This window comes from Corallococcus sp. AS-1-6, assembly GCF_020037015.1.
GTDB lineage: Bacteria > Myxococcota > Myxococcia > Myxococcales > Myxococcaceae > Corallococcus.
On sequence record NZ_JAIQDE010000024.1, the window covers coordinates 57,160 to 154,879 of the forward strand.

Below are 97,720 nucleotides of genomic sequence, written 5' to 3' on the forward strand. Positions count from 1 at the left end.
GAGGCGAGCACCGCCGCGAACACCTCCCGCGGGTCCACCGGGCACGCGCTCAGCGTCCCCTCCGCCACCCGGGCGTCATGCACCAGCACGTTGCGCGGGTTGAAGCACAGCACGTGGAACACCTCGCGCCGGAGCGCGCCCAGCGTGGGCGCCAGGTACGCGTGCACCTCCTTCGGGTTTCGCAGCCGGGGCCGCTTCTCCGGGGAGCGCTGCGCGCGCCGCCCCAGCTCCAGCGCCGCCAGCAGCCGGGACGTGCGGGCCGGCCCCACGCCCCGCCGCGCGCACAGGACGCGCGGATCCTCCTGCACCAGCGCCTTGAGCCCGCCCTTCGCCACGCCGTCCGCCGCGTCCCCCAGCCCCTCCGTCCACAGGAGCCCCAACAACTCCAGGTCGGTGAGGGCCTCCGCGCCCAGCCGGAAGAGGCGCTCGCGCGCATCCCCCAGTCCCGCGCCTTTCGCCCTCACCGACCTGCCACCCGTGGCTTCCCCTTCGCCCGGCTCCGCCCACGCCTCTCCACCTTGTTCCATCCCGCCTCCGTCCACGCGACGCACGGGCTTGAGCAAGGCACGTGCCCTTCAGCGGCCACTCGGGGGGATGAGGGCGGGGCCCGTCCAGCGGCGCGTGAAGAGGCCCGGTGGCGGGACGGACAGCGGTGCTCCACTCGCACTCCTGGCGTGCGAGGAGCCAAGAAGCGGCAGGGCCGCCAGCTAGCAGCGGGGCCGGGGCCCGGCGCTCCGGGCGGCCCTGGCGAGCTGGCCCTGGGTCAATCCCTCGAAGAGCGCAACCTTCTTGAGGCCAGCGGCATCCATGGGGTCCAGGTTCGTATCATGGCCAGGACGGCGGCGTCTGTTACCGTCCGGGCCCGTCAACGTATGAGCGCAGGAGGCGCCGTGTCGCAGGACAAGATCCAGAAGGTCACCATCATCGGCTCGGGACCGGCGGGCTACACCGCCGCCATCTACGCGGCGCGCGCCAACCTGGAGCCCGTGGTGTTCGCGGGCGGCCCCACCCTGGAGCACCCGCAGCGCGTCCCGGGCGGCCAGCTCATGGTCACCACCGACGTGGAGAACTACCCCGGCTTCCCGGAGGCCATCACCGGCCCGGAGCTGATGGATCGCTTCCAGAAGCAGGCGGAGCGCTTCGGCACCGTCATCCACATGGAGAACGTCACCAAGGTGGACTTCTCCCAGCGGCCCTTCCTGCTGGAGAGCGAGAGCGGCATGCAGGTGCGCTCGGAGACGGTCATCATCTCCACGGGCGCCACGGCCAAGTGGCTGGGCGTCAAGGGCGAGGACACCTACAAGAACCGCGGCGTGTCCGCGTGCGCCACCTGTGACGGCGCCTTCTTCAAGAAGCAGGACGTGCTGGTGGTGGGCGGCGGCGACACGGCCATGGAAGAGGCCACGTACCTGGCGAAGATCGTCAACCACGTCACGCTCATCCACCGCCGCGACTCGCTGCGCGCGTCCAAGGTGATGCAGGAGCGCGCGCTCAACAACCCGAAGATCTCCTTCATGTGGGACTCCGCGGTGGAAGAGGTGGTGGGCGACGGGAAGGGGATGACGGGCGCCGTGGTGCGCAACGTCAAGACGGGCGACAGCAAGCTGGTGAACGCGCACGGCCTGTTCGTGGCCATTGGCCACACGCCGAACACGGAGCTGTTCCAGGGCGTCCTGGAGACGCACCAGAGCGGCTACCTGAAGACGATTCCGGGCAGCACGCGCACCAACATCGAGGGCGTCTTCGCCTGCGGCGACGTGCAGGACAGCTACTACCGCCAGGCCATCACCGCGGCGGGCACCGGCTGCATGGCCGCCATCGACGCGGAGCGCTGGCTCATCGAGCACGGCGAGTAGCCGCCTCCTCCCTTTCCGTCCCGAGCGAGACGACACGCGCATGAAGACGAAGCAGAAGACGGTGGCGGTGCACGCGGGCTCCCGGCTCACCGGGAGCAAGGCCGTGCCCGTCATGCCGCCCATCTTCCCGGCGGCGGTGAACTGGTTCGACAGCAGCGACGACCTGTCCGACGCGCTGGACGGAAAGGACTACGCCTACGCCCGCATCAGCGCGCCCAACGCCGCGCTGCTGGAGGAGGCGGTGGCGGCGCTGGAGGGCGCGGAGGCCTGCGTCGCCTACGCCAGCGGCATGGCCGCGCTGCGCTCGCTGTTCGACGCGCAGCCGTGGAAGGCCGGGGACGTGCTGGTGATGCCCACGGACGGCTACGGCGTCACGCGGGCGCTCTACAAGAACCTGTGCGCCCGCTGGGGCGTGGAGCTCAAGCCCCTGGACGTGACGTCCCCGGACGCGCCCGCGCGCATCCGCGAGTGGCGCCCGCGCCTGGTGCTGGCGGAGAGCATCTCCAACCCGCTCTTGCGCGTGCCGGACATCCGCGCGCTCGCGCAGGCCTGCAAGGACGCGGGGGCGGTGTTCGCGGTGGACGCGACGTTCCCGTCGCCCTTCGGCCAGCGCGCGCTGGAGCTGGGCGCGGACTACGCGGTGCAGTCCACCAGCAAGTGGCTCAACGGCCACAGCGACGCGCTGGGCGGCACGGTGAGTGGTTCCAGGGAGCGCATCGACCCGCTGCGCTCGGCGCGCATCCTGTCCGGGGACGTGCTGGGCCCCTTCGAGGCGTGGCTCACGCTGCGCGGCCTGCGCACGCTGCCCGTCCGGATGAAGGCCCACAACGAGCACGCCGCCCACGTGGCGAAGCGGCTTGCGGACTCGCCGCTCCTGGAGCGGGTCATCTACCCCGGCCTCTCCTCCCACCCGGACCACGCGGTGGCGGCGCGGGTGCTGGAGGGCGGCTTCGGGCCCATGGTGGCGTTCGAAATCAAGGGCGCGGGGCAGAAGGAGGGGGACCGGTTCCTGGAGGCGCTTCGCGTGGCGAAGCCCGGCCCGTCCCTGGGGGACGTGGGCACGCTGGTGATGCACGCGGCCAGCGCCAGCGCCCGCCGGATGACGCCCGAGGAGCGCGCCCACGCGGGCATCCGCGACAGCCTCATCCGCGTGTCCGTGGGGCTGGAGGATCCGGACGACGTGGCGGACGACCTGCTCGCCGCGGTGGCGAAGGGGGCCGGCCGGTGAAGATGGTGGACGTCGGCGACAAGCCGAAGACGGACCGCGTGGCGGTGGCCACCGCGCGCCTGCGCATGCTGCCCGCGACGCGGGAGCGCATCCTCGCGGGGCAGGTGGAGAAGGGGGACGTGCTCGCGGCGGCGCGGCTCGCGGGCATCATGGCCGCCAAGCGCACCCCGGACTTCGTGCCCCTGTGCCACCCCATCGCGCTCGCGGGCGTGGACGTGACGCTCACGCCCGTGGACGAGGGGCTGGAGGTCCGCGTGCGGGTGAAGACGGTGGACCGCACGGGCGTGGAGATGGAGGCGCTCACGGCCGCGTGCGCGGCGGCGCTCACCGTCTATGACATGTGCAAGAGCGTGGACCGCGGGATGGTCATCGAAGCGGTGCGGTTGGACCACAAGTCCGGCGGGCGCTCCGGCACCTGGGAGCGCGAGCCCGCCTAGCGCTTCGCTTCCGCGCGCAGCCGCTCCAGGAAGAAGGCCACCACCACCAGCGAGTGCGTGATGTGGCCCTCCAGGATGAGCCGGGGCAGGTCCGCGCGCGGGTGCAGCTCCACGGCGATGTCCTCGCCGTCATCCGGGTCCCCGTCGCTCACGCGCTCGCAGTCCAGCGCCAGGTACGTGTGGCAGCGGTTGGTCTGGAAGGCCGGGTTGGGGTGCACGACGCCCAGCGCCTCCAGCCGGCCGGCGCGGTAGCCCGTCTCCTCCTCCAGCTCGCGCGCGGCGGCCACGGCCGGGTCCTCGCCCGGGTCGATGACGCCGCCGGGGGCCTCCAGCGTCGCCGCCTCGATGCCGCAGCGGAACTGGCGCACCATCACCAGCTCGTCCTGCTTCGTCACCGCGATGACGTTCACCCAGTCCGCGCAGTCGATGTGCACGCGGGGGTGCTCCAGGTTCGTGCGCGGATCCATCACCACGTCCTCGCGCACCTTCACCACCGTGAAGTCGTGCTCCAGCCCCCGGCGCAGGCGCGGCCAGGGCTTCACTTGGGACTTGGGCGACTCGGGCGCGGAAGGCATGCGGGCGGGTTTCCTTTGCTTTCAGTTGAGCAGCTCGGCGCGCTCGCGCAGCTCGCGGGCGGACATCTCCAGGCGCTCGCGGTCCGGCGCGTCCGGGGACAGCTCCAGGCAGCGCTCCACGTCCTTGAGCGCCGCGCGGAAGGCGCCCAGCGTGGTGAGCAGCGACGCGCGGGTGCGCAGCTCTCCGGGGTGGTCCGGGGCCAGGAGCAGCAGCAGGTCCACCACCGCCAGCCCCTGCTGGCTGTCGTCGCGGCCCAGGTACACGCGGCGCAGGTTGGACAGCATGCGGTACGCGATGAGCTCCACCGGCGCGGGCGCGAGCATGGCCCGGTCGAACTTGAGCTGCGGCGCCACGCGCTTGAGCAGCTCCTCGCAGCCGTGCTCCGTGAGGATGTCGCCGTGGTGGAAGGGGTCCATCACCAGCTTGTGGTCGCCCGCGTCGCACGCCACCAGGAAGTGGCCGGGGAAGGGGACGCCGTACAGCGGGATGCCCGCGCGGCGCGCCACCTCCAGGTAGAGCACCGACAGCGTGATGGGCAGCCCCACCTTCCGCTCCAGCACCCGGTCCAGGAAGCTGTTGTCCGGGGAGTGGTAGTCGTCCTCGTTGCCCCGGAAGCCCTCGATGTCCGCGAGCACGTGGCGCAGGGCGCGCAAGGGGGCCAGGGCCTCGCCCTTGTCGCGCAGGCGCTCCGCCTCCACCTGCACCCGCGCGGCGAGCGCGTCCAGCGTCCTGAGACAGGCCGGCGCATCCAGGTCCTCATGGCCCAGCGTCGCGATGGCCAGGGCCGCCAGGTCCAGCCGCGGTGGATCCGCGGCCAGGGAAGACACCAGCCGCTCACGCGCCAGCGGAGGGCCGAAACCAGAGGGAAAGCTCACGGTGCGCACCAGTAACCCACGGAGGCTCCTCACGGCAAAAGCAGGCAGCCGAGCATCAGGTGCCCGGAGGTGCCGGAGGCAGCCGGCCCTTGATTTCCGCGCGCAGGGCCATCTGGGCTGAAATCAGCCCCGCCAGGATGCCGTCCTCGAACTCGAAGGTCGGGTGCTCCTTCAGCTCCGGGAAGTCGTGCGGGTTGCGCAGCTCCTCCGGCCCGATGTTGGGCACCGCCTCTCGCGCCAGCTTGAGCACCTTCGCCTGCTGCTGGGCAATCATCCGCTCGTAGAGGGGGGAGGCCAGGGCCAGCAGCTCGTTCGCCGTCTCTTCCGTCATGGTGTGTGCCTCTTGCATCACTCTTGGGCGATGTCCCACTTCATCCGCCGGTACGTGTAACGAAAGGACTCGGCGTTCGCTTCGACGGCGTCCCCCGGGCCCTCCCGCCCGTCCAGGAAGGCGACGAAGTCGAACTGCCGGCCGGGCTGGCCGTACTCGGCGTCGAACACGCGCACGATTTCGTTCGCCGGCAGCGTCCTGCGCCCCGCCACGCTCACCAGGGGGATGTCCAGGCCCTTCATGTCCTTCGACGGGGCGTAGGACTTCCACACCAGCTCCGTGCACACCAGCGACTGGTCGGAGAAGAAGTCGAAGTTGAAGTCGTACGGCCGGCCCTGGAAGGTGAAGGCGCGCAGGATGGCGCGGGCCTTGTCCACCGGTGACAGCCGGGGCCGCAGCACGCCCAGGTAGTCCACGTGCATGCCGTGCTCCACGCCGGTGAAGCTCACGCCCTCGCTGATGGACTCGATGATGCGCAGCGGGTCCCCGTGCGCGTCCTTGCCGGTGTACTCGGCCCACTTGGCGGGGAAGGCCTTCGCCAGGTGGGCGGTGAACGTCTCCGGCCGGCCGGGCAGGGTGGCCACCCAGGCCTTCACCCCCGGGTCCGCGTCGAACGCCAGGGACAGCTCCCGGGCGGTGCCCACGTACAGCTCCGCGTGCGGCCAGAAGCCCGGCAGCCCGATGTTGGACAGGAACCAGTTCTGCCGCGCGACCATCACGTCGCCCGGGGCCATGCGCGGCAACAGCGCCAGCACCTGCTCCCGGGAGATGAGCGGCCTGCCGGAGCGGTGCACGCGCGTGTCGCCCATCCACTCCGCCACCGTCTTCTGCACCGGGAACACCGCGCGGGCGGTGGTGTCCTGGGTGAGGTCCGCCGCGGCCTTGGCGAAGAGCACCGGGCCGCGCTTCAACAGGCGCGCGCGGGCCGCCTGGCTGTCCCGCCGCATGGCCTGGAAGAGCGCGGGGACGCCGGGCTCGGTCAGCACGCCGGACTTCGCCAGCACCGGGTGCAGCGTGGCGCGGTAGCCGTCGCCCGTGAAGAGCTGCGTGCTGGTGCCCACGTGGACGACCTTCTCCTTGAAGCGGCTGAAGGCGCGCGCGGGCAGGCCGTACTCGGGGCCGGGCTCGTCCAGCAGCACCTTCACCTGGTCCTGTCCCCCGGTGAGGTCCGCGAAGGCCATCCCCTGCGCCAGCTCCGACGCGAGCGCGGCGTGGGTGAGCAGGAAGCCCCAGGCGTGCTTCCTCGGCTGGGTGAGGGCGGGCACCTTGAGGAAGTCCCAGTAGCGCTGGCGCACCACCTCCGTGGAGACGAAGCAGTCGAAGAAGGCGGCCCAGGTGGACACCAGGAGCTGCTTCTCGTCCGGGGTGTACGGCACGTCCTTGCCGCGCTGGTACAGCGCCCTGGAGCGGAAGGCCTCCTCCTTGAGCCGGCGCAGCCCCTCCGTCCCCTGGCGCAGCGCCTCCAGGTCCCGGCGGGCCTGGGCGACGAAGGCGGCGTCGTCCAGCGCGTAGACGTCGCGCGGCGCCTGCTCGGCGGCGGGAGCGGGGGGCGGCGCTTCGGCGGGGGGGCTGGCGAACGTGAGCCAGGCGGCGAGCAGGGAGGCTGCGGACATCAGGGAGGACACTCCGGCGGGCGTTGGCGCGGGAGGACTCTACCCCGAAGCGGACGCGGGCAAGACGGCCGGTCCCCTGCCTGCCCGGCGTCTTGGGAGGTGGCGGGCGACAGGGTGGCCCGGAGCGGGCGCCATCCCCAGGTTGAGGCATGGATGGCCGCCCGGGCACTGGAAGCTCCGGGCGCAAGAAAGGTGGAAGACACGATGGCTTACGGAAAGGCGGAGGATCCCTCGCGCTCCATCACCCCGCACCTGGATGGGGTGGAGTACCCGGCGACGCGCGAGGAACTCGTCGAGGCCGCCGCGGACAACGAGGCCCCGGTCGACATCATCAACATCCTCAAGTCCCTGCCACAGACGGAGTACATGCTGCGCGAGCACGTGCTGCGCGACCTGGCGGAGGCCGAGCGCCGCTTCGCGATGAACGGCCTGAAGGACGACGATGGCGTGGACCGCGACCGGCGCAACATCGGGCGCGACCGCATCGAGGGTGCCTCCGAGGGCGAGACGCGCCACCCCTAGTGTCGCCTGCGCGCGGACACTCCACGCAAGGACGTTGCAAGACGCTCGCGGGCGCCCTGGCTTTCTGCCAGCGTTCGCGAGCGCATGCGTACGGGCCTTTCGTGGAGCTGTCTGCTGCTGTCGCTGGCCGCCGCCGGGTGCACCTCCCGGTATCCGCCGCTCAACCCCGCGCCGGGGCTGCCGCCGCCGGTGCGTCTGGACTTCAAGCCCCCCGTGGACCGCCTCCTCACCGAATCCGTGCGCGCCACCCGCACCCTCCAGCGCGAGGGCCGGCCGGAGGTGCGCGACGAGGCGGCCTTCACCACCGAGACCCGCTTCACCCCGTCCGACGGCGGCTGGCGCGTGGCCCAGGCCGTGCGCACCCCGCGCCAGGCGCATGACGGGCACGACGTGCCGTCCCTGTCCGGCGCCGTGCTGGAGCGCTTCACGCTGCGCATGCAGTTGGCGGCGGACGGCACCTTCGTGAAGCTGGTGGGCCCGGAGGCCGCGCGGGAGGCGCTGCGGCAGGTGGCGCCCGAGGGCACCGGCCTTCCGGAGGTGGAGCGCTTCTTCAGCCCGGAGGCGCTGGAGATCCGCACGCGCCGCGAGTGGGAGGCGAAGTACGCGGGGCTGCTCCAGCGCAACCTGGTGGAGGGGCAGCGCACCTGGGCGGTGGACTCCGTGGACGTGGACGGCGAGGAGCGCGCCTATCTGCTGGAGCGCACGGTGCAGGGCACGCGGCTCACGTCGTTCGGTGACGCGGTGGTGCTGACGCTGAGGTGCCTGGACGCGCTGCCCGCCCACGCCCCGGCGGAGCTGAAGGCCGCGTGGGCGGAGGCCGGCTCGCCCGAACTTTCCAAGGGCGTGACGTGTGAAGGCGAGCAGGTGGTGACGTGGGCCCGGTTCATCCCGGTGCGCCGCCTGCTGAAGGTGAAGGCGGTGGGGGCGGGCGGCACGCTGACGCTCACCACCGAGTCCCAGGCGGAAGCGCTCCAGGAGGAAGGGCCATGAGCCACGACGAGTACCTCATCGAGACCGAAGCGGGTGTGAAGCACGTGGTGCAGGAGGCCCGGCGCGTGGCGGTGCTGGGCATCAAGACGGAGGACCACTCCGCCCAGCCCGCGTACTACGTGCCGGAGTACCTGGCGAAGGCGGGCGTGGACGTGGTGCCGGTGCCCGTCTACTACCCGGACGCGAAGGTGATTCTTGGCAAGCCGGTGTACCGGAGGCTGGTGGACATCCCGGGTGACATCGACCTGGTGGACGTGTTCCGCAGGCCCGGCGACATCGACCAGCACGTGGACGACATCATCGCCAAGAAGCCCAAGGCGGTGTGGTTCCAGTCCGGCATCCGCAACGACGACGCGGCGAAGAGGCTGGCCGCCGCCGGCATCCGCGTGGTGCAGGACCGCTGCCTGATGGTGGACCACCGCCGCTACAGCGGGCGCTGACGGCCTGGAAGAACCACGGCCCTCCGCGCCCGGCAAGGGCACGGAGGGCCGCGAGGCCGCGCGTGGAGGGCGGCGGCCTGCTTCAAGCTCAGTAGTTGCCGGAGATGACCTTGGGCAGGGCCTTCGCCAGGTCCGGCAGGGGGCCAATCTGCCGCGTGTCCGAAGCCTGCGCCGTGCCGTTGTTGCGCAGCAGGCCGCGCATCTGCACGGACGTCAGCAGCCGGCCGTTGGCGCGCGCCACGCCCTGGGCGCTGACGGCGGCGCCCACGATGATGGGCGACGCGCTGGAGGTGCCGCTGAAGGTGGACGTGTAGTACTGGTCCTCGCCGTACCCGCTGCCGAAGCGGTCGCCGTAGCCGGTGGTGACGACGGACTCGCCCCAGCCGTGCACGTTCACGCGCTGGCCGAAGTTGGTCCAGCACATGGGCACGCGCGTGGTGGCGGTGCTGGCGCCCACCAGGATGGCGCCCGAGTCACGCGTGGCCGGGTTGAACCGGCCGCCGTACGCGGCCGCGTCCAGGTTCGCGCTGCCGTTGCCCGCCGCCTCCACGATGATGACGCCGTTGGCGGTGGCGTTGCGGATGGCGTCGTAGTTGTCCTGCCAGTACTCCATCGCGATGTAGTTGCACTGGGACGTGTTGCACGTGCAGGCCGTGCCGTCGCTGGGGCCGCCCGCGTGCAGCTCGATGAGGACGACGCCGCCCGTGCCCACCGCCGCCGCCGCGTTGGTGATGGCGCTCGCGGTGCTCTGCGCGCCAATGGCCTCCACGCCCGGCGTCGCTGCGTTGGCGATGCCCGTCACGCCGTAGCCGTTGGACGCGCCCACGATTTCACCCAGCACCGCGGTGCCGTGGTTGCGCCAGCCCAGGTCGTTGTACTGCGTGCCGCCCACCCGGAAGAACGTGGGGAAGTCCTCGTGCGTGGTGCGCCAGCCTCCCTCGATGTCCACGAACTTCACGTTGGTGCCCCGGCCGCCCGTCACCGTCCACGCGTACGTCGCGTTGATGCCGGAGGGCGCCGCGTTCAGGTAGCCCTGGTTCGCCTGGTACAGCGGCGTGGTGGGCGGCAGGTCCGCCGCGGACAGGAGCGCGCGCAGCCCCGCCTCCATGGCGAAGTTCACCATCGCCGGCTCCGGGGGCGGCGCCGCGTAGGCCGTCTCCACGCTGCCAACGCGGTTGAGCGCCGCCACCAGGTCCGCCACGGTGTCCGCGGTGGTGCCGGGCAGCAGCGGAACTTCGAAGTACAGGTTCAGGTCCGCCAACTGCTCGCCGCTCGCGCGCTCACCGGACGCCTTGCTCGCGTCCAGCGTGGCCTCCTCCGCCTGGAACACCCGCTCCAGCGCCCCGATGCGCGGCGCGCGGTCCAACAGCGCCACCACCTCCGCCAGGTCCGCGTCCACGCGCGCGGCGTCCAGGCGCAGGCCGGCCAACAGCTCGCGCTCGCCGGCGCTGCGCTCGGAGGACAGGGCGCGCAGCGCGTTGTCGCGCAGGCGCACGTGGCTGCCCTCGTGGAACTTCACCACCAGCCGCTCCACGAACGTCCCCGCGGGCAGCTCGCGCCCCGTGGGCTTCGCCAGGAGCGCGCGCGGCGCCAGCGAGGGCGCGGCGCCAGCAGCGGGGGCCAACGCCAGCAGGGACACAGCCATGACCGCGCCACGCAGGCGGAGCGGGGACAGCGTCGACTTCAGCATGGACTTCCTCCGGGATGGACAACATCCCCACCATGCCACGCCGGTCTGTCATTCAAATCTGGCTATTCTGCTATTTCTATCCTGATGGTTTATTCGCGCCTCATTGAACCGGGCGGGCGTGCGAAGGCGCTCAGGTGCTCTGCTCGAAGGGGACGGGGGGCCGGGCCAGGGCGCGCTCCGCGGACAGCCGGGCCTGGTCCAACGCGTCGAAGCCGCGCTCCAGCGTGGCGGGCGTCACCGGGGGCAGGTTGGAGACGACGACGTAGACGGGCACGTCGCGCGTCTGGAGCACGGTGAGCTGGAGCCGGAAGTGGTCGCGCCGGAGCGCGGCGGAGCCGGCGGCCAGACCCTGCGGATAGGCCATGGGGCCGCCCACCACCTTGCGCGTGCGGCTGGGCAGGTAGTGCACGAGGATGGCGTCCAGGTCCTTGCCGATGGCGCTCTCCTGGAGGGCCAGCGCGGGCGCCTTGTCCACCAGCCCGCCGTCCCAGAAGAGCTGTCCGTCCAGCGGCACCGCGCGGAAGAGGCCCGGGTACGCGCAGGTGGCGTGGACGCGCGGGGCCAGCTCCCCGGTGGTGAACGCCTGGTGCGTGCCCTGGGTGAGGTTGGCGACGGTGAGCAGCAGCGGGTGCGGCAGGTCCTCGAAGGTGGACACCGGCAGCGTGGACTCCAGCAGGCGCCGGAAGCGCTCGCCCTTGAGCAGGCCCGTGAAGCCGTGCCCCTGGGACGCCACGTTCAGCATCGCGCCAAGGGGGTCCGGGTCCCAGAAGTTGGCCCGCGTCTGGCGCAGCACCAGCTCCTCCAGCGCCGGCATGGGCATGCCCGCCGCCGCGTACGCCGCCACCATCCCGCCCGCGGACGTGCCCGCGTAGGCGTGGGGCTTCAGGCCGCTGGCGTGCAGCCCCTTCAGGAAACCCGCATGGCCGTAGAACCCGAAGTAGCCCGCGGAGAGGACCAGCCCGAACCGCTTGCCTTCGAGCAGGGAGTGCAACGTGGAGGAGGGAGCCATTTCGGATTTTTACGGGATGGGTGCGTTCCAAGGCAACGCAATGCGTTGCCGGGGCCATTGTGCCCGTGTCAGAGCATCGATATATGTTGATGGCTCGATATGGACGTTCTCTCCCAATCCTTCCGTGTCCTGGGGGACACGACGCGGCTGCGCATCCTGCGGCTGGTGGCCCAGGCGCCGCTGAACGTGACGGAGCTCGTGTCGCTGGTGGGGGTGGCCCAGTCGTCGGTGTCGCACCACCTGTCGAAGCTGAAGGGGCTGGGGCTCATCCGCGAGGAGCGGCAGGCGGGCTTCACGTACTATTCGCTGGCGCTGGAGTCGGATGACTCGCGCTGGCCGCTCGTCCGGCTGGCACGCGAGGCGGATGACGCGGCGGGGGACTCGGCGCGGCTCAACGACCTCTTGCGCGCGCGGGAGGACCGGCAGGCGCTCAACGAGCGGCTGCTGGAGCCCGGCCAGTCGTGGTTCCTCTGGGCGGGGGCGCTGGCGTCGCTGCTGCCGCCCCTGGACGTGGCGGACTTCGGCTGCGGCACGGGCGTGTTCAGCCGGGCCATGGCGCGGTGGGCGCGGCACGTGTGGGCCATTGACCAGAGCGAGGACGCGCTGTCCCAGGCGCGCGCCCTGGCCCAGCGTGACGCGCTCACCAACATCACGTTCCTGCGCGAGGACCTGCACCGGCTGTCCCTGGCCGGCGGGCGCATGGACCTGGTGGTGATTTCGCAGAGCCTCCACCACGTGGAGGCGCCCGCGGCGGTGGTGGCGGAGGCGGCGCGGCTGCTCAAGCCGGGCGGCCGGCTGGTGGTGCTGGAGCTGATGCCGCACGAAGAGAAGTGGGTGCTGGAGCGGTTGGGGCACCGTCACATGGGCTTTTCGCCCGAAGTCCTGGAAGCGGCCCTTCGCGAGGCCGGCTTCACGTCGTTCACCCGCGAGACGCACGCGCGCGACGGGGCCAGTCCCTTCCGCGTCTTCCTGCTGACCGGAGTCAAACCGTCATGACGAGCCACATCGCCCAACCCCTGCCGCTTCCCCCCGGGGAGCACGGCCAGCGCGTGCAGGCGCTCCAGGCCGCGATGCGCGAGCGCATCCTGGTGCTGGACGGCGCCATGGGCACGCTCCTGCAGGGCCACCAGTTGATGGCGGCGGACTTCGGCGGCGCGGAGTACGAGGGCTGCAACGAGCACCTGGTCCTCACCCGCCCGGACGTCATCGAGGGCATCCACGCGAAGTACTTCGCCGCGGGCGCGGACGTGACGGAGACGGACAGCTTCGGCGGCACCCCGGTGGTGCTGGCGGAGTTCGAGCTGGGCCACAAGGCGATGGAGATCAACATCGCCGCGTCCCGCCTGGCGCTGAAGGCCGCGAAGGCCGCGGAGGCGAAGGACGGGCGGATGCGCTGGGTGGCGGGCTCCATTGGCCCCACCACCAAGGCCATCAGCGTCACGGGCGGCATCACCTTCGAGGAGCTGGTGGACAACTTCGCCGTGCAGGCGGAGGGGCTCGCCCTGGGCGGTTCCGACTACCTGCTGGTGGAGACGGCGCAGGACACGCGCAACGTGAAGGCGGCGCTGCTGGGCATCGACCGGGCCTTCCGGAAGCTGGGCTGGAAGCTGCCGGTGGCGGTGTCCGGCACCATCGAGCCCATGGGCACGATGCTCGCGGGCCAGTCCGTGGAGAGCCTGGCCACGTCGCTGGAGCACACGGACCTGCTGTACCTGGGGCTCAACTGCGCCACGGGCCCGGACTTCATGACGGACCACATCCGGTCGCTGTCGTCCATGAGCCCGTTCCCGGTGTCGTGCGTGCCCAACGCGGGCCTGCCGGACGAGAACGGCCAGTACCTGGAGTCGCCGGAGATGATCGCCCGGTCGCTCCGGCGCTTCTGTGACAACGGTTGGATCAACGTGGTGGGCGGCTGTTGCGGCACGCACGCGGGCCACATCGAGGCGCTCGCCGCCGCGGTGAAGGGGCTCAAGCCTCGCACGGAAGTTCCGAAGCCGCGCTCGTCGCTGTCCGGCGTGGACTACCTGGAGGTGACGGACGAGCAGCGCCCCATCATCGTGGGTGAGCGCACCAACGTCATCGGCAGCAAGAAGTTCAAGGAACTCATCGTCGCGGGCGCGTTCGACGACGCGTCGGAGATTGCCCGCGCCCAGGTGCGGCGGGCGGCGCAGGTCATCGACATCTGCCTGGCGAACCCGGACCGGGACGAGCTGGAGGACATGCGCCACTTCCTGGAGGTGGTGGTCAAGAAGGTGCGCGTGCCGCTGATGATCGACTCGACGGACGAGAAGGTCATCGCCATGGCGCTCACGTACTGCCAGGGCAAGGCCATCATCAACTCCGTCAACCTGGAGGACGGCGAGGAGCGCTTCGAGAAGGTCGTCCCGCTGGCGAAGGCGTTCGGCGCGGCGCTGGTGGTGGGCTGCATCGACGAGGTGGGCATGGCCGTCACGCGCGACCGCAAGCTCGCCGTGGCCGAGCGCAGCTACGAGCTGCTCACCCAGAAGTACGGCATGCGCCCGGAGGACCTCTACTTCGACCCGCTGGTGTTCCCCTGCGCCTCCGGTGACGCGCAGTACACCGGCAGCGGCGTGGAGACGATCGAGGGCGTGCGGCTGATCAAACAGCGCTTCCCCCAGTGCCGCACGGTGCTGGGCATCAGCAACGTGTCCTTCGGCCTGCCCACCGCGGGCCGCGAGGTGCTCAACTCCGTGTTCCTGTACCACTGCGTGCAGGCGGGCCTGGACATGGCGCTCGTCAACTCGGAGAAGCTGGAGCGCTACCCGTCACTGCCGGAGGAGGAGCGCAAGCTCTCCGAGGACCTCATCTACAACCGGGGCACGGACCCCGTGACGCCCTTCGCGGCGCACTTCCGCGAGCGCAAGCCCGCACGCGCCCAGGTGAGCAGCCTGCCGCTGAACGAGCGGCTCCAGCGCTACATCATCGAGGGCACGCGCGACGGCCTGACGGCGGACCTGGACCTGGCGATGAAGGAGATGTCGCCGCTGGAGATCATCAACGGGCCGCTGATGAAGGGCATGGACGAGGTGGGCCGCCTCTTCGGCGCCAACGAGCTCATCGTCGCGGAGGTGCTCCAGAGCGCGGAGTCCATGAAGGCGGCGGTGAGCCACCTGGAGCCGCACATGAGCAAGACCCAGGCGGCGTCGCGCGGGAAGATCGTCCTCGCGACGGTGAAGGGGGACGTGCACGACATCGGCAAGAACCTGGTGGAGATCATCCTCGCCAACAACGGCTTCCAGGTGGTGAACCTGGGCATCAAGGTCCCGCCCGAGCAACTGGTGCTGGCGGTGAAGGAGCACCGCCCGGACATCCTGGGCCTGTCCGGCCTGCTGGTGAAGAGCGCGCACCAGATGGTGGCCACCGCGGAGGACCTGCGGCGCGCGGGCGTGGAGACGCCCATCCTGGTGGGCGGCGCCGCGCTCAGCCGCAACTTCGTGGACCGCAACATCGCCCCGGCCTACGGCGGCGGCACGGTGGCCTACGCGCAGGACGCGATGAACGGCCTGGAGCTGGCGAAGCAGATTGTCGAACCGGGCGCGCACGCGAAGCTGCGGGATGACCTGGCCGCGCGGCGGCTGAAGCTGGCGCAGGAGGCGAAGGACCGGCCCGCGCCCGCGGCCCCGGTGCGCCGCTCGCGCAGCACGGAGGTGCCGGTGCTGGCCACGGTGCCGCCCGCGCCGGACTTCGCGCGGCACGTGCTCACCAACACGCCGTTGGACCACATCTGGAAGTTCATCAACCCGGTGATGCTCTACGGCCGCCACCTGGGCCTGCGCACGTCGTCGCGCGCGCTGGGGACCCCGGCCGAGGCGGAGCTGGCGAAGACGGAGGAGGGCCGCAAGGCGCTGGCGCTGAAGGAGGCGGTGGAGGAGCTGAAGACGCTCCTGCGCGGCGGCGTGATGCACGCGCGCTCGGTGTTCCAGTTCTTCAAGGCGGCCAGCGACGGCGACCGGGTGCTGCTCTTCGACGGCACGACGGGCGAGCCGGTGACGTCCTTCGACTTCCCCCGGCAGGACAAGGACAACGGCCTGTGCCTGGCGGACTACGTGAAGCCGCTGGAGAACGGCAAGCCGGTGGACGCGCTCTCGCTGTTCGTCACCACCGCGGGCGCGGGCATCCGCGAGCTGTCCGAGGGCTTCAAGGCGAAGGGCGAGTTCCTCAAGATGCACGCGGTGCAGGCGCTGGCGCTGGAGACCGCGGAGGGCTACGCGGAGCTCCTGCACACGCAACTGCGCAGCATGTGGGGCTTCCCGGACCGCGCGGACATGACGATGCTGGAGCGCTTCCGCGCGGAGTACACCGGCAAGCGCTACTCGTTCGGCTACCCGGCGTGCCCGCGGCTGGAGGACCAGACGAAGCTGTTCGCCGCGCTCAAGCCGGAGGAGATCGGCGTGCAGCTCACCGACGGCTGCATGATGGAGCCCGAGGCGAGCGTGTCCGCCATCGTCTTCCACCACCCGGGCGCCACGTACTTCTCCGTGACGTGACCGGAGGAACACCGGGAAGAGGGCCGGAGGGCCACTCTTCCCGGAAGATGCACGAACGTCAGGCGCGCAGGTCGCGGAGGGCGTCGGAGAAGGCCCCGGCGGCGACGCCCAGGCTGGCGGCCTCCTTGCCGTGCTTCTTCCGGTCCTCGGCGTTCTTCGCCTTGTCGTCGTTCATCTTCTTGTGCGCCTCGTCGCGGGCCTTGCCCTCGTCGTGGATCGCCTTGTCCTCATCCTTCTTGGCCTTGTCCGTGAGGGCATCCGCGGCCTTCTTGCCCAGGTCGGCCGCCTTCTTGCCCGTGTCGAGGATGCCCATCAGCGACCACTGCTCCGCCAGCGCCGCCTGCACCGCCTGACGCAGCTCCTGCGCGCTGTGGCCCACCTCGGGCGCCGCCACCTGGCCCGCCTCCGCCAGCTTCGGCAGGTCCCGCGACGTGATGAGCCCCGCTTCGGTGTTGTGCTTCGACATGGTGTATCCCCCTGGTGATTCCGGCATTCCCGTAAGGCCGGAATTTTACAGCTTCATGATGCTAGCGGGGCTTGAAGGGAGCGCGCAAGGGCCTGGGCGATGGGAAGCCCCGTGTGCTGCTCGAACCACATGAAGCCGGGGCAGGTATTGACCTCCAGGCACACCCAATCGCGGGGGTCGGCGGAGCCGCCGGGGGGCTCGATGAGGTCGATGCCGGAGAGGTGGAGGCCGAGCGCGCAAGACAGGCGCCGGCACGCGTCGGCCACGGGCTCCGGCAGGGTGGTGGCGCGCAGGTGCACCGGGTGGCCGGTCATGTCCGGGTGCCGGTAGTCCAGGGCCTGCGACTCCGCGCGGCAGGCGAAAACTTCACGGCCTCCCACGACGTGGACGCGCACGTTGGTGCCGCTGATGCGCTGCTGGAACTGGTGGGGCGGCGGAGGCCGTCCCGGCAGGAACGCGGCCCGGGTGTCATCCCAGGAGACCTGTTTCACGAGGGAGCGCTCGTCGCTGACGGACTTGATGACGGGGTCCCCCGTCAGGCCCCGGGCGAAGGGCTCCCACAGCCGCCAGTCGCCGCCCGCCAGGGTGTCGGGCACGCTCAGGCCCGCGGCGAGGATGGCGGCGTACTGGCAGGGCTTGCTGTTGTTGGACACCATCGCCGTGGGGCGGTTGGCCACCGGGCCGTGGAAGAGGTCCATGAGGGCATTCGCATGGGCCCGCTCGGCGCGGACCTCCGGCGTCACGTGTTCGCGGACGCCCCCCGTGCCCAGGCGCGAAAAGATGCCGGAGATGTCCTCCAGGTCGACGCGCCAGGTGGGAAAGCACACCGCTCCTCGCAGCCTCCGCGAGGCGTGAGGCCCCGGCGCCAGGTCCAGCTCCAGGCGCACCTGCGTGCCCAGGTGCCGCTGGTCCACGAAGAGGTACTCGCTCTTCGTGTCGGTGAGGTGCGCGAGGAAGAAGGACGTCACCAGCTCATCGATGGGACCCATCAACAAGATCACGGCCCGACCTCCTGGCCCGCGAGCTGAGCGCGGACGAAGTGTTCCGCCTGCTCCACGAGCGCGGGGTGCTCACCGGAGAGCATCGACTCCAGGCCCTCCGGAACGAACGACAGTTGGAGCGCCGCCCAGGCCGTGGGGGACGCGGAGGGCACCAGCAGGACCTCCAGGAACTCCGCGCCACAGCCGGCCGCGAGCCGCGCGAGGTCCGCGGCGAGTTCGGGTGTCGGCGCCACCCGGGCCCCGCCGCCGTCTTCGACGCTCCACAGGCTGACCTGCTGGCCCATCACCCACGCCATGTGGAGCGGCCCCGGCGCGGACACCGTCCACCAGACCCGTGCATCGGTGCCCCCCGCCTCCTGGGGCCAGGGCTTCCACCGGCGGCCGTCCTCGGGGGGCGTGCCCACATGGAAGTGGGGCGGCGCGAGGACGCAGGCCCCCTCTCGTGCCGGGAGCTGTTGGGCGAGCAGCCGCCAGGAGGGCACCGTCCAGGGGACGGAGAGCAGGCCCCTGCGGTTGAGGGTGCGCGCGGGGCAGGTGGTGTGGAAGCCCTCGCGCAGGGCCTCCCGCTCCGCGCGCAGGTAGTCCTCCTCCGGGGGCAGCGGACCTTCGGAGAGGCACCAGAACACGTCCTCGCGCTCCAGCTCCTCGGGGCCTTCGGGACCGAGCAGCCCCGCGCGGAACCGGCCGCCCTTCACCTCCACCCAGGGCGTCGTGGTGGCGCCCCAGGCTCTCACGGGCACCTCCACGGCGCGGAACCCGGCGCGCAGGGCCTCGGCGCGCAGGAGGTCGCGCAGGTGTGGAAACAGCTCCGCGCCGACGAGGACGAGCTTGGGCATGGACCCGGAAGCCTCGCAGGCCGCCTCCCCGGGGAACAATCCCCCCATCCAAGTCCGGCCGCCTTTTCCCGGAAGGGATAGATTGCCGCCATGCCTTCGCCCACCATCCGTCGCGCCGTCCAGCTCCTGCCCGCGTGTGCCACGACGGGCATTGGCAGCCTGCCGCACACCCAGGTGGAGCTGGGGCTGCAAGCCGCGCTCGCCCTGGACATCCCGTTCCTGCCGCAGCTCCCGGTGGGTCATCCGTCGGAGCTGATGATCCCCGCCGCGCTGGAGGGCCTGCCGGGCCTGCGCTTCGACGAGGACGGCGTGTGCACGGTGGACGTGGAGGTGTGGAGCGCGGGGCGCGAGGCCTTCGAGAAGCGGCTGGAGGCGGCGCTGGCCTCCGGGGACCTGGAGGCCTTCGAGCCCACCGCGGACGCGTGCCGCGCCTGGAGGCCGTTCCTCTGGGAGGTGGAGCACCGCAAGCTCGCGTTCGCGAAGGCGCAGCTCGCCGGCCCCTTCACGGTGCGCTCCGTGGTGCGCACCGCGACGGGTGAGCCGGTGCTCTCGGTGCCGGGGCTGGACGCGGCGCTGTACCGGCTGGTGATGGTGCGCGCGCTGGCCATGGTGCGCGCCCTCAAGCGCACGGGCACCACGCCCCTGTTCTACCTGGACGAGCCCGGCCTCTACGCCTACGTGCGGATGAACCCGCAGCACCTGTTGGCCCAGCAGGAGCTGCGGCTGCTGGTGGTGGCGCTGCAGCGCGAGGGCGCGCTCGTGGGCATCCACTGCTGCGGCAACACGGACTGGGGCGTGCTGCTGGACGCGCAGGCGGACCTCGTGTCCCTGGACGTGCGGCTGTCGCTGGACGCGATGCTGGAGGAGACGGACGCGCTCAAGCGCTTCCTGGACTCCGGCGCCACGCTGAGCCTGGGCGTCATCCCCACGGACCTGGCGTCCACGTATTCGGTGGAGGAGCTGTCGGACTCGGTGGAGGCGTCGTTGAAGGCGGCGCTGCCGGACGGCATCGGCTTCTCACGCGCGCTGTCCACGGTGCTGCTGACGCCCGCGTGCGGGCTGGCGATGCGCTCGGTGATGGACGCCGAGCGCATCCTGGAGGAGCTGAAGCAGGCCCAGCGCCGGCTGAAGCGGGCGCTGGAGTTCGAGCGCCCGGCCCTCCAGGGACTTCCGCCCGCGCACTGAAGCCGCGCGCGGGCGGCCTCGAGCGGCGGACTACTGACGGCCGAGCCGCAGCTCGCGCTCCGCCTGGTGCCAGTCCTGCTCGGGGTTGCCGTGCGTGCCGCCCCGGGCCTGGAAGATTTCGTAGGCGCGGCGGGCGATCTGCTCCTGCGTGGGCGCGGCGGTCTTGCTCGTGGGCGCGCTCGCCGTGGCCGCCGGCTTCTTGTCCTCGGTCCGCTCCGGCGCGGCCTTGGGGGCCGGGTTCGGTTGGGACTTCTGCGCGTTCTGACGGGCCATGGGGTTTCCTCCTGGAAAAGGCGACCTGAAGCTTCGGCCGCGCCCCTCTCTCGCGGAAGAGACCCAAGGCGTACGGGGTTGCCGGAGCGACATCCCAGGTCGCGAAGTGTTGAGGGACCAACGGGCCATCCCGCTCGGAAAATCCGTCAGCGGAAGGGCCCTGGACGGGTGGTCCGCGAGCGCAAGCCCACCAGGCGCTTCATCGCCTGGTCGCCCTCTTCGCGGGCGGGGCCTCGGCGCCCATCACGCCGTGCCCCAGCGCCGCGTCGAGCGCGCGCTGCATCGCGGTGCTCATGCCCAGCGCCTCCGCCTCCTGGGGCGTGCACCAGCGCAGCTCCTGGAACGCGGCGGACTTCGTGGGGCGCGCGTCGCCCGTCACGCGCAGCAGCCGCAGCGTGAGGTCGCGGTGGGTGAGCTGCCGGCGCACGCTGTCCAGCGTGCCCACGTGCGTGAGCGGCGCGCCCAGCACCGTGGCCAGCCGCTGCGTCGCCTCCGCTTCGGACGTGTCCTCCTCCACCTCCACGGCGGGCAGCTCCCACAATCCGCCGAAGAGGCCCTTGTCCGCGCGCCGCGCGAAGAGGAGCGTGCCCGCGTGCGGCCACACGGCCAGCGCCAGGAACAGCTTGCGTGGAGCGGCGCGCACCTTGGCCGGCGGCAGCTCATCCACGCGCCCCTTCTTGAACGCGATGCACCCGTCGCGCACGGGGCACAGCAGGCACAGCGGAGACTCCGGCCGGCACACCGTGGCGCCGTGCTCCATCAGCGCCTGGTTGAAGTCCCCGGGCCGCTCGCTCTTCACCAGCGCGGAGGCCAGCGCCCAGAGCGTGGCCTCGCGGTCGCGGTCGCCGGGCAGCCCCTCCACCTCGAAGAGGCGCGACAGGACGCGCGCCACGTTGCCGTCCACGATGGGCGCCTCTTCACCGAAGGCGATGGAGGCCACGGCCCCGGCGGTGTAGCGCCCGAAGCCGGGCAGGGTGAGCAACGCCTCTGCCGTGGCCGGGAGCTTCCCGCCGAAGCGCTCCACCACCTCCTGCGCGGCCCGGTGCAGGTTGCGCGCGCGCGAGTAGTAGCCCAGCCCCTTCCACCCGGAGAGCACGTCGTCCAGGGGCGCGGAGGCCAGCGCCTTCACCGTGGGAAAGCGCGTGAGGAAACGCTCCCAGTACGGGATGACCGTGGACACCTGCGTCTGCTGGAGCATGACCTCGCTGAGCCAGATGGCGTACGGGTCGCGGGTGCGCCGCCAGGGCAGGTCGCGCTTGTTCCGGTCGTACCAGGAGAGCAGCGGACCGTGGATGGCGGTGTGACGTTCAGGGGAGACGGGGGCGGGGAGTGCCCCGGTGTCGGTGCGCTTGCGTGGGCTCATGTGATTCTTCGCGGGGGGCGCGGCACCATACCCGTACGGTCGGGCGCACCCGGCGTTTCTACCAACGGCGGGGGGCGGTTGTCCGGCCGCCCGTCCCTCTTCTGGCGGGGCGGGCGATCGTCTATAGGATGCCCCGCGTCCATGGCCCGCCCTCCCATCACCAACGACTTCTCCTGGTCCAAGAGCCGCCACGAGAAGTTCTCCGAGTGCCTCCGGGCCTACTACCTCTACTACTACCGCTCCTGGGGCGGCTGGGAGGCGGAGGCGGCCAAGGACGTGCGCGAGCTCTACGTCCTCAAGAAGCTGCACAACCGCTACACCTGGGCGGGCAGCATCGTGCACGAGGCCCTCAAGGACGTGCTGCTGGACTGGCGCGCCGGCCGTGACGTGGACCCCGCGAAGGTGGAGGCCCGCACGCACAAGCTGATGCAGGACGACTTCCGGCACTCGCGCTCCAAGGCCTACTGGACGACGAAGTACCGCAAGCCCTTCACCGGCCTCGCGGAGCACGAGTACGCCGAGGACGTCCCCAACGAGGCCTGGAAGCAGAACTTCGAGACGGTGCGCAACGCGCTCGCGTGGTTCTTCCAGTCGCGCTGGCCCACCGTCGCGAAGGGGCTCAAGCCCGCGCAGTGGCTGGAGGTGGACGCGGGCTTCGACTTCGCCCACTTCGTCATGGACGGGGTGAAGACCTTCGCCATCCCGGACTTTGCCTACGTGGACGCGGAAGGCTCCGTCGTGGTGGTGGACTGGAAGACGGGCCGCTCGCGCGAGGGCTACGACGAGCAGGTGCTGGGCTACGCGCTCTACATCGCGCAGCGCTACCGCTACCCGCTGGAGAAGGTGCGCGCGTCGCTCGTGTACCTCAACGAGGGGCTGGAGCACGACGTGACGGTGGACCCGTCCGCCATGGACTCCTTCCGCCAGCACTTCGCCCGGAGCGTGGAGGGGATGCGCTCGCTGCTGAATGACCCCGGCACCAACACGCCGAAGGAGCCGGAGGCCTTCCCGCAGACGGGGAACCTGGACGTCTGCGCCCGCTGCGTCTTCCGCCGTCCGTGCGGCCGGGAGCCCGCGGTGGCGCAGGCCCGGCCGCGCGTGGCCTGAGGGCGCGCGCTACCGCGCGGAGGCGAGCCGGCGCACCACCACGCCCGCGGCGTTCATGCCGAAGGCGGAGGTGACGAACGCCACGCTGCCGTCAATCTGCGTGCGGTGGTCGCAGGTGTGGAACTCGTTGTCCTGCGGGCAGACGCACAGGAAGCCGTCGGTCGCGTCGTCGTAGTTGAGCGGCACCGGCTGCCGGCGCGTCTCGATGGAGTACACGGCGGTGATGCCCGTGTGGCGCTCCGTCTCCACGCCGTACTTGCGCTTGAGCAGCTTGCGGATGTCCTTGGCGAAGGGGTCCATGTGCGTCTCGCTCAGGTCCTCCACGCGGATGGCCGTGGGGTCCAGGCGTCCCGCCGCGCCCATGGAGCTGACCACCGGCAGGCCCAGCGTCACGCACCGGTGCAGCAGGTGCAGCTTCGCCTTCACGTTGTCGATGGCGTCCACCACGAAGTCGTAGCGGCCCGCGGGCAGCAGCGTCTCCGCCAGCTCCTCGCGGTAGAACTCGCGCAGGGCCTCCACCCTCGCCTGCGGGTTGATCTCCTGGCAGCGCTGGGCCATCAGCTCCGCCTTCGATTTGCCCACCGACTTCACCGTCGCGTGGAGCTGGCGGTTGGTGTTGGTGACGCACACATCGTCATGGTCCACCAGCGTCAGCCGGCCCACGCCGCTGCGCACCAGGCCCTCCGCGGTGAAGCTGCCCACGCCGCCCAGGCCGAACACCACCACGTGCGCGTTGGCCAGCCGCTCCATGGCGCTGTCGCCCAGGAGGCGCGCCGTGCGGTCGAAGCGGCGCGACAGCTTGAAGGGCTTCGCCAGCGAGGCCGCGTTCTCGACGGTGTTCGAAGCGGCCGGGGAGGCGGGGAGCGCCTCGGTCTCGGCGGTGGGGGAGGGGGCGGGCTGCGGGTTCATGAAGGGCTCCTCTATCACGCGACGCTCGCCTACCGCGAAGGGGAGGGGAAAGCTTCCCGGAACAGGCGCCGGGCGTTCTCGGTCGTCCGCTGGGCGAGCGCCTCCACCGGCTCTCCCAGCGCCTGCGCCATGCCCGCGAGGATGTGGGGCAGGTAGCCGGGTTCGGAGCGCTGCCCCCGGAAGGGCGTGGGCGCCTGGTCCGGCGAGTCCGTCTCCGCCACCAGCCGGTCCGCCGGAATCACACGCAGGGCGTCCAGCGGCTTGCGCGCCTCCGCCCACGTCACCGGGCCCGCGAAGGAGAAGTGACAGCCCTTCTGGATGTAGAATCGCGCCAGCTCCGCGCCGCCGCTGTAGCTGTGCATCAGGATGCCGGCCTCCGGCCAGGCCTCCGCCTTCAGGAACTCCATCAGCGCGGGGTGCAGCCGGTGGCAGTGCATCAGCACCGGCAGCCCGTGCTTGCGCGCCAGGGCCAGGTGCCCGCGCAGCACCGCCAACTGCCGCTCCAGCGGAGCGCCGGGGAGGGAGGGGCCGTCCAGGCCGCACTCGCCCACCGCCACCGCGCCGCCCCGGGACAGGAGCGCGTCCAGCCGCTCCATGTGCGCGCCGTCGTCCTCCGGCGGCAGGTCCGGCAGGAACTGGGGATGGATGCCCAGCCCCACCTGGACGCGCGCGTCCCTTCGCGGCAGCGCGAGCAATGGCTCCCACGTGTCCGGGCCCACCGCGGGGATGAGGATGCCGTGCAGCCCCGCGGCCCAGGCGCGCGCGACGACGTCGTCACGGTCCGGGTCGAAGCGCGAGGCGTCCAGATGGCAGTGCGTGTCGATCATTGAGCACCCTTCTTCCCAGACCCGTTCAATCACTGACAGCCCTGAATGGCGTGCCCTTCAAGGCCTCCCGGCATCCTTGGACGCGAAGCTAAGACGCGCCGCCTGACTTTGGAGCCATCGCGTCTTTGGAGGCGTGTAAATGACCAAGCGAGTGGTGTTGGGGGCGTTGTTCGGGGCGCTGGCGGTGCTGGGCACGGGCTGTGGCGACGAGTGCGTCGACCAGTACGATTGCCGTGACAAGGGCTCCGCGCCGGAAGGGCAGCAGTGGACCTGCAACGCGGACAACAAGTGCGAGCTGCAGAACGTCACCCCCCCGCCGGAAGAGGACGCGGGCGTGGAGGCCGACGCGGGCACCGAGGACGCCGGGACGGAGGTCGACGCGGGCACCGAGGACGCCGGGACGGAGGTGGACGCCGGGACGGAGATGGACGCCGGCATGAACGTGGCCAAGGGCGGCGCGTGCACCGCGTCCACGGACTGCATGGCGGGCCTGCGCTGCGAGGCCGCCACCTGCCAGTCGCTGCTCATCGCCGTGACGGGCAACGACGGCGGCACGCGCGCGCTGGTGACGGCCTACGACGTGCCGGGGATGACGTCGCTCAGCGCCGACGGCGTCGCCAGCGCCTACCCGCGCTTCGGTCCGGACGGCACCCAGGTGGCCTTCGTGCAGGGGGACGTCACCGCCGCCGCGGGTGAGCTCGCGGTGCGCCCGGTGCCTGTCACGGCCGCCGCGCCCACCGTGCTGACCACGGGCACGGCCGCTGGCAATGCGCGCATCCGCTACATGGAGTGGGAGCCGGGCAACCTCATCGCCTGGGTGCGCGGCAGCACGGGCATCTCCACCATCGCGGCCACGGGCGGCACGCCCGCGCAGGCCACCGGCAACGGCACCTTCCCGGACTGGGCGCCCAACGGGACGGACTACGCGTACAGCGCCGCGGGCAACGGCATCTACGTCTCCACGGGCGGCGGCGCGCCGGCTCCGCTCGCGGGCTCGCCCACCTCCGGCGAGCAGCCGCACTACAACCGCACCACCTCGCAGTTGCTCTTCCTGGCCAACCCGGAAGGCGAGACGGTGACCTTCGGCACGGACACGACCCCGGTGCTCAAGCTGTACACGCTGCCGGTGACGGGCGGCGGCACCCCGGAGCTGCTCGCGGGCAAGACCTCCGACGCCGTCACGGGCGGCACCCTGGAGTCATACATCGCGAACCCCAACTGGGCGCCGGACGGCAGTTGGGTGGCGTACGTGCGCGCCTACTACCAGAACGTCGGGGGCGCGGCCACGCTGTGCGGCAACGCCGGCGCCACGCTGTGCGGCAACACGCCGGGCAACGTCATCTTCCTGCAGCGCGTGAACACCTCCACGGGCGCGGCGGAGGGCGCCGCCGTCAAGCTCGTGGACAACGCCACGCTGCCGTCGTTCTCCCCGGACGGCCGCCTCCTGGCCTACATCCTGGGCGGCGCGCTCAAGGTGCAGCCCATCGACCCGGCCACCGGTCAGCCCTCCGGCGCGCCCATCGAGCACCCGAAGGACACGTACACGGTGCTGACGAGCGAGGGTGACGACCACCGCCCGCGCTGGCAGCCCCGCTAGGCCCACGCCACCCAAGCCCCGGACTCCGGGGATTCCCGGCCCGTGTTCCCCGTTTCACGAGGGAGCACGGGCCGTCGTGTTTCCGGTGCGAAGCGCGCCACCCACCCCGCGCGAAGTGACGAACGCGGGCAGTGCCGGGTCCCCATCAACCCGCGTGCGGATCCACTTCCTGGTCCAGCGGATCCAGGTTCCAGGACAGAAAGAAGGAGGGGAGAGGGGCTCCACCCGCGCTCACGCGAAACCGCGGCACCTGGTGGAGAAGGACTGACAGCCGTGTCGCGACGGCTCACGCGCCCGCGCGCTCCAAAGGGAGCACGGCCTGGGCTTCACGGGGCCGGGACGCGGGCTGCTTCAGCCCACGACGACGATGCGGCGGCCCAGCGCGCGGGTCATCTGCGGGGACGTGACGAGCTCCAGCACGCCGCTCATCTCTCCGCCCGCCGTGTCGAACGCCGCCGCGATGACCTCACCCACGGTGAGCTGGGCCTTCTGGGCCGCCACCCGCGCGCGCTTCGCCGTGCGCCGCAGCGCGGGCATCACCCGCCGACCCTGCCGCCGCACCGTGCCACCCTTCGCCTTGCCTGCGGTCCGCTTCGCCATGGTTCCTCCCGCTACTGTCGACTCGCGGGTGAGTACCTCGTCGGTCTGACACCATGCAGGCGAGGTGCCAGGGCTCAGCCTCCCCGTCAGGTTCCTGAATCCAGGGGTTTTCCTTGCCGGTAGCGGGTTTCCGAGGGGCGGGCAGGCCTTCCTTTTTTCAGCCCTTCAGGGTCGTTCCTCGTTCTGTCGAGTTTTTCGTTCACGCAGTGCGGTGATTTCCACGCATCGTTCAATGGCGCGCACCTCCCCTGAGGTCGTGCGACGACAGGGCTGGGTCAGGTGTCACCCCCTGGCCACAGCCCCTGCGGGCAGGGAACCACGGTGCGGGTGGGACGCGGCGGGGCTTTGGGGTAGAGGGCGGGCGCCCATGCGAGTCCAGGTCCTCTTCCACGACAATTGTTTCGACGGCGCCGCCAGCGCCGCGGTCTTCACCCGCTTCTACCGGGAGCGTGTGCGCGCGGACGCGACGTTCAGCTACCGGGGGCTGGCCCACAAGCCGGGGGCGGAGGGCATCGACCCGGCCGTCTTCACGGGCGACGAGAACGTCATCGTCGACTTCCGCTACAGCCAGGACGCGCGGCTCACCTGGTGGTTCGACCACCACGCCTCCGCCTTCCAGCAGCCCGGCGACGAGCCCCACTTCCAGCGCGACACCAGCGGCCGCAAATTCCACGACCCGCAGCGCAAGAGTTGCACGCTGTACCTGGCGGACGTGGCGCGCGAGCGCTTCGGCTGGGACGCGTCCCCGCTGAAGGACCTGCTGCACTGGGCGGAGATCATCGACGGCGCCCAGTTCCCCAGCCCCCAGATGGCGGTGGCGCTGGAGGAGCCCGCGCTGCGCATCATGACCGTGCTGGAGGCGACGAAGGACGACACGCTCATCCCGGAGGTCATCCGGCGCATGCAGACGGAGTCGTTGGCGGACATCGCGGCGTCGCCCCTCATCGCCGCCCCGCTGGAGCCGCTGCTCTTCAAGCACCAGCGCAACATCGACCTCGTGCGCGAGAAGGCCCGGTACGAGAACGGCGTCGTCCACTTCGACCTGGTGGACGAGGGCGTGGACAGCCTCAACAAGTTCATCGCGTACGCGCTCTACCCGGACGCGCGCTACACGCTGTGGGTGGGGAGGGGCGCGTCGCGCGCCAAGGTCTCGCTGGGCTCCAACCCCTGGAAGCCCCAGACGCGCCAGCACGACCTGTCCGCCATCGCCGGCCGCTACGGCGGGGGCGGCCACCCGGTGGTGGCCGCGGCGAGCTTCAAGGCGGACCAGGCCGACAAGGCCCGGGCCGCGTACCAGGAGATCCTCGCGGAGCTGTCCGGCGCGCGCTGAGCGCCGAAGCCGGCGTCTCAGGGGAGGGCGAAGAGGTCGAAGCCCGCCTGCCGCAGGAGCCGCACCACCGACAGCATGGGCAGCCCCTGCACGTTGGTGCGGTCGCCCTCCAGGCCCTGGAGCAGCGCCTGCCCCCGGCCCTCCACGCGGTAGCTGCCCGCGCAGCCCTCCCACTCGCCGGTGTCCAGGTAGCGCTCCAGCTCCTCCGCCGGGATGGGGAAGAACGTGAGGCGCGTGTCCTCCACCGTCTCCGAGTGGTGGCCGCCCGGCCCCAGCAGGCACACGGCGGTGTGGATGACGTGGGTGCTCCCCAGCAGGCGCTGGAGCTGCGCGCGCGCGGCGTCCCGGTCCCGGGGCTTGCCCAGCACGTCGCGGCCCACCTCCACCAGTTGATCCGCGCCCAGCACCCAGGCCTCCGGGTGGCGCTCCTGCACCGCGCGGGCCTTGCGCACGGCGAGCATCCGCACGGCCTCGTCGGCGGGCAGGTCCTCGGGGACGTGCTCGTCCACGTGGGGGGCTTCGGCGCGGTAGGGCACGCCCAGCCCGTCCATCAGGACCCGTCGCGCGCTGGAGGTGGATGCCAGGATGAGTTCTCTCATGGGAGGCCGGAGGGTAATGCAGCCGGGGAGGGGAGGGGACCCCTCGAGCGGGCAGGCACGTCCCCGCTTCCTGTGCATGGGGCGGATGCCATAGCCTCCCCGCCCATGTCGCGGCGCGGTCTGCTCGCTGTCTGTCTCCTCCTGCTCGCCTCCTGTAAACGCCCCCCTCCGGCGGACGCCGACGCGGGCACGGATGCGGGCGTGGCCCCCACCGCCGTGGCGGCCGACGCGGGCACGGACGCGGGCGCGCTCGCGCAGGGCCCCGTGGACGCGGGCCCCCTCGCCTCCGTGAAGCCCCCGGACGACGCGGCGGAGGTGCACCCGCTGGCGGTGTGCGACGCGAAGGGCGGCGCGCCCCTGGACGCGGCCCGCGACTACTACGACGCCGGCCACTACGAGGAGGCGCTCTCCTGCGCCGCGCAGGCCGCCGCGCTGGAGCCGGACCTCGCCGCCGCCCACGCGGAACGGGGCGCCGCGCTGGCCGCGCTCAACCGCGAGCCGGAGGCGCAGCTCGCCTACGCGCGCGCGCTGGCCATCGACCCGGGGGACGCGGACGCGCTCCTGGGCGCCGCGCACCTGTACGCGGTGCAACTGCCCTCCACTCGCGAGCGGGACGAGCTGGGCGCCCTCTACGCCGAGCGCGGCCTGTCCCAGCCCTCCACGCCCCCGGAGCTCGTGCCGTCCCTGGCGCTGGTGGCCGCCATGGCCTTCAACGACCTGGGGCAGGCGGACCAGGCGTTGGACCGCGCCGCCATCGTGCTCGCCCGCGAGCCGGGCAACGCGGAGGCGAAGTACGAGAAGGCCCTGGCCCTCTTCGAGCTGTGCCGCTTCCGCGAGGCGAAGGCGGCCTTCGTGTCGCTCCTGAAGGACAAGGACCGCGCGGCGCACGCGCACCAGCACCTGGGCCTGCTGCTGGAGCGCGAGGGCCAGTGGGCCCGGGCGGAGGAGCACTTCCAGAAGGCCCGCGCGCTGGAGCCCGAGGACTTCCCCCCGCCGCCCCTGCCGTCCGCGGACGAGTTCAAGGCCCAGGTGACGCGCGCGCTGGCGGACCTGCCCGCGGACATGCGCAAGGACCTGGAGGGCGTGCCGGTGGCCGCGGAGGAGATTCCCTCCGAGGACGACCTGCTCGCCAACCAGCCGCCCCTGTCGCCCACCATCCTGGGCCTGTTCCGCGGGCCCTCGCTCCAGGAGCCGTGCGACGGCTCGGAGACGCCCTGCCGCTCGGTGGCCCTCTACCGGCGCAACCTGGCCCGCGCGGTGCGCACCCCGGAAGAGCTGCGCGAACAGATTCGCGTGACACTGCTGCATGAAATCGGGCATCTGCGAGGGGAAGACGACGAGGAACTGGCCGCGCGCGGCCTGGAGTGAGCCCCCACATGCCTTCCCTTCCCACCGCCCGCGTCAGCTTGAAGGGCGCCAAGACGCTGCGTCGCGGCACCCCCTGGGTGTACCGCACGGAGCTCACCGATGCCCCCGCCACCGACACGCCGGGCGCGGTGGTGGCCGTGGTGGATCCGCAGGGCAACCCCATCGGCCAGGCCCTCTACGCCCGCCGCTCCCCGCTCGCCCTGCGGCTGCTCACGCGCAAGGGGCCCAACGAGGAGAAGGTGGACGACGCCTTCTTCATCCGCCGCCTGGACGCCGCGCTCGCCCGCCGCGCCGTGCTGCCGGGGCGGGACGGCCTGCGCCTGGTGCACGGAGAAGCGGACCTGCTCCCCGGCTTCTTCGTGGACCGCTACGGCCAGGGCCTCACCGTGCAGACGCTGTCGGAGGGCATGGACGCGCGCAAGGAGATGCTGGCGCGCGCGCTGGTGGAGCGGACGGGCGCGAGCCACGTCGTCTGCCGCGACGACGCCTCCGGCCGCGACTTCGAGAGCCTGCCCCGCGAGGTGCGCCTGCTGCACGGCGAGGGCGCCGCGCGCTTCACCTACCACGAGGGTGACAACCGCTTCGACGTGGACCTGCTGGGCGACATGAAGACGGGCGCGTTCCTGGACCAGGTGGACAACCACCTGCGCGCGGGCGAGCTGGGCCGGGGCGAAGCGCTGGACTGCTTCAGCTACCACGGCGGCTTCGCGCTCGCGCTCGCGAGGCACTGCACGTCGGTGCTCGCGGTGGAGCAGGACGCGAAGGCCGCATCGCGCATCCAGACCAACGCGGAGGCCAACGGCCGCGCCCACGTGAAGGTGGAGAACGCCAACGCGTTCGACGTGCTGCGCCGCTTCGACCAGGAGGGCCGCCGCTTCGACACCATCGTCCTGGACCCGCCCGGCCTGGCCAAGCGCCGCGAGGGCCTGGCCACCGCCCTGCGCGCCTACCACGAGCTCAACCTGCGCGCCCTGCGCTGCCTCAAGCCGGACGGCCTGCTCGTCACGTGCTCGTGCTCCGGGAAGCTGGACCGGCAGGGCTTCGAGTCCATGGTCCTGGACGCCGCCGCGGACGCGAAGCGCCCGGTGCAGATTTTGGAGCGGAGGGGCGCCGGGCTGGATCACCCGGTGCTCGCGGGCCTCGCGGAGACGGAGTACCTCAAGGCCCTCTACGTGCGCGCCCTGTAGCTACGGGATGCCCAGCTCCTTGCGCAGCCGGCCCACGACCTTGAAGTACTCCGTGCGGGAGAAGCCCACGTTGAGGATGTGGAAGTCCTTCTTGGACAGCCCCACGCAGCCGAAGCAGTAGTTGCAGTCCTGCAGGTTCTTGCTCATCACCACGTACGCGCTGCTGGAGCAGTTCTCGCTCTGCACGCAGTAGGCGCACGCGTGGCAGTTCTTGCACTCCACGCAGTGCGAGCAGTTGGTGCACAGCTCGCACCGGGTGCAGTGCGTGCACTGGTGGCAACTGTCGCAGTCCTTGCAGAACATGCAGTTGGCGCAGCGCTGGCAGCCCTCGCACGCGTAGGAGCCGGGGTTGCCCGGATCCACCGCGTAGCTCTTGGACAGCTTCTGGAACTGGTCCATGAACTCGCGCTTGCCCAGGGACGACACGCCCAGACGCGCCGCCTTCTCCTGCTCCAGCAACTCCTGGGTCGTCTGGGGCCGCGACCCCTTCTCCTTCACCGCCACAAACGCTCCTTGGACTCTTGAGTCACTGCAGCCGGGCCAGCCCGGCCAGGTCGATGCCTCGCGCCACCCGCCGCACCTCCACGGTGCTGGGGAAGCCGCGGCTGGTGACGGCCACCACGAACCGCTCCCCCACCAGGAGGTTCGCCTCCGCGACGGCCTCGTCCGCGTCATAGCGCACGAAGCCCACGGCCTCCTTCCACTGGATGGGCGCCGTCGGGTCGCTCGCCGCGCGGCCCCGCGCCTTCTGCGCCGCCTCGCGGATGGCCTGCCCCAGCTTCAGCCCCATGGTGGTGTCCACGATGCGCACCTTCACCTCGCGGCCCTCGCCACGCGTGTAGGTGCGCTCCGCCTCCGACACGGACACCTCGCCGTACTTCCCGGTGGAGCCCGCGGTGGCACCCACCGTGAAGCCCTCCAGCGTCTCCGGCAGGAACGGCGCCAGGTCCTTGAAGTACACGCACGGTGCGGCGGTCGTCACCACGTCGCGCGGGGTGGGAGATGTCGTGCGTTCGTCGTCAAGGCATCCGCCGCCCACGCCGAGCGCGAACGATGCGATGGCCAGCCGGAGGAAATAGTCGCGCACGAACGAATCAAAGGGTATCCCTGGCCCGCGCGCAATGGACCTTTCGAAGCTCAATCCTCCTCAGCGCGAGGCCGTGGTGACGCTCCAGGGCCCCCTGCTCGTGCTGGCAGGCGCTGGCAGTGGAAAGACGCGGGTCATCACCCACCGCATCGTCCACCTGCTCAACGAGCGGCCCAACCACATCATGGCCCGCAACATCCTCGCGGTGACCTTCACCAACAAGGCCGCCACGGAGATGAAGGAACGCCTCATCCACATGGCCGGGCCTCGCGCCCAGGGCGTGCTGGTGTGCACCTTCCACGCGTTCGGCGCGGAGGTGCTGCGCGAGGACATCCACCGGCTGGGCTGGCCCCGGAAGTTCGCCATCGCGGACATGGGCGACCAGCTCTCCATCATCCGCCGCGCCATGCGCGAGAAGCGCATCGATGATCGCGCCTTCGACGCGCGCAAGGTCCTCACCCTCATCTCCAAGGCGAAGAACTCCGGCGAGGCGCCCCAGCCCAAACCGGAAGGGCTGGGGGACGACTACGACCTCATCACCTCCATGGTCTTCGCGGACTACCAGCTCGCGCTCAAGGCGCAGGGCTCGGTGGACTTCGACGACCTGCTGGTGCTGCCCGCGCGCCTGTTGCGCGAGCACCCGGACCTGCACCGCAAGTACACGGCCCGCTTCCAGTACCTCCTGGTGGACGAGTTCCAGGACACCAACCACGCGCAGTTGGACCTGCTCAAGCTGCTGGCGGGCGAGGCGAGGAACGTGTGCGCGGTGGGGGATGACGACCAGTGCATCTACTCCTGGCGCGGCGCGGAGGTGCGCAACATCCTGGACTTCGACCGGCACTTCCCGGGCGGCAAGGAGGTGCGGCTGGAGCAGAACTACCGCTCCTCCCAGCGCGTGCTGGACGCCGCCAACGCCGTCATCGCCAAGAACCCGGAGCGCAAGGACAAGCGCATGTGGACCGACCGCAAGGGCGGTCCGCTGGTGAAGGTGGTGGCGTGCCCCAACGACGAGGAGGAGGCCCGCTTCGTCGCGCACGAAATCCAGAAGCACATCTCGCTGGGCGTCCCCGCGGACGACATCGCGGTGCTCTACCGCACCAACGGTCAGGCCCACCCGGTGGAGGAGATGCTGCGCGAGAAGAACATCGCCTACGAGGTCGTGGGCGGCAGCGAGTTCTTCGACCGCAGTGAAGTGAAGGACGTCATCGCGTACTTCAAGGTCCTGGCGAACAAGCTGGACGAAATCTCCCTCATGCGCATCGTCAACGTGCCCTCGCGCGGCATCGGCGACGTCACCATGGAGCGGCTGCACGCGCACTCGCGCGCGGAGGGCGTGACACTCTGGACGGTGATGCGCCGCGCGGACACCTATGACGACCTGCCCGCGGGCGCGGGCGGCAAGGTGCTGGAGTTCGTGGAGATGGTGGAGCGCTACCGCGACGCCTTCGCCCAGACGCCCCGCCTGTCCGAGGCCACCCACAAGCTCCTGGAGGAGATCGGCTTCCGCGAGGCCACCCGCGCCAAGGCCGTCTCCGGCACCGCCGCGGACAAGAAGCTCAAGGGCGTGGATCAGGTGCTCGCGTCCCTGGAGAAGTTCGAGAAGCGCGAGGGCCCCAAGGCCAGCCTCCTCACGTACCTCAACCGCCTCAGCCTGGACACGCGCCAGGAGGAGGAGGAGGTGCCGGGGCAGAACAAGCGCGTGACGCTGATGTCCCTGCACGCCTCCAAGGGCCTGGAGTACCGGCTCGTCTTCTTCATCGGCATGGAGGAGGACCTGATGCCCCACGGCGGCATGCAGGGCGAGGCGCAGAACCTCGAGGAGGAGCGCCGCCTCTGCTACGTGGGCATCACCCGCGCCAAGGAGCTGCTCTACCTCACCCGCTCCACCGTGCGCGTGAAGCGCGGCAAGGAGGTCCCCCGCACGCCCTCCCGCTTCCTGGAGGACCTGCCCCCGGACGCCTTCGAGAACGTGGATATGGACGCGCCGCGTCAGGGCCCTCCGGACGAGAAGGAGAAGAACTTCTTCGCGAACCTGAAGGAGCGCTTCAAGAAGCCTGGCGCCGGCAGCCCGGGCCCTGGCACCCCTGGCCGGGCACCGTGAGGGGTCCCCCGTACGCCCAACCTTGACTTGATCCCGCCGTCCTACTAGGAGGGTCAGCCTTTCCGGGCTTCTGTCGGAGTTTCAGGCGGAGGACCCGCGGTTGGTATCGCACGAGCACGCGGCCCCTGGCATGCACCTGGGTGTCGCGCCGAAGTCTGGAGTGCACGAAATGTCGCAGAAGACCTACAGCGCCAAGGCTGGGGACATCAAGCGCCAGTGGCACGTCATCGACGTGTCCGACAAGGTGCTTGGCCGCGCCGCCAGTCAGATCGCCACCCTCCTGAAGGGCAAGCACAAGCCCACGTACACCCCGTCCATCGACACGGGTGACCACGTCATCGTCATCAACGCCGAGAAGGTGAAGGTGACGGGCACGAAGGAGACGGACAAGCAGTACTACCGTCACCCGTACGCCGGTTTTCCGGGCGCCCTGAAGATCACCAACCTCCAGAAGCTGCGCCAGCGTCACCCCGAGGACATCATCCTCAACGCCGTGCGCCGCATGCTGCCCCGCAACGCCCTGGGCCGTCAGATGATGACGAAGCTCAAGGTCTATGCTGGTGACACCCATCCGCACACCGCCCAGAAGCCGGTGGCGTACAAGGTCGAGGCGTAAGGAACAGCCATGGCGATCAATCCTGAACTCGGTTTCTACGCCACGGGCCGCCGCAAGGAGGCCACCGCTCGCGTCTGGGTGCGTCCCGGCAACGGCGCTGTCGTCATCAACGGCCGCGACATCAACGAGTACTTCGGCCGTGAGACGTCGAAGATGGTGCTCAACCAGCCGCTGGAGATCCTGGAGCAGAAGGGCAAGCTCGACGTCACGGTCAACGTGCGTGGCGGCGGCCTCTCCGGCCAGGCCGGTGCCATCCGTCACGGCATCGCGCGCGCGCTGTGCGCCTTCAACCCGGAGTTCCGTCCGGCGCTGAAGAAGGCCGGCTTCCTCACCCGCGACGCCCGCGCGGTCGAGCGCAAGAAGTACGGCCAGCCCGGCGCCCGTCGTCGGTTCCAGTTCTCCAAGCGCTAATCACGCTTGCCGGCCCGCTCTGCGGCCGTTCGTCGGCGGGGGTTTCCTTCGGGAAGCCTCCGCCGTCGTGCTTTGCGGGCAAGCGGGTGGGCCGTGCCCCGTCGCGATGCGCGGGGGCGTTCTGCTACCATCCGGACACCCTCATGGAACTCAACGAAATCCTGCAGATCGCCCTGCGCGGCGGAGCCTCCGACATCCACCTGAAGGCGGGCCTGCCGCCCATGTTCCGCGTGGATGGTTCGCTGGTGCCGCTCAAGGACGGCCGCCGCCTGCCCCCGGAAGAGGTGGCGCGCATGGCGTTCGGCATCATGAACGAGTTCCAGAAGGAGAAGTTCAAGGTCAGCAACGAGGTGGACCTGGCCTACGGCGTGCCGGGCCTGGGCCGCTTCCGCGTGAACGTCTTCCAGCAGCGCGGCACGGTGGGCGCCGTGCTCCGCGTCATCCCCTTCAAGGTGATGACGATGAAGGACCTGCTGTTGCCCACGGTGCTGGAGAAGGTGTGCGGCGAGGAGCGCGGCCTGGTGCTGGTGACGGGCACCACGGGCTCCGGCAAGTCCACCACGTTGGCGGCGATGATCGACTACATCAACTCCAACGAAACCAACCACATCATGACCATCGAGGACCCCATCGAGTTCCTCATCCGCGACAAGCGCTCCATCGTGAACCAGCGCGAAGTGGGTGTGGACACGATGAGCTTCTCGCAGGCCCTGAAGTCCGCGCTGCGCCAGGACCCGGACGTCATCCTGGTGGGCGAAATGCGCGACCACGAGACCATCGAAACGGCGCTCCACGCCGCGGAGACGGGCCACCTGGTGATGTCCACGCTGCACACGCTGGACGCCACGGAGACCATCAACCGCATCGTGTCCGCGTTCCCCCCGCACCAGCAGAAGCAGGTGCGCCTGCAGCTCTCCAGCGTGCTCCGCGGCGTCGTGAGCCAGCGCCTGGTGCCGCGCGCGGACGGCAAGGGCCGCGTGGCGGCGGTGGAGGTGCTGCGCGTCACCGCGCGCGTGCGCGAGCTGATTGAAGACAAGGACCGCACGAAGGAGATCCACGACGCCATCTCGCAGGGCACGGACTCCTACGGGATGCAGACGTTCGATCAGTCGCTGATGAGCCTGGTGCGCAACGGCCTGGTCACCTACGAGGAGGCCCACCGCCAGGCGAGCAACCCGGACGACTTCGCGCTGCGCTTCTCCGGCATCAGCGGCACGTCCGACTCGAAGTGGGACGCCTTCGACGCCAAGGCCGGCGAGGAGCGGCCCATCCCGGGCTCGCAGTCCTTCGCGCAGAAGGGCGCGCCCACCCAGGCGGCCCCGATGGCGCCCACGCCCGCGCCGGTTCCCCAGGCCCCGCGCCCCGGAGCGCCCATGGCCGCCCGGCCCATGACGCCTCCGCCCGGCGTCGCGGCGCCGCGTCCCGCCACCCCGCCGCCCGGCGTCGTCCAGGGCCGGCCGCTGCCTCCGCAGGTGGTGGCCCGTCCGCCCACGCCCGCCCCGGTGGCCGCGCCCGCTCCGGCGGCCGGCGGTGACGACGACTTCCAGATCGAACGCTTCTAGGAAGCCCGGCGCGAAGGGGGAGGGCGCCGCCTCAGGCGTCGTCGTCCCCCAACTGCGCGCGCAGCCGGGTGAGGCGCATGGGCCCGATGAGGCCCTGGTGCGCCAGCGTCTGGAGCAGCGACACGGTGGCGCGCACGCGCGCGTCCTGCACCTCGTCGGACTCCTGGACGACCTCGTTGTCGAGCAGCGTCTCCAGGTGCTCCGGGTTGATGGACGTGGGGCCTTCCGCCCACGCGATGTCGAACAGCGCCCGCGCCATGTGCTCGCGCGCCTTGCGGTCCGCGTCGTTGGGCGCGGCCTTGGCGAACGCAAGGAACAGCGCGTCCACGGACTCCTTGGACAGCGCGGCCAGGGCGGGCACCTCGCCCAGGGACTCCTTCACGTAGTCCGCGTCGAAGCTGTCCACCTCCTGCTCGTAGCCGAAGGCCTCCTCCAGCAGGATGGACGCGAGGAAGGCGTCCGACTCCTCGTCGCTCGCGCCCTCCTCCTTCAGCGCCTCGCGCGCCTTCTGCGTCGCGGCGGACAGGGACTCGTCCTGCGTGAGCGCGCGGGCTGCGGCGTGCGCGGCCAGCAGCACCAGCGCGGCCTGGGCGTCGGAGGACAGCGCGCGTCCGCTCACGCCCAGCAGCATGGCCTTCTGCTTGGGGTTGGCGTCCGCGGCGGCCACGAAGTGCTGCTCCTCCGGAGTCAGCGCTTCGCCGGCCTTCTCCTTGCGGAGCGTTTCCCTGGCGGCGTCTGCGGTGAGGAAGCGGGCGAGGATGGGGTGCATGGCGAAGGCCTGTTACCACATGGTAGGGACTCCGCGATGGTTGACGAGCCCGAAGGCCCCGAGGCTGTCCAGCGCGCCACCGACGCCTGCCTGCGCCTGCTCAAGGCGCGCGGCCGCAGCCGGCATGAGCTGACGCTCGCCCTGGAGCGCAAGGGCTACCCGGAGTCCGTCCGCGACGCGGTGCTCGCGCGCCTCGCGGAGTGGGGCTACCTGGACGACGCGAAGTTCGCGCGTGAACGCGCCCAGGCCCTGCTGGGCAGGGGCAAGCTGGGGCCCCGGGCGGTGCTCCAGCGGCTGCAGGCCCACGGGCTGGAGGGCACGCAGGCGCGGCGGGCGCTCTCCGAGGCGAAGGACGCGGTGGGCTTCGACGCGGTGGCCGCCGCCCGGCAGGTGCTGGAGCGCCGGCGCCTGGCCGGCCGCCCGCTGGACGCGAAGGAGCAGGCGAGGGCAGGGCGGCTCCTGCTCAGCCGGGGTTTCGCGCCGGACATCGTGACCCGGCTGGTGGGAGAACCTTCGCTGGACCCCTCCGGGCAGGACGAATAGTTTGGGGGCGTGATGCGCTCCGTCGTCCTCGTCCTGTCCGCCCTGATGTTGTCCGCCTGTGCCGCCCTCACCGCGGGGCCCGTGGGCGAGCCCGACTACGCCACCATGGCCGCGGAGAACCTGGCCCTGGGCGAGGCCGCGCTGGAGGACAAGGACTACCTCAAGGCGGAGAAGTACTTCGACCACGTCCGCACCAAGTTCCCCTACCTGGAGGCCGCCCGCGAGGCGGAGCTGAAGCTGGGGGACCTGGACATGGCCCGGGAGATGTACCCGGAGGCGCGCGAGAAGTTCGACTCCTTCATGCGGCTGCACCCCACGCACCCCAAGGTGGACTACGCCGCCTACCGCGCGGCGCTGTCCTACGTGGAGGAGTTCCCCTCGGAGTTCTTCGCCCTGCCGCCTTCCTACGAGAAGGAGCAGAAGCCCATGTACGACGCGCTCCGGGCCATGAACATCTTCCTGCGCGAGTACCCCAACTCGCAGTACGTGAAGGACGCCACGGCGCACCGGGATGATGCCAAGCAGCGCTTGGCGCGCCATGAGCTGTACGTCGCGTCCTTCTACGCGAAGCGCGAGCGCTGGAAGGCCGTGGCCCAGCGCCTGGAGGGGCTCCTCAAGGACTACCCGGGCACGCCGCTGGAAGAGGAGGCCCTCTTCGACCTCCACAACGCGTACGTGAAGCTCAACGACACGGAGCGCGCGCAGAACACGCTGAAGGAAGTCCTCAAGCGCCTGCCGGGCACGCCCGCCGCCCAGCGTGCCCAGAAGATGCTGGGCTCGTGAGGCGCTCGGAGGACTGGGGCCGGCTGGGGGGCATCGGCATCGCCGTGCTCGCCGCCGCCATCGTCCTCCTGTTCCTGGGCTCGCGCCTGCTGGGCGCCGCGGCCGGGCCGGAAGCCGAAATCATCACCACCCTGAAGCAGGCCGAGCACGACGGCGTGTCCCTGCCCGTGCCCGGCGCCCCGGCGCCGCTCGTCTCCCGGAAGCTCCAGTACGCGCGCATCTCCGTGTCGGTGGCGCCGGACGGCCAGCGCGCGGAGGCCTTCGCCACGCTGGACTTCGACGGCGCGCTGGGCGCCACCACGGTCAGCACGGCGGGCGTGGAGGTGGTCCCCTTCACCCGCGCGTCCGGCCGGTGGAGGCCCGAGTCCTCCGTGGCGCCCCGGCTGGTGGCGGTGGTGGCGGCGCTGGAGGCGCGGCGGCAGGCCCTGGCGCAAGGCCGGCCGGAGGCGCTGTCACGGCTGGCGGGCCCGGGAGGGGACGGCGGCGCGGGCCCGACGTGGGCGGAGGTCGCCCCCCTGGGCAGGAGGCGGCTGACGGCCCAGGCGTGGTACGCCCGGCTGGAGCGGGACGAGGTGACGGTGACGGAGCACTACCGGGTGGAGGGAGACCTTCCGGCCCGGCCGGTGGACACCCGGGGCGAGCGGCCGCTTTTGCTGGTGCGCGAGGGCGATCAATTCTTGTTTTCGCCCGGGCTGATGTAGGCTTCCCGAGGAGGCAGGGGCCCGCGCGGGCCGAGTCATGGACGAAGCCCTCAAGCAGCTACTGACCCTCGGGCGCGGCTCCTTCGAGAAGAAGCAGTACGCCCAGGCCGAGCAGTTCTTGACGAAGGTGGTCGAGCAGAATCCGACCTTCGCCGACGTCTACAACATGCTCGGCATCATCTACCACGACCAGGGCCAGTTCGCCCGGGCGCAGCGGGCCTTCGAGTCCGCGCTGCGGCTCAACCCCGCGTACACCGAGGCCGCGCTCAACCTGGCGGTCATCTACAACGACATGGGGAAGTACGCGGAGGCGAAGGAGGTCTACCAGGCCGCCTTGTCCCGCCAGAAGGGCGCCCCCGGCGAGCTCGACCCCTACGTCATGAAGAAGGTGGCCAACATGTACGCCGACATCGGCGACGTGTTCGCCTCCAGCGGCGTGTGGCCCAAGGCCATTGAAGAGTACCGCCGCGCGCTGGCCCACTTCCCGGAGTTCGTGGACATCCGCCTGAAGCTGGGCAACGCCCTCCGGGACGCCGGCGACAACGCGGCGGCCCTGGCGGAGTACGAGCAGGTCATCGCGCAGAATCCGTCGTACATTCCTGGACGGATCAACTATGGAATCGCCCTGTACACGGCGGGTCGCCGTGACGAGGCGGTGAAGGTCTGGGAAGACGTGCTCGTGCGCAGCCCCGGCAACAAGAGCGCGCAGATGTACCTCAACCTGGTGAAGGACCCGGGGAAGGCGGAAGTGACGGGTTGAGCACCATGGCAACTTCCATCATCGAGGTCGCGGCACCGTGAGCACTCCTGGCGGTACGGCGAAGTCCTTTGCCCTCAAGTTCATCTCCGGGAAGTACCAGGGCGGTGAGTTCCCGCTGAAGGCCAACAAGCAGATCGTCGTCGGACGGTCGAGCGAGTTGGACATGGTGCTGGTGGAGGACATGGTCTCGCGCAAGCACGCGAAGATCTTGTTCTCCGACGGAGCCATCACCATCGAGGACCTGGGGTCCACCAACGGCACCTTCGTCAACGGCGAGAAGGTCAAGCAGGCCAAGCTGAAGGAGGGAGACCGCATCCTCATCGGGACCTCCATCCTCAAGCTCGTGCACCAGGGCGCGGAGAGCGCGCCGGTGGACGAGAGCGTCGTGAAGCAGAAGCTGGAGGAGGCCGCCGCGGCCCAGGCCGCGCGCACCACCAAGGCCAGCTCCATGACGGGGAAGATTGAAGAGATCCCCCTCCCGGACCTGCTCCAGCTCTTCCACACGTCCAAGAAGAACGGCGTGCTCGTGGTGAACAATGCCCACGAAGGGAAGATCTACCTGCGCCAGGGCCGCGTGTACTACGCGGTCATCGACGACAACCACAACCTGGGCCCGCAGAAGAGCTTCAACCGCATCGTCACCTGGGAAGAGGGTGACTTCGAACTGCGCCCCGCGGACACGCAGGAGTTCATGGTGGAGCTGGACTCCTCCACCGAAGCGCTCCTGATGGACGCCCTGCGGCAGTTGGACGAGTTCAAGCGCCTGCAGCCGAACCTGCCGCCCATGGCCACGGCGCTGCGCCTCGCGCAGCCCATGACGGCGCCCTTGAAGGAACTGACGCCGGAGCTGCTGGACGTGCTGCAACTGGTGCACAACCACGGCTCGCTGGGCGGGGTGCTGGACCACTCGGACGGCGACGACGTGCTCACCGCCGAGACGGTGGTGCAGCTCATGAAGCGCGACTACGTGCGCGCGGAGTAGGGCGGGGAACATCATGGCGGGTGCGAAGCCGGTGGCGCCGAAGAAGCGCCTCACGGAGATGAGCCACTGCGCGGGCTGCGCGGCGAAGCTCAAGGCGGGGGACCTGGCCACGGTCCTGGGCGGGCTCAAGGGGGCGGCGTCCCACCCCCGGGCCCTGGTGGGCTTCAACACCAACGACGACGCCGCCGTGTACCAGGTGGCGCCGGGCATGGCCGTGGTGGAGACGGTGGACTTCTTCCCGCCGCTCGTGGACGACCCGTTCCAGTTCGGCGCCATCGCCGCGGCCAACGCGCTGTCGGACATCTGGGCCATGGGCGCGAAGCCGCTGTTCGCGCTCAACCTGGTGTGCTTCCCGGACGAGCTGCCGCTCAAGACGCTGCAGAAGATTCTGGCGGGCGGCCAGTCCAAGGCGGACGAGGCGGGCATCCCCATCCTGGGCGGCCACAGCATCCGCGACCCGGAGCCCAAGTTCGGCATGGCCGTCACCGGCGTGGTGCACCCGAAGAAGGTGCTCACCAACGCGGGCGCGAAGCCGGGGGACGTGCTGCTGCTCACCAAGCCGGTGGGCACGGGCATCGCCACCACCGCCATCAAGCGGGGGCTCGCGTCCAGGCAGCTCACGAAGCGCGTGACGGCGCAGATGGCCACGCTCAACAAGGCCGCCGGCGAGGTGTTCGCGTCGGGCGCCTTCAAGGTGAACGCGCTCACGGACGTGACGGGCTTCGGCCTCCTGGGCCACCTCCTGGAGATGATGAACGGCGCGAAGACGCGCGCGGCGGTGGACCTGGAGCGCATCCCGCTCATCGCGGAGGTGCCCGCGCTGGCGGAGGCCGGAGTCATCCCGGGCGGCACGAAGACGAACCTCGCGCACGTGAAGAAGCAGGTCACGTTCCCGGAGGGGCTGCCGGAGCACATCCAGTGGCTGCTCGCGGACGCGCAGACCAACGGCGGCCTGTTGGCCAGCGTGCCCGCGCGCCACGCGCTCAAGGCCCTCCAGGCGCTGGAGAAGGCGGGCGTGGACGCGGCCCTCATCGGCGAAGTGCAGGCGGGCCGCCCCGGCATCGACGTCATCGGATGAAGGCGCGCTGGCGCCCGGGAGCGGATTTCGCCTCCGGGCCGGGCCTCCGCTAACATCCCGGCGCGAATGTCGCCGCGCCGCTTCCCCCTCTTCCTCCCCGTGCTCGCGTGTCTCCTGCCGGCCCTCGCCGGAGCGGGGGAGCGCGGCGCGCGCATCGTCATCGACCCGGGACATGGCGGGGCGAAGGAGGGCGCGAAGGGGCCCGGCGCGCTCTGGGAGAAGGAGGTCGCGCTCCAGATTGCCCAGCGCCTGCGCGAGAAGCTGGAGGCCGCGGGCAGCGAGGTGTTCCTCACGCGCGAGCGCGACACGCTGATGGCGCTGTCGGAGCGGGTGGAGTTCTCCAACATCCAGCGGCCGGACCTCTTCCTCTCCATCCACGCCAACTCCATGCCCACGAAGCGGCTGCGCGAGCGCACCGAGGGCATCGAGACGTACTTCCTCTCCGCCAACGCCTCCGGTGAGGCGGCGCGCGCGGTGGCGGACCGGGAGAACGCGGAGGCCCCCACGGCCCGTGCGGCGCGGGGACACTCCACGCTGGCCTTCATCCTGGATGACCTGGCGCGCACGGAGGCGCACTCGGACGCGTCCCGGCTGGCCTACGCCATCCACCCGCGCCTCGTGTCCAGGAGCGGCGCGGCGGACCGGGGCGTGCAGCAGGCGCCCTTCTTCGTCCTCACGGGCGTGGAGGCGCCGGCGGTGCTGATTGAAGTGGGCTTCATCTCCCATCCGCAGGAGGGCGCGCGGCTGGGGAAGGCGGCGTACCAGGAGACGCTGGCGGAGGCCATCGCGGATGGGGTGCAGGCCTTCCTCCGGGAGACGCGGCGGCGGGACTCCTCGCCCTCGCAACCGGTGGCTGGATCCACCGCGCCCTGATAAAGCGTGGGGGCTTCGCCCGTCCCTCCCTGTCAGGAGCCTTCCCTCGTGCGTTCCTTCAACCGTGGTGCGCTGGACCTCCGGCCCGTCACCCTCACGCCCAACGTCAACCGCTACGCGGAGGGCTCCGTCCAGGTGGAGTTCGGCCACACCAAGGTGCTCGTCACCTGTTCGGTGGAGGACCGCGTCCCACCGCACCTGATGGGCAAGGGCTCGGGCTGGGTGACGGCCGAGTACGGCATGCTCCCGCGCGCCACGCACACGCGCGGCTCGCGCGAGGCCGCCAAGGGCAAGCAGTCCGGCCGCACCATGGAGATCCAGCGGCTCATCGGCCGCGCGCTGCGCGCGTCGGTGGACCTGCAGGCGCTGGGCGTGCGCACCTTCACGCTGGACTGTGACGTCATCCAGGCGGACGGCGGCACGCGCACCGCGTCCATCACCGGCGCGTACGTGGCGCTGGTGCTGGCCATGCGCTCGCTCAACAAGCCGGGCCTGTTGAAGGGCCTCACTCCGCTGGCCGCGGTGTCCGTGGGCGTGGTGAACGGCGAGGTGCGCGTGGACCTGGACTACGACGAGGACTCCACCGCGGAGGTGGACCTGAACCTCGTGGCCACGGGCGACGGCCGCATCGTGGAGGTGCAGGGCACCGCCGAGCACAAGCTCTTCGACCGCAAGTCGATGGACGCGATGCTGGACGGAGGCCTGGCCGCCATCCAGCAGCTCGCCGCCGCGCAGGCGAAGGTGCTGGGATGAAGCCGAAGCTGCTCTTCGCCACGGGCAACGCCGGCAAGCTGCGCGAATTGCGCGCGCTCGTGGGCGACGCGGTGGAGGTGGTGTCCCTCAAGGACCTGCCCCCCGTGCCGGAGCCCGTGGAGGACGGCGCCACCTTCGAGGAGAACGCGGTGAAGAAGGCCCGCGAGTACTCGGAGGCCACCGGGCTGCCCGCGCTGGCGGACGACTCCGGGCTGTGCGTGGACGCGCTGGACGGGCGGCCCGGCGTGCACTCCGCCCGCTACGCGCCGGGGAGCGACAAGGACCGGTACGAGAAGCTCCTCGCGGACCTGGCGGACGTGCCGGAGGAGAGGCGCACCGCCTCCTTCCGCTGCGCCCTGGCGCTGGTGACGGGGAGGGGGGACGAGGCCCGGGTGGAGGTGGGCCGCTGCGAGGGCCTCATCCTTCGGGCGCCGAAGGGCACGAACGGCTTCGGCTACGACCCCGTGTTCCAGGTGGAGGGGGAGGGCGGGCGCTCCATGGCGGAGCTGGCGCCGGAGGAGAAGTCGCGGGTGTCGCACCGGGCCCGGGCCTTCCTGTTGATGCGGCGCCATCTGTTGGCGCTCTGACCGGGCGGGCGGGCGTCAGGAACAGCAAGCTTGCGCGTCCGTCCGCGTTAGGCGAAGAATGCAGCACTTCTCGGGGCGTAGCGCAGCCTGGTAGCGCACCTGCCTTGGGCGCAGGGGGTCGGAGGTTCAAATCCTCTCGCCCCGACTTGAAGTGCCGTGGGTTTCAGCAGCGTTGTTGTCGACCAGCTCCAGTAGCTCAGCTGGATAGAGCACCGACCTTCTAAGTCGGGGGTCGCAGGTTCGAGCCCTGCCTGGGGCGCAAATCTGCTGGCAGATGGTTTTGGGCCTTGAACGGCTCCGGTTTCCACGGTAGGAGACCGCCGCTTTCCAAAGCCGTGACGTGTGAAGTGACGGCGAATGTAGCTCAACTGGTTAGAGCGCCGGACTGTGACTCCGGAGGTTGCCGGTTCGATCCCGGTCATTCGCCCTTCTTCTCTCGCTTCCTGTCGCGCCTATAGCTCAACTGGATAGAGCATCGGCCTTCGAAGCCGAGGGTTGGGGGTTCAAGTCCCTCTGGGCGCACACCCTTTCCCAGCCCCTTCCTGGTGTGAAAAGCGAAACGCCCGCGCCCCTGTTCCGGGACGCGGGCGTTGTTCATTTCGCGCTCACGCGGGACTTCAGGCGTCCGGGTTCGCGGCCCCGTTCTTCGCCGTGGGCACCTGGCAGCGCAGCTCCGTCTCCGCCTCCAGCGCGGTGAGGTTCTCGCGCATGGCCTTCGCCCACTTGGCCCGGGGCTGCTCCATCAGCTTCTCGTGCGCCAGGTCGATGGTCTCGCTCAGCTCGTCGTCGGACAGCTCGGACGTCGTCTTGCCCTTGTGCGGGCCGAACGCCACCACCACCGCGCTCGCCTTCGGGCGCTCCGGCGTCTGGGCCACGGGCACCGCCGCCACCGTCTTGGCCGGCGCCAGCGGCACGTCCACGTCCAGCCGCGCCTCCTCCTTCTCCGGAGTCCGCGCCGTCTCCACCGCCCTGGGCGCCTCCGTGGGCGCCGGAGCCAGGGTGGGGAAGGACGCCTTCACCGGGCCCGGCTTCGAGCCCAGCACCTCGTAGGCGCCGGAGGCGGGCGCGGGCTCGTCGTGCGCGTCGTACTCCTCGGCCGGCATCTCCTCGCGCACGTACAGTCCGCCGAAGGCCTCCGGGTACGCCTTGCGCAGCGCCGCCACGCGCGCGCACTTTTCAATCATCGTCGTGGGAATCTTGGCCCACAGCGGCGTCTGCTGGACGTAGCCGGAGAAGTCCAGCCACACGACCACGGGCAGCTTCCCCTCGCGCACCACGCGCGACCAGGCACCCACCAGGGCGCCCTTGCGCTTGGCCGGGTTGAAGCGGTGCACCACCTCGCCCTTGCCCTGGTCCACGACGATTTCGTCCTCGGCGAACACCGCGCTCGCCTGGATGCCCTTGAAGTCCGGGAAGCGCTCCGCCCGGGCGAGCATCCCCGCCTCGGAGGGCTGGAACTCGTACTTCGTCACCCAGTTGGGCCGCTCGCGGTTGCCGATGTTCTGCCGGCGCGCCACGCAGAACGCTTCCTTGAGCAGCGGATCCAACCCGCTGCGCTTGCACTGCTCGATGAAGAGGGCGAACTCGTCCTCGCTGATTCCCCGCGGGCAGATGGTCCGCTTCACCAGGTCCACCCGCTCCCGGTTCCAGGCCGCGCCCTGCGGCGACGCCGTTCCATCCGCCTTCACATTCGCATCCATCACTGTGTCTCCGGCCCTGCTCGAAAAGGCGGACGACCCTCGCCCGCCCACATGGTTGCCCGGGCTCACGACGCACGACCGGCGGGGCAGGGGCCCGGAAGGGTCCCTGCTACAGGCCTGCAGCGCGAACCGCAGCGTGGATCAACATGCGAGCCGGGCCGACCCTTCGCATCGCTTCCCGGTCGCGGGGACGGCCGGCCGCACGCCGGGCATCCGGTTCCAACGCGGAGAATGGAAGGGGTGTGCAAAAACGTTTTGACAGGACAGGCGGCGCCCGGTATTCACCGCGCCACCTCGGACGTCGCGCAGCCAACGCGGCCGAACGCAAAACCGGGAGCGTAGCTCAATTGGCAGAGCAATGGACTCTTAATCCATAGGTTGTGGGTTCGATTCCCTCCGCTCTCACTCGCAGGGCCCCTTCTGGAAACGGAAGGGGCCCTGTGTCTTTTCCGGCGCTCCCTGGCCCGAAAGCGCGCGCCGGAAAGCCCCTGTCCCCCACGGACGTTTCGCGGTAGGACGGTCGCACGACGCGTCGGGCGGGTGGCGAAACTGGTAGACGCGCCAGACTTAGGATCTGGTACCGCAAGGTGTGAGGGTTCGAGTCCCTCCTCGCCCATTTCGCGTTGACCCGTTCGTGCCTATCCCCTAAAGCCCACGTCCCACTTTCCGGTTGCCGCCCCGGGACGCACAGCCCGTGGAGGCGGCGAGCGAGGCCCGCATGAAGGTCCAGGTCGAAGAGCTCTCTCCCATCGAGAAGAAGCTCTCCATCGAGGTCGACTCCGCCCGCGTTTCTGAGGAGCTCAACCGCGCGTACACCGCGCTCAGCGGCCAGGTGCGCCTGCCCGGCTTCCGTCAGGGCAAGGTCCCCCGCCGCATCCTCGAGCAGAAGTACCGCGAGCAGGTGGAGGACGACGTCATCCAGCGCGTCGTGCAGCGCGCCTACCTGGACGCCGTGCGCGAGCACAAGGTGGAGGCCGTCGCCTCGCCCCAGGTCACCAACTCCGGCCTCAAGCCCGGCGCCCCCTTCAGCTTCGAGGCGCGCGTGGAGGTGAAGCCGAAGGTGGAGGCCAAGGACTTCGAGGGCCTGGCGCTCACGAAGGTGGACACCGCCGTCGCGGACGACGCGGTGAACCAGCAGATCGAGAACATGCGCCAGAACCTGGGCCGCATCGAGCCCGTCACCGACCGCGACACCGCGGCCCAGGGCGACCAGGTCACCATCGACTTCGAGGCGAAGGTGGACGGCAACGCGTTCCCCGGCAGCAAGGCGGACGGCATTGGCGTGCGCGTGCAGGACGGCGACCTCATCCAGGGCAACATCCCGCAGCTCGCGGGCGTGAAGGTCGGCGAGTCCAAGGACGTGGAGTACACCTTCGCCCAGGACTACCAAGCCGAAGAGGTCCGCGGGAAGACGGCCGTCTTCCACATCACCGTCAAGGAGCTGAAGAAGCCGGTGGTGCCGGAGCTCAACGACGACTTCGCCAAGCAGACCGGCGTCGCGCAGACGGTGGACGAGCTGCGCGCCAAGGTGCGCTCGGACCTGGAGAAGGCCAAGAAGAACCAGGCCACCGTGGACGAGCGTGACGCGCTCATCAAGGCGCTCCTGGAGAAGAACCCGTTCGACGTGCCCCGCGCCATGGTGGAGCGCGCCATCGACTCCATGATGGAGGGCGCCTTCCGCCAGATGCAGCGCCAGGGCATCGACCCGCGCCAGCTCGGCCTGGACTTCAACCGCCTGCGCGACGAGATGCGGGAGAAGGCCACCCTCGAGGTGAAGGGCACGCTGCTCTTCGAGGCCATCGCCCAGCAGCAGAACATCCAGGCGTCCGACGAGGACGTGGAGAAGCGCATCGAGGACCTGGCCATCGAGGCCAACCAGCCGGTCGCCCAGGTGAAGAAGTACTTCAAGGGCCCGGACGAGCGCCTTGGGTTGTCTCTGCGACTTCGCGAGGAAAAGACGATTGAATTCCTCAAGGGCCGGGCGAAGTATTCTTGAGGCTTTTCCTTCAAGGCACCTGAGTCCCTTCTAGAGGTCCATCCGACATGCCCTTCATGCCCGTCCCCTACGTCATCGAGCAGACCCACCGGGGTGAGCGCTCGTACGACATCTACAGCCGGCTCCTGAAGGACCGCATCGTCATGCTGGGAACGGAGATCGACGATGACGTGGCCAACGCCATCGTCGCCCAGCTCCTGTTCCTGGAGTCGGAAGACCCGGACAAGGACATCAACCTCTACATCAACTCGCCCGGTGGGTCGGTGACGGCGGGTTTGGCCATCTACGACACGATGCAGTACGTCAAGGCGCCCGTCTCCACCATCTGCGTGGGGCAGGCGGCTTCCATGGGCGCCGTGCTGCTGCTCGCCGGCGCGAAGGGCAAGCGCTACTCGCTGCCCTCCAGCCGCATCATGATCCACCAGCCGCTCGGTGGCGCGCGCGGTCAGGCGACGGACATCGAAATCCAGGCCCGTGAAATCCTTCGCATGAAGGCCAAGCTCAACGAGCTCATCGTCAAGCACACCGGACAGACGATCGAGCGCGTGGAGAAGGACACGGACCGCGACTACTTCATGGGCGCCGCGGAGGCGAAGGCGTACGGCATCATCGACGCCATCCAGGACCCCCGGAAGGTCGTGGGTGTGAAGCCGGAAGAGAAGAAGTAGACACACCGACATCCGAAAGGACCGGGGCGTCAACCACCCGGTCGGCGGCCGGGGGTGCTGGGAATCTTCTCCCGCGCCTCCGGCCTTCTCGTTTCTCCCGTCACCGGCATTTTCCCCTTGTTAAGTACCCGGAAGGTGCGTGGACGTTCCGGATGGGGGCTGACTAGATTGGCGGGAGCAGGGGACCGGACGCGAAGCGGGTTGGGGCCTTTCAGGCGCAGCGAGGGATTTCATGGCGGGTAAGAACGTGGAGAAGCGAGACAACCAGACCCTCTGCTGCTCCTTCTGCGGCAAGTCGCAGAAGGAGGTGAAGAAGCTCATCGCGGGCCCGACGGTCTACATCTGCGACGAGTGCATCGGGCTGTGCAACGACATCATCGCGGAGGAGATCGACCGCGAGGAGACCAAGGACACCAAGCTGCGCATCCCCCGGCCTTCTGAAATCAAGGCCGTGCTGGACGAGTACGTGGTGGGCCAGGAGCGCGCGAAGAAGACGCTCTCCGTGGCGGTGCACAACCACTACAAGCGCATCGAGTCCAAGGTCGCCATGGACGACGTGGAACTGCAGAAGAGCAACATCTTGCTGCTCGGCCCCACGGGCTCCGGCAAGACGCTGCTCGCGCAGACCCTGGCGCGCATCCTCAACGTCCCCTTCACCATCGCGGACGCCACGTGCCTCACGGAGGCCGGCTACGTCGGTGAGGACGTGGAGAACATCATCGTCAACCTGCTCCAGGCCGCGGACCACGACATCGAGCGCGCGCAGCGGGGCATCGTCTACATCGACGAAATCGACAAGATCGCCCGCAAGTCGGAGAACCCCTCCATCACGCGCGACGTGAGCGGCGAGGGCGTGCAGCAGGCGCTCTTGAAGATCATCGAAGGCACGGTGGCCAACGTCCCGCCCAAGGGGGGCCGCAAGCACCCGCAGCAGGAGTTCCTGCAGGTGGACACCACCAACATCCTCTTCATCTGTGGCGGCGCGTTCGGCGGCCTGGAGCAGGTGATTGAGCGGCGCCTGGGCGGGCGCAGCCTGGGCTTCGGCGCGGAGATCCAATCGCGCAAGCAGCGCAACCTCAGCGAGCTGCTCAAGCACGTGGAGCCGGAGGACCTGCTCAAGTTCGGCATGATTCCGGAGTTCATCGGCCGCCTGCCCATCATCACCGCGCTGGAGGAGCTGGACGAAGGCGCGCTCGTGAACATCCTGGGCGAGCCCAAGAACGCGCTCACCAAGCAGTACCGCAAGCTCTTCGAACTGGACGGCGTGTCGCTGAAGTTCACCGACGGGGCCTTGAAGGCCATCGCGTCGGAGGCCATCCGCCGCAAGGCGGGCGCTCGCGGCCTGCGCTCCATCCTGGAGACGGCCATGCTGGACGTGATGTACGAAATCCCGTCCCGCAAGACGGCCCGCGAGGTGCTCATCTCCGAGGAGGTCATCCTCAAGAAGAGCGAGCCCGTCGTCCTGCACTCGCAGGACAACAAGGAGACACCAGAGCCGAAGAAGGAATCGGCCTGAGCGGAATCATCCTCTAGGGGCTCGCAAGAGCCTGACGGGGATGACGGGGCGCGTCACGGTCATTGGACCGGGGCGCGCCCTTCGCCTTTCCAGGGGGGCTTGCGGGCGTGGGGGCGGGCCACGCTTTTTTGCGGGCCGGGGCGGGGGGCTTCTTGTATCTGCTGTCCCCCATGAGAAAGCTCCTCATGCCTGCCCTGTTGTCGCTCGTGGCGTGCACCTCCGCGAAGGAAGCCACGCGTGATGAAGCCCCCGCCGCGTCCCAGGCGACGCAGGCCGCTCCGGCCCAGGAGGGCCCCTCCCGCATGGCCTACCCGGCGACCCGTTCCGACGCGGTGGTGGACACGCTGCACGGCGAGCAGGTGGCGGATCCGTACCGCTGGCTGGAGGACGAGAAGGCCCCGGAGGTCCAGGCCTGGATGAAGGCGCAGGACGGCTTCACGCGCGACGCCCTGGCGAAGATGCCGGGCCGCGACGCGCTGGCGAAGCGCTTCACGGAGCTGTTCTACGTGGACTCCGTGTCGGCGCCCTTCCGCCGGGGCAACCGCTTCTTCTTCATGCGGACCCACAAGGACAAGGAGAAGGCCATCGTCTACTGGAAGGACGGCGAGTCCGGACAGGAGAAGGTGCTGCTGGACCCCAACGCCATGAGCAAGGACGGCCCGGTGTCCCTGGGCCGCTGGGTGCCGTCGTGGGACGGCAAGCGCGTGGCCTTCCCGGTGCGCCCCAACGCCGCGGACGAGGCCACCCTGCACGTCATCGACGTGGACACCGGTGAGTGGTCCAAGGTGGACGTGATTGAGGGCGCCAAGTACGCCAACACCAACTGGACGCCGGACGGCAAGGGCTTCTACTACGAGTGGCTGCCCACGGACCCCTCCATCCCGGTGGACGCGCGCCCGGGCTACACCACGCTCAAGTTCCACAAGCTGGGCGAGGATCCGAAGAAGGACGTCGTGGTGCACGAGCGCACCGGCGACCCGACGACGTTCCTCCAGGGCGACCTGTCGCGGGACGGCAAGTACCTCTTCGCGTCCATCCTGCGCGGCTGGAGCGAGAACGACGTCTACTGGAAGCACCCGGCGGACAAGGACTGGCGGCTGCTCGTGAAGGGCAAGGGCGCCAAGTACAGCGTCATCGCCTGGAAGGACCGCTTCTACGTCGTCACCGACGAGGGCGCCCCGCGCCAGCGCGTCTTCGCCGTGGACCCCAGGAAGTCCGAGCGCGCGAACTGGAAGGAACTGGTGCCGGAGGACCCCAAGGCCACGCTGGAGAGCGTGTCGCTGGTGGGCGGCCACCTGGCGCTGGAGTACCTCAAGGACGTGACGACGGAGCTGCGCATCGCCACGCTGGAGGGCAAGCCGGTGCGCACCGTGCAACTGCCGGGCGTGGGCGCCGCCAGCAACCTGCTGGGCCTGGAGGACCAGGACGACGCCTACTTCTCCTACAGCTCCTTCACCACGCCCCGGCAGGTGTACCGGACGTCCGTGAAGAGCGGGAAGGTGGACCTGTGGGCGAAGGTGGAAGTGCCCATGGACCCGGACGCGTACACCACGGAGCAGGTCTTCTTCACGTCGAAGGACGGCACCAAGGTGCCCATGTTCCTCGTCTACAAGAAGGGCCTGAAGAAGGACGGCACCGCCCCCACGCTCCTGTACGGCTACGGCGGCTTCCTGGTGAGCATGCAGCCGGGCTTCCGCGCGAGCATCCTGCCGTGGCTGGACGCGGGCGGCATCTACGCGGTGGCCAACCTGCGCGGTGGCGGTGAGTACGGCACCGCGTGGCACGAGGCGGGCCGGGGCGCGAACAAGCAGAACGTGTTCGACGACTTCGCCGGCGCGGCCGAGTACCTGGCGAAGGAGCAGTACACGCAGGCGAAGAAGCTGGCCATCTACGGCGGCAGCAACGGCGGCCTGCTGGTGGGCGCGGCCATGACGCAGCGCCCGGAGCTGTACGGCGCGGTGGTGTGCGGCGTGCCGCTCCTGGACATGGTGCGCTTCCACCTGTTCGGCAGCGGGCGGACCTGGGTGCCGGAGTACGGGTCCGCGGATGACGCCGGGCAGTTCAAGACCCTGTACGCCTATTCGCCCTACCACCGCGTGCGTCAGGACGTGCGCTACCCGCCCCTGCTGATGATGAGCTCGGACCACGATGACCGGGTGGACCCCATGCACGCGCGCAAGTTCGTGGCGGCGGTGCAGAACGCGAAGGGCAATCCGGCGCCCACGTTGCTACGCATCGAGGCGAACGCGGGCCATGGCGGGGCGGACCAGGTGGCCAAGGCCATCGAGTCCAGCGTGGACATGTATGCCTTCCTCTTCCAGGCGCTGGGCGTCGCATGGCCGGACGCCGGGGTAGCGGCCGAGAGCCGCTAGAATGGGGGCAGGACACACTCCTGCCTCCCGGTGTTCCCTTGAAGGCAGGGTGCGGACCCCCAATCTTGAGCGGGGAACGGGTCCTGCGACCGGCGTGTTATAGAGCGGTGTTTCACCCTGCATGCGCGCTTGGGCGGCATGTGGGCAACTCTTGAAGGGCCTGCCCGTACGGCGGGCCAGCGGGTGGCGGATACATGTTCTTCGGACGTGACGACAAGAAGGAAGCCCAGAAGCGGGGACTCACCATCCCGCTCTTGCCCCTTCGGGACATCATCGTGTTCCCGCACATGGTGGTTCCGCTGTTCGTCGGCCGGGAGAAGTCCATCGCGGCGCTGAAGGACGCGATGGCCCACAAGGGGCCGGATGACAAGGCGGTCATCCTGCTGGCCGCCCAGAAGAAGGCCAAGACGAACGACCCCTCGCCCGACGACATCTTCCACTTCGGCACCATCGGTCACCTCATCCAGCTCCTCCCGCTGCCCGACGGCACGATGAAGGTCCTGGTGGAGGGCGTGCGCCGCGCCAAGGTGAAGAAGTTCCACCCGAACGACGCCTTCTTCATGGTCGAGGTGGACGAGGTCGAGGAGCAGTTGGAGAAGAGCGTGGAGCTGGAGGCGCTGGTGCGCTCCGTCCACTCCGTCTTCGAAGCCTTCGTGAAGCTCAACAAGCGCATCCCGCCGGAGATGCTGATGCAGGTCGCCAGCATCGACGACCCGGCGCGCCTGGCGGACACCATCGTCGCGCACCTGTCGCTGAAGCTGAACGACAAGCAGGCGCTGCTCGAGACGGAGTCTCCGGCCAAGCGCCTGGAGAAGCTCTACGAGCTGATGCAGGGCGAGATCGAGATCCTCCAGGTGGAGAAGAAGATCCGCACGCGCGTCAAGAAGCAGATGGAGAAGACCCAGAAGGAGTACTACCTGAATGAGCAGATGCAGGCCATTCAGAAGGAGCTGGGTGAGCGCGACGAGTTCAAGAACGAGATCCAGGAGATTGAAGAGAAGCTGAAGAACAAGCGGATGAGCAAGGAGGCCACGCTCAAGGTCAAGAAGGAGCTGAAGAAGCTCCGGATGATGAGCCCGATGAGCGCCGAGGCCACGGTCGTCCGCAACTACATCGACTGGATCATCAGCCTGCCCTGGTACGACGAGACCCAGGACCGGCTGGACGTCACCGAAGCGGAGCGGGTGCTCAACGAGGACCACTACGGCCTGAAGAAGCCGAAGGAGCGCATCCTCGAGTACCTGGCCGTGCAGCAGTTGGTGAAGAAGCTCAAGGGCCCCGTGCTGTGCTTCGTCGGTCCCCCGGGCGTGGGCAAGACGTCGCTCGCGCGCAGCATCGCGCGGGCCACGGGCCGCAAGTTCGTGCGCCTGTCCCTGGGCGGCGTGCGTGACGAGGCCGAAATCCGTGGCCACCGCCGCACGTACATCGGCGCGATGCCGGGCAAGCTCATCCAGTCCCTGAAGAAGGCGGGCAGCAACAACCCCGTGTTCCTCCTGGACGAGATCGACAAGATGTCCACGGACTTCCGTGGCGACCCGAGCGCGGCGCTGCTGGAGGTGCTGGACCCGGAGCAGAACCACAACTTCAACGACCACTACCTGGACCTCGACTACGACCTGTCCAAGGTGATGTTCATCTGCACCGCGAACACGATGCACAACATCCCCGGTCCGCTGCAGGACCGCATGGAGGTCATCCGCATCGCGGGGTACACCGAGCCGGAGAAGCTCTCCATCGCGCGGCGCTACCTGATCCCGAAGGAGCAGGAGGCCAACGGCCTCTCGGACCTGAAGATCGAGATCACCAACGACGCGCTGAAGACCATCGTGCACCGGTACACGCGCGAGTCGGGCGTGCGTTCGCTGGAGCGTGAGATTGGCGGCGTGTTCCGGAAGATCGCCCGCGACGTGCTGAAGAACGGCAAGCGGGACCTCATCGAGGTGGACCGCAAGCAGGCGATGAAGTTCCTGGGCACGCCCCGCTTCCGCTACGGCGTGGCGGAGCGCGAGGACCAGGTGGGCATCGTCACGGGGCTCGCGTGGACGGAGCTGGGCGGTGAGATCCTCACCACGGAAGCCACGTCCATGCCGGGCAAGGGCAAGCTCATCATCACCGGCAAGCTGGGCGAGGTGATGCAGGAGTCCGCCCAGGCGGCCATGTCCTACGTGCGCAGCCGCGCGGAGCGCTTCGGCATCGACCGCAAGGTGTTCGAGAACTACGACATCCACGTCCACCTGCCGGAGGGCGCGATCCCCAAGGACGGTCCGTCCGCGGGCGTCACCATGGCCACGGCGCTGGTGAGCGCGCTGACGCGCGTGCCGGTCCGCAGGGACGTGGCGATGACGGGTGAAATCACGCTGCGTGGCCGCGTGCTGCCCATCGGCGGTCTGAAGGAGAAGACGCTGGCGGCGCACCGCGCGGGCATCAAGACGGTCCTGATTCCGAAGGCGAACAAGAAGGACCTGAAGGACATCCCGCTGAAGATCCGCAAGGCGCTGCGCATCGTCCCGGTGGAGTTCGTGGACGACGTGCTGCGTGAGGCGCTGCTCCTGGAGAAGCCGGAGGAGTTCGGCCGCAAGGGAGCGGGGGACAACCTGAAGACGGGGCTGTCCGTGACGGAGACGGCGTCCACGCCTTCGCAGGCCTGAGGTTGAGCGCCGGCCCCCTTGCTGGGGCCGGGCAGTGACGAAGCCAGGATGCCGGCCGACCAGGGGTCGCCGGTCTCCTGGCTTCTCTCTTTTTTACGGGCCGGTCGGGGTACAACGCGGGTGGTGGCTCCCCGCGCGCGAATCCTGTCCTACTCCCTGGTGCTGGTGATGGCCGCGGCCTGCGGGCCGTGCGGCTTCCAGCCCGAGCCGGGCGTGAAGGTGGTGGTGCCGGCGATGCCCACCACGCTCGACTGGAGCCATTCGGATCCGCAGAGCTGGGTGAACTACCCGGTGATGCTGGCCACGCAGAAGGGGCTCACCACGTTGGGGGCGGACCACTCGGTCCAGCCGGGCCTGGCGGCGCGGTGGGAGCGTGAGGCGGACGCGGCCGGGCATGAGGTCTACACGTTCCACCTGTGCGAGGACGTGACGTGGTCGGACGGTTCTCCCGTTACGGCGCGCGACTTCGTCTTCGGGTGGCACCGGGCGCTGCTTGGACGTGAGCGCGGCGAGATGGCGGACCTCCAGGGGGCGGAGGCCGTGCTCGCGCTGCAGGAGCGCGGGGCGCCGGAGGCGGAGGTGAAGGCCGCGCTTGCTCGCGTGGGGGTGGAGGCGCTGGACGCGCGGACGCTGCGGGTGACGCTGGCCCGGCCCCGGAGCTACTTCCTGGCGCGGCTCGCGAACGTGTACCTGTTCTTTCCCGCGCCTTCGGCGGACCTGGAGGGCAGGTCGGACGAGGCGGTGCGCGACTACTTCGACCGGCCTCGCGACGGGCGGCCGCTGGCGGTGGGGCCGTATCGCGTGGAGCGCTGGGACCGCGCGGGGGAGCGCGTGCGGCTGGTCTTCAACCCGCGCAGCGCGTTCGTTCCGCCGATGGGCCCCGGGGAGACGCCGGCGCCGGTGTTGACGCTGATGAAGTCGGAGATCGGCTCGGCGCTGTATGAGCGGGGCCGGGTGGACTTCGTCTTCGTGGACAGCGCGGCGGCGCTGCGCGGGATGAAGGCGGCGGACCTGAAGCGGGAGCCGCTGTTGTCCACGTACTTCCTGGGCTTCAACACGGAGCGTCCGCCGCTGGACCGGCCGGAGGTGCGCCGGGCGCTGGCGCGGGCGTTGGACCGGGAGGCGCTGCTCGCGGGGCTGCTGCCGGCCGCGCGCGCGACGAACGTGTTGCTGCCGCCGGAGCTGCCGGATGCGGCGACGCCGGAGCAGGCGGCCCGGCTGCCTCGCTACGAGCCGGAGCGGGCGAAGGCGGAGCTGGCCGGGGTGAAGGGGTTGGACCGGCCGCTGCGGCTGGTGGTGAAGGCGGGAGATTCGTTCGTGCCGGAGGAGGCGCTGGCGGAGCGCATCGCGGCGCAGCTCGCGAAGGTGGGCGTGCGGGTGGTGGTGGATTCGCGGTCGGACTTCTCCGCGGAGGTGGCGCGCAGGACGCCGCAGGGGCCGCGTGCGTATGACCTGTACCTGCGGCGGCTGGGCGCGGACTACGCGCACCCCAACACGTTCTTCACGCTGTTCGAACGGCAGGGCAACCACCAGACGGGCTGGGAGTCGCAGGGCGGCGGTGAGCCGATGCGCCGCTTCGAGCAGTTGCTGGAGGATGCGGACGGCGACCCGGATCCGGCTCACGCGCGGGAGCTGTACGCGAAGGCCCAGGAGGTGCTGGTGGGGGAGGAGGCGGTCATCGCGCCGCTGTACCACCCGGACCGCTACTTCCGGGCGCGGGCGCGGCTGCACGGCCTGGACGTGGACCCCTTCAACTTCCTCGCGCTGCGCGCGCTGCGGCTGGGGCCGGATGAGACGCCCTCGGCCCGCGCGGAAGGGCAGGGGCCCTAGCGCATGGACCCGGTGATGCGAGGTGGGAGGCCGAGCTTCGAGCCCCCGTTGCGTGCGTGCCACCTGGGAGCCGAGGGAGTGGGCCCCACGAGGCCTCGGTGCGTGCGCTCTCGGGCGATGGCCTCAGGCCCTTGGCGCAAAGGCACGAGAGGCCGGGCCTCTCTGGGGCCGTCGCTCATGCGTGGCGTGGAGGGGCCACGCGAACGGCGGGGATGCGCTGCCGCCGGATACCCACGGTGCCCACCTCCCGGCCGACAGGGTCCAAACCTGTCCGACAGTTGGACAGGTTTCCACGGCGCGCCGTTGCCGGGGTGTCCCTGCGGCGTTCCCATTCCGAGGGCCTAGCGCATGCGCCTCATCGCGACGCGCCTCGTGCGCCAGTTCGTGCTCGTGCCGGTGGTGGCGGTGGCCTCGTACTTCCTCATGGCCGCGCTGCCGCTCACCACGGAGAGCGACAACAAGCGGCAGGTGTCCCCGGAGCTGGCGGCTTCGTACCAGCGCGACCTGGGCATCGGTGAACCGCTCGGGTTCCTGCGGCCGTGGGAGAAGCTCTTCGCGGGGGAACGCCTGGGCACCAGCGCCCAGGGCATCACCGGCGATGAGCTGCTCCAGAAACTCTCCGGCAGCGTGGGCGTGGGCCTGGTCGCGCTTCCCCTCGCGCTTGCCTGGGCGGTGGGCTTCGCGCTGCTGCGCACCCGTTGGCGGCGGGGGCGCTTCGCCGTGCTCGGGGACGTGCTCCCCGCAATCGCGTTCGGGACGCCCGTGTTCATCCCCGCGCTGCTGCTGGCGCCCGCCGTGGTGGAGCGCGGTCACCTGCTGCCGGAGCTCTGCGCGGCGGTCGTCATCGCCATCTGGCCGGGGACCTTCCTGGGCACGCTCGTGGGCGATGCGCTGGAGACCGAGCTGTCCCGCGACTACGTGCGCACCGCGCTCAGCAAGGGCCTGGACCCCGGCACCGTGCTGCGCCGCCATGTCCTCCCCAACGTGTGGCCCGCGCTCCTGGACGCCGTGACTCCCGTCGCCACGGCCCTGCTCGCGGGCTCGTTCGCCGCGGAGCGCGTCTTCGGCCTGCCGTACTTCGGCCAGCTCTACGTGCTCGCCGTGCTCAACAAGCAGGTCGCCGTCGTCGTCGTGTCCACCACCACCTTCGCCACCGTGCTCGTCGTCGTGAGCCTCACCGTGGAGCTCTTGCGCATGCTCGTGGATCCCCGCGCCCGGGAGGCCCGCGCTTGAACCGCGTCCCCGTGCGTGCCTGGGTGGGGCTGGTCCTGCTCGTGGGCCTGGGGGCGCTGAGCCTCGTGGCCGGCCGCCTGTTCCCCGAAGCCCTCGCGAACACCTGTCCGCTCGGCTGGGACCTGAACCGCCCGGACCGCAGCGTGTGCGAGCTGGCCTTCGGCGGCCTGTGGGTGTCGCTGGCCATCGGGCTCGCGGCCGGCGCGCTGTCCACCGTGCTGGGGCTGGCGGTCGCGGCGCTCGCGCGGCTGTCCGGCGGCGTGACGGAGCAGGTGCTCCTGCGGGCGGTGGACGCCGTGTTCGCCCTCCCGGATGTCCTCGTGGTGATGGTGCTCCAGCTCGCGGGCCAGTCCCTCATGGACGCGGGCATGGGCGGGGGCCTGGGGCCCTTCGGCTTGATGGTGACGTCCCTGGCCCTGGTGGGCTGGGCCGGCCCCGCGCGCATGTTCCGCGACCGCCTGGCCACGCTGGAGGGCCAGGAGTACGTGGCCGCCGCTCGGGCCCTGGGCGGCGGCGGCGCGCACATCCTCCGCGTGCACCTGTGGCCCCTCTTGCGCCCCTTCGTGCTGGCCGTGTTCCTGAGCCGCCTTCCGAGCGCCATCCTCACCGAGTCCACGGTGAGCTTCTTCGGCATCGCCCGCATGGAGCCCATGTCCCTGGGCCGCTACCTGGGCACGTCCTACGCCGCGCTCATCTACGAGGGCGGCGGCCGCGTGGTGATTCCCGCGTGGGGGCTGCTCGTCCTGCTGGTGCTTGGCGCCTCGCTCGCTTCACAGGCGCTGGGGGGAGGTACCCGTCGCGAAGTGTGAGGAATGCCGCACATTGAGGCGGCGGTTTCACACGGACGGAAACCCTTTGCCCTCAGGTGAACATCATGTCCCTCCCGACGGAAGAAATCCCCCTCTCGCCTGCCCGTGATGAGCGTCCGCGTGACGACGGCCTGCGCAAGGAGACCGTCCGGGGTTCGGTGCTGGTGGTGGAGGACGACGCCGCGCACCGCGAACTCCTGGTGGAGCTGGTGAGCACCTGGGGCTACGACGCCATGCCCGTGGGCAGCGCGGAGGAGGCCGAGTTCGCCGTGCGCAACAAGCGCATGGACGCCGCCATCGTGGACGTGTTCCTGCCCGGCCGCAGCGGCACCACCCTCATGTCCAAGCTGCGCGAGAAGTTCCCGCAGGCCGTGCTCATCGGCGTGAGCGCCATGAGCGACGCGGCCACGGCTCGCAAGTGCAAGGGCCTGGGCGCGGACCTCTTCATCGGCAAGCCGTTGGATCCGGAGAAGCTGGCCAAGGCGCTGAAGTCCAAGCACCAGAGCTGGCACTGAGGTCAGCAGGGGAGCGGGTTCCGGTTGCACACCCCCGCCGGACGGCCGATGCTCCCTGGCGTGAAGAACCTCGCCTCCGGCTTCCTGCTGGCCATGCCCCAGCTTGGAGACCCGAACTTCTACCGCTCGGTCATCCTGATGATCGAACACGGGGAGACGGGCTCCATGGGGCTCGTCGTGAACCGGGGAGCGCCCCTGACGCTCGGTGAGCTGGCGCGCGGTCAGTCGATGGACATCTCGACGGACCGCGTGTCGCAGCCGGTGTTCGTGGGCGGCCCGGTGGAACCCCAACGGGGCTTCGTCCTGCACGACGATGAGTCCGTCGCGGAGAAGCACTCCGTCCTTCCGGGCCTCTACCTCAGCGTCACCCTGGACGCGCTGGGCCCCCTCCTGCAGCGGACGAGTCCGCGCGTGCGCTTCTGCCTGGGGTACGCGGGCTGGGGCCCCAAGCAGTTGGAGAATGAAATCGCCGCCGGCTCGTGGCTGTACGCCGACGCCACCGCGGACGCGGTGCTGGGGCAGGACCCGGCGAAGTTGTGGGATGCCACCCTGCGCGGTCTGGGCGTGGACCCGGCCATGCTGGTGATGGGAAAGGGGATGAACTGATGCTCGACGCCGAGACGCTTCGCCGTTACCTCCTGGACGCCCTGCCGGGCTCGGAGGTGGAGTTGAACGACACCACGGGGACGGGGGACCACTTCGAGGCGCGCGTCATCTCGCCCGCCTTCACCGGCAAGACGATGGTGGAGCAGCACCAACTGGTGTACGCGCCGCTGCAGCAGTGGCTCAAGTCGGGCGAGCTGCACGCGCTCGCGCTCAAGACCTATTCGCCCGAGCAGTGGAAGAAGCTCGGGCCCCGCTGAAGAAGGAGCAACGATTCATGGACGCAAACCTCAAGGCCCAGTTCGACGAGACGGTGAAGTCGCACCCCATCGTCCTCTTCATGAAGGGCAACGCCCTGTTCCCCCAGTGCGGCTTCTCCGCGCGCGCGCTCCAGTTGCTCCAGCCGCTGGGCCCGGTGCACACGGTGGACGTGCTGGCGGACCCGGCCGTGCGCCAGGGCATCAAGGACTACTCCAACTGGCCCACGATTCCGCAGGTCTACATCCACGGGAAGTTCGTGGGCGGGTCGGACATCCTGATGGAGCTGGCCGAGCGCGGCGAGCTGCAGGACCTGGTCGCCGCCGGCGGCAAGTAGGCGTTGGAGCGGGAGCGGGGCCGGGGGGAAGACCCGGGCCCCTTCCCCCGCGTAGACTGGGCGGCGGTCGCCAAGAGGGGTTGAAAGCCGCCGTGCTCACCGTCACACCGCCTGAGTCGAAGCCGCAGGACGCGTCCACCGAAGTGCCCGGCGTGCCGGTCGAGGGGGGCCCCCTTCCTCCCGGTGCGAACGTCGCGGTCGCCACGCCCGGCGGCGCGGTCGTGGATCCGGACGACCTGGTCAGCACGGAGAAGACGCCCACGTTGGTGGACCGCGTGCAGGCCTTCCGCGCGAAGTACGAGAAGCAGGAGATGGCCCTCTTCTTCTTCGCGGGCTTCCTCTACGACGTCCTCACGCTGAGCCCCATCGACGACGCGCTCACGGAGGTGCAGAACTTCGTCTACCTGGCCATCCTGGCGGGCCTGCTGGTGCTGGAGCAGCGCTACCCCGAAGGCGTGGAGCCGCCGAAGCTCCTGTCCAAGGTGTGGCGCTTCCGCGAGGACGCGCTGCACTTCTTCATGGGCAGCCTGCTGAGCGCGTTCACGCTGTTCCTCTTCAAGAGCTCGTCGGGCTTCACGCCGCTGCTGTTCATGGCGGGCATGTTCGGGTTGCTGGTGGCGAACGAGCTGCCGCGCTTCCGGCAGTTGGGCCCCGTCATCCGCGTGGCCGTCTTCAGCCTGTGCGTGACGCTGTACTTCGCGTCGCTCCTGCCGGTGCTCTTTGGGCGGGTGGGGTGGTGGATCTTCACGCTGTCCGTCGCGCTGGGGTGCGGGAGCGTGTACGGGCTGCTTCGCGTGCTCAAGCGCTGGCGCCCGGATGAGAAGGCGCTGCTGCGCACGGTGGCGATTCCCGGCTTCGGCGCGCAGGCGCTGCTGCTCGGGTGCTACTTCGTGGGCGTGATTCCGCCGGTGCCCCTGGCGGTGCAGTACAGCGGCATCTACCACCAGGTGAAGCGCGTCTCCCCGGGCGTGTATCACCTGACGTCGGAGGCGCAGCCCTGGTGGAAGGTCTGGACGGCGTTCCACCACGGCGACCAGGACTTCCTGGTGCGGCCGGGCGAGGAGCCCATGTACTTCTTCCGCATCTTCGCGCCCAAGGGCTTCGAGCCGTACCGCGTGCGCGTGCGCTGGTTCTTCGACCACCCGGAGAAGGGCTGGACGTCGCTGGGCAAGGGGTTCATGGCCAACGTGACCAGCAACGGCACGGAGGGCGGCTACCGCTACTACGCGCGGCCGGGCACCACGCCCAAGCCGGGGGACTGGCGCGTCGTGCTGGAGACAGAGGACGGGCATGAAATCAACCGCCTCAACTTCACCGTCACCGAGGACACGCGCACCGAGCCGCGCCCGGAGAAGGTGGACGTGTCCGTGCTCAAGGTCATCAAGCCCATCTCGCTGGAGGACTGGCAGAAGCTCCAGCCTCCCGCGCCGGTGACGGCCCCGGCCCCCGAGGCTACGGCGCCGGCGCCTTGAGCAGCGTCACCTGACCCAGCAGCACCGGCACCGCCGTCTCCACGCGCAGGATGCGGGGGCCCAGCGAGAAGGGCAGGAAGCCGTGGGCTTCCAGGAGCTGCGCCTCGAAGGGCACCCAGCCTCCGTCCGGTCCGATGGCGAGCACCACCCGCGTGGCACTCGTGATGTCCCGGGCCTGGAGGGAGAGGCTGGCGGGCGGGTGGGGGAGCAGGCGCAGCGGCTCCGGGCCGAAGACGGCGTCCAGTTCGTCCTCGACGAAGGGGCGGAAGCGCTCGCGGACAAGCACCTCCGGCATGCGGGTGTCGCGGGCCTGCTCCAGGCCCTGGAGGAGCAGCTCGCGGACGAAGGCCTCGTTGAGCACCTTGGAGTCGAAGTAGCTCTTCTCCACGCGGGCCGCGTTCACCAGCACGACGCGGTCCACGCCCAGGGACGCCACGGCGGGCAGGACCTTCTTGAGCGCCTTGGGGCGGGGGATGGCCAACAGCAGGTCCACGCCGGCCCGGGGCGGCGGCGGGTCCGTCAGCTCGACGCGCAGGTGGAGCAGGCCGGGGGCGTTCTCCAGCACCTCGCCCGTGCCGGTGAGGCCGTTCAGGCGGCCCACGCGCAGGGATTCGCCGGGTTCGGCCTTGAGGACCTCGCGGGCGTGCTGGGCGCGGCGGCCGGTGAGCCGGGCGGTGCCGTCCGGCTGGAAGTCCTCGTCGAAGAGCAGGAGCAGGTTCACGGTCTCCTCCATGTAGCCGTTCCCGGGCGGGCAGGGGAGGGGGCGGGCCTTCCGTCAGGGGCCGCCACCGGTCGCCAGGGGCGGGACCGTGATAAAGGGCCACGGCGTGCGTACCTTCTGCATCAAGTGTCTGCGTCCTGAAAGCGCGTGCTACTGCGCGCATGTCCCCCAGCTCCAGACGCGCACGCGCGTGGTGTTCCTCCAGCATCCACGGGAGCGGCGCGTGGCCATTGGCACGGCGCGCATGGCGCACCTGTCGCTGACCAACTCGGAGCTGCACCGGGGTGTGGACTTCACCGGTCACGCGCGGTTGGAGGAGCTGGCGAAGCACCCCGAGCGCGTCGCGGTGCTCTTCCCGGGCGAGGACGCCATCACCGTGGAGGAGGCGCGGGCGAACCCGCCGGAGACGCTCATCGTCGTGGACGGCACCTGGCCGCAGGCGAAGAAGGTGGTGATGCGCAACCCGGTGCTGGCGGCGCTGCCGCGCATCGGCTTCGTGCCGCGCCGCCCGAGCAACTACCGCATCCGCGCGGAGCCGGCGGACCACTGCGTCTCCACCATCGAGGCGGTGGCGGAGATATTGGGCCAGTTGGAGGGCAAGCCCGAGTACTTCGACCGCATGCTGGGCGCGTTCGAGTTCATGGTGGACACGCAGTTGGAGCGGCAGGAGACGCGCACGGGGCCCAACCGCCGCCGCATCTACAAGAGCGAGTGGCGCCCGCCGCTGGAGCTGCGCTCGCTGGCGGACGCAGCGGACCGGCTGGTCCTCTTCTACGCGGAGGCGAACGCGCACCCGCTGGAGTCGGGCATCCCGCCGGAGCTGGTGCACCTGGTCGCGGTCCGCTACGCCACGGGCGAGCGCTTCGAGGCGGTCCTCGCGCCGGAGCAGCCGCTCGCGCACAGCACGTCGCTGCACGTGGAGCTGCCGGAGGAGGAGCTGCGCGCCGGTGAGCCGCGCGCCCGGGCGCTGGCCCGCTTCGAGGCGTTCCTGCGCCCGGACGACGAGCTGACGGTGTGGACCACGTTCGCCCTGGACCTGCTGTGGAACGGGGGCCTTCAGCGCAGGGCCGCGCGCAACGTGCGGCTGGCCACGGCGCGGGCGCTCAAGGGCAAGGCGGGCGGCGTGGAGCAGGCGGTGGGGCTGCTCAAGGCGCCAGAGGTGGCCACGTGGGCCCGGGGTCGCGCGGGCCGCCGCATCAGCGCGCTGGAGTCCGTGACGCGCGAGCTGGTGGCGCGTGGCAACGCGACCGAGCCGCCCGCGAAGCTGCCGCGGACGGGCTCCGGGGGCTGAAGGCGGCTACTGGCCCAGACGGGCGGTGCCGACGCTGGCTTCCAGCGTGGTGGAGCCGGCGCGCCAGGGACGGGCCTGCTCGCGGACCCAGCGGCCCAGCCGGGCGATGAGGTAGCAGCCCACCAGCAGCGCCACGGACACGCCCATCGCCGCCGCCATGCCCAGCCGGGGACCGATGCGCTGCGCGAGGCCCGCGATGTCCGCCCAGCCGTACACCACCGGCAGGTGCAGCACGTAGATCCACAGCGACAGCCGTCCCAGCGGCGCCAGCAGACCGCTCACCCGCCGCGGCAGCAGGTTCACGACGCCCAGCACCAGCAGGCCCTGCGCCACGCGGTACATCACCATCGTGGGACTGGTGGGCGTCCACTCCACGGGCACCCAGCGGGTGAGCGCCAGCAGCGCACCTCCCAGCGCGAGCAACGCGAAGCCCTGCGCCAGGCCCGGCTTGAGCAGGTGCAGCAAGTGCGCGGCGAACGCGCCCGCGAAGAAGAAGCCCGCCCAGGGGAAGAACGGGAAGCGGCTGCCCTCCCCGTTGCCAATGAACTGCTGCAGCGGCACCGGCAGGTGCGCGCCCGCGGCCCACATCCCGGCGCTCGCCAGGGGAATGCCCACCGCCAGCCCGCCCAGCAGCAGCGCCCGCGCGCCCCGGTGCGGCGTCACCACCAGCGCCATCGCGCCCAGGAGCAGCGCCGCGCCGATGCACTGGAGCGCGTCGAACTGGAACACCTTGCGCAACATGGCGTCGGTCCAGCCCAGCTCGCGCACCGCGCCCCAGCCCGGCCAGTGCAGCAGGTATCCCAGGAAGAGCAGCAGCAGGGCCCGGCGGAACCGGCGGCCGAAGGAGTCCTTCGCCGCGCCCGGCTTCGTGCCCAGCGCCATCACCACCGCCCAGCCGCTCACCAGCAGGAACAGCGGCGCGGTGATGCCCCGGAGCTTCCAGTACTCCTGGACCCACGGGTGGTCCCGGAACGCGGGCGCCAGCAGCGCGTCCAGCGTGTGACCCATCACCATGGCGAGCACGGCCAGCCCGCGCGCGCCATCCAACGCGGGGTGCCGGGTCTGCCGGAAGCTGAGCGAGGGACCGAATCCTTTCAAAGCGGACCCGAGCATAAGCCCAGCCATGGGCCTCGTCTCCAAAACGCACCCACCGTGGGGGGCGGCAGGCGTGGAAACGACCCGGATTTTCACTCCCAGCCCAGGTCACGCCCTCGGCGGTGGATGCTACAGGACGGATGCATGTCCGCCCGTGCCGCGCTCGCCGCCCTCGTGCTCCTCGCCGCTCCAGCCTCGGGCCGCGCCGCGTCTGGCGATGACTGGTTTGGCCGCGACAAGCCCAGACACTTCGCGGCGTGCGCGGCGGCCACGGGCGTGGGCTACGGCGCGGGCGCCGTCCTCTTCGATTCGCCCGGCGCGCGGGCGCTCAGCGGCGTGGGGCTGGGATTGGGCGTGGGGTTGGGCAAGGAGGTCTACGACCGGGCTCGCGGCAGCGTCTTCTCCGTGAAGGACCTGGCGTGGGACGCCGCCGGCACCGCGACGGGGCTACTGGCCTCGTTCCTCGTGGACCGGTTCATCATCGAGGTGCTCCTGCCTCCCCGGAGCGTCGCCGTCGCTGGCGGCGGGAGCGTCCGGGCGCGCGCGGCGCTCCACGAACTTCAGGAGCAGGTCGCGCTGGAGCCGGGGCTCCACCAGCAGCAGGCGGCCTTCGGGATCATCGGTGTCGGAGACGAGCACGGTGACCTGGCGGCGCGGGCACTGGTTCATGCAGCCGGTGGGCGTGACGCGGACCTGACCGGCGAGGCCCCGCTCGGCCAACTCTCCCTGGAGCCAGCGCGGCAGGTCCTGCCCGCCGCTCCGGGCGCTCTTCCCCAGGCACTTGCGGCAGACGAGCACGTCCACCTCCCGCCCCTTGCCGCCCGTGTCTCCATCCTGCATCCGCCGTCCTCCGTGGCGCTCCGCTTCCAGGCGGATGCGCCGCTGCGTATCGCCGAAAAGTTCAAGAAGAGGTAGCGGCGCGGGGAGGGTTCCGCAGGAGCTGTGGGCCGCGTCCGCCGGGCCGCCGTCCAGGCGGGCGCTGCCGGACTGATGGAATGGGAAAGGCCCCGCCGTGGGTGCGACGTTCCGTCGCGAAGCCAGCCGCCCGGAGCGCTGGTACGGTGCGCTCCGCGACGCATCCGGGAGGCGCTCCACATGACGCGAAATCGACTGCTGTTCGGGTTCACGCTGTCCGCGTTGGGCCTCGGCGCGCTCGCCGGTTGCGAGCGCTCCCCTGACAAGGCTCCGGAGGCGAAGCCGCCCGCGCCCGCTCCGGTGGCGGAGCAGGCCCCGAAGCCCCCGGCGTCGGATGCGGAGGCCGTGGCGAAGCTGGCGGCGCACTTCTTCCAGGCGCCTCGCAACGCGGCGCCGCTGCCCGAGGACACCGCGGAGCAGGTGGCCCTGGGGCGCATGCTCTTCCACGAGCCCCGCCTGTCGAAGAACCACGACGTGTCCTGCAACACCTGCCACGGCCTGGACACCTTCGGCGTGGACAACAAGGCGCTGTCGGAGGGCCACAAGAAGCAGAAGGGCAGCCGCAACTCGCCCACCGTCTACAACGCGGCCCACCACATCGCGCAGTTCTGGGACGGCCGCGCCGCCACGCTGGAGGCCCAGGCGGAAGGGCCGATGATGAACCCGGTGGAGATGGCCATGCCGGACGCGAAGCGCGTCGAGGCCACGCTGTCCTCCATCCCCGAGTACACCACGCGCTTCCGCGCCGCCTTCCCCAAGACGGGCAAGCCCGTCACGCTGGCGAACGCCGCCCGGGCGCTGGCCGCCTTCGAGCGCACGCTCACCACGCCTTCCCGCTTCGACCGCTTCCTCGCGGGGGAGCACGCGGCCCTGAGCGCGCAGGAGCAGCGCGGCCTGGAGGCCTTCGTCACCACCGGCTGCACCACGTGCCACAACGGTCCGGCGGTGGGCGGCGCGTCGTTCCAGAAGCTGGGGCTGGTGGAGGCGTACCCGGCCCTCACCGACGCGGGCCGCTTCGACGCGACGAAGAACGAGGACGACCGGGGCTACTTCCGCGTGCCCACCCTGCGCAACGTGGAGATGACCGGGCCCTACCTGCACGACGGCAGCGTGAACGACCTGCCCACCATGGTGCGCCTGATGGGCCGCTACCAACTGGGCCGGACGCTGAAGGACGGCGAGGTGGACGACCTGGTGGCCTTCCTCAAGAGCCTCACCGGCGAGCTGCCTCCCGCCGAGCGCATCTCCGCGCCGCCCCTGCCCCCCAGCACGAAGCGCACGCCCAAGCCGGACCCGTCGTAGCTCGCAGGAAACGTCGCGTCCCGCCCGGCGGGTGCTAAACCCTCGCGCCCATGACCTTCTTCTTCCATCTCCACTCGGGTCTTCGCTACCTGGTGCTGTTGTCCGGTGTCCTCGCGCTCGCGTTCTTCGCGTTCGCGGTCGCCACGAAGCGCCCGTTCGACAAGGTGGGGCGCATCATCGGTGCGTCCTACTCCGGCTTCCTGCAGTTGCAGGTGCTGGTGGGCATCGCGGTGCTGGTGACGCGCGGGTACTACCCGGCGCTCATCGGGCACATCGTGATGATGATCCTCGCGGTGGGCGCCATCCAGGGCCCCCTGTCCGCGAACCGCCGCCGCACGCCGCCCGGCTACGTGCTGCCCCTGGTGGGCACGCTGGTGTCGCTGGCGCTGGTGGCGGGCGGCATCCTGGCCATCCGCCCGGGCCTGTTCGTCTCCACCGCGTTCTGAGGCACGCGTGGGGCGGCGAAGCGGCTGGGGCCTCCAGCCGCCTCGCGAGGCCTCCCGTCAGCGACGTGCGCGCCGGCGCAGGGCCAGGGGCGTGAGCAACGCGAGGAGCGCGGGCAGCAGGCCCGGGCTCGCGCTGCAACCGCCGTCATCCTCGTCGTCCCCGGACGGGTCCTGCTCCGGGCCCGCGTCCGGGACAACGCCCGCGTCCGTGGTGCCGGTGCCCGCGTCCACGCCGGTGCCGGTACCCGCGTCCACGCCGGTGCCCGCGTCCGTGGCGCCGCCGGTGCCCGCGTCCGGAGTCCCGCCGGTGTTCGCGGGGCAGTCACCCAGCGAGTGCTCCAGGGCCCCCAGCGTGGCGGAGGCGGGCCGGGCGCGCGCGCAGAAGTCCTCCGGCGCCAGCGTGTTGCGCGGGGCCGCGCCGATGAGCGACGACACGTCGCCCTTGAGGGTCAGGTCCCCCTTGAGCGGCGCCACGTACCAGGACGCGAAGGTGCTGGTGGCCACGCCCGACCGGTTGTTGCCCTGGGTGCCGGTGGCGCTGTCGCGGTTGCGGATGACGCCCGTCAGCACGTTGCCCACGGCTTCGCCGGTGGACGCGGCGTAGCGGTAGTCCACGCCCGTCGTTCCGACGAACGTGTTGAACAGCACGCGCGTGTTCGCGGCCTTGTTCAGGTACACCGCGACGTCCGAGCAGTTCGCCACGATGTTGTTGCGGATGACTCCGTCCGTGTGCTCCGGCGAGCACGGCACCTGGGGGTCGAAGGCCGGCGCGCAGAACTCGTTCCCCGTCCCGCCTCCGCCGAACGACAGGCCGATGCGCGTGTCCCCCGCGGGCTGGTCCTTCACGCACAGGACGCGGTTGCGCTCGAAGAGGCCGCGCTTGCCGCCGCTCTTCATGAAGGCGCCGTAGGAGATGCCGCCCTGCTTGGAGAAGTCGTGCAGCTCGTTGTCGCGGACCACCCAGTCGTCGCCGGTGTCGATGTTCAGCTTGGTCACGGGCGTGGACGTGGCGCGCGCGTGCGTGTCGTAGATTTCGTTGTGCTCGATGAGGCCCCGGTGCGGCATCTCCCACACGCCGCTGCCGTTCTTCGTCGCGTTCACCTTGAGCTGCGCGTTGAAGTCGCGCACGCGGCTGTTGCGCAGGACGAAGTTCTCCGCGTGGCCGGTGACGTGGAAGGCGTGCTCACAGGCCTGATCGGTGGAGCAGATGCCCTCCACCGTGAGCCCGTCGAAGGTCCAGTAGCGGCCGGACACCTTGAAGCCCTCCTGCGCGTTGAAGCGCACGACGGCCGCGTGGCGGTTCTTCGCGCGCACGATGATGGGCGCGGCCTGGGTGCCCTCCGCCGCGCAGTTGAGGTTCGCGTTGACGGTGTACGTGCCGTCCTCCAGGACCAGCTCATCCCCGGCCTTCGCGGACGAGAGCGCGGTCTGGAGTTCGGCCACGGTGGTGATGCTCTTCACGGCCGCGCCGCCCGTCAGGGGCAGCAGCAGCAGGGTGAGGGAGAGGGTTCTCATGGGGGGCTCCTGGGGGAGGAGAAGGGGGCACGGACGTTACCGGATCCCCCCGCCGGGCAGGCAGCCGGGCGTGCGCAGGCATTCCGGCCGCTAGGGAACCCGCCTTCGCGTGAACACCTGTCGTCCCATGGCCCTTCAACCCAAGGACTCAAGGTGGAGCCGTTCCGTGCTGGGGGTTTCAGCGCTGGCCGGGGTGCTGCTCATGGCCCCGGGCGCGTTCGCGCTGCCTTCCCCGGGGCAGTCGCTGCCGGCGTTCTCCGCGCGCGACCTGACGAACGGGAAGCACGCGAGCGATGAGCTGAAGGGGCGGCCCACGCTGATGGTCGTCATCACCGACAAGGACGCGGGGAGCCAGATGCGCGGGTGGTTCGACGCGGCGGACCAGCACGTGCCGGACACGGTGCACCGCCAGTCGCTCATCGCCCTCAAGCTGCCGTTCTTCGTCAGCGAGGGCGCCGCGCGGGGCAAGGCGAAGGGTCAGGTGCCCCGGGAGTTCTGGGAGGACACCTGGCTGGACAAGAACGGCGGCATGGCCAAGGCGCTGGGGCTCTCCTCCAGCGAGACACCCTATGTCCTGGCGCTGGACGCGCAGGGGCGGGTGCTGGCCAGCGTCCACGCCACCGTGGACTCGCCGGAGGCGCGGACCATCTGGTCCGCGCTCCGGCAGTGACCCGGGGAGGCTAGTAGCGCCCGCCGCTTTCGAGGATGGCCTGGAGCTGCGCCTTGTCGTTGGAGAAGGGGAACGCCTGGTACAACTGGTAGCCGTTCTGCGGATCCAGCAGCGTGGGCCGCATCAGGCGCACCACCTCCAGCTTGTCGTTGGAGAAGGAGAACTGCCCCAGCACCGACAGGATGTGCGACACGAGGAAGTTCTCGTTCGGGGCCACCTGCGACAGGATGCGCAGCTTCTCGCGCGGGAAGGACTCGCGCACCATCGCCTGGGTGATGCTGCGGAACTGCTGGTCGGAGATGGGCCGCACCACCGGCGGCGGGGGCGGCATCGGCGCCGGCTGGTTGATGACCACCGGGGGCAGGGGCGCGGCGTCGTCCACGTACTCGCTCAGCTTGTCCAGCTCCTCCATCGCGTTGCGGATGCTGTCGCGGCCCTTGGCGTCCCGGGTGCGGGACATCGCGTCGCGCAGCGCCTTCTCCAGCCGGTCGATGCGGCGCTCCATCTGCTCACGGTCGACGACGATCTGGTTGCGCTGGGGCACCGGCTGCGGCATCGGATGCGGCGTGGAGTGTCCCGGGGGCGGGGGGCGGCGGAACTCGGCGCCGCCAGCGATGTTGACTGAGTCCGCCGCTTTGGTGGGCGCCGTCTGGGCCAGGGCAGCGGCGGAGGACAGCAGGACGACGGCGAGGGTCAGGGCCTTCATGGTGTGCATCCTTGGGGGTGTTCGTGCTTCGTCCCATCTGACGGGACAGAGGCCCGCTCATTCAAGCCCCCTGGCGTCTTCCCCACGAAGGCCCTGCCTGTTCAGGGCGGCTCAGCCGCGCTTGGAGACGACCTGGCCGTCCGCGCCAATCTCGTAGACGAGCGGCACGCCGGTGGCGAGCTCCAGGCCCACCACCGTCTCGCCGGACAGCTTGTCCAGGCGCATCACCAGGGAGCGGTTGGAGTTGCCGTGCGCCACGACGAGCACGTTCTTGCCCTGGCGCAGGTCGCCCGCGATGGCGCGGTCGAAGAAGGGCAGCACGCGCTTCGCGGTCATCTCCAGGGACTCGCCGTTGGGGGGCGGCACGTCATAGGAGCGGCGCCAGACGTGGACCTGCTTCTCGCCGAACTCCTTGGCGGCGTCCGCCTTGTTGAGCCCCTGCAGGTCGCCGTAGTGGCGCTCGTTGAGGGCCGCGTCGCGGATGACGGGCGGGCGCTGGCCCAGCGTGTCCAGCAGGATGGCGAGCGTCTCCTGCGCGCGGCTGAGGGCGGAGGTGTAGGCGACGTCGAACTTCAGGCCCTGGAGCGCTTCGGCGGCCTTGCGGGCTTCGTTCCGGCCCTGCTCGGTGAGGGGCACGTCCACGAAGCCGGTGAAGCGGTTCTCGTGGTTCCAGAGAGACTGACCATGACGGACGAGGGCGAGGATGGGCATGGCCCCCCTGCTAGCCCAACCGGGGGCGGGGGGAAAAGAGGCAAGCCCCGTCCACCCGCCCGGCCCGTCGTCTTGCGGCCACGCGCCGGGGCGCGTTCAGCCGGCGGCCTGGGTCTCCTGCTGGAGGCGCTCGCAGACGGCCGCCACCGCGCTCAGCGTGTTGAACAGGTCCACCATGCCCACCTGGAGGCCCAGGTCGTCCTCGATGCGGTTGGCCAGCATCGTGGCCAGCAGCGAGTTGCCCCCCACCTCCAGGAAGTGGTCCTCCGGCCGCACGGCGTCCACCCCCAGCAGCTCCTGCCAGTACCCCGCCAGCCGCGCCTCCATGGGCGATGGGACTGCGCTCTGTGTGCTCATGGTGGGCTCCTGCCGGGTGGGCGCTCGAATGGCCGTAAAATGAGGAAAATAGAACTACCGCGTCAAGACTGGGCGCGCCAGGGCAGGCAGGCGGCCTTCACCGTTCCCCGGGTTCCGGGGTTCCCTGGCAGGCTCGCGAGCCATGGACCACGCGAACGAGGCCGGATCGGCCGCTGGGGGGGAGGACGCCCCCATGGCGGTGGCGGTGGTGGGGTTGGCGCTGCGCTTTCCGGGGGCGGCGGACGCGGGCCAGTTCTGGCGCAACCTGGTGGGCGGGGTGGACTCCATCACCCGGCTGGACGCGGCGGGGCGGGCGCGCCTGGGGCTGCCCCAGGGCGACGAGTGGATCACCGCGGCGGGGGTGCTGGAGGAGGCGGAGGGCTTCGACGCGGCGTTCTTCGGGTATCCGGCGCGCGAGGCGGAGCAGATGGATCCGCAGCACCGGGCGCTCCTGGAGTGCGCGTGGGCGGCGATGGAGTCCGCGGGGTACGCGCCCCGGGGCCTGCCGATGCGGGCGGCGGTGTACGCGGGGGCGGGGTTCACGACGTACGGGGGGCGGGACGTGGCCGCGGGGCTCGCGGGGGCGCTGGGGCTCTCCGGGGACTTCCTGGCCACGCGGGTGTCGTACGAGCTGGACCTGACGGGCCCGGCGATGACGGTGCAGTCGGCGTGCTCCACGTCGCTGGTGGCGTTGCACCTGGCCTGTCAGGCGCTGCTCGCGGGTGAGTGCGACCTGGCGCTCGCGGGAGGGGTGTCCATCCGCACGCCGCAGTTGGGCGCGCACCGCAACCAGGAAGGCGGCATCCTGGCGCCGGATGGGAGATGCCGGCCGTTCGACGTGAACGCGGCGGGCACGGCGGTGGGCAATGGCGTGGGGGTGCTGGTGCTCAAGCGGCTGGCGGACGCGGTGGCGGACCGGGACCCCATCCGCGCCATCGTGCTGGGCACGGCGCTGAACAACGACGGGGGCGGGAAGACGGGGTTCGCGGCGCCCTCGGTGCAGGGGCAGGCGGCGGTCATCCGCGAGGCGCTGTCGGTGGCGGGGGTGTCGCCGTCGGACGTGTCCTACGTGGAGGCGCACGGGACGGGGACGGCGTTGGGGGATCCCATCGAGGTCGCGGCGCTCAAGCAGGTGTTCCACGGGGTTGCGCCGGGCGCGTGTGGCCTGGGCGCGGTGAAGAGCAACTTCGGGCACCTGGACGCGGCGGCGGGCGTGGCGGGGGTCATCAAGACGGTGCTGTCGATGGAGCACCGCACGCTGCCTCCGACGCTGCACTTCACGAAGCCGCATCCGATGCTGGAGCTGGAGGGCAGCCCCTTCCAGGTGGTGGCGAGCCCGCGTGCGTGGGAGGGGCCGCGGCCGCTGCGCGCGGGGGTGACGGCGCTGGGGATCGGGGGCACGAACGCGCACGTGGTGTTGCAGGAGGCGCCGGCCCTACCGGAGACGGACGCGCCCCGGCGCGGTGAAGAGGTGCTGCTCCTGTCCGCGAAGACGCCAGGGGCGCTGGAGCGGATGACCTCGGCGCTCGCGGAGCGCATGCATGGGGCTTCAGGCTCCTGGCTCGCGGACGTCGCTCATACGTTGCAGGTGGGGCGTGCTCGCTTCCCTTGGCGCCGCTTCGTCGTGGTCCGACACGGGGAGGACGCGGCGGCGTTGCTGGAAGGGCGGTCCTCCGCGGGTGAGGATGCGCCTCCCCGGATCCGCACCGTGTTCGACGAGGGCGAGTCTCGCGGCGTGGCCTTCCTGTTTCCGGGCGGTGGCGCGCAGCGGGTGAACATGGGCGAGGCATTCCTTCGCGAGCCCGCGTTCCGCGCGGCCATTGATACATGCGCGGAGTGGCTTCGCGGTCCCATGGGCGCGGACCTCCGCGACATCCTCTTCGCTGGCCCCGAACGCTTCGACGCGGCGGCTCGTGAATTGGACCGGCCGTTGTGGTCCCAGCCCGCGCTGTTCGTCTGCGACTGGGCGCTCGCGCAGTTGTGGCTGTCGTGGGGCGTGAAGCCGGAGGCGTTGCTGGGGCACTCGCTCGGCGAGTACGTGGCCGCGTGTCTCGCGGGGGTGTTCACGCTGGAGGAGGCGCTGGGCCTCGTCGTCGCTCGCGGACGGTTGATGGAGGCGATGCCTCCGGGCGGGATGGTGTCCGTGCTCGCGCCCGTGGAGCAGGTCTCGGAGCTTGTGGGGCCGGCCGTGTCGGTGGCGGCCATCAACGGTCCGGAGACGTGTGTCCTCTCCGGGCCGCTGCCGGAGCTGGAGGCCGTGGAGCAGGCACTGACGGCGCGGGGCATCGAGCACAAGCGGGTGCGCTACGCACGCGCGGCGCACTCCTCCATGATGGAGCCGTACCTGGAAGGCTTCGCTCGGGACGTGGCCCGCGTGAAGCTCCGCGCGCCGTCGCTGCCCGTCGTGTCCAGCCTCACCGGCCGGTGGCTCCAGGAGCGCGAGGCGACGTCTCCCGACTACTGGGTCCGGCACCTGCGGCACACGGTCCGCTTCTCCGATGCCCTGGGCTGCCTGCTGGAGTCCGGCGACCGTGCACTGATTGAAGTGGGCCCGGGCACGACGCTCACCGCGCTCGCGCGGCAGCACCCTGCGCGCAAGACGCAGCCCGTGCTGGCCACCCTGCCGACGAAGGGCGACGCGCCCGTGAGCGCCCTGGCCGCCCTGGGCGAAGCGTGGGCCGCGGGCGTGGACGTGGACTGGGAACACCTCCGGGACGGCGAGCGGCGCCGTCGCGTGGACCTGCCGACCTACAGCTTCGACCGTGAGCACTACAGCCTGGACGATGCCGCGCCGAGCCCCGTCGCTCGCGACGCCATGTCGGTCCGGGCGAAGGCGACCGTGTCTGCGAAGGCACGGGCCCCGCGTCGCGGTGAGCGCGTGGCGCCTCGTGACGCCACGGAGCAGGCCCTGGTCGAGTGCTTCCAGACGCTGTTCCGCCTGGACGGCGTGGGCATCCACGACGACTTCTTCGCGCTGGGCGGTGACTCGCTGGTCGCGCTCCGGCTGCTCGCGATGATCTCCGAGCGCTTCGGCAAGCGGCTCGCGCTGAAGGAGATGCTGACCGCGCCCACGGTGGAGCTGCTGGCGAGGAAGCTGGGTGGGCGGGAGGAGACCCTGTCCCTGCCACCCGGGGTCGCGTTGCTCCAGCAGGGGACTCGCGGTCCGCCCCTCTTCTTCGTGCACGGGGCCGGCGGTCAGTCGGTGTTCTACCGGGAGCTGGCGCAGGCCATCGACGCGGACCGGACCGCCTACGCCTTCGAGTCCCGGGGCCTGGAGCCGGACGGACCGCTGCACACGTCCGTCGATGAAATGGCGACGGCCTATCTGGAAGGACTGCGCGCGCTGCAACCCGTGGGGCCCTACCTGCTGGTGGGCGCGTCCTTCGGCGGGGCGGTCGTCTACGAGATGGCCCGCCGGCTGACGGCGGAGGGCCACGCGGTGCCGCTGTGCGCGATGCTCGACACGCCGGGCCCTGGAGACATCGCCCGTGCCCGGGCGGGTGGGGTGGGCTTCGCGCAGGAGCAGGTCCTCACGGATCCGGAGCAGCAGCGGCGGTACGTGCGCGTCTGGGAGGCGAACATGACGGCCCTGCGCGACTACCCCGTGCCCCGCTTCGAGGGCGGCACCCTCCAGTTCTTCCGCGCGGCGACGGTCATCGAGCACATGCCGAAGCACGTGGAGCTGGAGTGGCTGGACTCGGGGGCGGTGCTCCGGGTGGAGACCGTGCCCGGCGACCACCAGTCGATGCTCCTGGGAGAGAACGCCGTGGGCCTTGGCGCGAAGCTCGCGGCGTTCCTTCCGTAGGCGACTGTCTCAACTGGAGCCCGGACGGCCTCGCCGCTGGGCCATGCGCCGCAGGTTGTCCCGCCGTTGTGCTCCCGGGTCCTGCGCGGGCGCGGGAGCCGCGGCCGGTGACGTGTCCTTCGGCGGTGACAGGTGGCCGGCGAGCGCGCGCACCGTGGGGTACTGGAAGAGCGTCACCAGCGGGACCTTGCGGCCCACCAGCGCCTCCAGCTTCGCGTGCACGGACTGGAGCAGCAGCGAGTTGCCGCCCAGGTCGAAGAAGTTGTCGCTCGCGCCCACGCGCTCCAGTCCCAGCACTCCGGCCCAGAGCGCCGCCAGCGTCTGTTCCAGGCCCGCCTCGGGGACGCGGTAGTCCTCGCTCAGCTCGGGGCGGTGCACGTCCGGCGTGGGCAGGGCCTTGCGGTCCAGCTTGCCGTTCGCGGTGAGGGGCAGCCGCTCCAGCACCACGAACGCCGACGGCACCGCGTGCTCCGCGAGCGCCCGGCGCAACGAGGCCCGCAGCGCGTCCACCGTGAACGCGGCCCCTTCGCGGAGCACCAGGTACGCGACCAGCCGGCGTTGTCCCGGCACGTCCTCGCGCACCTGCGCCACCGCCTCCTTCACCGGGGGCTGTGAAAGCAGCGCGGCCTCCACCTCGCCCAGTTCGATGCGGAAGCCTCGCAGCTTCACCTGCGAATCCGCGCGGCCCCGGAACTCCAGCGTGCCGTCCGCGAGCCACCGCACCACGTCGCCCGTGCGGTACAGCCGCGCGCCGGGCTCGCGGGAGAACGGATCCGGCCCGAAGCGCTCCGCCGTGAGCGCGGGCTGGCCCAGATAGCCGCGCGCCACCTGGGCGCCTCCCAGGAACAGCTCGCCCCACAGCCCCACCGGCACGGGCTGTCCCGTGCCATCCAGCACGTATACGCGCACGTTCGGCTCCGGGCTCCCGATGGGGGGCAGCAGGCCTTCCGGCGCTTCAGGCTTCACGACGCCGGAGGTCGCGATGACGGTGTTCTCCGTGGGGCCGTAGCAGTTGAGCCACTGTCCCGGAACGGAGGGACCCGGACGGCGGTGCAGCACGTCACCGGCCACGTGCACCCGGCGCAGCGGCATGCCGGACGGCCACGGTTGCTCCAGCGCGGCCTCGGCCATGGGCGTGGGCAGCGTGGTGAGCGTGATCCCCTCCGCCGCGAGCCACCGCACCAGCCGCGCGGGCTCCGCGCGCACCTCGTCCGAGGGCAGGTGGAGGCTGGCGCCATGCGAGAGCGACGGCCAGGTCTCGAAGACGGTCGCGTCGAACGCGAGCCCCGTCAGCAGCGTGGCCCGGTCCCCCGGTTCTATCCCCGCCGCCGTCCCGAGCCCCGCGACGAGGTTCGCCAGCGTCCCATGCGTCACCGCGACGCCCTTGGGCCGGCCGGTGCTGCCGGACGTGTAGATGACGTAGGCCATCGCCTCCGCGTGCAGTGTCACGCCGGGCGCGGTGACGGGCTGGGTCTCCAGTGCGGGCTCCGCGTCCAGGCAGAGCACGCGCACGCCGCATCGCTCGAAGCGGGAGGCGAAGGCCTGCCGGGTGACGACGATGCGCGCGCCACTGTCCGTGAGCACGTGCCGCCACCAGGCCTCCGGCCACGTCAGGTCCATGGGCAGGTACGCCCCGCCCGACTTGAGGATGCCCAGCGCGCCCCACACGTAGCCCGGCGTGCGGTCCACGCAGAGCGCGACCACGGTCTCCGGCTTCACGTCCTGCGCGCGCAGCAGGTTCGCGAGCTGGTTCGACCGGGCCTCCAGCTCCCCGAACGTCAGCCGCGCTCCCTCACCCGCCAGCGCGAGCGCCTCCGGTCTCCGCCGCGCCTGCTCCGCGATGCGCGAGGGCACGCGCAGGTCCTCGGGGACATCGAGCGCGGTGTCGTTCCACTCCACGAGGAGCTGCCCCCGCTCCGCCTCCGTCAGCAGCGACAGCGACGCGAGCGGACGCTCCGGATTCCGCGTCACCTGCTCCAGCAGCCGCAGGTAGTGCCCGGCCATGCGCTCCACCGTCGCCGCGTCGAAGAGCGCGGTGTTGTATTCCCAGTGCGTCAGCAACCCGGTGGCGGATTCGCGCATGAACAGGGTGAGGTCGTGCTTCGCGAGCCCTGGATCGAAGGGCACCGGCGCCGTCTCCAGCCCGCGCAGGGGGATGCCGGGGAAGTCCTTGAAGAGCGCGAACACGGCCTGGAACACGGGCGTGCGGCTCAGGTCCCGAGGCGTCTGGAGCGCGTCCACCAGTTGTTCGAAGGGCACCTCCTGGTGCGCGTACGCGCCCAGGCAGGTCTCCCGCACGCGGCCGAGGAGGACCTGGAAGGACTCGGCGCCGGAGACCTTCACGCGCAGGGGCAGGGCGTTGACGAAGAAGCCGATGAGCCCCTCCACCTCGCGCTGGTTGCGGCCGGAGATGGGCGAGCCGACCACCACGTCGTCCTGTCCGCTGTAGCGCGACAGCAGGGCGTGGAAGCCCGCGAGCAGCGCCATGAAGGGTGTGACGCCCTGCTGGTGACACAGCTCGCGCACGGCGGCGTCCACCGCGGCGGGGATCCGCACCATGTGGGCCGCGCCCGCCTGGGCCTGCACCGGCGGACGCGGCCGGTCGGTGGGCAGCTCCAGCGCGCGGGGCGCACCCTTCAGTTGCTGCTTCCACCACGCGAGCTGCGCATCGAGCGCTTCTCCCTGGAGCGTCGCGCGCTGCCAGCGGGCGTAGTCCGTGTAACGGATGGGCAGCGGCGGCAGGCGCGGCGTCTGGGTGCGGGTGAAGGCGTCGTAGAGGATGCCCAGCTCGCGCCCCATCACCTCCGTGGACCAGCCGTCCGTGATGATGTGGTGCATGAGCAGGAAGAGGGCGTGATCCTCCGCGTCCAGCCGCAGCAGCGTCGCCGTCAGCAGCGGGCCCGAGCGCAGGTCGAAGACATGGCGCATCCGCTCCTCCGCGCGCCGGCGCAGCACGGAGTCGCGCTCGTGGGGCGGCACGTCCTCCAGCCGCTCGAAGGCGAGCGCGAAGGGGACCGAAGGCAGGACGCGCTGGACGGGCTGGCCGTTCTCCTCCGCGAACACCGTGCGCAGGGCTTCGTGACGGTCGATGAGCGCCGTGAGTGACCGCTCCAGCGCCGCCACGTCGAGCGGTCCCTTGCACCGGATGAACAGCGGGACGTTGAAGGCGAACCCGCCTGGAGCGAGCGCGTCGATGAACCACAGCCGCTGCTGCGGGAAGGACTGGGGCGCGGAGTCTCCTGCCTCCGTGCGCACCAGGGGCGGTGCCTGGAGGGGATGGGCTTCCCGGCGAAGGGCTTCGATTCGCGCGGCCAGCTCCGCGAGTGTCGGAGCCTCGAAGAGCACGCGCACCGGCAGCTCCATCCGGAGCGCCTCTCGCAGACGGGAGGCCACCTGGGTCGCGAGCAGCGAGTGCCCACCCAGCTCGAAGAAGTGGTCGTGCGTGCTCACGCGCTGCACGCCCAGCAGCGGTGCCCAGATGTCCGCGATGAGCTTCTCCACCGCGGAGACCGGGGCCACGTAGACGGTCCCGGGGATGGCCTCCTCCGTCGGGACGGGCAGGCCGTGGCGGTTCACCTTGCCGCTCGGGCCCAGGGGCAGCGCGTCCATGCGCACCAGGGCGGAGGGCACCATGTACTCCGGCAGCCGTCGTGCCAGTGATTGTCTAAGCGCCTCCGCGGAGAAGGCCGCTTCCGGCTGGACCACGTAGGCCACCAGCCGCTTGAAGCCCGGCGTGTCCTCGCGCAGGACGACGACCACGTCCTGGACGTCAGGCAGGGCGCGCAGGGCGGACTCCACTTCGCCCAGCTCCACGCGGAAGCCGCGCAGCTTCACCTGTCCGTCCAGGCGGCCCAGGAACTCCAGGCGTCCATTCGGGAGCCAGCGGGCCTTGTCTCCCGTGCGGTAGAGGCGGGCGCCGGGTGTGGGGCTGAAGGGGGAGGGCACGAAGCGCTCTGCCGTGAGGTCCGGCCGGTTGTGGTAGCCGTGCGCGAGTCCTTCGCCTCCAATGAACACCTCTCCTGGGACGCCGACGGGACTCGGATTCCCGCATGCATCCAGGACGTAGGTCTGGACGTTGGTCAGCGGCGTGCCCACCGGAGGGAGCGCGGGCCACGTGCTCGGAGGTCCTGACGCACGCCATGCGCTGGCGGCGTGCGTCTCCGAAGGACCGTACTGATTCTCAAGGATGCACCCGGGCAGCCGCTCGAAGAAGGCGACGAGGGCGGGCGTCACCTGGAGTTGCTCGCCCGCGGTGATGACCTCGTTGAGGGGAGGCAGCTCCGTCGCGGTGCGCGCCGCTTCGCTCAGCGACTGGAGCGCGACGAAGGGGAGAAAGAGCCGCTCCACCCGGTGCTGGGTGAGGAAGCGCAGCAGCGCCGGTGGGTCGCGGCGCAGCTCCGCGGAGCTGAGCAGCAGCCTTCCACCGAGGCACCAGGTGCCGAAGATTTCCTGGAAGGAGACATCGAAGTTGAGGGAGGCGAACTGGAGCGTGGTGGCTTCGGCACGCACCGCACGGCGCGTCTGCCACGCGAGCATGTTGCCGATGCCCCGGTGGGACATGGCGATGCCCTTGGGACGTCCGGTGCTGCCCGAGGTGAAGACGACGTAGCAGACGGCTTCGGGCGACAGCTCCACATTGGGAGACGTGGTGGGACGCGAGGCCAGGGAGACGCTCTCCAGCATCACGATGCGCGCGGAGGTGCCCGGTGGAAGGGCGCGCACGAAGGACTGGTGCGCGAGGACGACGGGCGCGCGGGTGTCCTCCACCATCAGGGCCAGACGCTCGGCCGGGTAGTTGGGGTCGAGCGGGACGTAGGCGGCGCCGGCCTTGAGGGTGGCGAGGACGGCGACGGGCATGTCCAGGCTGGAGCGCTCCAGGCACAGCCCGACGGAGCTTCCCGGCGTGACGCCCAGGGCGATGAGGTGGTGCGCGAGCTGGTTGGCGCGTGCATCCAGTCGCGCGTACGTCAGCGACGCCTCGCCGTTCGTCACCGCGACCGCTTCCGGTGTCCGTGCGGCCAGCGCCTCCACCCATTGGTGCATCAGGCCGGGCTCGAAAGAGGTGTCCTTCGCGGCGTTCCACGTCACGACGACCTGCTTGCGTTCATCCTCGGAGAGGAGCGGCAGGGCCGACAGGGGCTGCTCGGGATGGCGGATCGCTCCCTGGAGCAGCCGCACGTAGTGCCCGGCCATCCGGACGAGGGTCTCCTCCTCGAAGAGGGCGGTGTTGTACTCCCAGAAGGCGGTCAGCCCCTGCTCCGACTCGCGCACGAAGAGCATGAGGTCGAAGCGGGAGACGCCCGTCTGGAATGGGACGTCCTCCGCCTGGAGGCCGGGCAACGAGATGGGGACGGCCGCCTGTTGCAGGACGAAGAGGGCCTGGACCAGCGGCGCGCGGCTCAGGTCTCGCGGCGGCCTGAGCATCTCCACGAGCTGTTCGAACGGCAGGTCCTGATGCGCGAAGGCGCCCAGGCAGCTCTCGCGTACCCCGCGCAGCAACTGCCGGAAGGAGCGCGAACCGGTGACGTCCGCGCGCAGGGCGAGCGTGTTGACGAAGAGGCCGAGCAGCCCCTCCACCTCGCGGCGGTTGCGGCCGGAGATGGGCGAGCCGACCACCACGTCGTCCTGGCCGCTGTAGCGCGCGAGCAGGGCCTGGAAGCCCGCGAGGAGGGTCATGAACAGCGTGGTCCCTTCACGCTGGCCCATGGCGACGAGGGCGCTGGTCAGCGCGGGCGGAAGGGGGACCTCGATGTACGCGCCCTGGAAGGTCTGCACGGGCGGACGCGGCTTGTCGGTGGGCAGGTCCAGCACGGGCGGTGCCCCCGCGAGATGCTCGCGCCACCACGCCACCTGTTCCTCCAGCACGTCGCCCTGCAACCACGCGCGCTGCCACAGGGCGTGGTCCGCGTACTGGACGGACAGCGGCGGGAGCGCGGCCTCCGTGCCCTGGAGCCGGGCGAGGTAGAGCGCGTCCAGCTCCTTCTGGAACAAGGCGATGGACCAGCCGTCGAAGACGCTGTGATGGAAGTTGAGGATGAGGACCTGATCCTCGTCCGCGACGCGGAGCAGGGTGGCCCGGACCAGGGGGCCTCGGCGCAGGTCGAAGGGGATCTGCGCTTCGGCCTCCACCTGGCGCTGGAGCGGACGGCGCGGATCCACGTCCACCTGCCTCACGGTGAGCTTCCACGCGGGCCCGATGCGTTGCACCGGCTGGCCGTCCACTTCGTCGAACGTGGTGCGCAGGATCTCGTGACGCCGGATGAGGGCGTTGAGCGCGTCTTCCAGCGCCCGGGTGTCCAGCCGTCCCCGGAGCCGGGTGACCAGGGGCAGGTTGTAGGCGTGCGCGCTGGTGTCCAGTTGCGAGACGAACCACAGCCGCTGCTGGGAGAACGACTGCGGGACGAGCTCGCCGCGAAGCTGGGGCACCAGCGGCGGGACGGCCTTCCGGTTCGCGCCGTGCAGGTGCTCCTCCAGGCGCGCGGCGAGCTGCGCGACGGTGGGCGCCTCGAAGAGGACTCGCAGGGACAGGTCCATCTGGAAGGCTTCTCGCAGCCGCGAGACCACCTGTGTGGCGAGCAGTGAGTGGCCACCCAATTCGAAGAAGTGGTCCTGCAGGCCCACGCGCGGCACCACGAGCAGGGAGGCCCAGATGTCGGCGATCACCTTCTCCACCGCCGTCATGGGCGCCAGGAACCCCGTGTCGTCCGCGGCTTCCTCGGTGGGCGCGGGCAGGCCGTGGCGGTTCACCTTGCCGCTCGGGCCCAGCGGTAGCGCGTCCATGCGCAGCAGGGCGGAGGGCACCATGTGCTCCGGCAGCCGTCGCGACAGCGCCTGCTTCAATGCCTCCGGTGAGAAGGTTGCTTCCGGTTGGACCACGTAGGCCACCAGTTGCTTGTGGTCCGGCGTGTCCTCGCGGACCACGACGACCACGTCCCGCACGTCGGGCAGGGCGCGCAGGGCGGACTCCACTTCGCCCAGCTCGACGCGGAAGCCGCGCAGCTTCACCTGGCCATCCAGGCGGCCCAGGAACTCCAGTTGCCCATCCGCGAGCCAGCGGGCCTTGTCTCCCGTGCGGTAGAGGCGGGCGCCTGGGGTGGGACCGAATGGAGACGGGATGAAGCGCTCCGCGGTGAGGTCCGGCCGGCCGTGGTAGCCGTGCGCGAGCCCTTCACCGCCCACGTACAGCTCGCCCGGAACTCCGACAGGGCAGGGCTCGCGGCGCGGGTCCAACACGTAGGCCTGGACCGATGGCAGCGGCGTGCCCACTGGAGGAAGTGCGGGCCACGTGCTCGGAGGTCCTGACGCACGCCATGCGCTGGCGGCGTGCGTCTCCGAAGGACCGTACTGATTCTCAAGGATGCACCCGGGCAGCCGCTCGAAGAAGGCGACGAGGGCGGGCGTCACCTGGAGTTGCTCGCCCGCGGTGATGACCTCGTTGAGGGGAGGCAGCTCCGTCGCGGTGCGCGCCGCTTCGCTCAGCGACTGGAGCGCGACGAAGGGGAGAAAGAGCCGCTCCACCCGGTGCTGGGTGAGGAAGCGCAGCAGCGCCGGTGGGTCGCGGCGCAGCTCCGCGGAGCTGAGCAGCAGCCTTCCACCGAGGCACCAGGTGCCGAAGATTTCCTGGAAGGAGACATCGAAGTTGAGGGAGGCGAACTGGAGCGTGGTGGCTTCGGCGCGCACCGCACGGCGCGTCTGCCACGCGAGCATGTTGCCGATGCCCCGGTGGGACATGACGATGCCCTTGGGACGTCCGGTGCTGCCCGAGGTGAAGACGACGTAGCAGACGGCTTCGGGCGACAGCTCCACGTCGGGAGGCGTGGTGGGACGCGAGGTCAGGGAGACGCCTTCCAGCGTCACGATGCGCGCGGAGGTGCCCGGTGGAAGGGCGCGCACGAAGGACTGGTGCGCGAGGACGACGGGCGCGCGGGTGTCCTCCACCATCAGGGCCAGACGCTCGGCCGGGTAGTTGGGGTCGAGCGGGACGTAGGCGGCGCCGGCCTTGAGGGTGGCGAGGACGGCGACGGGCATGTCCAGGCTGGAGCGCTCCAGGCACAGCCCGACGGAGCTTCCCGGCGTGACGCCCAGGGCGATGAGGTGGTGCGCGAGCTGGTTGGCGCGTGCATCCAGTCGCGCGTACGTCAGCGACGCCTCGCCGTTCGTCACCGCGACCGCTTCCGGTGTCCGTGCGGCCTGCGCCTCCACCCGGACGTGGATCAGCCCCGACGCGGGGAGCCGCTCCTCACGGCTGTTCCATGCGACCAGGAGCTGCTCGCGCTCCTCCCTGGACAGAAGGGACAGCTCCGCCAGGGGCAGCTCGGGGTTCGCGGTGACGCCGTCGAGCAGCCGCACGTAGTGCGCGGCCATCCGGGCGACGGTCGCCTCCTCGAAGAGGGCGGTGTTGTACTCCCAGTAGGCGACGAGCCCCTGGGGCGTCTGCCGCATGAACAGCATCAGGTCGAAGCGCGAGACGCCCGACTGGAACGGGAAGTCCTCCACCGCGAGGCCGGGCAGGGACAGCGGCGTCGCGGCCCGCTGCAGGACGAACATCGTCTGCACCAGGGGCGTCCGGCTCAGGTCTCGCGGTGGCTTGAGCGCGTCCACGAGCTGCTCGAAGGGCAGGTCCTGATGCGCGAACGCACCCAGGCAGCTCTCGCGCACCCCGCGCAGCAACTGCCGGAAGGAGCGCGAACCGGTGACGTCCGCGCGCAGGGCGAGCGTGTTGACGAAGAAGCCGATGAGCCCCTCCACCTCGCGGCGGTTGCGGCCGGAGATGGGCGAGCCGACGACGACGTCCTCCTGGCCGCTGTAGCGCGCGAGCAGGGCCTGGAACCCCGCCAGCAGCGTCATGAACAGCGTGGCGCCTTCTTGCTGTCCCATCCGTTGGAGCGAGCCATGGAGGGGCTGGGGCAGCAGCACCTCGAAGTTCGCGCCCTGGAAGGTCTGCACGGGCGGACGTGGCTTGTCGGTGGGCAGGTCCAGCACGGGCGGTGCTCCCGCCAGCGCCTCCCGCCACCACGCGAGCTGATCCTCCAGCTCCTCCCCCTGGAACGACTCTCGCTGCCACCGCGCGTAGTCCACGTACTGGAGGGACAGGGGCGGCAGCGCGCCCTGGCCCCGCGAAGCATAGAGCGCGTTCAGCTCCCGCTGGAGCACGTCGATGGACCACCCGTCGAAGACGATGTGGTGGATGACGAGCATCAACACGTGGTCGTCATTGGCGACGCGCAGGAGCAGCCCTCGCACCAGCGGCCCGCGCCGCAGGTCGAACGGGCGCCGCGCCTCCGTGGCCAGTTGCTCCGGGAGCTTCCCGGGCTCCACGTCCGCCCTCGCCAGCGTGAAGTCCCAGGGCGGCCCGATGCGCTGCACCGGCTGTCCATCCACCTCGTTGAACGTGGTGCGCAGGACCGCGTGCCGCTGGATGATCTCCGCGAGGCTCCGCTCCAGCGCGTCCGCGTCCAGCGCGCCCCGCAGCCGGGTGACCATGGGCACGTTGTAGGAGTACCCCAGCGTGTCGAGCTGGGAGATGAACCACAGCCGCTGCTGCGCGAAGGACTGCGGCAACCAGCCGTCGCGGGGACCGGGTGCCAGCGGCAGGGACTGGAGCCGGCTGCTCTCCCTCCGCAGTGCATCGATGCGCGCCGCGAGGCTGGTGACCGTGGGCGCCTCGAACAGCGCCCGCACGGACAGGTCCACCTGGAACGTCTCCCGCAGCCGGGAGGTGACCTGCGTCGCGAGCAGCGAGTGCCCGCCCAGCTCGAAGAAGGAGTCCTGCGTGCCCACGCGCGTGCGGCCCAGGAGCGCGGCCCAGACCTCGGCCACCGCCGTCTCCGTCGGGGTGACCGGGGCCACGTAGGCGTCCTCCGCGAGCGTGTCGCCCACGGGCGTGGGGAGCGCCCTCCGGTCCACCTTGCCCACGGGCGTCAGCGGCAGCCGGTCCAGCTTCACGAAGGCGGCGGGGACCAGCGGCGCCGGAAGCCGGGCGGACAGGCGCGAGCGCAGCGTGTTCACGTCCACGTCCGCGCCGGTCACATAGGCCACCAGCCGCTTGTCGCCGGGGGCGTACTCGCGCACCTCCGCCACGGCGTCCTCCACGCCGGGCAGGTGGCGCAGGGCGGTCTCGATCTCTCCCAGCTCGATGCGGAAGCCGCGCAGCTTCACCTGCGTGTCCGCTCGCCCCATGAACGCCAGCTCGCCGGAAGGCAGCCACAGGGCGCGGTCGCCCGTGCGGTACAGCCGGGCGCCGGGGACGTCGCTGAAGGGGTGGGGCACGAAGCGGTCCGCGGTGAGGTCCGGCCGGTCCAGGTAGCCCCACGCGAGACCGTCGCCTCCCACGTACAGGTCGCCCACGACGCCGGGCGGCACCGGCTCCAGGCGCGCGTCCAGCACCAGCGCCTGCGAGTTCTCCAACGGGCGGCCAATGGGCACGGGCATCCGCGCATCCAGGTCCCGCTTCACCTGATACGTGGCGGAGAAGGTGGTGTTCTCCGTGGGCCCGTAGCCGTTGGTGACCGCGCGGCCCGCGTCCAGCAGCTTGCGCGCGGCCAGCGGGGACAGCACGTCACCGCCCGTGAGGACCTGCCCCACGCGAGCGAGCGCCGCGGGCCGGTTCAGCGCCATCTGCTCGAAGAACGCCGTGGTGAGGAACATCACGCTGATGCGCTCGCGCTCCAGCGTCGCCTCCAGCTCCTCCAGCGACGGCGTCACCGGCGGATAGAGGAACAGCTTCGCGCCGCTGAGCAGCGCGCCCCACAGCTCCAGCGTCGCGGCGTCGAACGACGTGGTGGCCAGTTGGAGGACGACGTCGTCCGCACTGAACCGGACGTAGGACACGCCCTTCACCAGCCGCGTCACGCCCCGGTGGGGAACGCCCACGCCCTTGGGCCGGCCGGTGCTCCCGGACGTGTACATGACGTACGCGAGCGCGTCCGCGGGGACCCGCACGTCGGGCGCGGCCCTGGATTGATCCTCGAAGGCCCGCCAGGACGGGTCGAGCACCACGACCCGTGACGCCAGGCCCTTCAGCGAGGACTCGCGTCCCTGCTCCAGCAGGAGCACGGCGATGCGGGCGTCGCGCGCCATGAGCTCCAGGCGCTCGGGGGGATAGCCTGGATCCAGCGGGACATACGCGCCACCGGCCTTGAGGATGGCGAGCGTCGCCACGACCATCTCCAGCGACCGGCCCGCGCACAGGCCCACCGGCGTGCCCAGCCGCACGCCCTGTCCCCGCAGGTGGTGCGCGAGCTGGTTCGCCCGCGCCTCCAGCTCCGCGTACGTGAGCCGCCCGCCAGCCGCCTCCACGGCCACCGCGCCGGGCGTCCGCGCGGCCTGCTCCGCGAAGAGCGCGGGCAGGGACGCATCGCGAGGGTAGGGGACGGCCGCTCCCGTCCCCTGGTCGAGCAGGTGCCGCCGCTCCCGCGCGGTGAGCAGCGGAAGCGTGGCCACGGGGCGCTCGGGCTCCGCGACCGCGGCCTCCAAGAGGCGCGTGTAGTGCTCCGCGAAGCGCGCCACCGTCGCGGCGTCGAAGAGGTCGGTGCTGTACTCCCAGAGCCCCACGAGCCCCTCCGGCGTCTCGCGCAGGAAGACGGTGAGGTCCATGCGCGACACGCCCGGCTCGAAGTCCAGCTCGGAGGTCCGCAGCCCCTCCAGCGCCAGCGCGGGCACGGCCGAGTGCTGGAGCGTGAAGAACACCTGGAACAGGGGAGGGCGGCTCAGGTCGCGCTCGGGCTGGAGCGCGTCCACCAGTTGCTCGAAGGGGACCTCCTGGTGCGCGTACGCGTCCAGGCACGTCTTGCGCACGCGGCGCAGCAGCTCCCCGAAGCCGAGCGCGCCTTCACCCCGCACGCGCAGGGGCAGCGTGTTGATGAAGAAGCCGATGAGCGGCTCCACCTCCTGGCGCGTGCGGCCGGAGATGGGGGACCCGATGACGACGTCGTCCTGGCCGCTGAGCCGCGACAGCAGCAGGTGCATGCCGCCCAGGAGCGCCATGAACAGCGTCACGCCCTGCTTGCGGCACAGCGCGTCCAGCGCCTTCCCCAACTCCGGAGGCAGCGCGTGCCGGTACACCGCGCCCCGGGTGGACTGCGCGGCGGGACGGGGGCGGTCCGTGGGCAGCTCCAGCGCGGCGGGCGCGCCCGACAACTCACCCCGCCACCACTCCAGTTGCTGCCTCAGGTGCTCGCCCTGGAGCCACTGCCGCTGCCACACGGCATGATCCGCGTACTGCACCGGCAGCGCGGGAAGCTGCGGCGTCGTGCCGGCGCGAAAGGCCGCGTAGAGCGCCTGAAGCTCCCGCTCCATCACCGTGAGCGACCAGCCGTCGCAGCAGATGTGATGCAGCATCAGGAGCAGCACGTGCTCCGCTTCCCCCAGCCGCAGGAGCCGCACGCGCACCAGCGGTCCCGCGCCCAGGTCGAAGGGCACGCGCGCCTCCGCCTCCGCGGCCTGTCGCAGGGCCTGCTCCCGCTCGGACGCGGGCAGCGCCTCCAGCGACTCCACGTCCAGCGGCAGGCGCAGCGACGGCGCGATGCGCTGCACCGGCTGGCCTTCCACGACCGCGAAGGTGGTGCGCAGCGCTTCGTGCCGCTCCACCAGCACGGCCAGCGCCCGCTCCAGCGCGGGGACGTCCAGCGCGCCGGTGAGCCGCGCGAAGTACGGGACGTTGTAGGAGATGCCCCCGGGCGTGAGCTGCTCGATGAACCACATCCGCTGCTGCCCGAAGGACAGCGGCAGCAGGGCGTCACGGGGGACGGGCACCACGGGCGGCGCTCGACGACGGGGCCTGGCCGGGGACTTCGGCGCGGGGGCGGAAGGGGAGCCGGGGTGCTCGGTCGTCATGTCGCGCTCGGGGGAAGGCGGGGGAAGGGGGCCGCCCTCCAGGGGCGGCGCGGCTCAAGCGGTCTGCTCCTGGCGCAGCTCGTCGCACAGCGTGGCCACCGCCTGGAGCGTGTTGAACAGCTCCACCATGGACACCTCCACGCCCAGCTCGCTCTCGATGCGATTGGACAGGACCGTGGCCATCAGGGAGTTGCCGCCCATCTCCAGGAAGTGGTCCTCCGGGCGCACCACCTCCACGCCCAGCAACTCCTTCCACCACGCCGCGAGCTTCGCTTCCGTGTCCGTGAGGCGGGCGGCTTCTTCGGGGCTCGGGTTCAAGGCCGTTCCTCCTGCCTGCTCACGCGGGCTTCAGCCGCTCGCGCAGCAGGTACTTGCGCACCTTGCCGGTGGCCGTCTTGGGCATCTCGTCGATGAGGTCCAGGCGGTCCGGCCAGTACTGGTTGGACATGCCCTGCTGCTTGAGGTGGTCGCGCAGCTCGGTGAGCGTGGGCGGGGCCTCTCCCTCGCGCACCACCACCACGGCGCACACCCGCTCGCCGCCAATCTTGTCGTCGGAGTGCGCGACGACCGCGACCTCCTTCACCTTCGGGTGCGAGTACAGCGCGGACTCCACCTCCACCACGGGGATCTTGTACCCGTACCGGAAGATGACGTCCTTCAGCCGCCCCACGATGCGGATGCCGCCGCGCCCGTCGTCGCGCGCCAGGTCGCCCGTGTCGAACCAGCCCTCCGGGTCCACCGCCGCGGCGTACACGTCGTCACGCTTGAAGTAGGTGAGGCACTGGCTGGCGCCTCGCACCAGCAGCCGCCCCGTCCCGTCCGGATACGGCGTGCCGTCCTCCGCGAGCGCCGGGACGATGCGCGTCTCCATCCACGCCACCGCGCGCCCGTCGCTCTGGCTGGGCCAGTCCGGCGGGTCCTCGTGCCGGGTGATGGTGACCGCGCCGTTCTCCGTCATGCCCCACAGCGTGTGCAGCCGCACGCCGAACACCTCGCGCACCGCCGCGATGAGGTGCGGCGGCACCGGGATGGAGCCCGTGGCCAACTGCCGCAGCGAGGAGGTGTCGCGCTGGCGCTTTCGCTGCAACGCGATGAGGTTCATCAGGTACGTGGGAATGCCGTACGTGAACGTGACGCCGTGCTCCTCGAAGAGCTTGAGCGTCAGCTCCGGGTCGCCCACGTCCATGTAGATGGCCGTGGCCCCCAGCAGGATGGGCATCAGGTACGAGTACGTGAAGCCCGTGGACGCCGTCAGCAGCGACGGCAGCGCCACCACGTCCGTCCCGTCGATGCCCAGCGTGTCGCACAGCGCGCGCGTGATGCCGTAGTTCGTGTTGTGCGAGTGCACCACGCCCTTCGGCTCCCCCGTGGTGCCGGACGTGTAGAGGATGTTGCACACGTCGTCCGCGGACGCCGGGGCCACGCCCTCCAGCGACGCCTCCTGCTCCCACTCGCGCTCGATGAAGTGGCGCTCGAAGTCCCGCTCGCCCGCCTGGAGGTCCGAGTTGCTTCCCAGCAGCACCCGGTGGCGCAGCGACGGCAGCACCGCTGCGATGTCGCGCGCCATGTCCCGGTGCGAGTGCCCCGTCCACGACGTGGGCCCCACGTACACGGAGGCCTCCGTGCGCCCCAGGATGAACTCCACCTCGCGCCGCCGGTAGTCCGGCGGAATGGGCGCGATGACCGCCCCCAGCCGCGCGCACGCCAGCGCCAGCGCCGTGAAGTGCCACCCGTTGGGCAACTGCACCGCGACGATGTCCTCGCGCCCCACCCCCAGCTCGCGCAGGCCCAGCGCGAACCGGTCCATGTAGCGCGCCAGCTCCGCGTACGTCAGCCGCGTGATGTCCTTGGAAAAGTACCGTGCGGCGATGATCGCGGTCTTGTCCGGGTGCGCCTGGACGCAGCGACGCAGATCGTCAACGACCGTGGTGTCACGCCACCAACCCTTTCGGCGGTACTCCGAACCCTTCTCCAATGCCGCTGCGTTATGGAAACGCTGCCCCATCTGAAGGTCTCCTCCGAGTGACGTGAAACCGGGGAATGCTGGGCCTTCCGCGCGTGTAACACCGCGAGATTACCGGGCAAGGCGATTTTTTCTCGTACATCTACATCTTAAGAAAAACCGCGTTGACGGCGCATGATGCGATTTCCTAGGGTGTCTCACAACAGCCGGATTCCTGGGCTGTGACAGCGACGCTACGGGCATGACTTTCTCGGCGAATCCAACGACCCCCGGGCTGTCGCGCGACGCGCGGACGCCAGAAGAACCCACGGCCTCCGGCGGCCCGGTGGCGCCTGCTCGCACCGGGGACGGGGCTGCGGGCGCCGCGTCGGAGGCGGGGTTGGCGCTGCTGCCGCAACGGGCGAAGCGCGTTCGCCGGACCATCGTGCGGCTGGCGGCGACGCCGTCGGGCTGTCACCTGGGCGGCTCGCTGTCCATGGTGGAGATATTGGTGGCGCTGCTGGGCCGGGTGATGCGCGTGGATCCGCGCGCGCCGAAGGCGCCGGAGCGCGACCACCTCATCCTGTCCAAGGGGCACGCGGCGGCGGGGCTCTACGCGGCGCTGGCGGAGTTCGGCTTCGTGGACGTGGAGACGCTGGTGCGCGAGTACAACGCGGACGGCAGCATCTTCACCGGCCACGTGAACGCGGCGGTGCCGGGCGTGGAGTTCGCCACCGGCAGCCTGGGCCACGGGCTGGGGCTGGGCGTGGGGCTGACGCTCGCGCACGTGCTGCGCGGGGAGCCCAACCGCACCTTCGTCGTCTGCGGCGACGGGGAGATGGGCGAGGGCTCCAACTGGGAAGCGCTCCAGGTGGCGTCGCACCGAAAGCTCACCGGCCTGACGTTGATCATCGACCGCAACGGCGGGCAGAACGACGGCCCCACCGAGTCCATCCTGTCGCAGGAGGCGCTGGTGCGGAGGCTGGACGCGTTCGGCTTCCAGTCGCTGGAGGTGGACGGGCACGACCTGCCCGCGCTGGTGGCCGCGCTGGAGGCGCCGGTGGTGGACGGCCGTCCGCGCGCCATCGTCGCCCGGACGCAGAAGGGCGCGGGCGTGCCGATGCTCAAGGGCAAGGGGCCGCACTACGCGGTGTTCTCGCCGGAGCACCTGCGCCGGGCGCTCGCGTCGCTGGGGGAGGACGGACAGTGAGCGCGTCGCTGGCCCCCGAGGTGGACCTGGCCCTGGCGCCGGAGGCGTGGCTCGCCGCGCACCCGGAGCTGTCCAACCGGCTGGTGTTCCGGCACGCGGCGGCGCGCTTCGCGCAAGAGGACGCGCGCGTCGTCTTCCTGGAGGCGGACCTGGGCGGCGGAGGCGATCCGTTCGAGAAGCGCCACCCCCAGCGCTACTTCAACCTGGGCATCTGCGAGGCCACCATGCTGGACATGGCGTGTGGCCTGGCGCACGGCGGACACACCGTCATCGCGCACAGCTTCGCGGCCTTCGGCGTGATGCGCGCGTGCGAGCAGGTGCGGCTGAACCTGGCCTATGCGCGCGCCAACGTGAAGCTGGTGTGCGACTACGGCGGCGTGGCGGGCGCCTTCTTCGGCCCCACGCACCACGCCATTGAAGACCTGGCCGTGCTGCGCGCGATGCCCAACCTCACCGTGGTGTCCCCCGCGGACGGCCTGGAGACGGTGCAGGCCACGCGCGCGATGCTCCAGCACGACGGCCCCGTCTACCTGCGGCTGGGCCGCAACCGCGTCACCCGGCTGGACCTCCCGCGCCCGCCCTTCGAGCTGGGCCGCGCCGCGCTCCTGCGCGAGGGCGACGACGTGGGGCTGCTGGCGCACGGCGAGGTGGGCGTGTCCGTGGCGCTGGACGCCGCGAAGCTGCTGGAGGCGCGGGGCGTCAGCGCGCGCGTGCTCAACGTGCACACGCTGAAGCCATTGGACGAGGAGTCGGTGCGCGAGACGGCGGCGCGCACGCGGCTGCTGGTGACGGTGGAGGAGCACAACGTGCTGGGCGGCCTGGGCAGCGCGGTGTGCGAGACGGTGTGCTCGCTGGACCTTCAGCGGCGCGTGCTGCGCGTGGGCCTGCAGGACCGGTACGACTCACGCGCCGGCTCGCACGAGGCCCTGCTCCAGGGCCATGGGCTGGAGGGCGGGCAGGTGGCCGAGCGCATCCTGGGAGTGCTCCCAAGAACCCCGGTGTTTGCCGTGGAACCCGCAACGAGGAGGGACTGACATGCAGGTCCAGAACCCGAACCCGATGACGCAGTCCGTCCCCCCGGAGCAGTGCCCGTTGTGCGCGCAGCCGGTGCCGGGCGGCAACCGGCTGGTGGGCGAGGTGCTCTCCTGTGACGGCTGTTCCGCCGAGCTGGAGGTGGTGGGCATCAACCCGCTGCGGCTCGAGGAAGCACCCGAGGTCGAGGAAGACTGGGGAGAGTAGCCCCGCGCCATGCGCAAGGTCGACCTCGTCTATACGCGCGTGCGCACCGAGGAGAAGCTCCTCCTCGAGGCGCTGCGCAGGCGCGACTGCGCCGTCAACCTGGTGCAGGACTCCGGGATGGTGCTGTCCATGGACCGGCAGCGCCTCACCGAGGCCGACACCGTGTTGATGCGCAGCATGTCCTTCACGCGTGCGCGCTACCTGGCCACGTTCCTGGAGATGAAGGGGCTGCGCGTGCTCAACAGCGCGAGGACCATCTCCCTGTGCGGGGACAAGGCGCTCACCAGCGCGGCCCTGGCCGCGAAGGGCGTGCCCATGCCGTGGTCGTTCGTGGCCTTCGACGAGGACGCGTGCCTGGAGGCGATCGAGCAGAAGGGCTACCCGGTGGTGACCAAGCCCGTGCTGGGCAGTTGGGGCCGGATGGTGGCCCGGCTGGACTCGCGCAGCGCGGCGGAAGGCGTGCTGTCCACGCGCTTCGGCACCGGCGGCGCGCAGGACCACGTGGCGCTGGTGCAGGAGTACGTGGACAAGCCGGGCTACGACCTGCGCGTCTACGTCATCGGCCGCGCGGTGGGCGGCCTCCGGCGGCGCTCCGAGCATTGGATCACCAACACCGCGCGCGGCGCCGTGCCGGAGCGCTACGAAGTCCCGGTGGTGCACGCGAAGCTGGCGGAGGCCGCGGCGGAGGCGGTGGGCGGGGACATGGTGGCGGTGGACCTGCTGGAGACGCGCGGCGGCGACATCTACGTCAACGAAATCAACCACTGCGTGGAGTTCGCGCGCAGCATCGACGAGACGGGCGTCCCGCTGCCGGACCTCATCGCGGAGTACGTCGCGTCCGGAGCGGGAGCGCGGCGATGAGCGTGCGCTTGGCGGTGCTGGGAGCCGCGGGCTACACCGGCGGCGAGGTGCTGCGCCTGCTGCTCGCGCACCCGGCCGTGGAGGTGGTGCAGGCCACCTCCGGCCAGTTCGCCGGCAAGCGCCTGGACTTCCCGCACCCGCACCTGCGCGGGGTGGGGACGCTGCGCTACACGCCGCACGACGCGCTGGAGCCCTGCGACGTGCTGGTGAGCTGCATGCCGCAGGGGGAGCTGCTCCAGCGCTGGCCGAAGGTGTCCCGGCTGGCGGAGCGGGTGGTGGACCTGAGCGCGGACTTCCGCCTGGACGCCGCGGGGCACGCGCGCTGGTACGGCAAGCACCCGCGCCCGGACGACGTGCCCGCGTTCGTCTACGGGCTGCCGGAGTGGATGGGTGACGCGCTGACGAACGCGCGCCACGTCGCGGTGCCCGGCTGCATGGCGCACGCGGGGCTGCTGGCGCTGTTGCCGCTCTTGCACGCGGGGCTCGCGCGCCCGGACGTGCTGGTGGTGGACGCGAAGACGGGCTCGTCTGGAGGGGGCTCCACGCCGGACCGCTCCTCGCACCACCCGGAGCGCGCGAACGCGCTGCGCTGCTACAAGCCGGTGGGCCACCGGCACACGGGGGAGCTGGAGGGCGTGGTGGCGCGCATCACGGGCCAGCAGCCCACCATCCACTTCAGCGCCACGGCGGTGCCGGGCGTGCGCGGCATCCTGGCGACGGTGCACGCCTTCGCGGCGCGTCCGGTGGAGGAGGCGGAGGTGGTGCGCGCCATCGCCACGCGCTACCGCGAGAAGCCCTTCGTGCGGCTGTTGCGCCCCAGCGCGTCGCTCTCGCCGTTCCCGGAGCCCGGGCCGCTGCTGGGCACGAACCACTGTGACCTGTCGGTGGACGTGGACGCGGAGCGGGGCCGCATCGTGGTGAACGCGGCCATCGACAACCTGGTGAAGGGCGCCGCCGGCACGGCGGTGCATGCGCTGAACCTGATGCTGGGCCGCCCGGAGACGGAAGGGCTGGGCTTCCGGGGCCTGCATCCGCTCTAGACCGCTGTTCATTCCGAGGAGCCGCACCCATGAGCTTGAGCACGAAATCCCCTGGCGAGGTGTTCGCGGCCGCGGTCCAGAAGCAGGGCACGAAGGCGCACGTGGACTACGACACGTCCATCGTGGACGCGTTCCCCGGCTTCAAGCGTCGTCCGCGCATCGCGGTGCGCGGCATGTTCAAGACGGCGAAGGCGGAGCGCGACCCGGTGCCCTTCTGGTACGAGACGCACCCCCAGACGAAGCCCACCGGGCCGGTGCAGGACGTGGAGCTGCGTCCGGAAGCGGGCTTCGAGTTCCACCAGGACACGCAGGCGCTCAAGCCCACGCGCGCGTGGATCCAGGTGCCGCGCAACCTGCTGGAGGATCCCCAGTCGCTGGCGCAGTTCATCGACTTCCGGTTGCTGGTGCGGCTGAACACGGCGGAGAACCAGGCGCTGTGCATCGGCAAGGGTGGGGAGGGCGTGCGGGGCCTGATGCACACGCCGGGCATCGTGCGGCTGCCGGCGAAGAAGAACGCGGTGGCCTCGCTGCTCAACGCCTGCGCGCAGGTGGAGCAGATGGGCGGGTCCGCGGATGGCATCGTCATCAACTCGTTGGACTTCTACGAGCACCTGGTGGGCCAGCAGTCGCTCCTGTCGGACCTGGCGGCCATGGGCATCCGCCTGTGCCGCACGCGCATGGTGAACCCGGGCACCCTCATCGTGGGGGACTTCACGGCCGCGGCGACGCTGTATGACAGCCAGCGCTCGGTCATCCGGTTCGCGGAGCCGCCGCCGGGCATCTTCCCGCGCGAGGGACTGGCCGCCTACGGCGAGGTCTACACGACGCTCGCGGTGCACCTGCCCACCCACTTCTTCGTGGCGTCGCTGACCTGATGGTCTCCGCGAGCGCGAAGGGCGAGGGCGCGCGGCTCACGGTCCTCTACATCACCGGCTGGTGCCGCAGCGGCAGCACCATCCTGGGCAACGTCCTCAACGAGGTGCCGGGCTTCTTCCACGTGGGGGAGCTGAGCTTCCTCTGGAAGAACGCGTACGGGAACGGCTCCAACACCCTGTGTGGTTGTGGCCAGCAGTTGTTGGAGTGCGGCATCTGGAACACGGTGCTGACCTCCGACGTGCCGGCGGGCCTGACGCCGCGCGCGCACGCGGAAGAGGTGGTGCGCCGGCAGCAGGCCGCCGTGCGCACGCGGCACACGTTGCGGGTGCTGGACGAGGCGGGGGACTCGCAGGCGCTCCAGTCGCACGCGGACTTCCTCGCGCGGACGTACCGCGCCATCGCGAGGGCGACGGGGAGTACGGTGCTGGTGGACAGCGGGAAGTTCCCGTCCGAGGCGGCGCTGCTGCCGCGCGTGGAGGGCATCCGGCCGCTGTACCTGCACCTGGTGCGCGACCCGCGCGCGGTGACGCACTCGTGGACGAAGACGAAGCAGTACGTCGTCCCGATGTCCGCCGCGCGCAGCACGGCGTACTGGTTGGGCTTCAACGCGGCGTCGGAGGAGGTGACGCGGAGGTTCCCCGACCGGTCGCTCTTCCTGCGCTACGAGGACTTCATCGCCGCGCCGGACCGCGCGGTGGACACGGTGTTGGACCTGGTGGGCGTGCCGCGCGCGCAGAACCCGGTGAAGGGCCGCACGGTGGTATTGGGGAAGAACCACACCGTCACCGGCAACCCGGACCGCTTCCGCAGCGGACCCACGCTCCTGCGCGGTGAGGACGACGCGTGGAAGGGAGAGCTGGCCTCCGGAGCGAAGGCGCTCACCGTGGCGCTCGCCTGGCCGCTGATGGCGAAGTACGGGTACTTCAGCGGAGCACGGCGCGCACCCATCGGAGGGTCCGCGCCGGACGCAGGCGCGGAGAGCCGCCCCTGAGCCTGCGGACATGAGCCCTGTCTCCACGGAAGAGAAGACGAGAGACCGGCCCGGCCCCCGTCGGAGGCGCACCGAAAAAACCTGTCCGACAGTCGGACAGGTTCGGAGGCCCATGGAGGGAGGCGCCAGGGCCCGCCATGCCCCGGAAACCTGTCGGACAGGTGGTGGAGACCCGAAGCCGGGGCGCGCGTCCCGCCCGAGCCGCGAAAACCTGTCGGACAGTCGGACCGGGCTCGGAGAACCGAAGCCTGGGGCCACGTTCCGCCCGAGCCGTGCAAACCTGTCGGACAGTCGGACCGGTTTTGAAGAACCGTGGAGGGTGGCCGCCGCTCCGTCCGGCCAGCGGAAACCTGTCGGACAGGTCTCGGAGGCCCGAAGCCGGGGCTCGCGTCCCGCCCGAGCCGCGAAAACCTGTCGGACAGTCGGACCGGTTTTGATGAACCGTGGAGGGGGCGCCGCTCCATCCGGTCAGCGGAAACCTGTCGGACAGGTGTTGGAGGCCCGAAGCCGGGGCTCGCGTCCCGCCCGAGCCGCGACAACCTGTCGGACAGTCGGACAGGTCTTGATGAATCGTGGAGGGGGGGCGCCGCTCCATTCGGTCGGCGGAAACCTGTCGGACAATCGGACAGGTTGTGGAGAACCAGGGCTGGGCGCCAGGGCTCCCACAGGGCAGCGGAAACCTGTCGGACAGTCGGACAAGAGTGGGCGCCCCGCGGATGGGGCCGTCGTTTCACCTGGGGCGTGGAAACTTGTCCGGCAGTTGGGCCGGTCTTGTCGCACCGCATCCGGGCGGCCGTCGTTGCATCTGGGCCGTGCAAACCTGTCGGACAGGAGGTCTGCGCGGAATAGCGAGGCCAGTTGGCCGGCTGCCAAGCGACAAGGGGGACAGGAGCTTCGAGCACAATGC

Annotated in this window: 82 protein-coding genes and 6 tRNA genes (1 of these 88 cut by a window edge); 59 read left to right on the forward strand and 29 right to left on the reverse strand. The window is 70.8% G+C overall.

Translation table 11 applies throughout. The features are described from left to right. Positions 1–527, reverse strand: the 5' portion of a protein-coding gene (gene radC, locus K8612_RS28035) for a DNA repair protein RadC (protein WP_223764529.1). 235 nt of this gene lie to the left of the window's left edge; 527 of the gene's 762 nt are visible here — the first part of the coding sequence; its start codon is at positions 525–527; its stop codon lies off the left edge, out of view. A gap of 345 nt (positions 528–872) precedes the next feature. Here radC and trxB point away from each other — a divergent pair, with 345 nt between their 5' ends. From trxB to moaC, 3 genes are read left to right on the forward strand one after another with little or no spacing between them, the layout of a single operon-like run. Then, a complete protein-coding gene (gene trxB / locus K8612_RS28040) occupies positions 873–1,856 on the forward strand; it encodes a thioredoxin-disulfide reductase (RefSeq protein ID WP_255672279.1) in 984 nt (327 codons plus the stop codon). A 40-nt stretch (positions 1,857–1,896) separates the two neighbouring features. Next, positions 1,897–3,084, forward strand: a complete 1,188-nt coding sequence (locus K8612_RS28045; protein WP_223764531.1) for a PLP-dependent aspartate aminotransferase family protein — start codon at positions 1,897–1,899, stop codon at positions 3,082–3,084. Continuing rightward, a complete protein-coding gene (gene moaC, locus K8612_RS28050; RefSeq protein ID WP_370639881.1) occupies positions 3,081–3,521 on the forward strand; it encodes a cyclic pyranopterin monophosphate synthase MoaC in 441 nt (146 codons plus the stop codon). The genes K8612_RS28045 and moaC overlap by 4 nt, the downstream gene beginning before the upstream one ends. On the opposite strand, the gene K8612_RS28055 is transcribed toward moaC, so the two are convergent. The 4 genes from K8612_RS28055 to K8612_RS28070 all read right to left on the reverse strand — a co-directional run bounded on the left by K8612_RS28055 (position 3,518) and on the right by K8612_RS28070 (position 6,916). After that, positions 3,518–4,096 (reverse strand): NUDIX hydrolase, encoded by a 579-nt coding sequence (locus tag K8612_RS28055; RefSeq protein WP_223738499.1) that lies wholly within the window; start codon positions 4,094–4,096, stop codon positions 3,518–3,520. The genes moaC and K8612_RS28055 overlap by 4 nt on opposite strands. 21 nt (positions 4,097–4,117) lie before the next feature. Then, on the reverse strand, positions 4,118–4,942 hold the full coding sequence (locus K8612_RS28060; RefSeq protein ID WP_223738817.1) for a SirB1 family protein: 825 nt from the start codon (positions 4,940–4,942) through the stop codon (positions 4,118–4,120). An 85-nt stretch (positions 4,943–5,027) separates the two neighbouring features. Next, the gene (locus K8612_RS28065; protein WP_223738500.1) at positions 5,028–5,303 is read right to left on the reverse strand and encodes a hypothetical protein; all 276 of its coding nucleotides are present in this window, start codon (positions 5,301–5,303) and stop codon (positions 5,028–5,030) included. A gap of 17 nt (positions 5,304–5,320) precedes the next feature. Continuing rightward, on the reverse strand, positions 5,321–6,916 hold the full coding sequence (locus tag K8612_RS28070) for a YiiX/YebB-like N1pC/P60 family cysteine hydrolase (protein ID WP_223764532.1): 1,596 nt from the start codon (positions 6,914–6,916) through the stop codon (positions 5,321–5,323). A 204-nt stretch (positions 6,917–7,120) separates the two neighbouring features. Between K8612_RS28070 and K8612_RS28075 the strand changes: the two genes are divergently transcribed. The 3 genes from K8612_RS28075 (at position 7,121) to K8612_RS28085 (ending at position 8,868) form a co-directional block, all read left to right on the forward strand. Next, positions 7,121–7,438, forward strand: a complete 318-nt coding sequence (locus K8612_RS28075; RefSeq protein ID WP_120551507.1) for a DUF2795 domain-containing protein — start codon at positions 7,121–7,123, stop codon at positions 7,436–7,438. Between the two features lie 84 nt (positions 7,439–7,522). Continuing rightward, the gene (locus tag K8612_RS28080; RefSeq protein WP_223738502.1) at positions 7,523–8,428 is read left to right on the forward strand and encodes a hypothetical protein; all 906 of its coding nucleotides are present in this window, start codon (positions 7,523–7,525) and stop codon (positions 8,426–8,428) included. Then, positions 8,425–8,868, forward strand: a complete 444-nt coding sequence (locus K8612_RS28085; RefSeq protein ID WP_223738503.1) for a CoA-binding protein — start codon at positions 8,425–8,427, stop codon at positions 8,866–8,868. The genes K8612_RS28080 and K8612_RS28085 overlap by 4 nt, the downstream gene beginning before the upstream one ends. An 88-nt stretch (positions 8,869–8,956) precedes the next feature. Here the strand turns inward: K8612_RS28085 and K8612_RS28090 are convergent, their stop codons facing one another. After that, positions 8,957–10,558 (reverse strand): S8 family peptidase, encoded by a 1,602-nt coding sequence (locus tag K8612_RS28090; RefSeq protein WP_223764533.1) that lies wholly within the window; start codon positions 10,556–10,558, stop codon positions 8,957–8,959. A 130-nt stretch (positions 10,559–10,688) separates the two neighbouring features. Then, positions 10,689–11,567: a patatin-like phospholipase family protein gene (locus K8612_RS28095; RefSeq protein WP_223738505.1), complete on the reverse strand. Its 879-nt coding sequence runs from the start codon at positions 11,565–11,567 to the stop codon at positions 10,689–10,691. A gap of 99 nt (positions 11,568–11,666) precedes the next feature. Here K8612_RS28095 and K8612_RS28100 point away from each other — a divergent pair, with 99 nt between their 5' ends. After that, positions 11,667–12,563 carry a metalloregulator ArsR/SmtB family transcription factor gene (locus K8612_RS28100; RefSeq protein WP_223764534.1) on the forward strand — a complete coding sequence of 299 codons (897 nt, stop codon included), beginning with the start codon at positions 11,667–11,669 and terminating at the stop codon, positions 12,561–12,563. After that, the gene (metH, locus tag K8612_RS28105) at positions 12,560–16,075 is read left to right on the forward strand and encodes a methionine synthase (RefSeq protein ID WP_223764535.1); all 3,516 of its coding nucleotides are present in this window, start codon (positions 12,560–12,562) and stop codon (positions 16,073–16,075) included. The genes K8612_RS28100 and metH overlap by 4 nt, the downstream gene beginning before the upstream one ends. Positions 16,076–16,133: 58 nt before the next feature. Here the strand turns inward: metH and K8612_RS28110 are convergent, their stop codons facing one another. The 3 genes from K8612_RS28110 to K8612_RS28120 are packed head-to-tail and all read right to left on the reverse strand — an operon-like array spanning position 16,134 to position 18,378. Beyond that, on the reverse strand, positions 16,134–16,541 hold the full coding sequence (locus K8612_RS28110; protein ID WP_223764536.1) for a hypothetical protein: 408 nt from the start codon (positions 16,539–16,541) through the stop codon (positions 16,134–16,136). A gap of 53 nt (positions 16,542–16,594) precedes the next feature. Further along, a complete protein-coding gene (locus K8612_RS28115; RefSeq protein ID WP_223764537.1) occupies positions 16,595–17,542 on the reverse strand; it encodes a RimK family alpha-L-glutamate ligase in 948 nt (315 codons plus the stop codon). Next, positions 17,539–18,378 (reverse strand): hypothetical protein, encoded by an 840-nt coding sequence (locus K8612_RS28120; protein ID WP_223764538.1) that lies wholly within the window; start codon positions 18,376–18,378, stop codon positions 17,539–17,541. Before K8612_RS28120 ends, K8612_RS28115 begins: the two co-directional genes overlap by 4 nt. Positions 18,379–18,468: 90 nt before the next feature. On the opposite strand from K8612_RS28120, the gene K8612_RS28125 reads away from it, so the two are divergent. Further along, a complete protein-coding gene (locus tag K8612_RS28125) occupies positions 18,469–19,563 on the forward strand; it encodes a hypothetical protein (RefSeq protein ID WP_223764539.1) in 1,095 nt (364 codons plus the stop codon). Positions 19,564–19,593: 30 nt separating this feature from the next. On the opposite strand, the gene K8612_RS28130 is transcribed toward K8612_RS28125, so the two are convergent. Together K8612_RS28130 and mutY are read right to left on the reverse strand one after the other, a co-directional pair. Beyond that, the gene (locus K8612_RS28130; RefSeq protein WP_223738512.1) at positions 19,594–19,836 is read right to left on the reverse strand and encodes a DUF2934 domain-containing protein; all 243 of its coding nucleotides are present in this window, start codon (positions 19,834–19,836) and stop codon (positions 19,594–19,596) included. Positions 19,837–20,035: 199 nt separating this feature from the next. Further along, complete coding sequence (gene mutY, locus K8612_RS28135) at positions 20,036–21,199, reverse strand: A/G-specific adenine glycosylase (RefSeq protein WP_223764540.1); 1,164 nt, start codon at positions 21,197–21,199, stop codon at positions 20,036–20,038. Between the two features lie 141 nt (positions 21,200–21,340). On the opposite strand from mutY, the gene K8612_RS28140 reads away from it, so the two are divergent. Beyond that, a complete protein-coding gene (locus K8612_RS28140) occupies positions 21,341–22,306 on the forward strand; it encodes a PD-(D/E)XK nuclease family protein (protein WP_223764541.1) in 966 nt (321 codons plus the stop codon). Positions 22,307–22,315: 9 nt separating this feature from the next. Here the strand turns inward: K8612_RS28140 and K8612_RS28145 are convergent, their stop codons facing one another. Both K8612_RS28145 and K8612_RS28150 read right to left on the reverse strand, forming a co-directional pair. Further along, positions 22,316–23,215 (reverse strand): ThiF family adenylyltransferase, encoded by a 900-nt coding sequence (locus K8612_RS28145; RefSeq protein ID WP_223738515.1) that lies wholly within the window; start codon positions 23,213–23,215, stop codon positions 22,316–22,318. Positions 23,216–23,244: 29 nt separating this feature from the next. Then, entirely contained in the window at positions 23,245–24,042 is a 798-nt protein-coding gene (locus K8612_RS28150; RefSeq protein ID WP_223764542.1) for a TatD family hydrolase, read from the reverse strand. A gap of 139 nt (positions 24,043–24,181) precedes the next feature. Between K8612_RS28150 and K8612_RS28155 the strand changes: the two genes are divergently transcribed. Then, positions 24,182–25,639 (forward strand): hypothetical protein, encoded by a 1,458-nt coding sequence (locus K8612_RS28155; protein ID WP_223764543.1) that lies wholly within the window; start codon positions 24,182–24,184, stop codon positions 25,637–25,639. Positions 25,640–25,990: 351 nt separating this feature from the next. Here the strand turns inward: K8612_RS28155 and K8612_RS28160 are convergent, their stop codons facing one another. After that, positions 25,991–26,239, reverse strand: a complete 249-nt coding sequence (locus tag K8612_RS28160; RefSeq protein ID WP_120619103.1) for a hypothetical protein — start codon at positions 26,237–26,239, stop codon at positions 25,991–25,993. A 367-nt stretch (positions 26,240–26,606) separates the two neighbouring features. Here K8612_RS28160 and K8612_RS28165 point away from each other — a divergent pair, with 367 nt between their 5' ends. Then, positions 26,607–27,569, forward strand: a complete 963-nt coding sequence (locus tag K8612_RS28165) for a hypothetical protein (RefSeq protein WP_223764544.1) — start codon at positions 26,607–26,609, stop codon at positions 27,567–27,569. 17 nt (positions 27,570–27,586) lie between these two features. Here K8612_RS28165 and K8612_RS28170 read toward each other — a convergent pair whose 3' ends face one another. Continuing rightward, positions 27,587–28,168, reverse strand: a complete 582-nt coding sequence (locus K8612_RS28170) for a nucleoside triphosphate pyrophosphatase (protein ID WP_223764545.1) — start codon at positions 28,166–28,168, stop codon at positions 27,587–27,589. A gap of 105 nt (positions 28,169–28,273) precedes the next feature. On the opposite strand from K8612_RS28170, the gene K8612_RS28175 reads away from it, so the two are divergent. After that, the gene (locus K8612_RS28175) at positions 28,274–29,536 is read left to right on the forward strand and encodes a metallopeptidase family protein (RefSeq protein WP_223738520.1); all 1,263 of its coding nucleotides are present in this window, start codon (positions 28,274–28,276) and stop codon (positions 29,534–29,536) included. A gap of 8 nt (positions 29,537–29,544) precedes the next feature. Then, on the forward strand, positions 29,545–30,723 hold the full coding sequence (locus K8612_RS28180) for a class I SAM-dependent rRNA methyltransferase (RefSeq protein WP_223738521.1): 1,179 nt from the start codon (positions 29,545–29,547) through the stop codon (positions 30,721–30,723). Here the strand turns inward: K8612_RS28180 and K8612_RS28185 are convergent, their stop codons facing one another. Further along, a complete protein-coding gene (locus tag K8612_RS28185; RefSeq protein WP_223738522.1) occupies positions 30,724–31,221 on the reverse strand; it encodes a caib/baif family protein in 498 nt (165 codons plus the stop codon). Positions 31,222–31,249: 28 nt separating this feature from the next. After that, complete coding sequence (locus tag K8612_RS28190) at positions 31,250–31,810, reverse strand: hypothetical protein (RefSeq protein WP_223738523.1); 561 nt, start codon at positions 31,808–31,810, stop codon at positions 31,250–31,252. A 34-nt stretch (positions 31,811–31,844) separates the two neighbouring features. Between K8612_RS28190 and K8612_RS28195 the strand changes: the two genes are divergently transcribed. The 4 genes from K8612_RS28195 (at position 31,845) to K8612_RS28210 (ending at position 36,500) form a co-directional block, all read left to right on the forward strand. Further along, on the forward strand, positions 31,845–33,911 hold the full coding sequence (locus K8612_RS28195) for an ATP-dependent helicase (RefSeq protein WP_223738524.1): 2,067 nt from the start codon (positions 31,845–31,847) through the stop codon (positions 33,909–33,911). Between the two features lie 169 nt (positions 33,912–34,080). Then, positions 34,081–34,527: a 50S ribosomal protein L13 gene (rplM, locus tag K8612_RS28200; RefSeq protein WP_223738525.1), complete on the forward strand. Its 447-nt coding sequence runs from the start codon at positions 34,081–34,083 to the stop codon at positions 34,525–34,527. Positions 34,528–34,536: 9 nt separating this feature from the next. Next, a complete protein-coding gene (gene rpsI, locus K8612_RS28205) occupies positions 34,537–34,938 on the forward strand; it encodes a 30S ribosomal protein S9 (protein ID WP_120526842.1) in 402 nt (133 codons plus the stop codon). Between the two features lie 143 nt (positions 34,939–35,081). Then, positions 35,082–36,500, forward strand: coding sequence for a type IV pilus twitching motility protein PilT (locus K8612_RS28210; protein ID WP_223764546.1), 1,419 nt, complete (start codon positions 35,082–35,084; stop codon positions 36,498–36,500). A gap of 31 nt (positions 36,501–36,531) precedes the next feature. On the opposite strand, the gene K8612_RS28215 is transcribed toward K8612_RS28210, so the two are convergent. Further along, positions 36,532–37,269, reverse strand: a complete 738-nt coding sequence (locus K8612_RS28215; RefSeq protein WP_223738527.1) for a hypothetical protein — start codon at positions 37,267–37,269, stop codon at positions 36,532–36,534. Between the two features lie 36 nt (positions 37,270–37,305). On the opposite strand from K8612_RS28215, the gene K8612_RS28220 reads away from it, so the two are divergent. The 13 genes from K8612_RS28220 to K8612_RS28280 all read left to right on the forward strand — a co-directional run bounded on the left by K8612_RS28220 (position 37,306) and on the right by K8612_RS28280 (position 44,851). After that, complete coding sequence (locus tag K8612_RS28220) at positions 37,306–37,812, forward strand: regulatory protein RecX (RefSeq protein ID WP_223764547.1); 507 nt, start codon at positions 37,306–37,308, stop codon at positions 37,810–37,812. Positions 37,813–37,824: 12 nt separating this feature from the next. Continuing rightward, positions 37,825–38,595, forward strand: a complete 771-nt coding sequence (locus tag K8612_RS28225; RefSeq protein ID WP_223738818.1) for an outer membrane protein assembly factor BamD — start codon at positions 37,825–37,827, stop codon at positions 38,593–38,595. After that, positions 38,592–39,296: a hypothetical protein gene (locus tag K8612_RS28230; protein ID WP_223738529.1), complete on the forward strand. Its 705-nt coding sequence runs from the start codon at positions 38,592–38,594 to the stop codon at positions 39,294–39,296. Before K8612_RS28225 ends, K8612_RS28230 begins: the two co-directional genes overlap by 4 nt. A gap of 37 nt (positions 39,297–39,333) precedes the next feature. Next, entirely contained in the window at positions 39,334–40,056 is a 723-nt protein-coding gene (locus K8612_RS28235) for a lipopolysaccharide assembly protein LapB (protein WP_223738530.1), read from the forward strand. Positions 40,057–40,093: 37 nt separating this feature from the next. Next, entirely contained in the window at positions 40,094–41,038 is a 945-nt protein-coding gene (locus K8612_RS28240) for a DUF4388 domain-containing protein (protein ID WP_223738531.1), read from the forward strand. Positions 41,039–41,051: 13 nt separating this feature from the next. After that, positions 41,052–42,116, forward strand: a complete 1,065-nt coding sequence (gene selD, locus K8612_RS28245) for a selenide, water dikinase SelD (RefSeq protein WP_223764548.1) — start codon at positions 41,052–41,054, stop codon at positions 42,114–42,116. A gap of 66 nt (positions 42,117–42,182) precedes the next feature. Further along, entirely contained in the window at positions 42,183–42,989 is an 807-nt protein-coding gene (locus K8612_RS28250) for an N-acetylmuramoyl-L-alanine amidase (protein ID WP_223738533.1), read from the forward strand. A gap of 48 nt (positions 42,990–43,037) precedes the next feature. Further along, positions 43,038–43,742, forward strand: a complete 705-nt coding sequence (gene rph, locus K8612_RS28255; RefSeq protein ID WP_223738534.1) for a ribonuclease PH — start codon at positions 43,038–43,040, stop codon at positions 43,740–43,742. Continuing rightward, positions 43,739–44,329 carry an RdgB/HAM1 family non-canonical purine NTP pyrophosphatase gene (rdgB, locus tag K8612_RS28260; RefSeq protein WP_223764549.1) on the forward strand — a complete coding sequence of 197 codons (591 nt, stop codon included), beginning with the start codon at positions 43,739–43,741 and terminating at the stop codon, positions 44,327–44,329. The genes rph and rdgB overlap by 4 nt, the downstream gene beginning before the upstream one ends. A gap of 71 nt (positions 44,330–44,400) precedes the next feature. After that, positions 44,401–44,474, forward strand: a tRNA-Pro gene (locus tag K8612_RS28265). A 40-nt stretch (positions 44,475–44,514) separates the two neighbouring features. Further along, positions 44,515–44,588 (forward strand) — tRNA-Arg (locus tag K8612_RS28270). Between the two features lie 94 nt (positions 44,589–44,682). Beyond that, positions 44,683–44,756, forward strand: a tRNA-His gene (locus tag K8612_RS28275). 21 nt (positions 44,757–44,777) lie between these two features. Further along, positions 44,778–44,851 (forward strand) — tRNA-Arg (locus tag K8612_RS28280). A 95-nt stretch (positions 44,852–44,946) separates the two neighbouring features. Here K8612_RS28280 and bet read toward each other — a convergent pair. Next, the gene (bet, locus tag K8612_RS28285) at positions 44,947–46,029 is read right to left on the reverse strand and encodes a phage recombination protein Bet (RefSeq protein ID WP_223764550.1); all 1,083 of its coding nucleotides are present in this window, start codon (positions 46,027–46,029) and stop codon (positions 44,947–44,949) included. 332 nt (positions 46,030–46,361) lie between these two features. Between bet and K8612_RS28290 the strand changes: the two genes are divergently transcribed. The 15 genes from K8612_RS28290 to K8612_RS28360 all read left to right on the forward strand — a co-directional run bounded on the left by K8612_RS28290 (position 46,362) and on the right by K8612_RS28360 (position 62,286). Beyond that, positions 46,362–46,434 (forward strand) — tRNA-Lys (locus tag K8612_RS28290). A 129-nt stretch (positions 46,435–46,563) separates the two neighbouring features. After that, positions 46,564–46,645: transfer RNA gene (locus K8612_RS28295), tRNA-Leu, on the forward strand. A gap of 102 nt (positions 46,646–46,747) precedes the next feature. After that, positions 46,748–48,025, forward strand: coding sequence for a trigger factor (gene tig / locus K8612_RS28300; protein ID WP_223764551.1), 1,278 nt, complete (start codon positions 46,748–46,750; stop codon positions 48,023–48,025). 47 nt (positions 48,026–48,072) lie between these two features. Then, positions 48,073–48,693 carry an ATP-dependent Clp endopeptidase proteolytic subunit ClpP gene (gene clpP, locus K8612_RS28305; RefSeq protein WP_223738538.1) on the forward strand — a complete coding sequence of 207 codons (621 nt, stop codon included), beginning with the start codon at positions 48,073–48,075 and terminating at the stop codon, positions 48,691–48,693. 232 nt (positions 48,694–48,925) lie between these two features. Further along, positions 48,926–50,209: an ATP-dependent Clp protease ATP-binding subunit ClpX gene (clpX, locus tag K8612_RS28310; protein WP_014394869.1), complete on the forward strand. Its 1,284-nt coding sequence runs from the start codon at positions 48,926–48,928 to the stop codon at positions 50,207–50,209. A 185-nt stretch (positions 50,210–50,394) separates the two neighbouring features. After that, positions 50,395–52,581, forward strand: coding sequence for a prolyl oligopeptidase family protein (locus tag K8612_RS28315; RefSeq protein WP_223764552.1), 2,187 nt, complete (start codon positions 50,395–50,397; stop codon positions 52,579–52,581). A 194-nt stretch (positions 52,582–52,775) separates the two neighbouring features. Continuing rightward, complete coding sequence (gene lon / locus K8612_RS28320; protein ID WP_223738540.1) at positions 52,776–55,229, forward strand: endopeptidase La; 2,454 nt, start codon at positions 52,776–52,778, stop codon at positions 55,227–55,229. Between the two features lie 120 nt (positions 55,230–55,349). Then, positions 55,350–57,059, forward strand: coding sequence for a peptide ABC transporter substrate-binding protein (locus K8612_RS28325; protein ID WP_373692143.1), 1,710 nt, complete (start codon positions 55,350–55,352; stop codon positions 57,057–57,059). A 348-nt stretch (positions 57,060–57,407) separates the two neighbouring features. Continuing rightward, entirely contained in the window at positions 57,408–58,292 is an 885-nt protein-coding gene (locus K8612_RS28330) for an ABC transporter permease subunit (protein ID WP_223764553.1), read from the forward strand. Beyond that, positions 58,289–59,101, forward strand: a complete 813-nt coding sequence (locus tag K8612_RS28335; RefSeq protein ID WP_223738541.1) for an ABC transporter permease subunit — start codon at positions 58,289–58,291, stop codon at positions 59,099–59,101. The genes K8612_RS28330 and K8612_RS28335 overlap by 4 nt, the downstream gene beginning before the upstream one ends. Before the next feature lie 65 nt (positions 59,102–59,166). Continuing rightward, positions 59,167–59,616: a response regulator gene (locus tag K8612_RS28340; RefSeq protein ID WP_014394875.1), complete on the forward strand. Its 450-nt coding sequence runs from the start codon at positions 59,167–59,169 to the stop codon at positions 59,614–59,616. 60 nt (positions 59,617–59,676) lie between these two features. Further along, the gene (locus tag K8612_RS28345) at positions 59,677–60,222 is read left to right on the forward strand and encodes a YqgE/AlgH family protein (RefSeq protein WP_043322781.1); all 546 of its coding nucleotides are present in this window, start codon (positions 59,677–59,679) and stop codon (positions 60,220–60,222) included. Beyond that, positions 60,222–60,479, forward strand: a complete 258-nt coding sequence (locus tag K8612_RS28350) for a BolA family protein (RefSeq protein WP_120619125.1) — start codon at positions 60,222–60,224, stop codon at positions 60,477–60,479. Before K8612_RS28345 ends, K8612_RS28350 begins: the two co-directional genes overlap by 1 nt. A 17-nt stretch (positions 60,480–60,496) precedes the next feature. Further along, positions 60,497–60,814, forward strand: coding sequence for a Grx4 family monothiol glutaredoxin (gene grxD, locus K8612_RS28355; RefSeq protein ID WP_223738542.1), 318 nt, complete (start codon positions 60,497–60,499; stop codon positions 60,812–60,814). Positions 60,815–60,906: 92 nt separating this feature from the next. After that, the gene (locus tag K8612_RS28360; protein WP_223764554.1) at positions 60,907–62,286 is read left to right on the forward strand and encodes a DUF2914 domain-containing protein; all 1,380 of its coding nucleotides are present in this window, start codon (positions 60,907–60,909) and stop codon (positions 62,284–62,286) included. On the opposite strand, the gene K8612_RS28365 is transcribed toward K8612_RS28360, so the two are convergent. Continuing rightward, positions 62,267–63,007 carry a 16S rRNA (uracil(1498)-N(3))-methyltransferase gene (locus K8612_RS28365; protein ID WP_223764575.1) on the reverse strand — a complete coding sequence of 247 codons (741 nt, stop codon included), beginning with the start codon at positions 63,005–63,007 and terminating at the stop codon, positions 62,267–62,269. The two genes, K8612_RS28360 and K8612_RS28365, sit on opposite strands and share 20 nt — an antisense overlap. A gap of 106 nt (positions 63,008–63,113) precedes the next feature. Between K8612_RS28365 and K8612_RS28370 the strand changes: the two genes are divergently transcribed. Next, entirely contained in the window at positions 63,114–64,298 is a 1,185-nt protein-coding gene (locus K8612_RS28370) for a tRNA-uridine aminocarboxypropyltransferase (RefSeq protein WP_223764555.1), read from the forward strand. 6 nt (positions 64,299–64,304) lie between these two features. Here the strand turns inward: K8612_RS28370 and K8612_RS28375 are convergent, their stop codons facing one another. Further along, the gene (locus K8612_RS28375; RefSeq protein WP_223764556.1) at positions 64,305–65,396 is read right to left on the reverse strand and encodes an acyltransferase family protein; all 1,092 of its coding nucleotides are present in this window, start codon (positions 65,394–65,396) and stop codon (positions 64,305–64,307) included. Between the two features lie 141 nt (positions 65,397–65,537). Here K8612_RS28375 and K8612_RS28380 point away from each other — a divergent pair, with 141 nt between their 5' ends. The 3 genes from K8612_RS28380 to K8612_RS28390 all read left to right on the forward strand — a co-directional run bounded on the left by K8612_RS28380 (position 65,538) and on the right by K8612_RS28390 (position 68,056). After that, complete coding sequence (locus tag K8612_RS28380; RefSeq protein ID WP_223764557.1) at positions 65,538–66,308, forward strand: hypothetical protein; 771 nt, start codon at positions 65,538–65,540, stop codon at positions 66,306–66,308. A gap of 180 nt (positions 66,309–66,488) precedes the next feature. Beyond that, positions 66,489–67,610, forward strand: a complete 1,122-nt coding sequence (locus K8612_RS28385) for a cytochrome-c peroxidase (RefSeq protein WP_223764558.1) — start codon at positions 66,489–66,491, stop codon at positions 67,608–67,610. 50 nt (positions 67,611–67,660) lie between these two features. Continuing rightward, on the forward strand, positions 67,661–68,056 hold the full coding sequence (locus K8612_RS28390) for a hypothetical protein (RefSeq protein ID WP_223764559.1): 396 nt from the start codon (positions 67,661–67,663) through the stop codon (positions 68,054–68,056). Positions 68,057–68,113: 57 nt separating this feature from the next. Here the strand turns inward: K8612_RS28390 and K8612_RS28395 are convergent, their stop codons facing one another. After that, positions 68,114–69,571 carry a chondroitinase-B domain-containing protein gene (locus K8612_RS28395; RefSeq protein ID WP_223764560.1) on the reverse strand — a complete coding sequence of 486 codons (1,458 nt, stop codon included), beginning with the start codon at positions 69,569–69,571 and terminating at the stop codon, positions 68,114–68,116. Between the two features lie 166 nt (positions 69,572–69,737). Here K8612_RS28395 and K8612_RS28400 point away from each other — a divergent pair, with 166 nt between their 5' ends. Then, positions 69,738–70,241: a hypothetical protein gene (locus K8612_RS28400; protein WP_223764561.1), complete on the forward strand. Its 504-nt coding sequence runs from the start codon at positions 69,738–69,740 to the stop codon at positions 70,239–70,241. Between the two features lie 10 nt (positions 70,242–70,251). Here the strand turns inward: K8612_RS28400 and K8612_RS28405 are convergent, their stop codons facing one another. The 3 genes from K8612_RS28405 to K8612_RS28415 form a co-directional block, all read right to left on the reverse strand. Then, a complete protein-coding gene (locus tag K8612_RS28405; RefSeq protein ID WP_223764562.1) occupies positions 70,252–70,947 on the reverse strand; it encodes a DUF4476 domain-containing protein in 696 nt (231 codons plus the stop codon). 111 nt (positions 70,948–71,058) lie between these two features. Beyond that, complete coding sequence (locus K8612_RS28410) at positions 71,059–71,658, reverse strand: 2,3-diphosphoglycerate-dependent phosphoglycerate mutase (RefSeq protein WP_223738553.1); 600 nt, start codon at positions 71,656–71,658, stop codon at positions 71,059–71,061. A 96-nt stretch (positions 71,659–71,754) separates the two neighbouring features. Next, positions 71,755–72,015 (reverse strand): phosphopantetheine-binding protein, encoded by a 261-nt coding sequence (locus K8612_RS28415; protein ID WP_014394890.1) that lies wholly within the window; start codon positions 72,013–72,015, stop codon positions 71,755–71,757. Between the two features lie 142 nt (positions 72,016–72,157). On the opposite strand from K8612_RS28415, the gene K8612_RS28420 reads away from it, so the two are divergent. Then, complete coding sequence (locus K8612_RS28420; protein ID WP_223764563.1) at positions 72,158–75,820, forward strand: type I polyketide synthase; 3,663 nt, start codon at positions 72,158–72,160, stop codon at positions 75,818–75,820. Between the two features lie 9 nt (positions 75,821–75,829). Here the strand turns inward: K8612_RS28420 and K8612_RS28425 are convergent, their stop codons facing one another. From K8612_RS28425 to K8612_RS28435, 3 genes are read right to left on the reverse strand one after another with little or no spacing between them, the layout of a single operon-like run. Beyond that, on the reverse strand, positions 75,830–88,654 hold the full coding sequence (locus K8612_RS28425) for a non-ribosomal peptide synthase/polyketide synthase (protein WP_223764564.1): 12,825 nt from the start codon (positions 88,652–88,654) through the stop codon (positions 75,830–75,832). A gap of 54 nt (positions 88,655–88,708) precedes the next feature. Continuing rightward, the gene (locus tag K8612_RS28430) at positions 88,709–88,972 is read right to left on the reverse strand and encodes a phosphopantetheine-binding protein (protein ID WP_223738556.1); all 264 of its coding nucleotides are present in this window, start codon (positions 88,970–88,972) and stop codon (positions 88,709–88,711) included. A gap of 19 nt (positions 88,973–88,991) precedes the next feature. Further along, on the reverse strand, positions 88,992–90,659 hold the full coding sequence (locus K8612_RS28435) for an AMP-binding protein (protein ID WP_223764565.1): 1,668 nt from the start codon (positions 90,657–90,659) through the stop codon (positions 88,992–88,994). Positions 90,660–90,858: 199 nt separating this feature from the next. Here K8612_RS28435 and K8612_RS28440 point away from each other — a divergent pair, with 199 nt between their 5' ends. The 7 genes from K8612_RS28440 to K8612_RS28470 are packed head-to-tail and all read left to right on the forward strand — an operon-like array spanning position 90,859 to position 96,813. Then, complete coding sequence (locus K8612_RS28440; RefSeq protein WP_223764566.1) at positions 90,859–91,806, forward strand: 1-deoxy-D-xylulose-5-phosphate synthase N-terminal domain-containing protein; 948 nt, start codon at positions 90,859–90,861, stop codon at positions 91,804–91,806. Continuing rightward, positions 91,803–92,840 (forward strand): transketolase family protein, encoded by a 1,038-nt coding sequence (locus K8612_RS28445; RefSeq protein WP_373692145.1) that lies wholly within the window; start codon positions 91,803–91,805, stop codon positions 92,838–92,840. The genes K8612_RS28440 and K8612_RS28445 overlap by 4 nt, the downstream gene beginning before the upstream one ends. 1 nt (position 92,841) lies before the next feature. After that, the gene (lysW, locus tag K8612_RS28450) at positions 92,842–93,045 is read left to right on the forward strand and encodes a lysine biosynthesis protein LysW (RefSeq protein ID WP_223738560.1); all 204 of its coding nucleotides are present in this window, start codon (positions 92,842–92,844) and stop codon (positions 93,043–93,045) included. A gap of 9 nt (positions 93,046–93,054) precedes the next feature. Further along, entirely contained in the window at positions 93,055–93,906 is an 852-nt protein-coding gene (locus K8612_RS28455) for a RimK family alpha-L-glutamate ligase (protein WP_223764567.1), read from the forward strand. Then, positions 93,903–94,946: an N-acetyl-gamma-glutamyl-phosphate reductase gene (gene argC / locus K8612_RS28460; protein ID WP_223764568.1), complete on the forward strand. Its 1,044-nt coding sequence runs from the start codon at positions 93,903–93,905 to the stop codon at positions 94,944–94,946. Before K8612_RS28455 ends, argC begins: the two co-directional genes overlap by 4 nt. Before the next feature lie 29 nt (positions 94,947–94,975). Continuing rightward, positions 94,976–95,821, forward strand: coding sequence for a family 3 encapsulin nanocompartment shell protein (locus K8612_RS28465; RefSeq protein WP_223764569.1), 846 nt, complete (start codon positions 94,976–94,978; stop codon positions 95,819–95,821). After that, positions 95,821–96,813 (forward strand): sulfotransferase, encoded by a 993-nt coding sequence (locus tag K8612_RS28470; RefSeq protein WP_223764570.1) that lies wholly within the window; start codon positions 95,821–95,823, stop codon positions 96,811–96,813. Before K8612_RS28465 ends, K8612_RS28470 begins: the two co-directional genes overlap by 1 nt. Positions 96,814–97,720: the final 907 nt, after the last annotated feature.

Excerpts from the sequence above, each read along its gene's own strand:
- K8612_RS28415 (WP_014394890.1), bottom strand. The coding sequence starts at position 72,015 with ATGAGCACACAGAGCGCAGTCCCATCGCCCATGGAGGCGCGGCTGGCG.
- K8612_RS28130 (WP_223738512.1), bottom strand. The coding sequence starts at position 19,836 with ATGGCCCGTCAGAACGCGCAGAAGTCCCAACCGAACCCGGCCCCCAAG.
- K8612_RS28420 (WP_223764563.1), top strand. The coding sequence starts at position 72,158 with ATGGACCACGCGAACGAGGCCGGATCGGCCGCTGGGGGGGAGGACGCC.
- clpX (WP_014394869.1), top strand. The coding sequence starts at position 48,926 with ATGGCGGGTAAGAACGTGGAGAAGCGAGACAACCAGACCCTCTGCTGC.
- K8612_RS28110 (WP_223764536.1), bottom strand. The coding sequence starts at position 16,541 with ATGTCGAAGCACAACACCGAAGCGGGGCTCATCACGTCGCGGGACCTG.
- K8612_RS28090 (WP_223764533.1), bottom strand. The coding sequence starts at position 10,558 with ATGCTGAAGTCGACGCTGTCCCCGCTCCGCCTGCGTGGCGCGGTCATG.
- K8612_RS28145 (WP_223738515.1), bottom strand. The coding sequence starts at position 23,215 with ATGAACCCGCAGCCCGCCCCCTCCCCCACCGCCGAGACCGAGGCGCTC.
- K8612_RS28085 (WP_223738503.1), top strand. The coding sequence starts at position 8,425 with ATGAGCCACGACGAGTACCTCATCGAGACCGAAGCGGGTGTGAAGCAC.
- lon (WP_223738540.1), top strand. The coding sequence starts at position 52,776 with ATGTTCTTCGGACGTGACGACAAGAAGGAAGCCCAGAAGCGGGGACTC.
- lysW (WP_223738560.1), top strand. The coding sequence starts at position 92,842 with ATGCAGGTCCAGAACCCGAACCCGATGACGCAGTCCGTCCCCCCGGAG.
- clpP (WP_223738538.1), top strand. The coding sequence starts at position 48,073 with ATGCCCTTCATGCCCGTCCCCTACGTCATCGAGCAGACCCACCGGGGT.
- K8612_RS28425 (WP_223764564.1), bottom strand. The coding sequence starts at position 88,654 with ATGACGACCGAGCACCCCGGCTCCCCTTCCGCCCCCGCGCCGAAGTCC.
- K8612_RS28410 (WP_223738553.1), bottom strand. The coding sequence starts at position 71,658 with ATGCCCATCCTCGCCCTCGTCCGTCATGGTCAGTCTCTCTGGAACCAC.
- K8612_RS28470 (WP_223764570.1), top strand. The coding sequence starts at position 95,821 with ATGGTCTCCGCGAGCGCGAAGGGCGAGGGCGCGCGGCTCACGGTCCTC.
- K8612_RS28150 (WP_223764542.1), bottom strand. The coding sequence starts at position 24,042 with ATGATCGACACGCACTGCCATCTGGACGCCTCGCGCTTCGACCCGGAC.
- K8612_RS28405 (WP_223764562.1), bottom strand. The coding sequence starts at position 70,947 with ATGAAGGCCCTGACCCTCGCCGTCGTCCTGCTGTCCTCCGCCGCTGCC.
- K8612_RS28210 (WP_223764546.1), top strand. The coding sequence starts at position 35,082 with ATGGAACTCAACGAAATCCTGCAGATCGCCCTGCGCGGCGGAGCCTCC.
- K8612_RS28075 (WP_120551507.1), top strand. The coding sequence starts at position 7,121 with ATGGCTTACGGAAAGGCGGAGGATCCCTCGCGCTCCATCACCCCGCAC.
- rdgB (WP_223764549.1), top strand. The coding sequence starts at position 43,739 with ATGAAGCCGAAGCTGCTCTTCGCCACGGGCAACGCCGGCAAGCTGCGC.
- K8612_RS28120 (WP_223764538.1), bottom strand. The coding sequence starts at position 18,378 with ATGCCCAAGCTCGTCCTCGTCGGCGCGGAGCTGTTTCCACACCTGCGC.
- K8612_RS28330 (WP_223764553.1), top strand. The coding sequence starts at position 57,408 with ATGCGCCTCATCGCGACGCGCCTCGTGCGCCAGTTCGTGCTCGTGCCG.
- K8612_RS28465 (WP_223764569.1), top strand. The coding sequence starts at position 94,976 with ATGAGCTTGAGCACGAAATCCCCTGGCGAGGTGTTCGCGGCCGCGGTC.
- K8612_RS28390 (WP_223764559.1), top strand. The coding sequence starts at position 67,661 with ATGACCTTCTTCTTCCATCTCCACTCGGGTCTTCGCTACCTGGTGCTG.
- selD (WP_223764548.1), top strand. The coding sequence starts at position 41,052 with ATGGCGGGTGCGAAGCCGGTGGCGCCGAAGAAGCGCCTCACGGAGATG.
- bet (WP_223764550.1), bottom strand. The coding sequence starts at position 46,029 with ATGGATGCGAATGTGAAGGCGGATGGAACGGCGTCGCCGCAGGGCGCG.
- K8612_RS28055 (WP_223738499.1), bottom strand. The coding sequence starts at position 4,096 with ATGCCTTCCGCGCCCGAGTCGCCCAAGTCCCAAGTGAAGCCCTGGCCG.
- K8612_RS28380 (WP_223764557.1), top strand. The coding sequence starts at position 65,538 with ATGTCCGCCCGTGCCGCGCTCGCCGCCCTCGTGCTCCTCGCCGCTCCA.
- K8612_RS28170 (WP_223764545.1), bottom strand. The coding sequence starts at position 28,168 with ATGAGAGAACTCATCCTGGCATCCACCTCCAGCGCGCGACGGGTCCTG.
- K8612_RS28140 (WP_223764541.1), top strand. The coding sequence starts at position 21,341 with ATGGCCCGCCCTCCCATCACCAACGACTTCTCCTGGTCCAAGAGCCGC.
- K8612_RS28160 (WP_120619103.1), bottom strand. The coding sequence starts at position 26,239 with ATGGCGAAGCGGACCGCAGGCAAGGCGAAGGGTGGCACGGTGCGGCGG.
- grxD (WP_223738542.1), top strand. The coding sequence starts at position 60,497 with ATGGACGCAAACCTCAAGGCCCAGTTCGACGAGACGGTGAAGTCGCAC.
- K8612_RS28155 (WP_223764543.1), top strand. The coding sequence starts at position 24,182 with ATGACCAAGCGAGTGGTGTTGGGGGCGTTGTTCGGGGCGCTGGCGGTG.
- K8612_RS28440 (WP_223764566.1), top strand. The coding sequence starts at position 90,859 with ATGACTTTCTCGGCGAATCCAACGACCCCCGGGCTGTCGCGCGACGCG.
- K8612_RS28220 (WP_223764547.1), top strand. The coding sequence starts at position 37,306 with ATGGTTGACGAGCCCGAAGGCCCCGAGGCTGTCCAGCGCGCCACCGAC.
- K8612_RS28070 (WP_223764532.1), bottom strand. The coding sequence starts at position 6,916 with ATGTCCGCAGCCTCCCTGCTCGCCGCCTGGCTCACGTTCGCCAGCCCC.
- K8612_RS28395 (WP_223764560.1), bottom strand. The coding sequence starts at position 69,571 with ATGAGAACCCTCTCCCTCACCCTGCTGCTGCTGCCCCTGACGGGCGGC.
- K8612_RS28250 (WP_223738533.1), top strand. The coding sequence starts at position 42,183 with ATGTCGCCGCGCCGCTTCCCCCTCTTCCTCCCCGTGCTCGCGTGTCTC.
- K8612_RS28045 (WP_223764531.1), top strand. The coding sequence starts at position 1,897 with ATGAAGACGAAGCAGAAGACGGTGGCGGTGCACGCGGGCTCCCGGCTC.
- K8612_RS28455 (WP_223764567.1), top strand. The coding sequence starts at position 93,055 with ATGCGCAAGGTCGACCTCGTCTATACGCGCGTGCGCACCGAGGAGAAG.
- K8612_RS28100 (WP_223764534.1), top strand. The coding sequence starts at position 11,667 with ATGGACGTTCTCTCCCAATCCTTCCGTGTCCTGGGGGACACGACGCGG.
- K8612_RS28235 (WP_223738530.1), top strand. The coding sequence starts at position 39,334 with ATGGACGAAGCCCTCAAGCAGCTACTGACCCTCGGGCGCGGCTCCTTC.
- K8612_RS28215 (WP_223738527.1), bottom strand. The coding sequence starts at position 37,269 with ATGCACCCCATCCTCGCCCGCTTCCTCACCGCAGACGCCGCCAGGGAA.
- K8612_RS28095 (WP_223738505.1), bottom strand. The coding sequence starts at position 11,567 with ATGGCTCCCTCCTCCACGTTGCACTCCCTGCTCGAAGGCAAGCGGTTC.
- K8612_RS28195 (WP_223738524.1), top strand. The coding sequence starts at position 31,845 with ATGGACCTTTCGAAGCTCAATCCTCCTCAGCGCGAGGCCGTGGTGACG.
- K8612_RS28225 (WP_223738818.1), top strand. The coding sequence starts at position 37,825 with ATGCGCTCCGTCGTCCTCGTCCTGTCCGCCCTGATGTTGTCCGCCTGT.
- K8612_RS28080 (WP_223738502.1), top strand. The coding sequence starts at position 7,523 with ATGCGTACGGGCCTTTCGTGGAGCTGTCTGCTGCTGTCGCTGGCCGCC.
- K8612_RS28340 (WP_014394875.1), top strand. The coding sequence starts at position 59,167 with ATGTCCCTCCCGACGGAAGAAATCCCCCTCTCGCCTGCCCGTGATGAG.
- argC (WP_223764568.1), top strand. The coding sequence starts at position 93,903 with ATGAGCGTGCGCTTGGCGGTGCTGGGAGCCGCGGGCTACACCGGCGGC.
- metH (WP_223764535.1), top strand. The coding sequence starts at position 12,560 with ATGACGAGCCACATCGCCCAACCCCTGCCGCTTCCCCCCGGGGAGCAC.
- rplM (WP_223738525.1), top strand. The coding sequence starts at position 34,081 with ATGTCGCAGAAGACCTACAGCGCCAAGGCTGGGGACATCAAGCGCCAG.
- K8612_RS28165 (WP_223764544.1), top strand. The coding sequence starts at position 26,607 with ATGCGAGTCCAGGTCCTCTTCCACGACAATTGTTTCGACGGCGCCGCC.
- K8612_RS28350 (WP_120619125.1), top strand. The coding sequence starts at position 60,222 with ATGCTCGACGCCGAGACGCTTCGCCGTTACCTCCTGGACGCCCTGCCG.
- trxB (WP_255672279.1), top strand. The coding sequence starts at position 873 with ATGAGCGCAGGAGGCGCCGTGTCGCAGGACAAGATCCAGAAGGTCACC.
- rpsI (WP_120526842.1), top strand. The coding sequence starts at position 34,537 with ATGGCGATCAATCCTGAACTCGGTTTCTACGCCACGGGCCGCCGCAAG.
- mutY (WP_223764540.1), bottom strand. The coding sequence starts at position 21,199 with ATGAGCCCACGCAAGCGCACCGACACCGGGGCACTCCCCGCCCCCGTC.
- K8612_RS28065 (WP_223738500.1), bottom strand. The coding sequence starts at position 5,303 with ATGACGGAAGAGACGGCGAACGAGCTGCTGGCCCTGGCCTCCCCCCTC.
- K8612_RS28435 (WP_223764565.1), bottom strand. The coding sequence starts at position 90,659 with ATGGGGCAGCGTTTCCATAACGCAGCGGCATTGGAGAAGGGTTCGGAG.
- K8612_RS28180 (WP_223738521.1), top strand. The coding sequence starts at position 29,545 with ATGCCTTCCCTTCCCACCGCCCGCGTCAGCTTGAAGGGCGCCAAGACG.
- K8612_RS28125 (WP_223764539.1), top strand. The coding sequence starts at position 18,469 with ATGCCTTCGCCCACCATCCGTCGCGCCGTCCAGCTCCTGCCCGCGTGT.
- K8612_RS28175 (WP_223738520.1), top strand. The coding sequence starts at position 28,274 with ATGTCGCGGCGCGGTCTGCTCGCTGTCTGTCTCCTCCTGCTCGCCTCC.
- K8612_RS28315 (WP_223764552.1), top strand. The coding sequence starts at position 50,395 with ATGCCTGCCCTGTTGTCGCTCGTGGCGTGCACCTCCGCGAAGGAAGCC.
- tig (WP_223764551.1), top strand. The coding sequence starts at position 46,748 with ATGAAGGTCCAGGTCGAAGAGCTCTCTCCCATCGAGAAGAAGCTCTCC.
- K8612_RS28385 (WP_223764558.1), top strand. The coding sequence starts at position 66,489 with ATGACGCGAAATCGACTGCTGTTCGGGTTCACGCTGTCCGCGTTGGGC.